Origin of the sequence: Paracoccus niistensis (genome assembly GCF_042432925.1) — a bacterium.
Classification (GTDB): domain Bacteria; phylum Pseudomonadota; class Alphaproteobacteria; order Rhodobacterales; family Rhodobacteraceae; genus Paracoccus; species Paracoccus niistensis.
This window is the reverse complement of sequence record NZ_JBHLWE010000017.1, coordinates 217,305-329,886: the sequence shown is the minus strand read 5'-3', so window position 1 is coordinate 329,886 and position 112,582 is coordinate 217,305. Positions and strand designations below refer to the sequence as shown.

The window sequence follows — 112,582 nt, the reverse complement described above, 5'->3', positions numbered from 1 at the left end:
CTTCATGGACGCGGCCGAGGCCGAGCGCTCGGGCCTCGTCAGCCGCGTCGTGCCCGCCGACAAGCTGCTGGACGAGGCGATGGGCGCGGCGAAGAAGATCGCCTCCAAGTCGGCGATCGCCACGATGGTGGCGAAAGAGGCCGTGAACCGCAGCTACGAGACGACGCTGCGCGAAGGGCTTCTGTACGAACGCCGCGCCTTCCACGCGCTGTTCGCCACCGAGGACCAGAAGGAAGGCATGAGCGCCTTTGCCGAAAAGCGCGAAGCGCAGTTCCGCGACCGCTGATTCGGGTCTTTCATTTCGCGCCCGCAGCGTTTATAGGCGGGCGCTGAAATGCGCGTGGGCCCGCTTAGGCATGAAACAGGACCGCCTCTCTTTGCAGGGGCGGTGGCTTGGGTCTTTTGCGCGATCATAGAACGCAACTGACCAGGAAAGACCCCAGCATGGCCAATACGCCCCAATCCCAGAAGCGCGCCCGCCAGACCGAGCGCCGCACTGCCGTCAACAAGGCCCGCCGCTCGCGCATCCGCACCTTCCTGCGCAAGGTCGAGGAAGCGATCGCCGGTGGCGACGCGCAGGTCGCGGCCCAGGCGCTGCAGGCGGCCCAGCCCGAACTGATGCGCGGCGTCACCAAGGGCGTGGTCCACAAGAACACCGCGTCGCGCAAGATCTCGCGCCTGGCGGCCCGCGTGAAGGCGCTGTCGAAGGCCTGATCCGGCACATTCCGCGTGCCTTTGCAAGGGCGTCCCGGAGCTTCGGGGCGCCCTTTGTCATTCTGCGCCGCAGCGTCAACATTTCTTGTAAGTCATTGATTTTGCTCGCGTCATAAAAGCGGTGCAAGACTGCCACAGATTCGACGGGCAAAGGGGCTGTCAAGCCGATAGTTCGGTTGCGGGCCTCCGGGGCTTGCCGCTAGCTTGATCCAAGCGATTCACGTCGCAACAGGGGATGAACGCCCGGGCCTTCAGCTGCCAGCACAGGTCCGGGCAGGCGCCAGCCGATGCCGCGGCCCGCTGCCACGGGCCGATCCGGCGCGCCACGGGTCCGTTTCCGGCTGCCACCGGGACGGGCCGACCCGGAACAGACAGAAGGGGCCACCGGCCCGACGCGCCAAAGGCTCGCCTGTGGCGTCCCTGTCCTGTTCATCCCTGTGTTGCGGCGTGATCGCGGTGTCCTGCCGGCGTTCCCGGCGGGGGTTCGGGGACGAAAAGGAACGATTCGGATGGATGATCTTTGGACGGGCGCACGATCCGAACTCGAAGCTCGGGTCGGGACCCACAACTACGTCACCTGGCTGGCGCCGCTGAGCCTGCGCGCCATCGACGGCGGATCGGCCGACATCGCCTGCCCGACGCGCTTCCTGTCGGACTGGGTGTCGCGCCATTATGCCCGCCCGATCCTTGACGCGCTGGTCCACCAAGGCGCCGAGGTCGAGCGGCTGAGCTTCACCGTTGCCGCGCCTTCTCCTGCCGTGGACACCCGCCCGGCCGAGCTGCGCCCGGTGGACTCGATCCCGCGCGCGGTGGCCAGCCCGATGCCCGCCACGGCGGCTGCGGCTGCGGCTGCGCCCGCTCCGGTTCGCGCGCCCCTGCGCGACGAGGAGATGACGGCGCCGCTGGACGCGCGCTTCACCTTCGACAACTTCGTGGTCGGCAAGCCCAACGAGCTGGCCCATGCCGCCGCCCGCCGTGTGGCCGAGGGCGGGCATGTCACCTTCAACCCGTTGTTCCTTTACGGGGGCGTGGGCCTGGGCAAGACGCACCTGATGCACGCCATTGCCTATGAACGGCAGACCCGCGACCCGCAGGCGCGCATCCTGTATCTGTCGGCCGAGCAGTTCATGTACCGCTTCGTCCAGGCGCTGCGCGAGCGCACCGTGATGGACTTCAAGGAACTGTTCCGCACCGTGGACCTGCTGATGGTGGACGACGTCCAGTTCATCGCCGGCAAGGATTCCACGCAGGAGGAATTCTTCCACACCTTCAATGCGCTGGTGGACCAGGGCAAGCAGATCGTCATCTCGGCCGACCGCGCGCCGGGCGAGATCAAGGACATGGAGGAGAGGATCAAGTCGCGCCTCTCCTGCGGGCTGATCGTGGACCTGCACCCGACGGATTACGAGCTGCGCCTGTCGATCCTGCAGTCGAAGACCGAACAGTTCCGCCTGACCTATCCGGGCCTGCGGCTGGGGCAGGGGGTGCTCGAATTCCTCGCCCACCGCATCACGTCGAATGTGCGCGTGCTGGAAGGCGCGCTGCAGCGGCTGTTTGCCTTCGCCAGCCTCATGGGGCGCGAGATCGACCTGGACATGACCCAGGAGTGCCTCACCGACATCCTGCGGGCCTCGGATCGCAAGGTCACGGTCGAGGAGATCCAGCGCAAGGTGGCCGAGCATTACAACATCCGCCTGTCGGACCTGGTCGGCCCCAAGCGGGTCCGCACGCTGGCCCGGCCGCGCCAGATCGCCATGTATCTGGCCAAGCAGATGACCAGCCGCAGCCTGCCGGAAATCGGTCGCCGTTTCGGCGGGCGCGACCACACCACGATCATGCACGGAATCCGCAAGATCGAGGAACTGCGCACCGAAGACCGCAGCCTCGCCGAGGACATCGACCTGCTGCGCCGCTCGCTGGAAGCCTGAGTCTTCACGGGCGCTTGACCGCCGACGAACATTGACGAAACTGAGCGCGCCGCCCTTCGGGGCGGCTTTCGCGACCAAAGGGGCAAGGACGCCATGAAATTCTCGATCGAAAAGGCGGTTCTGAACAAGGCCGTGTCGCAGGCCCAGTCGGTCGTGGAACGCCGCAACACCATCCCGATCCTGTCCAACGTGCTGATCGAGGCCACGCCCGAGGGCGTCAGCTTCCGCGCCACCGATCTCGACACCGAGGTCGTGGACCGCGCGCCCGCCACCGTGGAACGTCCCGGCGCCACCACCGTCAGCGCGGCGCTGCTGAACGATATCGCCCGCAAGCTGCCCGATGGGGCGCTGGTCAACATCGCCTTTGACGCGGATTCGGGCCGGGTCAGCGTTCAGGCGGGACGGGCGAACTTCAACCTCGCCACGCTGCCGCGCGAGGATTTCCCGGTCATGGCCTCGACCGAATACACGGCGAACTTCACCGCGCCCGCACCGGTGCTGCGGCGGCTCTTCGACAAGTCGCGCTTCGCGATCTCGACCGAGGAAACGCGCTACTACCTGAACGGCGTCTACATGCATGTCGCGGATGGCGAGGGCGGGCGCACCCTGCGCTGCGTGGCGACCGACGGCCACCGCCTTGCCCGGATCGACGCGCCCCTGCCCGAAGGGGCCGAGGCGATGCCGGGCGTGATCGTGCCCCGCAAGACCGTGGCCGAGCTGAAGAAGCTGCTGGACGACGACGAGGCGGAGATTGCCGTCTCGATCAGCGAAACCAAGGTGCGCTTTGCCAATCCGACCATCACCCTGACCTCGAAGGTGATCGACGGCACCTTCCCGGACTATACCCGCGTGATCCCGCGCGGGAACACCCGCCGGCTGGAGGTGGATGCCGCCGATTTCGCCCGCGCCGTGGACCGCGTGGCGACCGTCAGCAGCGAACGTTCGCGCGCGGTGAAGCTGGCCCTGGACGAGGACCGCCTGATCCTGTCGGTGAACGCCCCCGACGCGGGCGCGGCCGACGAGGAACTGGCCGTGGCCTATGCCGACGAGCCGCTGGAGATCGGCTTCAACGCCAAGTACCTGCAGGAGATCGCGGCCCAGATCGACCGCGAGAACGCCGTCTTCCTGTTCAACGGCTCGGGCGACGCGGCGCTGATCCGCGAAGGCGGGGACGAATCCGCCGTTTATGTCGTCATGCCGATGCGCGTGTGACGCTGAGCCATCTGGCTCTGGCGCAGTTCCGGTCCTGGCCGCGGCTGGCGCTGGAGCTGGACGCGCGGCCGGTCGCCATCTTCGGCCCGAACGGCGCGGGCAAGACCAACATCCTGGAAGCCCTGTCGATGCTGTCGCCGGGTCGCGGGATGCGCAGCGTCGCCCCCCAGGACCAGGCACGGCGCGGGCCTGACGCGGGCTGGCGCATCCGGGCGACCATCGACGACCATGCGGTCGAAACCGGCGCGGCGCCGGGCGAGGGACGCCAGGTCACCATCGACGACAAGCCCGCGCCGCAGGTCGCCTTGGGGGCGCTGCTGCGGCTGATCTGGCTGACGCCCACGATGGACCGGCTGTGGACCGACGCGCCCGAGGTACGGCGGCGTTTCCTCGACCGCCTGACGCTCAGCTTCGCGCCGGGGCACGCGGAGGAGGCGCTCGCCTATGAAAAGGCGATGCGCGACCGCAACCGCCTGCTGCGGGACGATGTGCGCGACGAGCGCTGGTATCGCGTGCTTGAAGCGCGGATGGCCGAGGCGGGCGCCGCGATCACCCGCAACCGGCAGGAGGCGCTGGCCCGGATCATGCAGGCGCAGGCCGGGGCCGAGACCAGCTTCCCCTCGGCGCGGCTCGTGCTGCTGGCGGGCGACGGCGAGGCCGATGATGCGGATGCGGACAGCATCGCCGCCCGACTGGCCGCGATGCGACACCGCGACATGGCGGCGGGCCGGACGCTGACCGGTCCCCACCGCGCCGATCTCGGCGCAAGCTGGGGCCCGCAGGACATGCCCGCCGCGTTGAGTTCGACCGGAGAGCAGAAGGCGCTTCTGCTGTCACTGATCCTCGCCAACGCCCGCGCGCTGGCGCCCGAGCGCCCCGTCGTTCTTCTGGACGAGGTTGCCGCGCATCTGGACGCGGGCCGCCGCGCCGCGCTGTATGACGAGATCACCGCGCTGCCGGCGCAGGCCTTCCTCACCGGCACGGGGCGCGAGCTGTTCGCCGCGCTGGACGGCCGGGCCCGCTTCCTTCACGTTGAGCGCGAAGGCGAGGCCTCGACCCTGACGGACGAGGGCTGAGGCCGCGCCGCACCGCGCCAGCCTCCGGTGCGAGGCGGTGCCTTGGACCAAGGGGAGGTGTGCATGACCCTGCCGCGCAACCGCATCAGCCTGATTACGCTCGGCGTGGCGGACCTTTCCCGCGCCCGCCGCTTTTATTGCGACTGGGGCTGGACCCCGCATCCAGGCGCGCCCGAGGGACTGGCTCTGTTCCAGATGCCCGGCCTTGCGCTGGCACTGTTCGCCCTGGACGACCTGGCCGAGGACCAGCGCCGCGCGAAAGCCGAACTCGGGACCGGCGCCGCGACGCTGGCCCACAACTGCCGCGACGTGGCTGAGGTCGAGGCGGCTTTCCAGTCCGCGCTTGAGGCCGGAGCCACCTGCCTCAAGCGGCCCGAGAAGGCGGCATGGGGCGGCACCTCCGGCTACTTTGCCGACCCTGATGGCCATGTCTGGGAGATCGCGCACAACCCCTTCTGGCCTCTGGCCGAGGATGGCGCCCTCATGCTCCCCTGAGGTTCTTCCTGACCCAGATACCCATTGCTATCGCGATGCGATCACCACGTCGCAGATCTCGAACCGGGTCACGTCCACCAGCCCCAGGTCCGAGATCCGCAATTCGGGGATCACCACCAGCGCCAGCAGCACATGCTGCATGATCGCGTTGTTCAGCGTGCAGCCGCAGTCGCGGATGGCGCGGTTGACGGCCTTGGCGGCCTCGGCGACTTCGGGCGCAGGACGGTCGGACATCAGCCCGGCGATGGGCAGGGCGACATGGGCCAGTTCCGCCCCGTCGCGGAAGACGGTAATGCCGCCGCCAAGCTCGGCCAGCCGGGCCGAGGCCGCGGCCATGTTCTCGCCGCAGGTGCCGACGACGATCATGTGGTGGCTGTCATGGGCGACCGTCGAAGCGACGGCCATGCGGCCCTGAAAGCCGAAGCCCGAAACAAAGGCATTGACCACGCCGCCGGTGCCCTTGTGGCGTTCGACCAGCGCGATGCGCTCGACGCCCTCGGGGATCACCTCGCTGTCGCGGACGGGCAGGGTCGCGGTCAGGGCGCGGGTGGGGGCCTGGTTCTCGATGACGCCGATCACGCGGACCTCGGCCTCGGTGCCTTCGGCGGGCACGCGGAAGTCGGTGGCGGTCAGCGCCCGGCCGAGATGGACCGAGTTCCGCGCCGCCTCGGGCCACTCGATCAGCGGGCAGTCCACCAGCAGGCGGCTTTCTTCCGCCACCAGCCGGCCCTGCGCCACGACCGTCTCGACGGGCAGCGTCCGCAGGTCCGAGGTCAGGATCACGTCTGCCCTGCGTCCGGGCGTGATCGACCCGAGTTCCCGTTCCAGCCCGAAATGCCGGGCGGTGTTGATGGTCGCCATCTGGATCGCGACCAGCGGATCGCAGCCGCACTCAATGGCATGGCGCACCACCCGATCCATGTGCCCGTCATGGACCAGCGTCCCCGCGTGCGAGTCGTCGGTGCAGAGCATGAAGCCCGAGGGGTCGAGGCCGCGTTCCGTGATCGCCGTGATCTGCGCCTGGACGTCGTGCCATGCGGACCCCAGCCGCAGCATCGCGCCCATGCCCTGGCGCACGCGGGCGATGGCCTGCGCCTCGGCCACCGTCTCGTGGTCGTCGGCGGCGCCGCCCGCGACATAGGCCGAGAAGGCGCGGCCGAGGTCGGGGCTCGCGTAATGGCCGCCGACCGTCTTGCCGGCGCCGCGGGTGGCGGCGATCTCGGACAGCATCGCGGGGTCCCCGGCCGAGACGGCGGGGAAGTTCATCATCTCGCCCAGGCCCACGATGCCGTCCCAGCCCATGGCCTGCGCGACCTCTCCCGCCGTGATTGGATGACCCGTGGTTTCCAGCCCAGGCGCCGAGGGGGCGCAGCTTGGCATCTGGGTCAGCATGGTGATCGGCTGGATCAGGCTTTCGTCGCGCATGAGCCGCACGCCTTCCAGCCCCATGACGTTGGCGATCTCGTGCGGGTCGTGCAGGATCGTGGTCGTGCCGTGGGGGATCACCGCTGCCGCAAAGCCCGCAGGCGTCAGCATCCCCGATTCCACGTGCATGTGGGCGTCGATGAAGCCGGGGACCATGTAGCGCCCGTTCGCCTCGATCACCTGCGTCTCGGGGCCGATGTTGGCCGAGGCGTCGGGCAGGACGCAGGCGATGCGGCCGTCCGCAATGGCGATGTCCTGGCCGGGCAGGACCTCGCGCGTGTGGACGTTGACCCATTGGCCGCCTCGGATCACCATGTCGGCGGGCGCACGGCCTGCGGCGACCTCGACCAGCCGCGCCTGAGCCTCGATCCACGGTTTCAGCATCGACGGGTCCCTTTCGTTCGTTCGATAATGCGGCGCAACTTGCGCCAGCGGGCGCGGGAAAGGAAGCCGGATGGAATGGCAGGGCGAGGGAACGGCGATCGCGCGGCGCCGGCATGGCGAGCACGCGGTGATCCTGACCACGCTGACGCGCGAGCTGGGGCTGATCTCGGGCGTCGTGCCGGGCGGCGCGAGCGTGCGGCGCGCGGCCATCCTTCAGCCCGGCAACAGGTTGTCCCTGCGCTGGCGGGCGCGGCTTGACGACCAGCTGGGCAGCTTCACGGTCGAGCCGGGGCGGACGCGCGCGGGGCTGATGGCGGATGCGGACGCCTTGGCGGGCCTGAACGCGGTGACGGCGCTAATCGCCTGGGCCCTGCCCGAGCGCGACCCGCATCCACGGCTGGTCGATGCGACGGAAGGCTTGCTGGACGCGATGGAAGGGGGCAGCGGAGGGGGCGCTGGCGGCACTGCCGGAGCCGGGGGGCTGTCTGCCCCCCTTGCCGCTACCGCGGCCTTCCTCGCTGAAAACGGTCCACCGGACCGTTTCCCGGGCGCTCGGAAGCCCCGAGGATATTTCCACGAAGAAGAAACTCACTTGCCGCCCTGGACAGAGCAGTATCTTCGTTGGGAGCTTCTGCTGCTGGACGAACTGGGCTTCGGTCTGTCGTTGGATCGCTGTGCGGTCAGCGGCGCACGCGAGGGGCTGATGTATGTTTCGCCCAGGACCGGCCATGCAGTGACGGCCGAGGCGGCGGGAGAGTGGGCGGCGCGGCTGCTTCCCTTGCCGGGCATTCTGGGCGGGCCGGAAGCGGAAGGCGGTCTTGCCGCCGGTTTCGCGCTGACCGGGCACTTTCTGACCACGCGGCTGGCCGAGGCACAGGTGGGCCGGCCCTTGCCCGCCGCCCGCGCACGGCTGGTGGCGCGGCTGACCGCTGCACCCAATGACAAGGGCCACCCAGAGGGGCGGCCCTGAGAAGGCTCAGTTCCCCGAGCGTTCCAGCGTCATCCAGCCCAGCGGGCTCTTGATCTTCAGCACGCCACCCGACCATTCGGCCTCGGATGCCTGGGTCACGGCCTCGAGGAAGCGGCCCTCGAAGCCCTTGTGGCCGCAGGGATTGTCGGTCCAGTTCATCACGCTGACGCTGATCTGGGGAAGGGTCGCGGCGTTGGTCGCGGCAAAGGTGTTGCACGGCCCGTTGCCGGTGATCTGGCCGGGCGTCAGGCGGATGCGGGAATCGCGCGTGGGCACGGCCTCTTGGCCGAACCCGACCATGGTGTAGGTGCCGAAGGGAATGCCGCCCTCGAAGCCCGTGCCGTCGGCGGGCAGGGGCTCGGGGCCGCAGGCCGCCAAGGTGGCGAGGCTTGCGGAAACGGCGGCGATGCGCAGGGCGGAGATCATGTAAGGCTTCCCCCGATGAACAGGTGTTTGACTTCACGAGAATATCGCACGGCCCTGCCACCGGGTTGCCATAATGTCCATGCACGGGGGCGCGAGCGGCGCCCGTCGTGCCATTCGGGCAACGCGATCAGCCCAGCAGACGCCGCGCGATCACCTGCGCCTGGATCTCGGCCGCACCCTCGAAGATGTTGAGGATGCGCGCGTCGCAGAGCACCCGGCTGATCGTGTATTCCAGCGCGAAGCCGTTGCCGCCGTGGATCTGCAGGGCATTGTCGGCGGCGGCCCAGGCCACGCGGGCGCCCAGCAGCTTGGCCATGCCCGCCTCCAGGTCGCAGCGCTTGTCGTGGTCCTTCTGCCAGGCCGAGTGATAGGTCAGCTGGCGGGCGATCATGATCTCCACCGCCGTCAGCGCCAGCTTGTCGGCGACGCGGGGAAACTCGATCAGCGACTTGCCGAACTGCTTGCGGTCGATCGCATACTGCATCCCCAGTTCCAGCGCCGACTGCGCGACGCCCACGGCGCGGGCGGCCGTCTGGATGCGGGCGGATTCAAAGGTCTGCATCAGTTGCTTGAAGCCCTGGCCCGGCTGGCCGCCCAGCAGGTTCTCGGCCTTGACCTTGAAGCCGTCGAAGCCGAGCTCGTATTCCTTCATGCCGCGATAGCCGAGCACCTCGATCTCGCCGCCCGTCATGCCGGGGGTGGGGAAGGGGTCCGCGTCGGTGCCGGGGGTCTTCTCGGCCAGGAACATCGACAGCCCGCGCCAGTCGGTCGTGTCGGGCTCGGTCCGCGCTAGCAGTGTCATCACATGGGTGCGGGCGGCATGGGTGATCCAGGTCTTGTTGCCGGTGATCTCCCAACCTTCCTCGGTCCGAACGGCGCGGGTCCGCAGGGAGCCCAGGTCCGAGCCGGTGTTGGGCTCGGTGAAGACGGCGGTGGGCAGGATCTCGCCGCTGGCGAGCTTCGGCAGCCACTGTTCCTTCTGCTCGGGCGTGCCGCCGACAAGGATCAGTTCGGCCGCGATTTCGGAGCGGGTGCCCAGCGAGCCCACGCCGATATAGCCGCGCGACAGTTCTTCCGAGACCACGACCATGGAGGCCTTGGACAGGCCGAGGCCCCCGAACTCTTCGGGGATGGTCAGGCCGAAGACGCCCAGTTCGGCGAGTTCGTTGATGACCTCCATCGGGATCAGCTCGTCCTTCAGGTGCCATTCATGGGCGTTGGGGATCACCCGGTCGTCGGCATAGCGGCGGAACTGGTCGCGGATCATCTCCAGGTCTTCGTCAAGGCCGGTGGCCCCGACCGTCGCCCGGCCGACGTTGTCCTGCATCAGCGCGACCAGCCGCGCGCGCGCCTGCGGGCTGTTGCCCCCCATCGCCGCGCGGGCCGCGTCCGAGGGCTGCCAGTCGATCCCGAGGTCCGAGAGCCGCGCGAACTCGGTCTGGCTCATGGGGATGCCGCCGGCGATCTGCGTCAGGTATTCGCCGAAGCCAATCTGCAGGATCAGCGCCTCGATCTCGCCGAACCCCTCGCCCAGCCGCCCGGCCCAGGCCGACAGCTGCTTGAGCGACTCGACATAGGTCGCCAGCCAGGACAGCGCATGGGCCGCGTGCTGTTCGGTTTCCAGAGCGGCCGAGTCGATCCTGCCGCCGCCCACCCGCGCCCGCAGCGCCTCGGTCGCGCGGGCGAGAAGCGCGTCGAGTTCCGGGACAAGGGTCTGCGCGTCGGCAGGGGAAAGGGTGGCGCGGGCGTCAAGCATGGGGCTGTTCCTGCGAGAAGGGGCTCGACTCTGCCTAGCCCTTTCGCAGGTGCAGCGCAACTATGCTGCGCAGGCGCAGTCTTGTGCGCAGCTTCGTTGCGCGCGCGGGCGATGGCCGCCCTCAGAAAGCCTGTCCCTGCGGCCACCTCTTGCCGCCACGCCTGCGCGGGGGCAGGGTCCGCGCCATGTTCGGCCTCGACCCCCAGACGCTTCTGCTTGTTTCCGCCATCACCTTCGGGGCGGGCACCATCAAGGGCGCGATCGGCTTTGCCATGCCGATCATCCTGATGTCGGCGCTGGGCTCGTTTCTTCCCACGCAGGTGGCCTTGGGGCTGATGATCCTGCCCGTGCTGCTGACGAACGTGCAGCAGGCGACGCGGCAGGGCATGGGCGCGGCCTGGGGGACGGCGCGCGACTATCGCTGGCATATCGCGATGGTGGCGGTCTTCATGTTCGTCTCGGCCCCCTTCGCGCGGGTGATCCCCCAGCCGCTGATGTATCTCGCGCTGGGGGTGCCGATCCTCGGCTTCGCGCTGTGGCAGCTGTCGGGCCGCCCGATGGCCCTGCCGATCCACCACCGTCGCCGGGCCGAGGTCACCAGCGGCATCATCGGCGGGCTTTACGGCGGGGTGTCCGGCATCTGGGGGCCGCCGCTGATCGTCTATCTGCTGTCCATCGGCGCCCCAAAGCTGGAACAGATCCGGGTGCAGGGCGTCGTTTTCCTTCTGGGAGGGGCCGCATTGACGGTGGCGCATCTTGCCTCGGGCGTGCTGAACGCACAGACGCTGCCGCTGTCCCTGCTGATGGTGATCCCCGCCTTCGCCGGGATGCAGCTGGGCTTCTGGCTGCAGGACCGGATGGACCTGGCGCAGTTCCGGCGCTGGACCCTGGTGCTGCTGGCGCTGACCTCGCTGAACCTGATCCGCCGGGGGATAGAGGTGATGTCATGACCGATCCCGCCCTTCTGACCGCCCGCCTGATCCGCTGCGCGTCGGTCACCCCCGAGGCCGGCCCGGCGCTGGACCTGCTGCAGGAGGTGCTGGAGCCTGCCGGATTCGACTGTCGCCGGGTGGACCGGAACGGCGTGCCGAACCTTTACGCGCGCTGGGGAGCCAAGGGTGCGCGCAGCTTCGGCTTCAACGGTCATGTGGACGTGGTGCCCCCCGGCGATCCGGCCAGCTGGACCCATCCGCCCTTTTCCGGCGCGCTGGCGGACGGGATGATCTGGGGCCGGGGCGCCACCGACATGAAGTCGGGCGTGGCCGCCTTTGTCGCGGCGGCGGTGGATTTCGTGACCGAGACGCCCCCCGACGGCGCCGTGATCCTGACGGTCACCGGCGACGAGGAAGGGCCGTCCCGCGACGGCACCCGCGCCATCCTCGACTGGATGGCGCAAGCGGGCGAGCGGATGGACGTCTGCATCGTCGGCGAGCCCTCGAACCCCGAGGTGATGGGCGAGATGATCAAGATCGGCCGCCGGGGCAGCCTGACCGCGCAGATCACCGCCACCGGCCGCCAAGGCCATGCGGCCTATCCCCATCGCGCGCTCAATCCCCTGCACGCGCTGGTCCGGCTGCTGGGGGACCTGACCGCCCGGCCGCTGGACGAGGGGATGGCGCATTTCGACCCTTCGGGGCTGCAGGTCACGACCATCGACTGCGGCAACCCGGCCTCGAACGTCATCCCCGAACGGGCGACCGCGACCGTCAACATCCGCTTCAACGACGCCCATACCGGTGACAGCCTGACCGCCATGCTGCGCGAACGCGCGGCAGCGGTCGAGGCCGAGACCGGCGTCCGCATCGCCCTTGCCGTCACGGTCAGCGGCGAATCCTTCGTGACCGAGCCCGGTCCCTTCGTGGACTTGGTGGCGGGAGTCGTGACCGAGCACACCGGCCGCGTCCCGGTCCTTTCCACCTCGGGCGGCACATCGGACGCCCGCTTCGTCAAGGACCACTGCCCGGTGGTCGAGTTCGGCCTTGTCGGTGCCTACATGCACCAAGTGGACGAGCGCGTCCCCGCCCTTCAGGTCCACCAGTTGAAAGCCATCTACCAGTCCATCCTGCAGCGGTATTTCGCATGAAGATCACCGTCACCGACGATTTCCCCGCCTGTGCCGCGATCCGCCGCCGCGTCTTCATCGAGGAACAGAACGTTCCCGAGGAACTGGAGCTGGACGATCTCGACGCCACCGCCGTGCACCTGCTGGCGACGCAGGACGGCCGCCCCGTCGGCACCGCCCGCCTGCTGATCGAGGGCGAGACCGCCAAGATCGGCCGCGTCGCGATCCTGCCCGAACTGCGGGGCACGGGGGCGGGCGCGGCCCTGATGCGCGCCGCGCTGGACGAACTGCGCGCGCGCGGCGTCACCAGGGCGAAGCTGGGCGCGCAGACCCATGCCATCGGCTTCTACGAGCGGCTGGGCTTCACCGTCCATGGCCCGGAATACGACGACGCGGGCATTCCTCACCGCGACATGAGCCTGGCGCTGTGAGGCGGGCGTGATCCGCCCCGAGCTGGTCGCCCGCTTCAAGCCCTGGCGCGAATTGGGGGCCGCCGCGCTGACCGGCGCCTTCGGCCTCCGGGTCTTTGCGCAGGGCGGGTTGTTCTTCCGGCCGCTGGGCGGGGCGATCCTCGCCTTCGCCGTCCTCTGGGGACTGGGCGCCTGGCGCCGTCGCCGCTTTGCCGCCCCTGTCGGCGCGCCGGGGCTGGTCGAGGTCGAGGAGGGCGCGATCCGCTACTACGGCGCGCGCGCCCTGGGCGGAGAGATCGCGCTGCGCGACCTGTCCCAGATCCGCCTGATCCGGTTGGAAGGCCACGCCCATTGGCGGCTGCGGACGCAAGCGGGCGAGGCGCTGCTGATCCCGGTCGAGGCGGCGGGCGCGGCCGCCTTGGCCGACGCCTTCGCGGCCCTGCCGGGCTTCGACCTGCGCGCGGCCGCGGCGGCGCTGGCGGCGAACGACGCCTTCCGGATCGTCTGGCAGCGGAAGGACTGACGCAAAGGGAAAAGACCGGGAAACCCCCGGTCTTTTCGTCTGATCCAAGTATCCAAGGGTGCGGAGCCAGAACTGCCTCTCCCTCAGCTCCGTGCCAGCAGGTCGGTGATCCGGCGCACCGAGGCGCGGCGGTTGGCGCGGATGTCGCCTTCCTGCGGCACCTTCAGGAACTGCTCGCCATAACCCTGCACCACCATGTTTTCCGGCGGCACGCCGAAGAATTCGGTCAGGGCCAAGGCGACCGACTCGGCCCGGCGGTCCGACAACGCCAGGTTCATGGCATCCGCGCCCACCGTGTCGGTGTGCCCCTCGATCAGATAGATTTCCGAGGGGTTCTGCCGCACGCTGTCCGCAATCACGCGCCCCAGCGAGGCCAGCGCCTGCGCCTGGTCCGGCTTGATCGCGGCCGAACCGGTATCGAAGGTGATCGCCTGGATGTCCACGGGGGCGACCAGGGCGCGCACCTCGGGGATGTTGCGGATCTGGCCCAAGGTGAAGGTCCGGTCCACCTGCGTTTCGCGCCGCAGCGCCTCGCGCAGGGCATCCTCGGACAGCTGCTGGCCGGGGGCGACCACGACCGGTCGCGCGGGCGGGGGCAGGCTTGCCACGTCCACGGGCGCGACCTGCGCCGTTTCGTCGATCAGCGCGGTGGTGGTGCCGTTCGGCTGCACCAGCGTCCGGCGCAGCACGCGCAGGTCGGCGTCGCGGATCGTTACGACCTGGCTGCCGTCCTCGCGCGTGACAATGGTCCGGGTCGAGCCGTCGGCATATTCCTCGGTCTGCACGGTCGAGCCGGGACGCAGCAGCAGGGCGTTGTCGTCCTTGATGATCTCCTGGCTGCCATCGGGCCGGGTCACGACGACGCGGTCCCCGGTGTTGAGTTCCACCTGGCGGTTGTTCGACAGAAGCTGCCCCACGGCAAGCCCGGCAAGCGCCGGCAGCACCGCCTGGCGCAGCACGTTTTCCAGGTTGCTGCGGTCATCGTCACTGTCGCGCGCCTCTGCCTGCGCATCGTCCGTTGTGACGGGCTGTCCGTCCGCGCCGACGACCACCGGGGCGGTCGCGCCCTGCGTGCCCCCCACCACGGGGATGTCGCCCTGGCGCAGCGCCCCGCGCACGTCGGTCAGGAAGTCCTCGGTCGCGCTGCGCGAGGTTTCCTCGGTCACCTGCCGCGTGTCCGAGGTCGTGACCGGCGCGGCCGTCTCGGCCAGCGCGGCGGCGGCCGGGGCGGCTGCCGCCGCGGCGGCCTCGCGGGCGGCGTCGGTCGGGCGTGCCTCGGCCTCGGGAACCTCGCGCGCGCCGGCGAGGGCGGCGGCAAGCTCCTCGTCGGTGGGGGCGGTCGGCGTCGCTGCCGCGCCTTCCGTGACGACCGGGGCTGCGTCTTCTGCCGCTGGGGCAGCCGTCGCGGCGGCTCCGGCCGCCGCTTCAGCCGCAGGGGCCGATCCTTCCGAAACGGTGCCCTCGACGATCGGGGCCGTGGCGGTGCCTCCGGTGGCGGCGCTTTCCGCTGCAGCCTGTCCGGTTGCCTCGGCCGGGCTGGTCGCCTCGGTCGCAGGTGCTGCGCCTGCGTCCCTGTCGGCACTTGCCGCCGAAGCCGCCGCGCCGCTTTCCGCGGCAGGGGCCGCGTCGGTGCTGGCCTCGCCTTCGCTGCGTTCGGCCAGCGCGCGGGCCAGGTCGGCCTCGGACGGCGCATCTGCAGCGGCCGGAGCTTCGGCCGCCGCGGCGGGCTCGCTTGTCTCTGGGGCGGCCTGTGCCTGCGGGGCAGGCGTCGGCGCCTCGGGGGACGCCGCAGCTTCTTCGGCTGCCTGTGCAGGCGTCTCGGCGGCAGGCTCGGCCGCGACGACCGGCGCTTCGGCGGGTTTGGGTGCGGCCTCCGGCTGTGCTTCGGCCCTGTCCTCAGGTTCGGCTTCGGCCGCCTGCGCGGGCGGCTCGGCAGCGGGCTCTGCCTCCACGACCGGTGCCTCGGCAGGTTCGGGTGCCGCTGCAGAGGCTTCCGCCGTGTCCTCGGGGGCGGCAGCTTCGACGGCCGGCTCTTCGGCACCGGCTGCAGGCTCTTCCGCCGCTGCCGGAGCTTCCGCCGGCGCAGCAGCCTCGGGTTCGGGCTCCGGCGCGGCCTCTGCCACGGGTTCGGGGGCGGGCGCTTCGGCGGCCGGCTCTTCGGCCATGACCGGTGCATCCGCTTCGGCCGCGGCGGCGGCAGCCGCTGCATCGGCCGCCGCTGCATCGGCCGCCGCTGCATCGGCGCTTGCGTTATCTTCAGCCGCAGCGTCAGGCAGCGGCACGGCGTCGGTCGCCGTCGCCCCGTCCGCCTGCGCCACCCGCACGGGGGCGGGCAGGTCGGCCTCGGACCTCGGCGCGCCGTAAAGCTTGCCATCCGCCGGCACCAGCCTGCCTTCGCCGTCCACGCGCTTCACCTGCTGCGGCGCGGGCGCAAGGACGAAGCTGCCGTCCTCGACCATCTGCACGGCGATGCCCTTGGGCGTGAACAGGGGCGAGCCCTCGGGGCAGGGCTTCGGCGCGTTCATCAGGCAGTTCAGGTCGTCCGCCTTCAGGCCCGCGCGGATTTCCTCGTCCAGCATCCGGGCCAGTTCCGGCATGTTGCCTGACCGCGCCTGGGCGATCCGGGCGGCGTCGGGGGCAGGCAGGGCCTGTGCCCCGCTTGCATGCGGCAGGGCAAGGCCGAGGCCCAAGGCAAGCGCGGTGGAATTGCGGAAAAAGGTGCGAGGCATTGCGGCTCCATGTCCCGAGGCGCGGCAAGGGCGCCGCGCAGTTCCGGCCCGCAAGAGGCGGGCTGTCCGGGAATGAACCACCAAATCCCCGCCGCGTTCCCCCCACGCCTGCGTGAAGGCGGCCAAAGCCTTGTGAAAACGGCGTGATCGGGCGCGCCGCCCCGGGGCGGCGCGGCCTCTGTCACTCCAGCTCGACCAGCAGGTCCTTGGCGTCGATCTGCTGTCCCGGCGCCACATGGACGGCCTTCACGGTGGCCTCGCGGTCGGCGTGGATGCCGGTCTCCATCTTCATCGCCTCGATGGTCAGCAGCAGGTCGCCCGCGCGCACCTTCGCCCCCGCCTGAGCGGCCACCGTCGCCACCACACCCGGCATCGGCGCGCCGAGATGGCCGGGGTTCGCCCCGTCCGCCTTGGGCCGGGCGGCGGTCAACCCCTTGGCGCCACGGTTCGGCACGCGCACGGTGCGGGGCTGGCCGTTCAGTTCGAAGAACACCCGCACCTCGCCCGCGTCGTCGGTGTCGCCGATGGTCTGCAGGCGGATCTCCAGTGTCTTGCCGGGGTCGATCTCGACGCTGATCTCCTCGCCCGGCTCCATCCCGTAGAAGAAGGCGGGGGTGGGCAGGGTCCGGACAGGGCCATAGACCTTGTGCCGTTCCGCGTAGTCGCTGAAGACCTTGGGATACATCAGCCAGCCGTTGAAGTCCTCGTCGTCGAGGTCCGTGTCCAGCTTCGCCTGCACCTCGGCGCGGGCGGCTTGCAGGTCCACGGGCGCCATCAGGGCGCCGGGCCGCTCGGTGATGGGGGTCTCGCCCTTCAGGACCTTCCTTTGCAGCGCCTCGGGCCAGCCGCCGGGGGGCTGGCCGAGGTTGCCGCGCATCATGTCCACGACCGAATCGGGGAAGGCGACCTCGACGGCGGGGTCCTCGACCTGCGCCCGCGTCAGCCCTTGGGCCACCATCATCAGCGCCATGTCGCCCACGACCTTGGACGAGGGCGTGACCTTGACGATGTCGCCGAACATCCGGTTCACCTCGGCATAGGTCTCGGCCACCTGGTGCCAGCGGTCCTCGAGCCCCAGCGAGCGCGCCTGCGCCTTGAGGTTGGTGAACTGCCCGCCCGGCATTTCGTGCAGGTAGACCTCCGACGCCGGGGCGCGGCCGCCCGCCTCGAAGGCGCAATACTGGTCGCGCACCCGTTCCCAGTAGTTCGAGATTTCGCGGATCGCGCCGATATCCAGACCGGTGTCGCGCTCGGTCCCGTCCAGCGCCTCGACGATGGACCCGAGGCAGGGCTGCGAGGTGCCGCCGGAAAAGGCGTCCATCGCCGCATCCACGATCGCCACGCCCGATTCGGCCGCCGCCAGCACCGTGGCCCCCGCGATGCCGCTGGTGTCATGGGTGTGGAAGTGGATGGGCAGGCCGACGTCCTCGTGCAGCGCCTTGAACAGCACGCGCGCGGCGGCGGGCTTCAAGAGCCCCGCCATGTCCTTGACGCCGAGCACATGGGCGCCGGCGTCCCGCAGCTGCCGCCCCATGTCGACGTAATAGCCAAGGTCATACTTGGACCGCTCGGGGTCCATGAGGTCGCCGGTATAACAGATCGCGGCCTCGCAGAGCTTGCCCGAATCCACCACGGCATCCATCGCCACGCGCATGTTCTCGACCCAGTTGAGCGAGTCGAAGACGCGGAAGACGTCCACGCCGGATTTCGCGGCCTGGGCCACGAAGCTCTGCACCACGTTGTCGGGATAGTTGGTGTAGCCTACGCCGTTACTGGCGCGCAGCAGCATCTGCGTCATGATGTTGGGCATGGCCGCCCGGATGTCGCGCAGCCGCTGCCAGGGGCATTCCTGCAGGAAGCGGTAGGCCACGTCGAAGGTCGCCCCGCCCCAGCATTCGACCGAGAAGAGCCCCGGCAGGTTCGCCGCGTATGTCGGCGCCACCCGGATCATGTCGATGGACCGCATCCGCGTCGCCAGCAGCGACTGGTGCCCGTCGCGCATGGTGGTGTCGCTCAGCAGAAGCCGCTGCTGGCGGGACAGCCAGTCCACCACGCCCTGCGGCCCCTCGCGGTCGAGGAGCTGCCGCGTGCCCTCGGGCGGCTCCTGCCGCGGGGCAGGGGGGACGGGCAGCTTCGCCTCGGCGGGGCGCGGGCGGCCCTTGGTCTCGGGATGCCCGTTCACGCTGATGTCGGCGAGGTAGGTCAGGATCTTCGTCGCCCGGTCCTGCCGGGGCGAGAAGTCGAACAGCTCGGGCGTCGTGTCGATGAACTTGGTCGTCGCCTGGTCCGACAGGAAGACCGGATGCTTCAGAAGGTTGATGACGAAGTCGATGTTGGTCGAAACGCCCCGCACCCGGAACTCGCGCAGAGCCCGGTCCATGCGGCGGATCGCGGCCTCGGGCGTCTGCGCCCAGGCGGTGACCTTCACCAGCAGCGAATCGTAGTAGCGGGTGATGACCGCGCCCGCATAGGCCGTGCCGCCGTCCAGACGGATGCCGTTGCCGGTGGCCGAGCGATAGGCGGTGATGCGGCCATAGTCGGGGATGAAGTTGTTCTGCGGGTCCTCGGTCGTCACGCGGCACTGGATCGCATGGCCCGAGAGCGTCACGTCCGCCTGCGAGGCGTGGCCGGTCGCCTCGGCCAGCGTCGCGCCTTCGGCGATGCGGATCTGGGCCTGCACGATGTCGATGCCCGTGACCTCCTCGGTCACCGTATGCTCGACCTGGACGCGGGGGTTCACCTCGATGAAGTAGAACTGCTGCGAGTCCATATCCATCAGGAACTCGACCGTGCCCGCGTTGCGGTAGCCGACGGCCTGCCCGATCTTCAGCGCCAGCCCGCAGACCTCGGCCCGCTGGTCCTCGGTCAGGTAGGGGGCGGGTGCGCGCTCGACGACCTTCTGGTTGCGGCGCTGCACGGTGCAGTCGCGCTCATACAGGTGGTAAAGCCCGCCGTGGCTGTCGCCGAGCAACTGCACCTCGACGTGGCGGGCGCGCAGGATCATCTTTTCCAGATAGCCCTCGCCGTTGCCGAAGGCGGCCTCGGCCTCGCGCCGGCCCTCGCGGACCTTTTCGGCCAGTTCGGCCGCCGACTGGATCGGCCGCATCCCCCGGCCGCCGCCGCCCCACGACGCCTTCAGCATAAGCGGATAGCCGATTTCTTCCGCCTGCCGCGCCACCTCGGCCATGTCGTCGCCCAAGACCTCGGTCGCGGGGATCACCGGCACGCCCGCCTGAATCGCCACACGACGGGCCGAGGCCTTGTCCCCCAGTGCCCGCATCGTCTCGGCCGTCGGGCCGATGAAGGCGATGCCGGCGGCGGTGCAGGCGTCCACGAAATCGGGGTTTTCCGACAACAGCCCATAGCCCGGATGGATCGCATCCGCGCCCGAGGCCTTGGCCACCCGGATGATTTCCGGGATCGACAGATAGGCCGCGACCGGGCCCAGCCCCTCGCCGATGCGATAGGCCTCGTCCGCCTTGAAGCGGTGGAGGCTCAGCTTGTCCTCCTCGGCATAGACGGCGACCGTCCGTTTGCCGAGTTCGTTAGCCGCCCGCAGCACGCGAATCGCGATTTCGCCACGGTTCGCCACAAGGATCTTGTTGAACATATGTTCCCCCGGAGGATTTGGGGCGAACCTTTCAGCAGGCCGGAGCCGAGCGCAAGCGCGACGATGGGCTCAGCGCCGCGCGGCGAAGAAGCGGCGCAGAAGCTCGGCCGCGGGCTCGGCGGCGATGTCCTCGTAGACTTCGGGTCGGTGATGGCACTGGGGATGGTCAAAGACCCGCGCCCCATGCGCCACGCCCCCCATGCGCGGGTCGGGGGCGCCGTAGTACAGCACGGCGATCCGCGCGGCGGAAATCGCGGCCGCGCACATCGGGCAGGGTTCCAGCGTGACCCACAGCCGGTGGCCCGGCAGGCGCTCGGACCCGGCTGCGGCGCAGGCCGCGCGGATGGCGAGGATCTCGGCATGCGCCGTGGGGTCGGACAGCTCGCGCGTGCGATTGCCGGCGGCGGCAACGACGCGGCCTGAAGGGTCGGTCAGGACGGCACCCACGGGCACCTCGCCCCGGTCGGCGGCGGCGCGGGCTTGCGCCAGGGCGGCATCCATGTGGCTGCGGAACATGGGGCGGGGATGCCGTGACGCGGGGCCGGGCGCAAGAACCGCTTTCGCCCGAGCAGCGTTGGGTCTAGACGCGGCGCCTTGTCGCCACACCACCGCAGCGATGCGCAGGAGATCGCCATGACCGACGCTGACACCCCCCGCAACGAAGACGACGAAACCCTGCCGCCCGTCGAGGTCGCCGAGCAGGAGGACGCCGACGAGATCGAGCTTGCCGCCGAGGACAAGGCGGACGAGCCTCTCGACGACGACGACGACGACGACGACGACGACGACGACGACGACGACGACGACGACGACGACGACGACGACGACGACGACGACGACGACGACGACGACGACGAGCCCGCGAAAGCTGGCGCGGCGAAGAACTCCGCGCCTGCGCAGTCCTCGGGTGGCGAGCGCATCGCCAAGGTCATGGCCCGCGCGGGCGTGGCCAGCCGCCGCGAGGCCGAGCGGATGATCGTGGAAGGCCGCGTCACCGTGAATGGAAAAAAGATCTCCAGCCCGGCGCTGGACGTGCTGCCCGCCGACAAGGTGACGGTGGACGGCAAGCCGATGGAGGCCGCGCAGGAAACCCGGCTGTGGCTCTATTACAAGCCGGTCGGCCTTGTGACCTCGGAATCGGACGAGAAGGGCCGCCAGACGGTTTTCGACGCCCTGCCGCGCGAGTTGCCGCGGGTGATGAGCGTGGGGCGGCTCGATCTCAACTCGGAAGGACTGCTGCTGCTGACCAATGACGGAGAGCTGAAGCGGCGGCTGGAACTGCCCTCGACCGGCTGGTTGCGCCGCTATCGCGTGCGGGTGAACGGGCAGCCCAACGACCTGACCTTCGATCCCCTGCGCCGCGGCGCCACCATCGAGGGCGAGGAGTTCGCGCCGATGGAGATCAAGCTCGACAGCCAGCAGGGCGCGAATGCCTGGCTGACGGTGGGCATCCGCGAGGGCAAGAACCGCGAGATCCGCCGCGCGATGGCCCATGTCGGGCTGATCGTTAACCGGCTGATCCGCATCGGCTACGGCCCCTTCAAGCTGACGGGGATGGAGGAGAACGAGGTCCGCGAGGTCAAGCGCCGCGTGCTGCGCGACCAGCTGGGCGGGCTGCTGACCGGCGAGACGGACGAGGCGCCGCGCGCCGCAGGCCGCGGCCGCCCGGATGCTCCGCGAGGGCCGCGCCGCGAGGGCGATATGGGCGAACGCAAGCCGCGCGCCCCGCGCCGTGACGCCGAGGGCGGTGACCGCAAGCCTTGGTCCTCGCGGCCCGAGGGTGCCGAACGCAAGCCCCGCACGCCACGCCGCGACAGCGAGGGTGGTGAGCGCCGGTCTTGGTCCCCGCGGCCCCAGGGCGACAATGCCGAGCGCAAGCCGAGGGCGCCCCGGCGCGAGGGCGAAGGGGCGGATCGCAAGCCCTGGGCCGCCCGTTCGGGCGAGGCTCGGCCTCCACGGGGCGAGGGCTTCGAGCGCAAGCCGCGCCGCGAGGGGGGCGACTTCGACCGCAAGCCGCGCGAAGGGGGATATGAGCGTGGCCCCAGGACCGGCGGGTTCGACCGCAAGCCTGCGGGGCCCGGCCGTGCCGAGGGCGGACGTTTCGGTGACCGCGAGCGCGGCCCCCGTCCGGCCGAGGGCGGGTTCGAGCGGAAGGGCCCCGGCCGGCGCACCGAGGGGGAAAACCGCCCCCGTGGTCCGCGCGCCGAGGGCGCGGGACAGCGTCCTGATCGTGCGCGCAGCGAGGGCGGCCCGCGCGGCGAGCGCAAGCCCTGGGCCCCGCGCGAGCAGCGCGACAACGACCGCCCGGCGCGGCCGCCGCGTGAAGGGGCCCCGCGCGGTCCCCGGCGCGGCGACGACGAGGGCTTCGCGCGCAAGCCGCGCGGCCCGCGCCCCGACCGTCCGCAGGGTGAAGGTGGGCGCCCCGACCGGGCCGAGCGTGGTTCCCGTCCCGGCGGACCGGCACAAGGCGGCCGCCCCCGGCAGGGCGGTGCGGGACCGGGCAAGCCTCGGGGCGGTGCGCCGACCGGGCGCGGGCCGGGAGGCAAGCCCGATGGCCGGCCCAAGGGCCCGCGCAGCCCCGACCGGGGTTGAGAGGGTCTTCGGACCGTTGGCGCGACCCGTTCAGGACCACGGGTCGCGCCTTTTCGGCAGGGCGATGATTCGCCTTGTCGTTGAATTGCCTTTGCCGGAGTCGCCAAGCCCAGTGATCCGTTTCTATTGGTTCGCACTTGGTTCCCTGCCTTTCCGGAACAATTGGAAAATGCGCGGTTTTCTGCCTGCAAAGGCAATATTGATGCAGATGCGCCACAGCCTTCCGGGGCTGTCCGCGCAGCGAGGAACCAGGGGCGAAAGCGGGTGTTGGCCAAAAAGCAACAGTACCCGCTGACCCGCAGCGAAACCGGCCGTTAGCCGCTTTTCAATATCGGGCCTTTGTGTAACTGTCGCCTCGATGCTGTCGGGAAACCGGCAGACTTCAAAAGAGTACGGAGCATGATCATGACCAAATTCGCTACCTTCGCCGCGGCCCTTGGCCTGTCGGCTTCGTCGGCTCTCGCCGGCGGCTACGTCGCCCCGGTCGTCGACGTCGAGCCCGTCGTCGTCGACACTCGTCCGGCGTCGACCAACGCCGGTCTCGTCGTCCCCGCCCTGCTGCTGCTGGGCGTCATCGCTGCCGTCGCTTCGGACGACGATGACGATGATGACGACGACGCCGGCACCACCAACTGATCTTTCCGGATCGGTACCGATCAGGGGCCAGTCTTCGGACTGGCCCCTTTTCGTTGCAGCACCCCGGAAGGGGCGACCAGACGTCCGAAAGGAAAAAGGCCTGCCGGACGGCAGGCCTTTCCACAGTTCGAGATCCAGCGCCGGTCAGTTTCGCAGCACCTGGATGGTCGCATAGCCTAGGCCCGGCCCGATCCACTGCCGCGACACCCCCGCCGAGGGCAGGTAGCTGTTCTGGAAGGACAGCCCGTGGCCCTCGCAGTTCTCGACCATGACGCCGGCCTTGGGGCCCGGACCCACCTGGCAGGTGAAGTCGATCGGCCGTTCCAGACCGTCGCCGCTGTAATAGCGCATCACCCGCTTCGCGGTCCCCGAGCGGCCCGCCTGGACCAGCGCGGCCGAGGGCGCGGCCTCGGCGACCGACAGGTCGCGGCCAAGCCCGCGCGTCCCCGTCACCATGAAGCCGCGCATGATCACGGCCTGCTCGTTGGGGGTCATGTAGGTCCGCATGCCCCCGTTCTGGCCCGTCATGGCCATCACCTGGGTGGTGCCCGACTGTTCAAGCCCCACCATGATCAGGGGGCCCGGATTGGCTGCCAGGGCCGCGGCGGCCATCTCGTCGGGGCTGCGCGCGGGGGCGGGGGTGCCCTGGCTGCGCCGCTCGGTCACGATCTGGCCCAGCGCCGCACGCGCGATCCCGAAGGGCGAGGCCGAGGGTTCGGCCTCGTCGTTGCCGTTGCGGCCCGAACAGCCCGCCGCCAGGGCCACAAGGGTCAGGGCGGACACCAGCTTCAGCATGGACCTGTTCATCGCCAGAATTTCCCCCAACCGTCATACATCTTGGTCGAATGGCTGTCGCGGATTGTTTCGTACAGCCGGTCATCGACACGCACCCGCCGCCCGCCGTCGCGGTTGAGCGAGCTGATCGTGCCGCCCACCGTCCGCTTGGACGGCATCCCCGTCGCCCAGGCCAGCGGGATCTTGATCTCGATGCCCTTGTCGAACGAGCCCTCGCCATATTCCTCGGCCGACAGGTCGGTCTTGGTGGCATAGGCCCCGACCGACCAGCCGCTGGCGAATTCCCGCGTCAGGGTCACGGTCGCGCCGTCGTCTCCCGCCAGATAGCGGCCCACGTCCAGCTGGCCCACGAAGCCGCCACCGAATTCGTAATAGGCGGACACGTGGCCCGTGGTGACCTCGTAGTCGAGGAACTCGAAGGCGTCCTCGTAGTCGCGCTTGCGGACGCGGTTGATCTCGGCCCCCAGTGCCAGGCGCGAGTTCACGGGCTTCCACAGCACCTCGCCCGAGACGCCGCCATACATGTTTTCGAGAAGGCCGACCGTCACGCGGGTATAAACCGTCTGCGTCGGATGGGCGTTCCAGTTCAGCGTCAGTTCGGGCACCCGCAGCTTGTCGTTGCCCGAATACATCCGCCCGTCCGAGCGGACACGGTAGACGCCGTTGTTGTCCTCGGCGATCTGCTCGTCGGACAGGGCCAGGTATTCCTCTACCGAAAGGTCGCCGGGCGCCTCCTGCTCGGCATTGCCGAACAGGCGCTGGCGGACAGTGCCCTTCAGGGTCAGGCCTGGCACCAGTTCGTAGCTGGCCGAAACGGCGGCGCCGACTTCGTAGCGGAAGGGCTCGTCGGGGTCGAAGAGGCCTGTGGAAAGATAGGGACGCAGACCCCACTGGAAGCGCGGCGTCACCTCGGGGTTGCGGACGAGGCCGGCGGGGCGCGGATCGGCGTCGGTCAGGGCGGCCACGCTGGCGATCTGCCCGGCCTCGGTGTTCTCCAGCCGCTCGACATCCGACCGGCGCATGGTGACCGAGGACACGGGCATCCCGCCTTCGACCGAGGTTACGACAAGCGTTTCCACGGAGGGCGGCAGGGCGCGGGTCATCAGCCGCGCGGTGCGGCCCACAGCCTCGGCCTGCTGGATGTAGCGGTTGTTGCGGATGCGGACCTCGGCGCGCGTGGCGGTCAGCACCATGGACTCGAGCGTCTGGCCTTCCTTGCGCAGCGCGTCGCCCAAGGCCTTCTGGATCGCGGGCTGCGCGGTGGGGTCCTGCGCCCAGGCGCCGGACCAGCCCTCCGGGTCCGCCGCCACGGCTGCGCGCGGGCGCACGGGCGCGGGGCCCTTTTCCAGCCCCGAAGGGAAGGGCGCGCGGCGCGGGTTCAGCGTCATGCTGGCCTGGATGCCGAAATGCTTGCCGCCCAGCACATAGGCGCCGATCTGGTAGTTCGGCCCCATCTGGTAGCTGAGACCGAGGTTGACGTTGTTGGACAGCGGCTCCTCGTCGCTGAGCCAGGCGGTGCGGGCGCAGTTGTCCGCATCGCCCGTTTCGCAGGCGTAGTCGTCGCCGGAATATTCGGCCAGCAGCGTCAGCTTGTCGGTGGCCTTCCACTGGAGGTTGATGAAAGGCGCGGCCTCGCCCCGGAACCACTGGTCGGTGTTCAGCGAGCCGCCTTCCTCCTCGTCCGGTGCCCCCCGGTCGTCGATCAGCGAACCGATGCCGCCGGAACTGGCCAGCCGTCCCCAGCCAAGACCCGCCGAGACGCGCAGGCGCGGCGACAGCGTCTTGGTCGCGACCACGTATTCCGAGGCATAGAAGCCCGTCCCGATCGCATCCTGCAGGCCCACTGCGACCGAGGGCCGCCAGCCGCCCGGGGATTCGTCCAGCAGCGACACGCGGATGTCGAAGGACCGGTCGCGGACATAGCCGCGGTCTTCCTCGGTGCTGTCGAACTTGCCATAGCGCAGCACGGCCGTGACGCGGGGCAGGATCTGGAAGCTGAGGCCGGTGCTGTTGCCCAGTTCGGTATAGCCCAGGACCGCACCCAGCGTCGCGTCGGGCATCATCTCGGCCGTGGGGGTGTCGATCACGCCGGGCAGGCCATAGCGGTTCGTCACCGTGCCGATCATGGGATCGGCGAAGCCCGCGCCGGCCGGAACCAGCGCCGCCGCAACCGGCAGCGCCGTGGCCAGCAGGCGGCGGGTCAGAGGGGTCAGGCGGGCTTTCGTCATGCGAACTGTCCTTTCGCGGGCGGAACCGGGGCGCAAGGGCCGTCGGGTCTTCCTGTGCCGGTGGCGGCGCGGCGCCGGGTCGTCATGGCGCGGGCCGCGTCGCCGCCCGCTGCCGTCGTCATGCCCTGGGTGGTCGGGCCGAGGTCGCGGGCGTGGCCGTAGCTGTGGCCGCGGCCGGGGCGGCGCAGCCCGGCAGGGTCCTGCCGCTGGCGCGGACGGTCGCGGTCAGCGGCTGGCCGCCGCAATCCTGCGCGTTCACCCGCAGCACGAAGGGCTGGCCGCCCAGCACGCCGATATATTCGACGCCGCCCGAATAGGGGATGCGGCGCACGGTGATGTTCGCCGCTTTCCCGCCCGCGGGCTCGAAGCGGGCGGTGGTGCCCTTGACGCTGGCGGCCCAGCCCTCGCCCGCGGCGGTCAGGTCGGTGACGGCAAGCGTTTCGGCGTCGGCGGTGGCGACCTTGGCGGTCTTGCCCTCGATCTCGAGCGGCTGGACGGTCGGCGAGGCGCCGGTCGGTTCGGGGATGGTCGGAACGGCCGGCGTGGCCGGGGCGGCGGCCACCGGCTCGGGCTTGTCCCAGGGCATCCGCAGGTTCTGCATGTTCTGCATGGCCTGGCTGTCGCATCCGGCCAGCGCGAGCGGCAGCGCCAGCAGGGCAAAGCGCAACGTCATGTTAGTTTCCTGTCCCAGGTCGTTCTTTTGCTGTCAGCCTTAGACAGCGCGCCCCTTCGTGACAAGCATTCCCGGTGGCCGAAGTCCCGCCTGCGGCGCGGATTCGCCGTCAGCAGTTGGGAACGTTGACGGCGAGGCCCCCCAGCGAGGTTTCCTTGTATTTCTCGCTCATGTCGCGTCCGGTCTGGCGCATTGTCTCGATAGCGGCGTCCAGCGGCACGAAATGCCTGCCGTCGCCCCTAAGCGACAGGCTGGCGGCGCTGACCGCCTTGATCGCGCCAAGCCCGTTCCGCTCGATGCAGGGCACCTGCACCAGCCCGGCGACAGGATCGCAGGTCATCCCCAGGTGATGTTCCAGCGCGATCTCGGCGGCGTTCTCCACCTGCTCGGGGGTGCCGCCGAGGACCGCTGCCAGCCCCGCCGCCGCCATGGCGCTGGCGGAGCCGACCTCGGCCTGGCACCCCGCCTCGGCCCCGGAGATCGAGGCATTGTGCTTGACCAGCCCGCCAATGGCCGAGGCGGTCAGAAGGAAGGTGCCGATGTCGCGCTCGGAGGCGCCGGGCACATGGTCCAGCCAGTAGCGGATCACGGCGGGCACGACGCCGGCTGCCCCGTTGGTGGGCGCGGTGACGACCTGTCCGCCCGCCGCGTTCTCCTCGTTCACGGCCATGGCATAGGCCGACATCCAGTCGTTGATGACATGGGGCGCGGTCAGATTCTGCCCGCGTTCGGCCAGCAGCGCCTGATGAATGGCGGCGGCACGGCGGCGGACCTTCAGCCCGCCGGGCAGCGTGCCCTCTGCCGCGAGCCCCCGGTCCATGCAGTCGCGCATGACCTGCCAGATGCGGGCGAGCCCGTCGCGGATCTGCGTCTCGCTGCGATAGACGCGCTCGTTCGCGAGCTTCATCTGCGCGATGGACAGGCCCGATTGCGCCGCCATCTCCAGCATCTGCGCGGCGGTCGAGAAGGGGTAGGGCACGGCCGACGCCGCATCACTGCGCCGGTCGGACGCACGGTCCTCCAGCTCTGCTTCCGTCAGCACGAAGCCGCCGCCGATTGAGTAATAGGTTTCACGCAGGATCACATCGCCCTGTGCGTCCGTCGCCATCAGGATCATGCCGTTGGCATGGCCGGGCAGGGGGCGGTCGAAGTCGAAGATCAGGTCGCGTTCCGGGTCGAAGCGCAGGTCCCCCAGGCCCTCGGGGTGCAGCAGGCGCGTCTGGCGGTTCTGCTCCAGCGCGGCATCGGCGGCCTCGCGGTCCATCGTCTCGGGGGTGAAGCCCGCAAGGCCCAGGATCGTCGCCCGGTCGGTGGCATGGCCCTTGCCGGTGAAGGCGAGGCTGCCGTGCAGGCTGGCCCGCAGCCCCTGCGCGCGGAAGAGCGCGGCGCGCAGCAGATCGAGAAAGCGCGCGCCCGCGACCATCGGCCCCATCGTGTGCGACGAGGACGGCCCGACGCCCACCTTGAAGAGATCGAAGACCGACAGGAACATGGCAGCGCCTTCCCCTTGCGAAACCCGGGGCAAGGTAGGGGTCCTGCCGCCCGCGCGCCAGCCCTCGCGCATTTGCAATCTGCCTGAATTTTGTGCATATCGAACGCCTGCGAGGCAGTTTTTCTGCGGCGATGTTCCTTGCCCCGAGGTCATGCCGCCTGCCTCCTTTCCGATCCCCGGCTGCAAGGTCAACTGAGCCCATGACGACGAACCCCATCCGCTTTGGCGATGCGCTGCTGGACCCTCCGGTCTTTCTGGCCCCGATGGCCGGGATCACCGACCTGCCGTTCCGCCGCGCGGTGGCGCGGCACGGGGCGGGGCTGGTGGTCAGCGAAATGGTCGCCTCGACCGAGATGGTGACGCCGCGCCCGTCCACCCGCGCGGCTATCCGCGCCAAGGCGATGGTGGAGGAAAACGGCGTCCCCGTAAGCGTGCAGATCGCCGGGCGAGAGCCGGGGCCGATGGCCGAAACCGCGCGGATCGTGGCCGACATGGGCGCGGGCATCATCGACATCAACATGGGCTGCCCGGCGCGCAAGGTGACCGGCGGGCTGTCGGGCGCGGCGCTGATGCGAGAGCCCGATCGGGCGCTGTCCCTGATCGAGGCGGTCGTGGGCGCCGTCCCCGACCTGCCCGTGACGCTGAAGATGCGTCTCGGCTGGGACGCGGACTGCCTGAACGCGCCGGACCTCGCGCGCCGGGCGCGGGACGCAGGCATACGGATGATCGCCGTCCACGGCCGGACGCGGGCGCAGTTCTATACGGGTTCGGCCGACTGGGCCGCGATCCGCGCGGTGCGCGAGGCGGTGCCCGATGTGCCGCTGGTCGCCAATGGCGACGTGGTGGACGCGGCTTCGGCCACCCGTGCGCGCGAATTGTCGGGGGCGGATGCGGTGATGGTCGGCCGCGGGGCGCAGGGCGCGCCCTGGCGGCTGGCGCAGATCGCCGCCGCCAACCACGGCGCGCCCGCCCCGCAGGTGCCGCAGGGCGCGGCGCTGGCGGATGCGATGGCGGAACATCACGCCGACATCCTGTCGCATTACGGCCGCGATCTGGGGATGCGCGTCGCGCGCAAGCACCTCGGCTGGTATGCCGAGGCCGCGGACCTTCCCGACCTCACCGCCGCCCGCGCCGCCCTGATGGCCGCCGCCACGCCCGAGGCGGCGCTGGCCGCCATCCGCGCCGTCTTTTCCGGCGCGGGCGAAAAGGCGCAGGCCGCATGACTGGTGCCTTCCTGCCCGCCGATCCCGGCGCCGTGCTGGCCGCGCTGCCCGCGCCGGTCGCCACCTTCGACGCCAAGGGACGGTGGAGCGGGCTGAACGAGGCCGCCGAGCTATGGCTGAACCTGTCGGAACGCGGCGTGACCGGACTTTCCGCCGACGACCCCGCCCTGATCGCCCGCCTGCGGGTCGAACCCGAGCTCGGGCCACTGATCGCGCAGGCGGCACAGGCGGGCGAGTCCGTCCTGCACCCCCGCGTCCGCTTCGAGATCAGCGACCGCGCGGGCCGCTGGACCGCCCGTCGCGCGGGGCTGGACCTCGCCCCCTTGCCCGACGGGGGCGTGGTCGCCCTGATCCGCCCCGAGCCCGAGGCCGAGGTGGATGCCTCGCCCCGCCGCGCCGCCCGCAGCGCCATCGGCATGGCCGAGATGCTGGCCCACGAGATCAAGAACCCGCTGGCGGGCATCCGGGGCGCCGCGCAGCTTCTGTCCGAGGGACTCGGCCCCGAGGACCGGGAACTGACCGACCTGATCGTCGCCGAAAGCCGCCGCATCGTGGCCTTGCTGGAGGAGGTCGAGCGGTTCGGGGACACGACCTTGCCGCAACTTCGGCCGGTGAACATCCACGACATCCTGGACCGCGCCCGCCGCAGCATGGCGCTGGGCGGGACCGCGCCCCGGATCGTCGCGGACTATGACCCCTCGTTGCCGCCGGCGCTGGTCGATCCGGGCCGGATCATGCAGGTCGTGCTGAACCTGCTGCGCAACGCCTCGGAAGCCTTGGCGCGCGAGCCGCGCGGCCCGGACGATCCGCGCGGGCCGCCGCTGATCCGGCTGCGCACCGCTTATGACCGTGACGTGCGCGGGCCCGAAGGCACGCCGCTCGCCCTGCAGGTCGAGGTCGAGGACAACGGCCCCGGCATCCCCGAGGCCATCGCCGACCAAATCTTCGAGCCCTTCGTGTCGGGACGCGAGAACGGCACGGGTCTGGGCCTCGCGCTGGTCGGCAAGATCGTGACCGAGCACGGGGGGCTGATCCGCGTGGACAGCCGCCCCGGCCGCACCCTGTTTCGCGTATCCCTGCCGCTTGCAGGAAAAGGAGCTGCCCCATGGACGGAACCGTACTGATCGCGGACGACGACCGCACCATCCGCACCGTGCTGACCCAGGCGCTGACGCGGGCAGGCTGCCGCGTCCACGCGACCGGCAGCCTGGGCCAGCTGATGCGCTGGGTCGAGGACGGGACGGGCGATCTGGTCGTGACGGACGTGATGATGCCCGACGGCAACGGGCTGGACATGATTCCCGGCATCTCGCGCGCCCGGCCCGACCTGCCGGTGATCGTGATCTCGGCGCAGAACTCGATCGTGACGGCGATCCGGGCGACGGAAGCGGCGGTCTTCGACTACCTGCCCAAGCCCTTCGACCTGCCCGACCTGATGGGCCGCGTCCGCGCCGGGCTGGAACGCCGCATCCGGCGCGAGCCCGCGCCCGCCGCCGCCTCTGCGCCGGTGGTCCCTGAGGGCGTGTCCCTGATCGGCCATACGCCCGTCATGCAGGGGCTGTTCCGCAGCGTGGCGCGGATCGTCAATACCGACCTGCCCGTGATCGTGGCCGGAGAGCCGGGGACCGGCCGCAGCACGCTGGCGCAGGCGCTGCACGACCTGGGCGACCGCCGCGATGGGCCGCTGGTGCGGCTGGGCGCCTCGGAAACACCCGAAACGCTCGGGCCGCGGCTGGCGCAGGCCCAAGGCGGCACGCTGATCCTGGAAGACCCGGCGGGGATGGAGCCCGCGGTGCAGGCCCGGCTGGCCAGCCTGATCGAGGCCGCCGAAAGCGGGCCCGACCGTGCCCGCGCGCCGCGCCTGGTGGCGACCACCGGCCCCGACCCCGAAGGGGATTCGGCCAGCGGGCAGCTGAGGCCCGACCTGTATTACCGGTTGGCCGGGATGGTGCTGACCGTGCCGCCGCTGCGGTCGCGGCTGGATGACCTGCCAGCGCTGGTGCGGTTGATGCTGGACCGCGCCGCGGGGCAGGGCGGCATGGCCACCCTGTCGGACGCCGCGCTGGACGCCCTGCGCGCCTATCCTTTCCCCGGCAACCTGCGGGAATTGGACAACCTGCTGCGCCGCCTGGCCCTGACCGCGCCCGGTCCCCGGATCGAGGCCGAGGATGTGGCTGCCGCCCTGCCTGTGCCCAGCGCCCCTCGCGCGGGTGCGCCGCGCATCGACCCCTCGCGTCCCCTCTCCGAGGCGGTCGAGCAGCACCTGCAGCGCTATTTCGACCTGCACGGCGACCAGCTTCCCCCACCCGGCCTTTACGACCGTGTGCTGCGCGAAGTTGAGCGTCCCCTGATCCAGATCGCGCTGGACGCGTGCAACGGAAACCAGCTGCGCTGCGCCGATCTTCTGCAGATCAACCGGAACACGCTTCGCAAGAAAGTGAACGACCTGAATATCGAGGTGACACGCCGCCGCCGCCTGATGTAAAACGGTCACAGCGACACAGGGTCACGTAACGCCTGTGCAACAAGAACGCCGCGACAACAGCGGCGGACCGAGGGCGAGGCAGTCAAGGTGGCACACGCAATCGCGGCGCGACCCTGGGAACGTCTGGCGCGTCTGCGCCGGAAGCGGCGCGTGCGCAACGCGGCCATGCTGTTCATGGCCGTGCTGGGGCCGGTGCTGGGGGTCGCGACCTATGTGGTCATGGGGCCGCTCAGCCAGCAGACGGCCAGCACGGGGCTGCGGCTCGTCTTCCTAGCCGACCTCATCTACATCCTGCTGCTGACAGGGCTGGTCGGCGCGCGCATGGCCGCAATCCTGACCGCCCGCAAGTCCGCCGCCGCCGGATCGCGCCTGCACATGCGGCTGGTCGGCGTCTTCACCGCGCTGGCGCTGTTTCCGACCGTGCTTGTCGCGCTGTTCGCGGGGCTGACGGTCAACATCGGTCTGGAAGGCTGGTTTTCCGGCCGGGTACAGCAGGTGGTCGCGACCTCGCTGTCTGCGGCCGAGGCCTATCAGGACGAACACCGCCGCGACCTGACCGAGGACGCCCGGCTTCTCGCCCGCGTTCTGGACGAGGCCGCCCGTGCCGCGCCCTTCCTGGACGACGGCACCGTCCGCAGCGTGCTGACCGAAGGGCAGGGGCTGATACAGCGCGGCCTGCGCGAGGCTTACGTGATCGACGCGACCGGCGCGATCCGCGCGCGCGGCGACCGCAGCTACCGCTTCTGGTACGAAGAGCCGAACGACGCGCAGTTCCGCGCCGTGGACGCCGACGGCATGCTGCTGGTCGAGGACTGGCAGAACAACGAGTTCCGCGCCCTGGTCCGGCTGGAGCGTTTGCCGGGCCGCTATCTTTACGTCACCCGCGACGTGGACGGCGACCTTCTGGGCCTTCTGGACGACACCCGCGCGACGGTTGGCGAATACCAGCAGCTCGAACGCACCCGCAGCCGCGTGCTGTTCGAGTTCTCGCTGCTGTATCTCGGCTTCGCGCTGCTGCTGGTGGCGGGTGCAATCTGGCTGGGCCTGTGGTTCGCGGAACGGCTGGCGCGCCCCATCGGACGGCTGGCGGCCGCCTCGGAGCAGGTCGGCGAGGGGAACCTGGATGTGCAGGTGCCTGAACCCGACACGGGCGACGAGATCCAGACCTTGGGCCAAAGCTTCAACCGCATGACCCAGGCGCTCAAGCAGCAGCGGCTCGAGCTGGTGGACAGCTATCGCGCCACTGACGAGCAGCGGCGGCTTTTCGACAGCGTGCTGACCTCGGTCACGGCGGGGGTGATCGGGCTGGGGCATGACGGGCGGATCGACTTCGTCAACCGCTCGGCGCTGCGGCTGCTGGGGCTGGACCCCACGGCGACCGACGACATGCCGCTGCTGGACGTGGTGCCCGAATTCGGGCCGCTGTTCGCACGTCTGCAGGGGTCTGTCGCGGACAGCGTTCAGGACGAGGTGCGGCTGCAGCGCGACGGGCGCATCGAAAGCCTGCTGGTGCGCATGGCCGCGCGGCAGGCCGAGGACGGAACCGTCGCGGGCTATGTCATCGCCTTCGACGACGTCACCGAGCTTGTGACCGCCCAGCGCATGGCCGCCTGGGGCGACGTGGCGCGCCGGGTGGCGCATGAGATCAAGAACCCCCTGACCCCGATCCAGCTTTCGGCCGAGCGCATCCGGCGCAAGTTCGGCAAGCTGGCCGCCACCGACGAGGACCGCGAGGCGCTGGCCCAATACACCGACGTCATCATCCGCCAGACGAACGACCTGCGCCGGATCGTGGACGAGTTCAGCCGCTTTGCCCGGATGCCCGAGCCCGACCGCGCGGAGACCGACATCGCCGCCCTGCTGCGCGAGGCGGTGGTGCTGCAGAAGGACGCAATCGCCGGTGGCGTCGCGGCGCAAATCCCCGACGAGCCGGTGATCGTGGACTGCGACCCCGGCATGATGGGTCAGGTCTTCACCAACCTTCTGAAGAACGCGGGCGAGGCCCTGCGCGACCGTCCGGCGGGCGACTGGATGCCCCGTGCCGAGGTCGTGCTGGACGCGCGCCCCGACGCGGTCACCATCCGCATCTGCGACAACGGCGTGGGCCTGCCCGAGGACCGCGCCCGGCTGTTCGAGCCCTATGTCACGCTGAAGCGCGGCGGCACGGGGCTGGGCCTGCCCATCGTCAAGAAGATCGTCGAGGAGCATGGCGGCTCGCTGGTCCTGACCGACGCGCCTCCCGACGCCACCGGCCACCGCGGCGCGATGGCCGAAGTCAGACTGCCCCGCGAACGCCAGCCCGTCCGGCTGGCCCCTTCGCGCAAACATAAACTCGAAGAGGCGACAGGTACATGAGCGACATTCTGATCGTGGACGACGAGCGCGACATCCGGGAACTCATCGCCGACATCCTGGGCGACGAGGGTTTCAAGACCCGCACCGCCGCCAATGCCGACGAGGCGCTGGCCGCCATCAACGCCGAGGAGCCGGCGCTGATGATCCTGGACATCTGGCTCAAGGACAGCCGGATGGACGGAATCGACATCCTCAAGCAGGTCAGGCGCAACAACCCCTCGGTGCCGGTCGTCATCATCTCGGGGCACGGCAACATCGAGATCGCGGTCGCGGCGATCAAGCAGGGTGCCTATGACTTCATCGAGAAGCCCTTCAACATCGACCAGCTGATGGTCGTCATCACGCGGGCGATGGAAACCAGCCGCCTGCGCCGCGAGAACATGCAGCTGCGCCGGCGCGAGGTCGCGGCGGCCAAGATGCTGGGCCATTCCGCCTCGTTCCGGCGGCTGCGCGACAACCTCGACAAGGTCGCCAAGTCGAACGGCCGCGTGATGCTGACCGGCGAGCCTGGCGCGGGCAAGGAGATGGCGGCGCGCTACATCCACGCCCATTCGCCCCGCGCCGAGGCCCCCTTTGTCGCCGTCCCCTGCGCCACGATCGAGCCCGAGCGGATGGAGGAGGTCCTGTTCGGCCGGGAATCCTCCGAACGCGGGGTCGAGCCCGGCCTGCTGGAGCAGGCGCATGGCGGTGTCATCTACTTCGACGAGGTAGCCGATATGCCGCTGGGCACCCAGCCCAAGATCCTGCGGGTGCTGACCGAGCAGCAGTTCACCCGCGCGGGCGGCACCGACAGGGTGCGCGTGGACCTGCGGGTGATTTCCTCGACCAACCGCGACCTGGGCTCCGAGATCGCCGCTGGCCGTTTCCGGCAGGAACTCTACGACCGGCTGAACGTCGTGCCGGTTCAGGTCCCCAGCCTCGGCGAGCGGCGCGAGGACATCGCCGAGCTTGCCCGCCACTTCATCGAGCAGTTCCACGCGAGCCAGGCCCTGCCGCTGCGCGCCCTGCCGGACGAGACCATCGCCGCGCTGCAGGCGATGCGCTGGCCCGGCAACATCCGCCAGCTGCGCAACGTGATCGAGCGCGTCCTGATCCTGGGCGAGGGCAGCGGCCCGATCCAGCCTGCGGAACTGGAGCCCCAGGGCGCGACCCCGGACAACGGCGAGGCGCTGGCGCTGGGCCCGCAGATCACGGCGCTGGCCCTGCGCGAGGCGCGCGAACTGTTTGAGCGGGAATACCTGCTGGCGCAGATCAACCGCTTCGGCGGCAACATCAGTCGCACCGCCCAGTTTGTCGGCATGGAGCGCAGCGCCCTGCACCGCAAGCTCAAGTCGCTGGGGGTCGTGGGCGGGATGCGGGTCGAGGACGAGGTGATGGCCAAATAGGGCCTCTGGCGCCGAGCGGGCTGTACCGCTCCGGCGCCTCCGGCGGGGATATTTGGGGACAGAAGATGGCCAGAGCGCCTTGATCTTCTGTCTGTGAATAGTCTGTCGGACAGGAGGATGGGCGCGAAGCGTCGTTCTTCACGGTCACGGTCACGGTCCAGTGGCAGGGGCGAGCCAGAGGCAGCGCCCCACGCCTTCTCACTCGCGGTCGTCGCGCGCCAAGGGGTCCCAGCCGCCCGGCGAGGGACGGGAGGAGGTGTCGTCCTCGTCGTCCTCCTCGGCGTCCGGCCGGTCGGTGCCGTCCAGTGCCTCGAAGGCGGTGCGCTGGCGGCGCGTCCAGAGGACGTGGAGGCGCACCCCTTCCTCGGTCTGTTCCTCGCGTTCCACCACGCCTGCCTCGTGCAGCCAGGCGCGGCGGCGGCCCTCGGCGTGGGTCAGCGACACCAAGCCCGACTCGCGCGGCTCGTCCAGCACCTCGGCGAGGCGCGCGTCTATGGCGGCGATCAGGTCAGGCAGGCCCTCGCCTGTCAGGGCGCTGACGGCTTGGACATTGGCGCGGCGGGCGTCAGTGCGGCGTAGCGCGGCGCGGGTCTCGTCCGACAGGGCGTCGATCTTGTTCCAGACCTCGATCAGCGCCACGTCCTCGTCCACGCCCAGGCTGTCGAGGATGTCGCCGACGTCGCCCGCCTGTTCCTCGGTTTCCGGGTGGCTGATGTCGCGGACATGCAGGATCAGGTCAGCTTCCAGCACCTCCTCCAGCGTGGCGCGGAAGGCGGCGACGAGTTCCGTGGGCAGGTCCGAGATGAAGCCTACCGTGTCGGACAGGATGATCCGGCGGCCCCGCGCCTCGCCATCGGCGGACGGCAGGTGGATCGCCCGCATCGTGGGGTCGAGCGTCGCGAACAGCATGTCCTTGGCCAGCACCTCGGCCCCGGTCAGGCGGTTGAACAGCGTGGACTTGCCCGCGTTGGTATAGCCCACCAGCGCGACGATCGGATAAGGTACCTTGGCGCGGGCCGCGCGATGCAGCGTGCGGGTGCGGACCACCCGTTCCAGTTGGCGGCGCAGGCGGACCATCTGGTCGTCGATGGCGCGGCGGTCGGCCTCGATCTGCGTCTCGCCGGGGCCGCCGACGAAGCCGAAGCCCCCGCGCTGGCGTTCAAGGTGGGTCCAGGCGCGCACAAGGCGCGTGCGCTGGTAGGACAGCGCCGCCAGTTCCACCTGCAGCACGCCTTCGCGCGTCCGGGCGCGGTCGGCGAAGATCTCAAGGATCAGCCCGGTGCGGTCCAGGATCTTCACGTCCCAGTGCTTTTCCAGGTTCCGCTGCTGGACCGGGGTCACGGGCCCGTCGATCAGGACCAGTTCGGCTTCCGCCTCGCGGATCGCCTCGGCCAGTTCCTCGAGCTTGCCCGAGGAAAACAGCATCCCCGGCGAAGGGTTGCGCAGCTTGGCCACCGTGCTGCCCACGACCTCGATCGCGGGCAGGGCGCGGGCCAGGGCCACAGCTTCCTCCAGCGCCAGATCGGGCGAACGGCGCTGGTCGCGGCGGGACCCGAGGTCGGGATGGACGACAAAGGCGGGCGTGCGCCGCGTTTCGGTCGAATGGGCCTCGGCCACTCAGTCCTCGCCTTCGTACAGGCTGATGGGCTGGCCCGGCATGATCGTCGAGATCGCGTGCTTGTAGACCAGCTGCGATTGTCCGTCCCGCCGCAGCAGGACGCAGAAGTTGTCGAACCAGGTGATGACGCCCTGAAGCTTGACGCCGTTGATCAGAAAGATCGTGACCGGGACCTTGGCCTTGCGGACATGGTTCAGAAACGCGTCCTGAAGGTTCTGCTTGTCGCCGGCCATGCGGGACACCTTTTCTTGTTCTTGCAGCGTTGTGTTCACATTAAGGTCACCCGCCGCAACGTGACAAGGCGTGGGCAAAAATGCGCCACAGGTGTTTCCCTTTCGCCACGCCCGGCTATTCTCCGCCGACCTGCGACAAGGAGCCGCGATGCAGTCCGTTTTCCATCTGGCCTATCACGTCACCGACCTGGACGAGGCGCGCGCCTTCTATGGCGGCACGCTCGGCTGCGCCGAGGGGCGTTCCACCGACACCTGGGTCGATTTCGACTTCTTCGGCCACCAGATCAGTCTGCACCTGGGCCAGCCCTTCGCCACGACGAACACCGGCAAGGTCGGCAACCACATGGTGCCGATGCCGCATCTGGGCGTGGTGCTGGGGATGGAGGACTGGACCGCGCTGGCCGAGCGCCTGCGTGCCGCCGGCACCCGCTTCGAGCTTGAGCCGCAGATCCGGTTCAAGGGAGAGCCCGGCGAGCAGGGAACGATGTTCTTCCGCGACCCTTCCGGCAACCCGATCGAGGTCAAGGGTTTCGCCGACACGGCGGGCCTCTTCGCCCGCTAGCGCCTCCAGGCGCCGGGCGTCAGCAGGGCAAGGATCGCCAGCATCTCCAGCCGCCCGGCCACCATCGCGGCGGCCAGCACCGCCTTGGTGAAGGGCGCGAGCCCCGCCCAGCCCTGCCAAGGCGCGCCTGCGATACCCGCGCTGCCCTCGAAGACAGGGGTCAGGGGAATCGCCTCGGCCAGTTGCCCGGTGTTGGTCAGTGCGGCCACGCTGAGGATCGTCGCGGTCTCGAAGGACACGGGGCGCAGCGACACCAGCGCGATGGTCGCCACGATCGAGAGGGCAAAAACCATGAAGAAGATGAACGACAGGTAGGCTCCCGGCCCCCTGAGCCGGCGGATGACCGAGCCGCCGCCCGCGACCGAGGCGGGGTGAACGATCTTGTCGAGTTCGCGCTTGGCATGCAGGGCAAGGGCAAAGACGCGCAGCAGCTTGACGCCGCCTGCCGTGGTGGCGACGCCGCCGCCCATGATGGCCAGCCCCGCCAGCATCAGCCCCGGCGCGGACAGCCCGGCCCAGGCCCGCGCGCCATCCCAGTGCATCGAGGTCCAGCCGGTCGTCGTCAGGAAGGACAGGGCGGTGAACAGGCCGCCCCAGGCGGCGCCGGCTGCGCGGGCCAGCCCGCCGGCCAGGCCGGGGGCGGCGGGCTCGGGCTGGGCGAGCGGCTGCACGTCGGCATCGAAGGCGCCGATGAAGGGCCGCAGCACCAGCATCAGCGTGACCAGCGCCAGAAGCCCGGCAGCGACGCGCAACTCCGGGTCGTTGCGCAGGCGGCGGGTGGTCTGCAACTCGCCCCCGCCCGGCCAGGCGCGGCGCGTCAGGGCGGCCAGCATGAAGACCGCCACCAGCGCCTCGGCCGCCACTCCGCCGCTTGTGCCGACCGGCCGGGCGTCAAGGCCGACGCCGCTGCTGGACAGCGTTCCCATTGCGCGGATCAGCGCGTTCAGCGCGTGATCCCCGGTCATCATCAGCCCCAGCCACAGCGCACCGGTCGCGGCGGCGTAAAGGGGCGCGATGGCTAGGCCCCAGCGGATCAGCCGCAGCGCGGGGTCCGCCAGGTGCGCGGCATGGTCGCGGCCGCGGCCGACGTCACTTCCGCCGCCCAGCCGCTCGAAGCGTTCGTCCGTGCCGGTCGAACGGTCCATGATCTCGAAGCCGCCGACCCGCACCGGGGCCATCAGCGCGATCGCGGCGACCAGGATGAACAGCCCGCCCAGCCAGCCCACGGTGCCGCGCCACAGGTGCAGCGAGGGCGGCAGGCGCTCGGCCGCGTAAAGCGTGGCCCCCGTGGTCGTCAGGCAGGACAGCATCTCCCACCAGGCGTTGAAAAGACCGGTGTCACGCATCACCATGGCAAAGGGCACCGCGCAGATCAGCGGAAGCCCGGCATAGACGCTGAGAAGCGTGCCCAGCACCCCGCGCGAGGGGGCCGCCGCCGGTGTGGCGGCGGTCGCGAGCCCCATCATCGTCCCCAGGACCAGCGCGCCCAAGGCCGAGGCGGCAAAGGTCGCGGCGATGCGGTGGTCGCCGATGGCCTCGGCATGGGCGGCGGGAACCAGCATCGCAAGCGCAATCGCCAGCCCTGCGATCACCAGCACGGGCAGGCGGGCGATCCGGTCCATCAGAACCAGTCGGCCGAGACCTGCAGCAGGCGCTCGACCTCGTGGATGTCGCCTGCCAGGGCAAAGATCAGCACAAGGTCGCCGGGCTCCAGCCGCGTGTCGGGGCGGGGCTTGAGGATGGCGCCTGCCTTTTCCACCGCCGCGATCAGCGCGCCGCGCGGCAGCTTGAGATCGCGCACCGCCTGGCCCGCAAGGGCCGAGCCGGGCAGGACCTGCGCCTCGATCAGCTCGGCCTCTGCATCGCCCAGGGAATAGACGTCTCGGACCCGGCCCCGGCGGATGTGGCGCAGGATGGAGGAAACGGTCACGGCGCGCGGGCTGATCTGGGCGTCGATCCCCAGGCTCGAAGCTAGGGGCAGCAGCGAGGGGTCGTTGATCAGCGCCACCACCATGCCCGCGCCCGCCTGCCGCGCCCGGATCGCGGCAAGGATGTTCACGTGGTCGTCGGCTGTCAGGGTCAGCACCGCGTCGGCCTGCGGAACACCCGCCTCGGCCATGAGGTCGGGGGACATGCCGTCGCCATGCAGGACCACGCTGCGGCGCAGCCGCTCGGCGGCGGCTTCGGCGCGACCGAGATCGCCCTCGATGATCCGCAGCGTCACCTCGGGCGCGCGGTCCAGGCTGCGCGAGACGGCGCCGCCGATGTTGCCGCAGCCGATCACGACCACGCGGCAGATCGGACGCCCCGGCAGGCCGAAGATGTCCAGCGTGCGGGCCACGTCCTCCTCGGGCGTCACCACATAGGCGCGGTCGCCTGCGTGCAGCTGGTCGTTCGGCTCGGGGGCGAAGAAGCGCCCGCCGCGGCGCAGGCCCACCACCACGGCGCGCAGGCCGAAGAAGGTCTGGTCGAGATGGCGCAGCGGCGTGTTCAGGATCGGGCAGCTGTCCGTCAGCGCCATGGCGAGCATGCGGACGCGCCCGTCCATGAAGGTCTCGGTGTCGAAGGTGGTGGGCGCATCCAGGCGCGACAGGGCGGCGGCCGCGACCTCCTGTTCCGGGCTGATGACGACGTCGATGGACAGGTTCTGCGCCTGGTAGAGATCGGCGTATTCGGGGCGGATATAGGCCTGCGCGCGCAGCCGCGCGATGCGGCGGGGAACCGAGAACAGGGCGGCGGCGATCTCGCAGGCGACGATGTTGACCTCGTCGCTGGCGGTGGCGGCGATCAGCAGGTCGCAATCCGCCGCGCCGGCGCGGTCCAGCACTTCGGGGTGGCTGGCGTGCCCGACGATGCCCTGCACGTCCAGCGCGTCGTTGGCCTGCTGGATCAGCCGCTCGTCGCGGTCGATCAGGGCGACGTCGTGACCTTCGCCCGAAAGCTGCCGGGCGATCTGCCAGCCGACCTGTCCCGCACCGCAGATGATGATCCGCATGGTCCTGTCCCGCGGTGAACGTCAGTTCGCAGCCTTAGGCCGAGGGGGAACGCTCGGCAATGGGGTGGCTTGGGGTCAAGGGATGCGCCCGAGGCTGCCCCGAAGCGGCAAGGGTATCCTGTGACTGACGGGAAAGGACCGGGGCGCTGCCCCATCGTCGTATACGACGATCCCGGGATATTTTTCCGAAAGAGAAAGAACCTGCGCTTTGCGCGGGGTCCGTGGCTTGGGCCTATCCTGACTGCCAAGGGCAGGGGGGCCGGAGGCAGGCGCCTCGGCGGGCCGCACCGCGGGCGCGGCCTGCTACTGTTCGCGGAAGGCGCGCACGAAATAGTCGGTCAGCGGCTTCATCAGATAGGCGAGCGGGCTGCGTTCGCCGGTCTGGACATAAACCTCGACCGGCATGCCGGGGATCAGCGACAGGTTGCCCAGCTTTTCGCGCTCGTCCGGAGAGATCGTGACCTCGGCGCGATAGTACTGCATCTGCGTCGCCTCGTCCGTGACGGCATCCGCCGAGACACGCGCCAGCGTGCCGTGGATCTCGGGCGTGGTGCGGCTGGAGAAGGCCGAGAAGCGCAGCGTGACGTCCTGCCCCACCGACACCTCGTCGATGTTCAGGGGCGAAACCCGCGCCGCGATCACCAGCGGGCGGTCCTGGGGGACCAGGAACAGCACCGGGTCGGCGGGCCGGATCACCGCGCGGGGCGTCGTCACCTGCAACTGGTGAACGATGCCCGAAACCGGCGCCCGGATGTCGAGCCGCGAGATCTGCTCGATCAGCGAGCGGCGGCGCTCGGCCAGTTCCAGCTCGCGGTAGCCGAGGTCGCGCAGTTCCGTTTCAGCGGTCTCGCGCCGCTCGGCGGCTTCCTTCAGCTTGGTGATGTCGATCTCGGTCAGGCGCGTCTCGCCCTGTGCGCGCATGGCCTGGGTCTCGCCCAGTTGGCCGTCCAGCCGCGCGGCCTCGCGTTCCAGCCCAAGCACGCGCGAGGCCTGCGCCAGACCGCGGTCCAGCAGGGTCTGCTGGTCGGTCAGTTCCTCCTGGATCAGCTCGCGCTGGGTGCGCAGCGCGGTCATCTGCGCGTCGATGCCCTCGATCTGGTTGCGCACCTGCTCGGCCTGCTGGTCCAGCTGGTCGGTCGATTGCCGCAGCGTGTCGAGCCGGCTTTCGAAAAGCCGCGTCTGCCCCTCGATCAGGTCGGCCACGTCCGGGCGGGTGGGCGCGAGTTCCACCAGTTCCTCGGGAAAGGTGATGGCGGGACGGTCGGCGCGCTCGGCTTCGAGCCTTCCGCGACGGGCGAGGATCTCGAAATACTGGCCCTCGACGATGGCAAGCTCGGTGCGCAGAAGGGTGCCGTCCAAGCGGATCAGCAGGTCGCCGGCCTGGATCGGCTGGCCTTCGCGGACGGCGATCTCCTCGACCACGCCGCCCTCGGGGTGCTGGACGATCTGGCGGTGCTGCTCGACCTCGACCTGGCCGGGGGCCACGACCGCGCCCGCGATGCGCGAGGTCACGGACCACAGGCCGAAGCCGCCGACCAGCAGCAGCATCCCGACGAGGCCCAGCACCAGTGCACTGCGGGCCGACCAGCGGCTGCCCGCGGCCGGAGGCGGCGCAGGGGGCTGCTCGGGCCGACGCACGGCGCGGCGCGTCGGGGCGACGATGTCGTCCACCTTGGCGACCGGCGCGGTGGCGAGGCCCATCTGCGCGGGGTCGCGCATCTGCGGAGTGGGGTTGTTCATGTCACACCTCCGGCACCGCGCGCACGGGTGATCGTTTCGGCATTGCGGACGGTCGAACGCAGCACCTCGTCGCGCGGCCCGAAGGCGCGGCGCATGCCGCCTTCCATCACCAGCAGCAGCTCGCATTCCGCGATGGCGGCGGGACGGTGAGCCATGATGATGACCGCGCCGCCGCGCGCCTTGATCGCGCGGATCGCGAGGTTCAGCGCCTCGGAGCCCTCGTTGTCGAGGTTCGAGTTCGGCTCGTCCAGGACAAACAGCACCGGGTCGTCGTAAAGCGCCCGCGCCAGACCGACACGCTGGATCTGCCCGCCCGAAAGCCGCGCGCCCGCCTGCGCCAGCGGCGTGTCATAGCCCTGCGGCAGGTCCAGGATCATCCGGTGCGCCGCCGCAGCCGTCGCCGCGCGGACCACCGCGTCCGGGTCGGGACGCGGCGAAAGACGGGCGATGTTTTCGGCGATGGTGCCGTCGAACAGCGTCACCTGCTGGGGCAGGTAGCCGATCAGCCGGCCGAGTACGTCAGGGTCGTATTGTTCCAGCGTGGCGCCATCCAGCCGGATCGAGCCGCTGGCCGGGGCCCAGGCCCCGATCAGCGCGCGGGCCAGCGTGGACTTGCCCGCGCCTGAAGGTCCGATCACGCCCAGCGCCTGCCCGGGGCCGAGATTGAAGATGACGCCGCGCAGGGTAGGCACGGTCTGCCCCGGCGGCACGACGGTCAGGTTGGTCACGTCCAGCCGCGCCGCCGGGCGGGGCAGGGGCGTCCGCTGCGCCTGCGGGGGGCGGCGCGTCAGCAGCCCTCCCAGCCGGTTCCAGCCGTCCAGGGCGCGCTGGACCGCCGACCAGCCGCCGACGATCTGTTCCACCGGCGCCAGCACCCGCCCCATCAGGATCGAGCTTGCGATCATCGCGCCCGGCGTCACCGCCTGCTGCAGCACGAGCCAAGCCCCCGCCGCCAGCAGCGCCGATTGCAGGAAAAGCCGGAAGGTCTTCGAGAAGACCGAAAAGCCCGAGCCCCGGTCCGATGCCGACATCGTGGCATTGGCCATCCGGTCGCGGGTCTGCTTCCAGCGGGCAAAGGCCGCCTGCCGCATGCCCAGCGCGCCGATCAGCTCGCCCTCGTCGCGGTAAAGGTCGGCGGCGCGGTCGGCGGTCTGGCCGGACACCATCGCCTCCTGCAGGGGGCGGCGGGTCAGCCACTGGTTGGCCCAGGTCGTGAGGACCAGCACGATCGCGCCCAGTGTCGCCACGACCCCCAGCACCGGGTGGAAGATGTAGAGCCCGGCCAGGAAGACCGGCGCCCAGGGAAGGTCGAACAGCGCCATCAGCACCGGCGAGCCGATCAGCTGGCGCACGGCCTCAAGGTCGCGCAGCCCGCCCTGCGCGGCGCTGGCCTGCCCGGTCACGGCGCCCTCGGCCAGGGCGGCCTGGAAGACGCGGGATTCCAGCCGGTCCTGGAACCGCATCGCCACGCGCGACATCACGCGGACGCGGGCGAGGTCGATCAGGCCCATCATGGCGAAAAGGAAGGCTACCAGCCCGAACAGCGCCGCCAGCGTCGGCACCGACCCGCTGCCCAGCACGCGGTCGTAGACCTGCATCATGAACAGCGGTCCCGTGAGGTTCAGCAGGTTCACCGCGACCGAGAACACGGCTACCGCGGCGACCAGCCCCAGGCTGCCCCCGCGCGCGGCCCGAAGCTCGGCGAATCCGTCCTGACGTCCTGTTGCCATCGGCTCTTTGTTTCCGTTCATGCGCGGCAATCGGCCGCCCCGTCTGCCGCAGTGCCGACCACAGGTTGTCGCGGCACCGCGCGCCCTCTATCCCAAGCCGAACCATTCGGACAGGCAGGTGGCAAGCTTCGTTCGGTCTTGGGCCAATACTCGCCTATGGATGTTAAGGAGAGATTGATGCGTCTTGTTCCGGTTGTGCTGGCCTTGGGTCTTGCCGGCTGCGCCGCTGCGCCCCCGGGCGAGATCGCCGACCCCTACGAGCCCATGAACCGCCGCGTCCATGCCTTCAACAAGGCGCTGGACGCGAACCTCGTGCGCCCCGCTGCACGGTTGGTCAAGAGCGACGGGGCGTCACGCCCTCCGGTTGAAGGCCAGCCGCCGGGCGTGCTGCAGATGGTGGGGAACTTCGGCTCGAACCTGTCGCTGCCGGGAAAGGTCGTCAACAGCCTGTTGCAGGGCCGCCCCGAGCCTGCCGTGAAGAACGGCTTCCGTTTTGCGGTCAACACGACGCTGGGCCTGGGCGGGCTGTTCGACCCGGCGGGCTCGGATTTTGCGTTGCCCGAGATCGACACCGACTTCGGCGAGACGCTGCATGTCTGGGGCGTGCCCTCGGGCGCCTATCTCGAACTGCCGCTGCTGGGACCGTCCACGGAACGCGACCTCGCGGGCAAGATCGTGGACTTCGCGCTGATCGACCCGTTGGACAATGTGCTGACGGACGACCAGAAGCTTGCGGGCACGGCGGCGCGCGTCGTCTCAAAAGCGGGTGAGCGGGCGCAATTCGGCTCGACGGTGGACTCGGTCCTGCATGAAAGTGCCGACAGTTACGCCCAGACGCGGCTGCTTTATACCCAGCATCGCCGTTACGAGCTGAAGCAGGAAGAGGACGCCATTGACCCATATGCCGAATAGCACCCGACGCGGGTTCCTGGGGATGATCGCCGCCAGCGGCGTGATGGCCGTGACGCCGGCCCATGCGATGACGGCCGGCGAGGCCTCGGCCGCGATCCGGCGGGCCGTGGACGAGGTGCTGGGCATCATCAACTCGGGCCGCCCGCCCGCGCAGCTTTACGCGGCCTTCGCAGGCGTGTTCCGGCGCCATGCCGACGTGGATGCGATCTCGCGCTCGGCGCTGGGGCCCACGGCGCGGCAGATGGACCCGGCGAGCTTCGGCCAGTTCCGCGAGGCGATGACGGGCTATGTCGCGCGCAAGTACGGACGGCGTTTCCAGGAATTCCTGGGCTCGCGGATCGAGGTCGGGGCGGCGCGTCCGCTCAAGTCCTTCTGGGCGGTGGATTCCACGGCCTACCTGAACGGCCGCAGCCCGATGCGCGTCGAATGGCACATTTCGGACAAGACCGGGCAGCCGCGCTTCTTCAACCTCATCATCGAGGGCGTGAACATGCTGGCCTCCGAGCGCGAGGAGATCAACGCCATGCTGGCCCGCCGCAAGGGCGATGTGGGCGCGCTGATCGCGGACCTGCAGCAGGCAGGCTGAGACCGCCGCCTCCGCGCCATGAAAAAGCCCCGCCTTCGAGCGGGGCTTTCTGTTGCGTCAGTTCAGGGCCGGGATGCCTTGCAGTGCCTGGGACAGCGCGTCGTTCAGGGCATCGTCGGCCGGAAGGTCGGCCGGGGCCACGGCCTCGGCCACCGCGGCCTCGACGGGGCTGGGGGCAGGGGGGGCGTCCTCGCCCGCGCTGCTGACGGTCGAGCCCTCGGTGCGCGGCGCCGGAGGAGGAGCGGGGGCCGCGCCGATGGGGCCCGATCGCACGGGCACGGGCGCTGGAACGGGCGCGGGCGGCGGGCCCGAAGGTGCCGGTTCCACAAGGCGCGCAGGCTCGGGCGCGGGGGCGCTTTCGCCCATCGCCTCGGCCAGGGCGGCGGCCAGCGGATCCGCCGCGCCGTCGGGCGAGGCCGCCACGATGGCAGGCGCATCGATCGGCATCCCCGTGGCGTCGCCCGGCTGGACCACGTCCGTCACGCGGCCGTCCACGGGCTGCGCGGCGGCCACGGCCTCGGCCAGGGCGGCGGCCAGGGGGTCGTCCGAATCGGCCGACACGATGTCGCTGGCGACGATCATGTTGCCCGCCGCGTCGGGCGCGATCACCCCCAGCGGCTGGGGCGGCAGGCCTTCGTGGATCTCGGCCATGACCGCCTGCCAGATCTCGGCGGGCAGACCCCCGCCCGTGACCCCCTGCAGCGGCGTGTTGTCGTCATAGCCCATCCAGACGCCGGTGACATATTGCTCGGTGAAGCCGATGAACCAGGCGTCGCGATAGGAGGAGGTCGTCCCCGTCTTGCCCGCGACCTCGCGCCCCGGCAGCTTGGCGCGCCCGCCGGTGCCGTTTTCCACGACCTGCTGCATCATCCAGATCAGCTCGGACGCGGCCTTGGGCGAGATCACCCGTTGCCCCATGCCGCCGACCTGCCCGATCAGCGGCTTGTCGTCGCCCTTGATGCGCAGTTCCACCAAACCGTAGGGGCGCACGGCCGTCCCGCCGTTGCGGATGCCCGCATAGGCGCCCGTCATTTCCAGCAGCGTGGTTTCCGCCACGCCGAGGCCCATGGAGGGGCTGGCGGTGATGTCATGGGCAAAGCCGAAGTCCTGCGCCACGCGGCGCACGTTGTCGCGGCCCACGGCCTCCTGCAGGCGGATGGTCGAGGTGTTGATCGACTGCGACAGCGCCTTGGTCAGCGTGATCTCGCCCATGTGGCGGCGGGTGTAGTTCTTGGGCGTCCAGGGCTTCGAGCCCTTGATGTGGATCGTGATGGGGGCGTCCAGGATCGTGTCGTTGGGCGAATAGCCCTGGTCCAGCGCCGCCGCGAAGACGAAGGGCTTGAAGGCCGACCCCGTCTGCCGCTTGGCCTGCGTCGCGCGGTTGAAGGTGCCCGCGCCCGCCGTGTCGCGCCCGCCGATCATGGCGCGCACCGCGCCGTCGGCCGACATCACGACCACCGCCGCCTGCGCCTTGGACCCGTCCCTGACCTTCTCGTCAAAGATCCGCTTGAGCGCGCGTTCCGCCTGCCGCTGCACCGTCTGGTCGAAGGTCGTGGTGATCGTCACGTCCTCGGTTGTTTCCGAGGTCAGGAAGCCCGGCCCGGATTCCATCACCCAGTCGGCGAAATAGCCGCCCGCCCGCGCCGCCGCCGCCTTGGACAGCACGGCCGGGTTGGCCCTGGCCTCGGCAAACTGCGCGTCGTCCAGGTAGCCCTGGTCATGCATCAGCCCCAGGATCACCGCCGCCCGGTCCTGCGACCGCTGGAGGTTTGAGGTGGGCGAGAAATAGCTCGGCGCCTTCAGCAGCCCGGCCAGCATCGCGGCCTCGGCGGCGTTCACCTCGGCCGCCGACTTGCCGAAATAGCGCTGGGCCGCCGCCTCGAACCCGCGGGCGCCCGCGCCCAGGTAGCTGCGGTTCATGTAGATGTTGAGGATGTCGGCCTTGGAATACTTGGCCTCCATCGCCAAGCTGTAAGGCACTTCCTTGATCTTGCGCCACAGCGAGGACTTGCGGCAGTCGGCCTCGTATTCGGCCTCGGACTTCCACTTGATGGGGTCGAACTCCTCACCCAGGCACAGAAGCTTGGACACCTGCTGGGTGATGGTGGACCCGCCGTTGCCTTCCAAGGGTCCGCGGCCTTCGGCCATGTTGATCTTGATGGCGCTGGCGATGCCGCGCGGGTCGATGCCGATATGGCTGAAGAAGCGCTTGTCCTCGGTCGCCACGACCGCATTGCGCAGGACAGGGGCGATCCCGTCGGCGCTGACGGTGTTGTAGGTCTCGCCCCGCCAGGCGAAGACCCGGCCCTCGCGGTCCAGCATCGTGACCGAGCCGCGCGCGCGCCCGTCGAACAGCGCCTGCGGGTCGGGCAGGGTGGAATAATAATAGGCGACGGTCAGGCCAAGGATCAGCGCCAGCGTCGCGCCGGTCCGCCAGAACGACCCCCAGATGAGACGCCAGGTCAGCGACACCGCGCCTGTCACGCCGCGCGTGACGAAGTTGCCGCGCCGCGGCTTGCGCGGGGGGGCGGCACTCGCCCGCCGCTGCGCCTGCTGGGGCGGCAGCCCTCCGCCCGAAGGCGGGGCCGCGGCAGAGGGGGCGGCATAGCGCCTGTCGGCGGCAAGGCGCCGGGGCTTCTCGGGTTTCTTCATGCCTGCATCCAATGAGCCGTTTCCCGGCCTTTTTCGTCCGCCCACATATAGCAGCCCGGCCCGCTTGAGAACACGCGCCGTCGGCCTGCGCACCCAGACGTGACCTGCCGGAATATCGCGCATTTTCCGCAAACTCTGCCGCGCGGGTGGGCAATTTCCGCCAGAGACCGGCCGAAATCCGCCTGCCGCTGGACGCGCGGCGGGCAGTTGCCGCGTGATCCGGCTGAAGGGCGGGCCGGCGCAAGGGCCCGCGGCAAGCGACGAGGACATGCCGATGAGCCAGATCTTGATCCATGCAGGCGACGGGCCCGCGGGCCGTCAGACGATGGCAGCCGCCAGGATGGCCCTGCCCCTTGCCGCAGGGACGCTTCTGGCCCTGACGGCAGGGGCGGCGCTGGCGCAGGCGCCCGAGGCGGTGGCGGCCCCGGCGCCCGTGATGGACAAGGGCGACGCCGCCTGGGTGATGATCTCGGCGGTGCTGGTGATGATGATGACGCTGCCGGGCCTCGCCCTGTTCTACGGGGGGCTGGTGCGGTCGCGGAACGTCCTGTCGGTGCTGATGCAGGTGCTGGCGACCTTTTCCGTCATGGCGATCCTGTGGGTCGTGGTGGGCTACTCGCTGGCCTTCACCGGCCCCGCCACCGCCGAGGAGGCCGGGCCCCTGACCCCCTTCATCGGCGGCCTGTCCAAGATGTTCCTGGGCGGTGTCACCACCAGCTCGATGGCCGAAACCTTCTCGACCGGCGTCTTCATCCCCGAACTGGCCTTTGTCGTCTTCCAGATGGCCTTCGCCTGCATCGCGCCCGCGCTGATCGTGGGCGCTACGGCCGAGCGGATGAAGTTCGCCGCGGTCCTGGCCTTTGTGGTGATCTGGTTCTTCCTGTCCTACCTGCCGATGGCCCACATGGTCTGGTGGTGGGGCGGCCCCTCGGCCTATGACGCTCCCTCGGGCTACCTGTTCGGCCACGGCGCGCTGGACTTCGCGGGTGGCACCGTGATCCACATCAACGCGGGCGTGGCCGGCCTTGTCGCCGCCATGGTCGCGGGACCCCGCCTGGGCTACGGGCGGGAGCCGATGGCCCCCCACAACCTGACCATGACCATGCTGGGCGGCTGCCTGCTGTGGATCGGCTGGTTCGGCTTCAACGCCGGGTCGAACCTGGAGGCGAACGGCCTGACGGCGCTGGCCATCATCAACACGGCGGTCGCCACGGCTGCGGCGGCGCTGGCCTGGGCCTTCGGCGAATGGGCGATGCGCGGCCATCCCTCGCTGCTGGGCGGCGTCTCGGGCGCCATTGCAGGGCTTGTGGGCGTGACCCCCGCGGCGGGCTTTGTGGGACCGATGGGTGCCATCGCCATCGGCCTTGCGGCGGGGCTGATCTGCTTCTGGGTCGTGGTGTCGCTCAAATCGCGGATCGGCATCGACGACAGCCTGGACGTCTTCGGCATCCACGGCGTGGGCGGCATCGTCGGCGCCATCCTGACGGGCGTCTTCGCCGCGCCTTCGCTGGGCGGCGCCGGTATCTACGACTATGCGGCGGGCGGCCCCGGCGCCTTCGACATGGGCCACCAGGTCTATGTGCAGGTCCTTGGCGTGGTGATCTGCGTGATCTGGTCGGGCGTCGTCTCGTTCCTGGCGATCCACCTGGTCCGCATGACGATCGGCCTGCGGGTCGGCGCGACGGACGAACGCCAGGGCCTCGACCTCACCACCCACGGCGAGAACGCGTATAACTGACGTTTCTCCGAAAACGCCAAGGCCCGGCCGATGCGCCGGGCCTTTCTCATGCGCGAGTTCTTCTTCGCTTGAATATCCTGGGGAGGCCCGCAGGCCGGTGGGCGAAGCCCTCCTCTTCACGCCACCCGTGCGACCACGAAATCCGCAAGCTCCGTCAGCAGCGCCCGGATCTCGCCTTCGGGCAGGGCCTCCAGCGCCGACCGCCCGCGCGCGGCCCAGGCCAGGGCGTCCGCGCGCGCCGCGTCGATGGCGCCGTGGCGGCCGAGGATCGCCATCGCACGCTCGAGGTCGCCCTCCTGCTGGTCGCCCTTCTCGATGGTGCGCTGCCAGAAGGCGCGTTCGTCGGCGTCAGCCTTCGCCACCGCCTTGATGACCGGCAGGGTCAGCTTGCGCTCGCGGAAGTCGTCGCCGGTGTTCTTGCCGATGACCTCGGTGGTGCCGCCATAGTCGAGGATGTCGTCCACGATCTGGAAGGCGATCCCCAGAGCGTCGCCATAGTCGTAAAGCGCCTGCACCTGCGCATCCGTGCCGCCCCCGATCACGCCGCCGACCTCGGTCGCGGCGGAAAACAGCGCGGCGGTCTTGCCGCGGACCACCTGCAGATAGATCTCCTCGGTCGTGCCCAGGTCCTGCGCGGCGGTGAGTTGCAGCACCTCGCCTTCGGCGATCACGGCCGAGGCGTTCGACAGGATCGACATGATCCGCATGTTGCCGGTCTCGGTCATCAGCTGGAAGCTGCGGGCGAAAAGGTAGTCGCCCACCAGCACGCTGGACTTGTTGTCCCACAGCAGGTTCGCGGTCGGCCGTCCCCGGCGCTGGCGGCTTTCGTCCACCACGTCGTCATGCAGCAGGGTGGCGGTGTGGATGAACTCGACCGTTGCGGCCAGCAGCTGGTGGTGCGTGCCCTCATAGCCCAGCAGCCGGGCGGCGGCGATGGTCAGCAGGGGCCGCAGCCGCTTGCCGCCCGCGCCGACCAGATGGGCCGTGACCTCGGGGATGCGGGGGGCGTGGCGGCTTTCCATGCGGGTGCGGATCAGGGCGTCCACGGCGCCCATGTCATGGGCCAGCAGCGCGGCCAGTCGGTCCAGCGGTTTCGCCACGGTTTCGTTCACACCCATGAGAGCACCCCTTTTCGCCGTGGCCCTTGCCATGTCGTGGACAGTTTCGCAACCGCGCCCTAGCGTGGCGCGCCATGAAGGAAGTCCTGCGCACCACCGATCCCCTGACCATGACCCGTGCCGAAGGCGTGCTGAGAGGCGAGGGCATCATGGCCTTCCAGTTCGACCAGCACATGAGCGTGCTGGAAGGCTCGATCGGCATCCTGCCGCGCCGCCTGATGGTGGCGGACCGCGATCATTTCATGGCGACCGCGATCCTGCGCGACCACGGGATCGGATGACCCGCGACGACGCCTTCATCGGCGGGCGGCTGATCCTGCGCCAGCCCGCGCGCGGCTATCGCGCAGGCGCTGATGCCGTGATGCTGGCCGCCGCCTGCCCTGCACGCGCAGGCGAGCGCGTGCTGGAGCTTGGCTGCGGGGCAGGGGTCGCGCTCTTCTGCCTCGGGGTGCGGGTGCCGGGGCTTGACCTGACGGGGCTGGAGCGCCAGCCCGGCATGGCCGACCTCGCGCGGCAGAATGCCGCGACGACCGGCATCGCGGCGCGGATCGTCGCGGGCGACCTTTCCGCGATGCCCGTGGAACTGCGGGCCGAAGTCTTCGACCATGTCATCGCCAACCCGCCCTTCTTCGGCCCCGGCACCCGCGCGCCCGACAACAGCCGCGCCGAAGCCCGGCACGAGGAGACGCCGCTGGAAACCTGGATCGACGCCGGGTTGCGGCGTCTTCGTCCGGGCGGATGGCTGGTGCTGATCCACCGGGCCGAGGCGCTGGACCGCATCCTGTCGGCGCTGCCGGGCCGGGCCGGGGCCACGGCGATCCTGCCCCTCGCCGCGCGGTGCGGTCGTGAGGCGGGCCGGGTGATCGTCGCCGCCCGCAAGGGCGCGCGCGGCCCCCTGCGCCTTCTCTCGCCCTTCGTGCTGCACGAAGGTGCGGCGCATGAAGGCGACGGCGAGGACCTGACGCCCGCTGCGCAGGCAGTCCTGCGACATGGGGCCGCCCTTAACATCATACATCCGTGACCGGCGTGACAGTGCGGGCGAATCATGCTGGACTGCCCTTCTCGACACCAGAGAAGGAGTATTCGGAATGTCGGTTCAGTCGCACGTCGCGGAACTGCGCAGGAAGCACCAGGATCTCTCGGAACAAGTCGAACGCGCACAGCGCGCTCCGGGTACGGACGACCTCAGCATCGCGGCGATGAAGAAGGAAAAGCTGCGGCTGAAAGAGGAGATCGAGCGCCTTAGCCATTGAGGAACCGCGCCCGCCACGGGCGGTGGCGGCGGACCGCAACAGCCAGGGGATCGGCCAGTCCGGTCCCCTTTCCGTTCGGCGTGCCGGGGCAGGGGCTTTTCACGGGCAGTCACCTGCCCGCATCATTTCTGTCATGAAGATGACATGAAGCCGATCTAACCGGGCGCAGGCCTTCAGGGCCCACACCGCAGGAGCTGCCAAATGAACACCATGAAATTCTCCGCCTCGGTCCTCGCCATGCTGGCCGTCTCGGCCACGGCGGCGGCCGCGCGCGACCAGATCCAGGTCGCGGGGTCGTCCACTGTCCTGCCCTATGCCACCATCGTCGCCGAAGCCTTTGCCGAGAACATGGACTTCACCGCTCCGGTGGTCGAGGGCGGCGGCACCGGCGCGGGCCTCAAGCAGTTCTGCGCGGGCCTGGGCGAGAACACCATCGACGTGGCCAACGCTTCGCGCCCCATCAAGGAGGCCGAGCTGGCCGAATGCCGCGCCAATGGCGTGAACAACATCATGGAAGTGCAGTTCGGCTATGACGGCATCGTCTTCGCCTCGTCGATCAACGGCCCGGACTTCCCCCTGACCCCGCAGGACGTCTACAAGGCCTTGGCGGCCGAGGTCGTCGTGGACGGCAAGCTGGTCGCGAACCCCGCCGCCACCTGGGCCGACGTGAACCCCGCGCTGCCCGCGCAGGAGATCACTGTCTATGTCCCCGGCACCAAGCACGGCACCCGCGAGGTCTTCGAGGAGAAGGTCATGGCCGCCGGCTGCGAAACCTCGGGCGCTCTCGAGGCGATGACCGCGCTGTCGGACGCCGACAAGGCCGAGGAGGCCTGCGTCACGCTGCGCACCGACGGGCGTTCGGTGGACATAGACGGCGACTATACCGAGACGCTGGCCCGCATCGACAGCAACCCCAATGGGCTGGGCGTCTTCGGCCTGTCCTTCTATGAAAACAACACCGACAAGCTGAAGGTCGCCACCATTGACGGCGTGGCGCCCTCGGTCGAGACGGTCGCCTCGGGCGAATATCCCGTGTCGCGCCCGCTGTTCTTCTACGTCAAGAAGGACCACTTCGGCGCGATCCCCGGCCTGAAGGAGTTTGCCGAGTTCTTCGTGGCCGATGCCATCGCCGGCCCCGGCGGCCCGCTGTCCGAATACGGCCTGGTGCCCGACCCGGAACTGGCCAGGGTCCAGCAGGCGGTTGCGGCCGAAACGGTTGTCGCGGCCAACTGAGCCCGTTACCTGACGCCGGCAGGCGGGCCGCTGGTGGCCCGCTTGCTTGCGGTGCGGCCGGTGTCGTGATGACTTCCGCCGCGCCCCCCTTGTGCGAGGTCTGATGTCGCCCTTCTGGATCACGATCGCCATCCTGGCCCTGGCCGCGCTGGGCTATCTGCTGGGCCGCAGCCGCTCGATCCGGCTTGCGGGCGGCGACACCCGGGCGCTGCATTCGCGCCCGACCTATCACGGCTGGCATGTCGCGCTGTTCACCGCGCTTCCGGCGCTGGTGCTGCTGGCGCTGACGCGATTGCTCCAGGCGCCGGACTGGCTGGCCCCGGCCGCGCTGGCGCTGGGCGTGGCCGGGCTGGCCTTCGCGCTGTCGCGCACCGCGCCGCAGTTCCGCGCCCGCAACGTGGTCGAGCAGGTCGTGCGCGGCATCCTGATCGTCTGCTCGCTGATCGCCATCGCGACAACCGTGGCCATCGTGCTGTCGCTGGTCTTCGAATCGCTGCGCTTCTTCCAGATGTACCCCTGGCAGGACTTCTTCTTCGGGACCGAATGGACGCCCAGCTTCGGCGGCGGCTCGGAACTGGGGATGCTGCCGCTGTTGTGGGGTACGCTGTACATCTCGCTGATCGCGCTGCTGGTGGCGGTGCCGGTGGGGCTTTATGCTGCGATCTACATGTCCGAATACGCGACGCCACGCGTCCGCTCGGTCGTGAAGCCCGCCATCGAGGTGCTGGCCGGCATTCCCACCATCGTCTACGGCCTGTTCGCCCTTGTCACGGTCGGCCCCCTGCTGCGCGACTGGATCGCCCAGCCGCTGGGTCTGGGGTCCAGCGGCTCGTCGGTGATGACGGCGGGGCTGGTCATGGGGATGATGCTGATCCCCTTCGTCAGTTCGCTGTCGGACGACATCATCAACGCCGTGCCGCAGTCGCTGCGCGACGGCAGCCTCGCCATGGGCTCGACCCATTCCGAAACGATCCGCCAGGTGGTGCTGCCCGCGGCCCTTCCGGGCATCGTCGGCGCGGTCCTGCTGGCCGCCTCGCGCGCCATCGGCGAGACGATGATCGTGGTCCTGGGCGCGGGCGCCATGGCCCGGATCAGTCCCAATCCCTTCGAGGCGATGACCACCATCACCGTCAAGATCGTGGGCCAGCTGACCGGCGACAACGACTTCGCCAGCCCCGAGACGCTGGTGGCCTTTGCCCTGGGCCTCACGCTTTTCGTCATGACGCTGGGGCTGAACGTCCTGGCCCTCTACATCGTGCGCAAGTACCGGGAACAGTACGAATGACCGACGTCACCTCGCAGCCGCCCCGGCCCGTCGATCCCCCTGCCGCGCCCGCGCGGAGGTCGCTCTTGATCGAGGACCCGCGCACCAGGCGCCGCAACGCGGCCGAGCGGCGCTTCCGCGCCTATGGCGTGGTCGCCATCGCGCTGGCCATGGGCGCGCTGGTCTTCCTGCTGTTCACGATCTTCCGCGACGGCACCAGCGCCTTCTTCCAGACCTATGCCCGCATCCCCGTCGCCATCGAGGCGCAGGTGGTGGACCCGGCCGGGAACCGCGATCCGGCCGAGATGCAGAAGGTCCTGACGATGGGCTACGGCAAGCTGCTGGACAATTCGCTGGCCGCCTATGTCGAGGCGAACGGCATCGAGATCGAGGGGCTGGACGACCGCGACCTGTCCTCCTTCTTCTCGGCCCAGGCGCGCGCCGACCTGCGCAACGCCGTGCTGGCGAACCCCGAACTGGTCGGCACCGTGATCGAGACGCCGGTGATGACCTCGTCCCGCATCGACGGGATGTTCAAGGGCCGCGTCAGCCGCGAATCCGCCGCCATCGACGCCAAGACCTCGGTCGCGCAATACGACCTCGCCATGGCAATGGAGGATCGGGGCGACCTGCAGACGCGGTTCAACTGGGACTTCGTGACCTCGACCGACAGCTCGGACAACCGACCCGAGGCGGCGGGCCTGGGCGTGGCGATCCTGGGGTCCTTCTACATGATGCTGATCGTGCTGGTGCTGTCGCTGCCGATCGGCGTCGCGGCCTCGATCTACCTGGAAGAATTCGCGCCCAAGAACAGGCTGACCGACCTGATCGAGGTGAACATCTCGAACCTCGCGGCCGTGCCCTCGATCGTCTTCGGCATCCTGGGGCTGGCGGTCTTCATCAACTTCGCGGGCCTGCCGCGGTCCGCGCCCATCGTGGGCGGGCTGGTGCTGACGCTGATGACGCTGCCCACGATCATCATCTCGACGCGCGCCGCGCTGAAGGCGGTGCCGCCCTCGATCCGCGACGCGGCGCTGGGGGTGGGGGCCTCGCGGATGCAGACGATGTTCCACCATGTCCTGCCGCTGGCCATGCCCGGCATCCTGACGGGCACGATCATCGGACTGGCGCAGGCGCTGGGGGAAACCGCGCCCTTGCTGCTGATCGGCATGGTGGCCTTCGTCACGACCTATCCGTCCGCCCCGCCCGAGGGCTTTCTCGACCCCGCCTCGGCCCTGCCGGTGCAGGTCTTCAACTGGACCCAGCGCGCGGACCCCGCGTTCTTCGAACGCGCCTCGGGCGCCATCATCGTGCTGCTGGTCTTCCTTCTGGCGATGAACCTTCTGGCCATCACCCTGCGCCGCAAGTTCGAGCGGCGGTGGTAAATCCGGGGAAAGGGACCACATCATGGACGACGTGAGAATGGTGGAGCGAGTGGTGGACACAGACGCCCGGGATATCAAGTTCCAGTGCAAGGACGTGCAGGTCTTCTATGGCGAGAAACACGCCATCAAGGACGTGAGCGTCGACCTGCTGGACAAGACGGTGACGGCCTTCATCGGCCCCTCGGGCTGTGGCAAGTCCACCTTCCTGCGCTGCCTCAACCGCATGAACGACACCATCGGCATCGCCCGCGTCCAGGGCCGGATGCTGCTCGACGGCGAGGACATCTATGACCGCCGCGTGGACCCGGTGCAGTTGCGCGCCCGCGTCGGCATGGTGTTCCAGAAGCCGAACCCCTTTCCCAAGTCGATCTACGACAACGTGGCCTACGGCCCCCGCATCCACGGCCTGGCCCGCAACCGGGCCGAACTGGACGAGATCGTCGAAAAGGCCCTGCGCGGCGCGGCCTTGTGGAACGAGGTCAAGGACCGCCTGGGAGAGACCGGCACAGGCCTGTCGGGTGGCCAGCAGCAGCGCCTGTGCATTGCCCGCGCCGTCGCCACCGCGCCCGAGGTCCTGCTGATGGACGAGCCCTGCTCGGCCCTTGACCCCATCGCCACCGCGCAGGTCGAGGAACTGATCGACGAGCTGCGCGCGACCTTCTCGGTCGTGATCGTGACGCACTCGATGCAGCAGGCGGCGCGGGTCAGCCAGAAGACGGCCTTCTTCCACCTGGGCAACCTCGTCGAATACGGCGACACCGACGACATCTTCACCCGGCCGCGCGACCCGCGGACGGAAAGCTACATCAGCGGCCGGATCGGCTGAGGGGGTTTTCGATGATGAACCGCGACAAGCATATCCTGTCGGCCTTCGACCGCGACCTGGAAAGCATCCAGGCCGAGGTCATCCGCATGGGCGGCATGGTCGAGGCCGCGATCGAGGAAGCCGCGCGTGCGCTGGAAACACGCGACGAGGAACTGGCCGAGGAGGTCCGCCGCCGCGACCGCGCCATCGACCAGCTCGAGGTGCAGGTGAACGAATCCGCCGCCCGCCTGATCGCCCTGCGCGCGCCCACCGCGACCGACCTGCGGCTGGTGCTGTCGGTCATCAAGATCGCGGCCGCCCTGGAACGCGTGGGCGACTATGCCAAGAACATCGCCAAGCGCACCAACCAGTTGTCGCAGATGCCGGTGATCCCCGGCACCGGGCTTGCGCTGCGCCGCATGGCCAGCACGGTTGAGGGAATGCTGCGCGACGCGCTCGACAGCTATGTCCAGCGGGACGCCGCGCTGGCCGCCGACGTGCGGGCGCGCGACCTCGAGGTGGACCAGATGTACAACGCGCTGTTCCGCGAGTTCCTGACCCACATGATGGAAGACCCGCGCAACATCACCGCCTGCATGCACCTGCATTTCATCGCCAAGAACGTCGAGCGGATGGGCGACCACGCGACCTCGATCGCCGAGCAGGTGCTGTATGTCGTCACGGGCGAGCTGCCCGACGATCCCCGACCCAAGGGCAACAGCGTCCTGTTCGTCGATCCCGCCCCCGGCGGCTGACGCGCGTCCCGCGAAAGGAGCAAGCCATGTCCGTCCAGCAACCCTGCGTCCTCCTGGTCGAGGACGAGGGCGCCCAGCGCGAGGTGCTGACCTACAATCTGGAATCCGAAGGCTTCCGCGTGGTTGAGGCCGAGACCGGCGACGAGGCCATGCTGCTGGTGGCCGAGGAAGCGCCCGACCTGATGGTGCTGGACTGGATGCTGCCCAATGTCTCGGGGATCGAGATCTGCCGCCGCGTCAAGGCCGACCCCGGCACGCGCCACATCCCGATCATCATGCTGTCGGCCCGTTCGGACGAGGGCGACCGCGTGCGGGGCCTGGAAACCGGCGCCGACGACTATGTGGTCAAGCCCTATTCGGTGGTCGAACTGATGGCCCGCGTCCGCACCCAGTTGCGCCGCACCCGCCCGACCACGATGGGCGAGCGGCTCAGCTTCGAGGACATCCTGCTCGACGCGGGCGAGCACCGGGTCTTCCGCGCGGGCCAGCCCCTGCACCTCGGCCCGACCGAGTTCCGCCTGCTGTCAACGCTGATGGAACGCCCCGGCCGCGTCTGGACCCGCGAGCAGCTTCTCGACCGCGTCTGGGGCCGCGACATCTACGTCGACAGCCGCACCATCGACGTCCACGTGGGCCGGCTGCGGAAGGCGCTGATGGCGAACGGCGGGACGAACCCCGTGCGGACGGTGCGCGGGACGGGGTATGCGCTGGGGTGAGGCGCTGAGGGGCGTCCTGGAACCGTTGGTTTATGTCTGCTTTGCGGGACGAAGCCGCTGGTTGCACATACAGCGGAGAGACATGCTGTATCGCAGCAAAACTGCCCGGCAAGAGCGATAAGTGATCTGACTACGTGTGGCGCTGCAAGTGCAGCATGCAAGAAGTGGGATGCTGTCGCCCGCTGAATCGAAAGGCAGCAGATGATGATACGCGAAGGCGTTTAAGAAAGCCGGGGCTATTCATTTTTCCGCCCTGATGCGGTATGCATGCTGCAAGTGGCTGCATGGAAAGTGCTAAATATGAATACATTTAGCTCGGGCGACTTCGATAACCCACCGCTTCCACCCCGCTTTCTCTATAAGTATCTGTCCGCTGAACGTGTTGGCAACGTGCTTGAAGAGGGCACGGTGCGGTTTACCCCTTTGTTGAACACAAATGACACCTTTGAAATTCGTTCAACCTTTGACACGCTAGCCGGGCCGAAGATGCTGGCGATGCTATCAGAGCAGATGGATAAGACTTTGTCCGAAGAAATGGTGCGCAAGCTTATTGCGGGCATACTGAAAGAAAAGGGGTTAGGCTTTCTGTCCCCTGAGTTGGTGCTGCAGATAGCCGAACAACGCTACGGCGGTTGCTTCATGGGGATATTGCGGGCGGAGATGCAGCAAGCCGTAGACAGAATGCTTATTCCATATCTCAACGATCCCGTAAATGTCAAGAATCTATTGGAAGAAATGGGACGTGACCTGCTTTGTTTTTCTTTGTCTGAGCGCATGGATAGCCCACCCATGTGGGCACACTACGCGGATAACAATGCTGGTTTCGTAGTCGCGTTTAATACTGAGAATATTTGGTTCCGCCAGCGGAAGAATGGTGAAAAGACCCGATTGCAGAAGGTAGTTTATTTCGATGGAAAGATAGACGAACCTCTGGACAACCCGCAGGCAGCATTCATTTCTAAGACAACTGATTGGAGCTACGAACGGGAATGGCGTCTGTATATCAAGGAAGGGCAGGCCGATTTGACCGTTGGGACCGTCGAGAATCCTATTCATCTGCTCAAGTTTCCGCCCGAAGCTATAGATCGGGTGATATTGGGGCCTAGGACCCTACCGGAAGTCGCAAAGCATGTTTGTGACTCTGTGGCGGCTCACTACCCGCACGCGAAAGTTACGCGCGCTATACTAATCGCCAGTCGCATACCTACGAAGAAGCCGCCGAGTAAGAAGAACATAACTGAACTGGTGCTAATTAGCACTTTCGGTAGCAATGCGGGCTGCGCGGCCACGGCGTAAGCACTTCGGAAAACCTCCTGCACGTTGGCATGGTCACTCGACGTGACTACATAAATCTGCCGCTTTCTGCCCAACCTAGGCGTTTTGCATGAAAGTCTGCCTCGGCCTTCCCCTCAGAAATGGATTACCTTCCCATAGGCGTCCAGTACCGATTCATGCATCATCTCGCTCAGCGTCGGATGCGGGAAGACGGTGTGCATGAAGTCTTCCTCGGTCAGTTCCGCCGTCTTGCCGACGGTGTAGCCCTGGATCAGCTCGGTCACCTCGGCGCCGACCATGTGGGCGCCCAGAAGCTCGCCGGTCTTGGCGTCGAAGACGGTCTTGACCATGCCGTCGGGCTCGCCCAGCGCGATGGCCTTGCCGTTGCCGACAAAGGGGAAGCGTCCGACGCGGACCTCGTGGCCCAGTTCCTTCGCCTTGGCTTCCGTCAGCCCGACCGAGGCGACCTGCGGCTGGCAGTAGGTGCAGCCGGGGATGTTCGAAGGCTTGACCGGATGGGCGTGCTTGCCGGCGATCAGTTCGGCGACCATCACCCCCTCGTGGCTCGCCTTGTGGGCCAGCCAGGGCGCGCCCGCGACGTCGCCGATGGCGTAAAGCCCCTCGACGCCGGTGCGGCAGTATTCATCGGTCAGGACATGGGTGCGGTCGATCTTCACTCCCAGGGCTTCCAGCCCCAGCCCCTCGACATTGCCGACGATGCCCACGGCCGAGATCACCGTGTCGAAATCCTGCGTCTCGGTCTTGCCACCCGCCTCGATATGGGCGGTCACGGTCTGGCCCTTGCGGTCGAGCTTTCTGACCGTGGATTTCTCCATGATCTTCATGCCCTGCTTGACGAACTGCTTCTTGGCGAAGGCCGAGATCTCGGCATCCTCGACGGGCAACACGCGGTCCATGACCTCGACCACGGTCGTATCCGCGCCCAGCGTGTTGAAGAAGCTGGCGAACTCGATCCCGATGGCGCCCGAGCCGATCACCAGCAGCTTCTTCGGCATCCGCTTGGGCACCAGCGCGTGCTTGTAGGTCCAGACGAGTTCGCCGTCAGCCTCAAGCCCCGGCAACTCGCGCGCTCGCGCGCCGGTGGCCAGCACGATCGATTTCGCTGTCAGTTCCTCGGTGCCCTTGTCCGTCCTGACCGTCAGCTTGCCGGGGGCGGTCAGCTTGGCCTCGCCCATCAGCACCGTGACCTTGTTCTTCTTCAGCAGGTGTCCAACGCCGCCCGCAAGCTGCTTGGCAACGCCACGGGACCGCTGCACCACCGCGTCAAGGTCATAGCCGAAGCCGTCCGCCTTGAGGCCAAAGTCCTTGGCCCGCTCGAACAGGTGGAAAACCTCGGCCGAGCGCAGCATGGCCTTGGTCGGGATGCAGCCCCAGTTGAGGCAGATGCCGCCCAGGTGCTCGCGTTCCACGCAGGCAACCTTCAGCCCCAGCTGGGCCGCGCGGATCGCGCAGACATAACCGCCGGGGCCGGCCCCGATCACCACCACGTCGAAACTTTGTGCCATCGGAACCTCTTGCAGTCGGACGTCCCGTCACATTTGCAGGCTCAGGGCAGATCGGCAAGCGACAGCTTGCCCGAGACGAGGGCGCCATAGCCGCCGGCCTCCATCACGAGACGCTCGGCGTCAGTCGGGATGCGGCCCAAGGCCTCGTTCCGCCAGGGAAAGCGGCCGAACTTCGCGATCGTGTCGCGGTGAACTTGCGCGTGAAGAAGGTTCTCGCCCGGCATCCGCTCGGCGAACAGTTCGACCGCGCGCTCCTGGTCGGCCAGTTCCTCGCTGTGCTCGAAGGGCAGGTAGAAGAACTGCCGCGCGGGTTCGGGGGTGGCAAGGTCGTGGCCTGCCTTGATCGCGGCGCCGGCGATCCGCAGGGCCAGCGGGTCGGTCGAGAAAGCGCGCGCGTCGTTCCGGAACATGTTGCGCGGGAACTGGTCGGTCAGGATCAGCGCGGCCAGCGCGCCTGCGACCGTGCCTGTCCATTCGGCGGCCAGCCGCGGCGCGTCGATCCAGGCCGCCATGAAGCGGTCCCGCACCGTCCGGTCCAGCTCGTCGTCTTGCACGTACCAGCCCTTGGGGCCGACCTCGTCCACCCAGAAGCGGATGACCTCGGCAGGGGTTATGGCGTCCATGATCATGCGGCCTTGTCCTGTGGAGGAGAACTGGAGTTGTCGCCTGCCTCGGCCAGCGCCGTCTCAACGGCGAGGGGCGTGGCCGAGGGCGACAGGATGGCGAAGCTCTGGTCGACATCGGGCGTGGCGCGCTGGGTCATGCGCCAGCCGCCATAGGCTGCAAGTCCCGCCAGCAGCACGGCCATGTAGACCCAGAACCCTTCAGGACCCATCGCCGCCATCAGCCAGCCGGTCAGGATCGGCCCGAAGACCGAGCCTGCACCGTTGATCAGCAGAAGCCCCGCCGAAGCCGCCGCCATGTCGGCCGTGTCGAGGAAGTCGTTGGTATAGGCGATCAGCAGCGCATAGATCGGGTTCGCGACCCCGCCCACCAGCGCCGCTGCCAGCAGATAGCCCCAGACACCCGAATCGCGCATGGCGAAGGTGGCGGTGACCAGCGTGCCGAAGGCGGCAAGCCCGGTGATCAGCAGGCGCCGGTCCACCCGGTCGGAAAGCCAGCCGATCGGATACTGGGCCAGCAGCCCGCCGATCCAGATGGCGGCGACGAAGGCCGAGATCTCGCGCACGTTCAACCCGATGGTCGCCGCCCAGACCGCACCCATGCCGAGGACGGCGGAAAACACCCCGCCGATCAGGAAGATGCCGACGCAGCCCAGCGGCGAGGCGCGGTAAAGCTGCCCCATGCTCATGGGCTTGATGGTCTCGAACCGTGGCGCGGGGACCCGGGCCAGCAGGATCGGGGTGAAGGCCACCGACACCAGGACCGAGGGGATGACGAACAGCATCCAGCCGCCGGGGTCGCTGACGTTCATCAGGACCTGGCCGGTGACGAGCCCCAGCATCTGCACGATGAAATAGGCCGACATGGCCTGACCCCGGGTCTCGTTCGCCGCGCTGGCGTTCACCCAGCTTTCGGCGGTGATGTAGACGCCGCAGAAGCAGAAGCCGATCAGCAGTCGCATCAGCGCCCAGGCAAGCCAGTGCGGGATCGCCGCATAGACGATCAGCACCGCCGAGATCAGCGAGGCGAGCGCGGCGAAGACACGCACGTGGCCCACGCGCTGGATCATGCCCGGCACGATCAGGCTGCCCAGCACGAAGCCGCCGAAATAGCCGGACATGACCACGGACATCTGCGTGGTCGGGATGCCCTCGATTTCGCCGCGGATGCCCAGAAGCGTGCCCTGCATCCCGTTGCCGACCATCAGCAGCAGGACGCCGAGCAGCAGCGGCCAGGTTGTGCGCAGAACGCTCAGCATGATTTCCCCGCCTCAGTCGCCCGGTATCAGCAGCGACGCGTCGCCATAGCTGAAGAACCTGTAGTTTTCGTGAACCGCGTGGGCATAAATCGCGCGGATGCGTTCCGTTCCCATCACCGCTGAAACCAGCATCATCAGCGTCGATTTCGGCAGGTGGAAGTTTGTCATCAGCCCGTCGGTGACGCGGAAGCGGTAGCCGGGACGGATGAAGATGTCGGTCTGCGCGTCGACGGGCCGGACGCGGCCGTTGTCATCCGCCGCCGATTCGATCAGGCGCAGGGCAGTGGTGCCGACGGGGATCACCCGGCGGCCCTCGGCCTTGGCCGCGTTGATCGCGGCGGCAGCTTCCTCTGTCACGATGCCGCGTTCCGCGTGCATCTTGTGCTGGCTCACGTCGTCGGTCTTGACCGGCAGGAAGGTGCCCGCGCCGACATGCAGGGTGACATGGACGCGCTGCACCCCCATTGCCTCCAGAGCGTCCAGCAGGGATTCATCGAAATGCAGGCTCGCCGTCGGGGCGGCGACGGCGCCGGGTCGTTCCGCCCAGACGGTCTGGTAGTCGGTGCGGTCCTGTTCGTCCGGCGCCCGCAGCGCGGCGATATAGGGGGGCAGGGGCATCGCGCCGACCTGCGCCAGCGCCGCGTCGAAGGCCTCACCCTCGGCGTCAAAGGAGAGCGTGAGCCCGGCCTCCCCGATCGCCTCGACGCGGGCGGACAGGGCCTCGCCGAAGCGGATGATCTCGCCCTGCCGCAGCTTGCGCAGCGGCTTGGCCAGCGCCTGCCACTGGCCGCCGGGGGCGGGCTCCAGCAGGGTGACCTCGATCCGGGCGGTAGCGGGGCCTTGAGCGCTGTCGCGGGTGCGGGTGCCGGTCAGTCGGGCTGGGATCACGCGGGTGTCGTTCAGCACCAGAAGGTCGCCGGGACGCAGGAAGGACGGCAGGTCACTGACCCGCGCATCGGTGATGGAATTCCCCTTCGCCACCAGCAGCCGCGCGGAACTGCGCGGGCGGGCGGGACGGGTGGCGATCAGCCCCTCGGGCAGGTCGAAGTCGAAGTCGGACAGGCGCATAGGGCCTTGTCGGCGCGGGCGCGGGCGGGGTCAACAGGGCCCGCGCGCTCCTCAGCCACCTGTGACGCCCCTTCCCATCGCGCCGCCGCTTGCCTAAGACGCCCGCAACCGCAGCCGGGAGTCCCTTTATGACCCAGACGCCGTCCCTTCAGGTCACGCCCCAACCCGGCATCATGGAGATCGCGCTGTATGAGGCGGGCACCGCCACCCTGTCGGGCCGCAGCGACGTGCTGAAACTCAGCTCCAACGAAAACCCCTTCGGCCCGTCCGAGAAGGCACGCGAGGCGGTGGCCCATGCGGCGCAGGCAATGCACCGCTATCCCTCGACCGACCACGCACGCCTGCGGGCGGCGATCGGCGAGGTCCACGGGCTCGACCCCGACCGGATCATCTGCGGCGTGGGCTCGGACGAGATCATCCATTTCCTCTGCCAGTCCTATGCCGGGCCGGGGACCGAGGTGCTGTTCACCGAGCACGGCTTTTCCATGTACCGCATCAGCGCGCTGGCCGCCGGAGCCACCCCGGTCGAGGCGCCCGAGCGTGAGCGGACCACCGACATCGACGCCCTGATCGCGGCGGCTACGCCCGCCACGCGGCTGGTCTTCGTCGCCAACCCCAACAACCCGACCGGCACGATGATCGAGACGGCGGAACTGGAGCGGCTGGCCCTGGCCGTACCGCAGGCGATTCTTGTCATCGACGCGGCCTATGCGGAATACGTGGACGCGGACTTCGACGGGGGGGCGGAACTGGCAACGCGGCTGCCCAACGTCATCATGACGCGCACGTTTTCCAAGATCTACGGCCTCGGCGGGCTGCGGGTGGGCTGGGGCTATGGCCGCCGCCAGATCATCGACGTCCTGAACCGCATCCGGGGGCCCTTCAACCTGTCCAATGTCGCGCTGGAAGGGGCCGAGGCCGCCGTGCGCGACCGCGGCCACGTCGATCACGCGCGCGCCGAGAACGCCCGGATGCGCGACTGGCTGGCCGGGGCGCTTGCCCGGCACGGGGTCCCCTCGGACCCGTCGCACGCGAACTTCATCCTTGCCCGCTTTGCCGACGAGGCGACCGCCGCCGCCTGCGACGCCGCCCTGCGCGAGGACGGGATCATCGTCCGCCGCGTCGGCGGCTACGGCCTGCCGCAGTGCCTGCGCATCACGGTCGGGGACGAGGCCGCCTGCCGCCGCGTGGCGCAGGTCGTCGGCCGGTTCATGGCCGCCCGATGAGCAGCGAGCCCATCTTCCAGCGCGTCGCCCTGATCGGCCTCGGCCTGATCGCGGGATCGATGTCGCTGGCCATGCGCGAGGGCGGGCTTGCCGCCCATGTCATGGGCTATGCCCGCTCACCCGAGACGCGCGACACGGCGCGCGAAATCGGGCTGGTGGACGAGGTGGCCGAGACTGCCGCCGAGGCCGTCAAGGGCGCGGACCTGATCGTGCTGGCCGTTCCGGTCGGCGCCATGGGCGATGTCGCGGCCGAGATCGCGCCGCATCTCTCGCCCGGCGCCATCCTGACGGACGTGGGCTCGGTCAAGCAGTCGGTCATCGACGTGGTCGCCCCCCATGTGCCCGAGTGCGTCCATTTCATTCCCGGCCATCCCCTGGCAGGGACGGAACATTCCGGGCCCCGCTCGGGCTTTGCCACGCTGTTCCGCAACCGCTGGTGGCTGCTGACGCCGCTGCCCGACAGCGACCCGGATGCGGTGGAACGGCTGTCCGCGCTGGTGCGCGCGATGGGGGCCAATGTCGATACCATGGAGGCCCCGCACCACGACCGGGTGCTGGCCGTCACCAGCCATGTGCCGCACCTGATCGCCTATACGATGGTGGGCGTGGCCGACCACCTCAGCCGCGTCACGGAATCCGAGGTGATCCGCTATTCCGCCGCGGGTTTCCGCGACTTCACCCGGATCGCGGCCTCGGACCCGACGATGTGGCGCGACGTGTTCCTGCACAACAAGGAAGCGACGCTCGACATTCTCGGCCGCTTCGCCGAGGAGCTGTTCGTCCTGCAGCGCGCCATCCGCATGGGCGACGGCGAGCATCTGCACAGGTATTTCACCGGCACCCGCGCCATCCGCCGCGGCATCATCGAGGCGGGGCAGGACACCGCCGCCCCCGACTTCGGCCGGGCGGCGGTCAAGGACGGCGCCTAGGCCGGAAACAGCGGCGCCTCGCCCAGGGCCAAGGGGCCGAGGAAGGTCTTGCCGTCACGGAAGATCAGCGGCACGCGCAACTCGCCCTTTGCGGGCTCGGCCGGGGCGGGAACGCCCGTGGGCAGATCGACGGGCATTTCGGCCGCCTGCTGCAGCGCGGTGTCGGCCAGCGCCACGGTAACGGCCGGGATGGCGCCCAGATCGGCTGCCAGTTGCAGCCAGGCGCGGGCATCGGTGGTGTAGACGAAGGCCGCGCCCTCGGCGCGTCCGTCCTCGCCTGCCCGGACCGTGCCCGCAAGGCGCAGCGACTGGTCACCCAGGGTCAGCGTCACGCCGTCCGACGACAGGCCCACCAGATCAGGCGGCGGCGCATCCGCTGCCTGCCGGAGAGGCGCGGTCAGGAAGACCCGCGCGGCGCCTTCGACGGAAATGGCGCGGTCGGCCAGCGCGGGGGGGCGGGGCAGCAGCCCCATGCCCGTCAGGTCGCGCAACCTGCCGCCCAAGTCATAGGCCGCGCGGGCGGCACGGGGCGCGGCGGCCCCCATCGCCACCAGCTGCGCCTGCGCGTCCAGGCCCTCCAGCAAGGGATGGCCCTCGATCGCCACGGGGCCGCTGGCAGCGGCCATCCGGCTGATCGCCATGTCGCTGCCCGGCGAGACGCGCAGGGACAGCACCGCGTCCGCCGCCGTCACTGCCAGCGGGCGGCCCAGGACGGGCAGGGTCATGGTGGAAGGCAGGGCCGCGTGGAACTGGGTGGGCGAGGTCGGCGCGGCCCAGAGCTCGACGGCCGGCAGAACGGCCTCGCCCGCCGGGGTGGCGATCTCGACGGCGGTCAGGCCGAGGCCGATCCGGTCGATCTCGCGCAGGGGCGCGACCGAGGCGGCCTCGATCCGGGGGTCCTCGGCGATCATGGTCCGGGCCTTTCGCGCAAGCCAGGTTTCGCCCCCCAGCCATGCGCCCGCCACGGCGCCCCCGACCAGCAGCAACAGGATCACCAGCGTCTTCACGGCGCCTCTCTTGAAATCATGCAGGACCGGCCTAACCTGCGCCGGATGGAAAGGGCAAGCGATGGATGACGGCTTCTGGGTCTTCGGCTACGGCTCGTTGATGTGGGCGCCCGACTTCCCCGTGGCCGAGGCCGTCATCGCCCAGGCCGATGGCTGGCGGCGCAGCTTCTGCCTGCGATCCGTCACCTACCGGGGCACCGAGACCTGCCCCGGCCTCGTCCTGGGGCTGGAACCGCACCCCGGCCGCGACTGCACGGGACTGGCCCTGCGGGTCGAGGACCCCCTGTGGCCCCAGGTCATCGCCGGCCTGCGCGCGCGCGAGATGGTGACGGACGCCTATCGCGAACTGATGCTGCCGCTCGCGCTGGCCGACGGGCGCCGCGTCAGGGGGCTCACCTATGTCATGCGCCCCGAGCACCGGCAGTATGCGGGCGGGCTCAGCCCCGACGAGCAGGCGGCGATCATCGCCACGGCCTGTGGGGGCAGGGGACCGAACGCCGACTATCTCTACAACACCGTCGCGCATCTGGCCGAGCTGGGGATTCCCGACGACGACCTGGACGATCTCGCCGCACGGGTCCGGGCGCTGCGGGGGGCGGCGGCCTAGCGCGGGTCGAGCAGCGTGTATTCGTCGGGAAAGCGGTTCAGGTAATCCAGCATCGGCCCCGCCGCCCGCCATTGCCGCAGAAGCGCGCGGCCCAGACGGCGGCGGTCGGGCCAGTGGCGGCACGCCAGCCCCTCCTCGGCGCCCGGCAGGGCGGCATAGGGCGCGCGCCAGCGCAGGGGCACGATGCCCTCGGAGCGCTTCAGCCAGGGCTTCTCCGGCCCGATGAAATGGATCAGGCAGGGGTCGGCCATAGCGGAAAGATGCGCCGAGGCCCAGGTGAACTGCCAGTTCCACAGGGAGCTCATCTCGGCCCAGTCGCCCCGCAGCACGCCGTTCAGCAGCGCCTGGTCGCGGCCGAGCCCCGCCAGATGCGTCCGGGCGAAAGCGGCGCAGCGGGCGGGCAGGTCCTGTTCGGCCCAGGCGTCCGTGTCCACCATCACCACGCCTGCATTGAAATAGGGCGCCGCAGGCCAGCCGAGCTTCCTGAAATCCGGCACCCGCTTGCCCGGCTGCCGCCATTGCCGGTTGTCGCGCACCGCCGCCACGGCGCGGCCCCGCATGTCCGCCGCCATCAGCCGCCCCGGATCGCCGCGCTCGAACAGGATGTCGGCGTCCAGCACGAGAATGCGCCGCCAGCGCCCCTTGAGGGCACCCGCGAGAAACACGTCCATGTAGGTCGCCACGGACCGCCGCCCGTCCAGCGGCAGCGCCGCCTCCAGCGTCGCGTCGCGGGCGGCGACGTGACCCACACCCGCCTGGGCCAGCGCCGGCGGAAGCTCCAGCGGCTCGGGCGAGCCGATCAGCACGTCCCAGTCGCGCACCTCGACCGCAAGCTGGCCCGCCACGACCGAGGCATAGGGCAGGTAGCCCGCGTCGCAGGCCACGATCACGGCGCGGTCGGAAAGCTGCCGGAAGCCCGGCGAGATCACGGCACTCATGCGGCCCGATTTCCACCCGATGAAACCGAAAGGCAAGCGCGCGCTTTCCCCTCTAACCCTGCCGCAAGCGGCGTGATAGCGTGAACACCATGGTCCAGATCCCTTCCCGCCAGCAGATCCTCGACTGGATCGCAGACAATCCCGACGCCACCGCCAAGCGCGACATCGCCAAGGCCTTTGGCATCAAGGGCAGCGACCGCATCGAGCTGAAGCGCATCCTGCGCGAGCTCGAGGACGAGGGCCTGCTGGAACGCCGCCGCCGCCATTATCGCGACCACGAGAAGCTGCCCCCCGTCAGCGTGGTCGAGATCCTGCCGCCCGACGCGGATGGCGACATCTTTGCGAAGCCCTTGGAATGGCAGGGCACAGCGCCCATGCCGCGCATCCTCTTCGCCCCCCGCAAGGCCGACCCGGCCGTGGGCGCGGGCGAGCGGGTGCTGGTCCGCCTGACCGAGGTCGAGGGCGAGGACTACCAGTATCAGGCGCGGCTCATGCGCCGCATCGGCACCGCGCCCCACCGCGTCGTCGGCATCTTCCGCAAGGCGACCGAGGGCGGGCGCATCGTCCCCATCGACAAGGGGGTGGATCGTGAATGGCGCGTCCTCGCCGACGCGACGCAGGACGCGCAGGACGGCGAACTGGTCGAGGCCGAGCAGATCGGCTCGCGCAACCGCATCGGCCTGCCGCAGGCGCGCATCATCGAGCGGCTGGGCGACCCCTCGGCCCCGCGCGCCGTCAGCCTGATCGCCATCCACCAGCACGGCATCCCCGACGACTTCCCCGACGCCGTGATGGCCGAGGCCGACGCGCAGAAACCGGCCACCATGAAGGGCCGCGAGGACCTGCGCGACCTGCCGCTCGTCACCATCGATCCGGTGGACGCCCGCGACCATGACGACGCCGTGGCGGCCATGCCCGACGAAGATCCCCGGAACGAAGGCGGCATGATCCTGTGGGTCGCCATCGCCGACGTCGCGCATTACGTCCGCCCGCAGTCCGCGCTGGACAAGGAGGCGCGGCACCGGGGCAACTCGACCTATTTCCCCGACCGTGTGGTGCCGATGCTGCCGGACGTGCTGTCGGGCGACCTCTGCTCGCTGCATGAGGGCGTGGACCGGCCGGTGATCGCTGTCAGGATGCGGATCGACGCGCAGGGCAACAAGATCGGCCACGACTTCCATCGCGGCATGATGAACAGCATGGCCTCGCTGTCCTACGAGCAGGCGCAGGCGGCCGCCGACGGCAAGCCCGACGAGCAGGCCGCGCCGCTGATGGACAACGTGATCTGCCCCCTTTTCGCGGCCTACGAGCTGCTCAAGGCCTCGCGCGCGCGCCGCCAGCCGCTGGACCTCGACCTGCCGGAACGCCGGATCGAGCTGACGCCGGATGGACGCGTGAAATCCGTGGCCTTCCGCGACCGCTTCGACGCCCACCGGCTGATCGAAGAGTTCATGGTGCTGGCCAATGTCGCCGCCGCCGAGGAATTGACCCGCCTGCGCCGCCCGCTGCTGTTCCGTGTCCACGAGGAGCCCAGCCCCGAAAAGCTGAACGCGCTGCGCGATGTGGCCGAGGCCTCGGGCTTCGCGCTGGCCAAGGGGCAGGTCCTGCAGACGAGCCACCTGAACCGGCTGCTCGCCCAGGCGCAGGGCACCGACTTCGACGAATTGATCAACGTCAGCACGCTGCGCTCCATGACGCAGGCCTATTACAACGCGGAAAACCTCGGCCACTTCGGGCTGGCGCTGAAGAACTACGCCCATTTCACCTCGCCCATCCGCCGCTATTCCGACCTGATCGTGCATCGCGCGCTGATCTCGGGACACCAGTGGGGCAAGGACGGGCTGTCGGCGCAGGACATCGAGACGCTGGAGGACACGGCCCAGCACATCTCGGACACGGAACGCCGCAGCATGGCGGCCGAGCGCGACACGACTGACCGCTACCTCGCCGCCTATCTCGCCGACCGCGTGGGGTCCGAGTTCACGGGGCGGATCAGCGGGGTCCAGCGCTTCGGCGCGTTCGTCAAGCTGGACGAGACAGGGGCCGACGGCCTTCTGCCCATCCGCGAGATCGGCAGCGAGTATTTCCACTTTGACCGCGACGCCCAGACGCTGGTCGGGTCCGACAGCGGCACCGTGATCGGCATCGGCCAGCGCGTCACCGTGCGCCTTGCCGAGGCGATCCCCACCACCGGCGGGCTGACGCTGGAACTGGTGGAACTCGACGGCCGCAGCATCGCCCGCGGCCCTCAGGGCCGCCGCGGCAAGTCTCCCCGCCGCCGGGACGCGCAGAACGCCAAGGCCGGCGAAGCCCGCGCCCGCAAGCTGCGGCGTATCCGCAAGCGGTGACTTCCTGCAGATGGCTACGCCGCGAAGTGCCCTTGGCGTAGCAGCGCAGGTGAGGGCTCGACCCGCACGCCCTTGCAAGTCAGCCCCACTCTCAAAAGTGGGGTGCGGCCTTTGCCCCGCTCTTTCTTCTTTGCCCAAATATCCCGGGGTCCGGGGCAGCGCCCCGGTCCAGCGGTGACGCAAAGGAAAAGGGCGGCTCCTCGCGGAACCGCCCCTCCACCATCCTCAGAACCAGATCAGATCGCCGCGTCGCGGACGTCCTGATCGACCTTGTCCTGGTATTTCTTGAAGTTCTCGCGGAACATGCCCTTCAGCTTTTCGGCCTGCGCGTCATAGGCGGCGGCGTCGGCCCAGGTCTGGCGCGGGTCCAGCAGCCTGTCCTCGACGCCCGGCACCGAGACGGGCACCTCGAAGCCGAAGTTCGGGTCCTTGCGGAACTCGACGTTGTTCAGCGAGCCGTCCAGCGCCGCGCTCAGCAGGGCGCGGGTGGCCTTGATCGGCATGCGCTTGCCGGTGCCGAAGGGGCCGCCGGTCCAGCCGGTGTTGACCAGCCAGCAGGTCGCGCCCGACTTCTCGATCCGCTTCTCCAGCAGCTTGCCGTATTCCTCGGGGCGGCGGGGCATGAAGGGCGCGCCGAAGCAGGTCGAGAAGGTCGGCTGCGGCTCGACCACGCCGTCCTCGGTCCCCGGGGTCTTCGAGGTGAAGCCCGACAGGAAGTGGTACATCGCCTGCTGGGGCGTCAGCCGCGCGATCGGCGGCATCACGCCGTAGGCGTCCGAGGTCAGCATGATGATGTTCTTCGGCGCACCGGCCATGCCGGTTTCGGACGCGTTCGAGATCGCGTCCAGCGGATAGGCGCAGCGGGTGTTTTCGGTGATCGAGCCGTCGGCGAAGTCCAGTTCAAGCGTGTCGGGGTCATAGACCATGTTCTCGACCACGGTGCCGAAGCGGTGGGTCGTGGCGTAGATCTCGGGCTCGGCCTCGGGCGACAGGTTGATCGTCTTGGCGTAGCAGCCGCCCTCGAAGTTGAAGACGCCCTTGTCCGACCAGCCGTGCTCGTCGTCGCCGATCAGCACGCGCGAGGGGTCCGCCGACAGCGTGGTCTTGCCGGTGCCCGACAGGCCGAAGAAGACCGCGACGTCGCTGGGATCGCCCGGCGCATGGTTGGCCGAGCAGTGCATCGGCATCACGCCCCGTTCCGGCAGGATGTAGTTCAGCAGCGTGAACACGCCCTTCTTGTTCTCGCCCGCATAGCCGGTGTTGCCGATCAGGATCATCCTGCGCTCGAAGTTCAGCGCGATGACCGTTTCGCTGCGGCAACCGTGACGCGCGGGGTCCGCCTTGAAGGAGGGGCAGTTGATGATCGTCCAGTCGGGGGTGAAGCTCGCCAGTTCCGGTGCCTCGGGGCGGCGCAGCAGGTGGCGGATGAACAGGTTGTGCCAGGCCAGTTCGCTGACGACGCGCACGTCAAGGCGCTGTTCGGGGTCGGCGCCGCCGAACAGGTCCTGCACAAAATATTCCTTGCCCTTCATGTGGGCCAGCATGTCCTCGTACAGGCGATCGAAGGCCGCGGGCTCCATCGGCGCGTTGTTGTCCCACCAGATCGAGTCCTCGACGCCCGCCGTGCGCACCACGAACTTGTCCTTGGGCGAGCGCCCGGTCTTGGCGCCGGTGGACACCAGGAAGGCGCCGCCCAGGCCCAGCTTGCCCTCGTCCCGGCGGATCGCGGCCTCGATCAGCGCGGGTTCCAGCAGGTTGTAGTGGACGCGGCCCAGACCCTCGATCCCCTGGTCCTCGAGCTTGCAGTTCGGGTTGACGCGGGACTGTGCCATGCCGGTGGTTCCTTGGGTCGAGTTCGCTGCAACCTGCGTGCCCGCGGCATGGTCGCCCAGACCCTGGCGACCCTGGTCTTCGAGCTTGCGATTCAGGTTGACGACGGTCTGTGCCATGCGGGGAACTCCTTGGATCGGGCGCGCTGTGCTTCGGGCCCCTATAACATGGCGGAATGATGATGATAGACCAACAGGAGTGGCAGTTAGCGCAACCAGAGATGGTTAGCGTTATCATTGCCGCAATGGTCAACTGCGGCGACATGGTCCCGTGACCACGATCCACGCCAGTGCCGTGGAAATCGGGGGACGGGGGCTGCTGATCTTGGGCCCCTCGGGGGCGGGCAAGTCGGCGCTGGCGCTGGCGCTGATGGCATTGGGGGCGCGGCTGGTGGCCGACGACCGGGTGATCCTGCGGGTCGAGGGCCGCCATCTTCTGGCCGACTGCCCGCCCGCGATCCGGGGCCGCATCGAGGCGCGCGGCATCGGCATCCTGCGCGCCGACCCGGCCGGCCCGGTTCCGCTGGCGCAGGTCGTGGACTTGGGGCGGGCGGAAACAGAGCGACTGCCGCCTTTCCGCACCACCTTCCTGCTGGGGTTGGAGCTGCCCCTTGTGCTGGGCCCGATGGAGCCGCATCTTCCACCCGCACTGATGCAGCTGATGCGCGGCGGGCGCTGCGACTGAGGGCCGGGGCGGTTCCGGCGGAAGGGATGGGCCTTGAACAGCGACCAGGTAGCGTCGGACGAGCATGCCCCCGGACCGCAGGCCCAGCGGCTTGTGCTGGTGACGGGCCCCTCGGGCGCCGGCCGCTCGACGGCGATCCACGCGCTCGAGGACATGGGCTTCGAGGCGATCGACAACCTGCCCCTGTCGCTGATCCCGCGCCTGCTGGACGGCCAGCCCCGTCCCGTGCCGCTGGCCCTGGGGCTGGACGTCCGTAACCGCGATTTCTCGGCCTCGAACCTGATCGAACTGATCGACGCGCTGACCCGCAATCCCGGTTTCGCGCCCGAGGTGCTGTATCTCGACTGCGCCACCGAAACGCTGCTGCGGCGCTATTCGGAAACGCGCCGCCGCCATCCGCTGGGCGAGGGCAGCACGCCCGCCGATGCGATCACGGCCGAGCGCGACATGCTGTCCCCGGTCCGGGCGCGCGCCGACGTGCTGATCGACACGACCGAGCTGTCGCCCCATGACCTGCGGGCCGAACTCGCGCGGACCTTCGACCTGCGGGGCGGGCGGGGGCTGTCGGTTTCGCTGCAGTCCTTCAGCTACAAGCGGGGGGTGCCGCGCGGCCTCGACATGATGTTCGACTGCCGCTTCCTCGCAAATCCCCATTGGGAACCGGGCTTGCGGCCCTTCGACGGGCGGGACTGGCCGGTTCAGGATTACGTGACGGCAGATCCCCGGTTCCGGGCCTTCTTCGGGCAGGTCCGTGACCTTATCTTGTTTTTGCTGCCCGCGCAGGTAGATGAGGGCAAGGCGCATCTGGCGATCGGCTTCGGCTGCACCGGAGGGCAACATCGTTCCGTCACTTTGGTGGAGCTGATGGCCGACACGCTTGCGAAAGAGGGCTGGCAGGTGTCAAAACGACACCGGGAATTGGAACGTCGCGCCTCGGCGCTGCGACCGGCCGACCCGACCCGCTCAGAACAGCCGGGGGCGTCCGGCGGATCGGCGGGCGGCGGGCCGTTGCGAATGGTGGAAGGCAGTTGATCGGAATCGTCATCGTCGCACATGGAGGGCTGGCGCGCGAATATGTCGCCGCCGTCCAGCATGTGGTCGGACCCCAGACCGGCCTCCGGGCCGTCACCATCGAGGATAACCACGACCGTGCCGCCAAGCAGGACGAGATCTGCCAGGCCGCGAACGACGTGGACACGGGCGACGGCGTCGTGATCGTCACCGACCTGTTCGGCGGCTCGCCGTCGAACCTGTCGATGCCGGCCTGCCTTCCCGCGCGCCGCCGCATCCTTTACGGCGCCAACCTGCCCATGCTGGTCAAGCTGGCCAAGTCCCGCCACCTCGCGGTCGAGGAGGCCGCCGTCCTCGCCGCCGAGGCGGGACGCAAGTACATCGACTGCTACACCCCCGAGCCTTCGCCGGTCCGGGCCGCGCTGTGACCGAGATCAGCCGCGAACTGCGGATCGTCAACGAAAAGGGACTGCACGCCCGCGCCTCGGCCCGCTTTGCCGAGACGGTGGAGCGCTTCGACGCCCGCGCCATGGTGGAAAAGGACGGCGAGATGGTGTCGGGCGATTCGATCATGGGCCTGCTGATGCTGGTCGCCCCGCGCGGCAGCACCATCCGCGTCACCACCAGCGGTCCCGAGGCCGAGCCGCTGATGCAGGCGCTGGCCGAACTGGTGGACAGCTACTTCGGCGAAGGCCGCTGAGGGCCGCCCCTTGGCCCGCGACAGCTATCACCACGGCAACCTGCGCCAGGCGCTCGTCGAGGCCACCGTGTCGCTGATCGAGGACAAGGGGCCGATGGCCTTCACCCTGGCCGAGGCCGCGCGCCAGGCCGGCGTCAGCGCCGCCGCCCCTTACCGCCATTTCTCCGGCCGCGAGCAGTTGCTGGAGGAGGTCGCGCGGCAGGGATTCCTCGACTTCGCAGCGCGGCTGGAAGCCGCCTTCGACGAAGGCCGTCCATCTGCGCTGTCGGCCTTCCTGCGCATGGGGCAGGCCTACCTGGGCTTTGCCGCCGAGAAGCCCGGCTTCTACATGGCGATGTTCGAGGCGGGCCTGTCGATCGCCGGCAATGCCGATCTGGCCGCGGCGGCCGAGCGGGCCGAGGCCGCCCTGGTCCGGGGTGCCGAGGCACTGTTCGCGCGCCTGCCCGCAGACCGCCGCCCGCCGCCTTCGATGGTCGCGAACCACGTGTGGGCGCTGTCCCATGGTGTGGTCGAACTGTTCGGACGTGGCCGCCCGGGTGCGCGCAGTCCGATCTCGGCCGACCAGATGCTGGAAAGCGGCGTGCTGATCTACCTTCGCGGCCTCGGCGTCATCGAGTAGCGGATTCTTTCGTGACGGGCATTGACGCAGGCCCCTGCGCCTCCAACATTGTTAATGTGATTAACATTCACATCCCTGAACGGAGCACCCCCATGATCCCAGCCTACGAACCTCGCAGCTATCCGCCCGCCCAGGGCGTCGTTCAGTCCGCAAGGCAGCTTCTGCTGCAGGCCCGCGACTGGCTGGACGCGCGGGGCAGGGTGGCCTGGCTTGCCGCCATGGTCCTCGGCCTCGTCTTCGCCTGGCCGGTGGGCCTCGCCATCCTCGGCTACATGATCTGGAGCAAACGCATGTTCGGAACCTGCACCCGCCGCAGCCGCCACGTTCCCGCCTACCGCGCCGAAAGCACCGGCAATGCCGCCTTCGACGCCTACCGCGACGAGACGCTGAAGCGGCTGGAAGACGAGCACCGCGCCTTCCTGGACTTCCTGCAGAAGCTGCGCGAGGCCCGCGACAAGGCCGAGTTCGACCAGTTCATGGACGAACGCCGCCAGAACTAAGGCAAAGGGGCCGGTCCAGCCGGCCCCTGTTCAGTAAGCGCAGTCGGCGTAGATGCGCGACAGGTCGCCCTGCCATGCGCCGTGATACTTCGCCAGTAGTTCGTCCGCCGTCGTCGCGCCGCGTTCCACCTTGTCCCGCAGCACGGCGAGGAACTGCGCCTCGTCCGCGCCCCGGTCGTCCAGATGCCCGCGTGCGGTCAGCCCGGCCTCGGCCAGCGCCAGCGCCTCGGCGGCGAGATCGCGCAGCCTGATGCCCCCGAACTCGCCCGCCAGCCCGTCGCGGGCGGCAGCGCGGCGCAGGCCCTCGCGCTGTTCGTGCGTCCAGCCGCGCGTCAGTTCCGTCGCGGCGTCCAGCGCCCCTTGGTCATAGGTCAGCCCGACCCACAGCGCGGGCAGGGCGTTCAGGTGGCTCAGCGGGCCGCAGTCGGCGCCGCGCATCTCGATGTATTTCTTGACCCGCGCCTCGGGGAAGACGGTGGTCATGTGGTCGGCCCAGTCCGACAGCGTCGGCACCTCGCCCGGCAGCGCAGGCAGGCGGCCCTGGAGAAAATCGCGGAAGCTCTGCCCCAGCGCGTCGATGTACCTGCCGTCGCGGTAGACGAAATACATCGGCACATCGAGGACATAATCCACCCAGGCCTCGTAGCCGAAGCCCTGCTCGAAGACGAAGGGCAGCATCCCCGTCCTCGCCGCGTCGAGGTTCTGCCAGATATGCGCGCGCCAGGACCTCATCCCGTTGGGCTTGCCGTCGAGGAAGGGCGAGCTTGCGAACAGCGCCGTTGCCACCGGCTGCAGCGCAAGTGCCACCCGCAGCTTCTGCACCATGTCGGCCTCGGACGCATAGTCGAGGTTCACCTGCACGGTGCAGGTCCGGTACATCATCTGCGTGCCGAGCGTGCCGACCTTCTGCATGTAGGGCGTCATCAGCGCATAGCGGCCCTTGGGCATCATGGGCATCTGCGCCTGCCCCCAGACCGGCGCGGCGCCGAGGCCCATGAAGCCGATGCCCAGCCCCTCGGACACCGCCGCGACCTCGGCCAGATGCTGGCGCGTCTCGGCATCGGTGTCGTGGACCGTCTCGACCGGCGCGCCCGACAGTTCAAGCTGCCCGCCGGGTTCCAGGCTGACATTCGCGCCGTTCCGCGACAGGCCGATCAGGTGGCCGTTCTCGCGCTGCTCGGACCAGCCGAAGCGGTCGCGCAGCCCTTCAAGGATAGCCAGGATCGAGCGCGGCCCCTCGTAGGGCAGGGGCTCGAGCGTGTCCCACAGGAAGCCAAACTTCTCGTGCTCGGTGCCGATGCGCCAGCTGTCGCGCGGCTTCTCGCCCGAGGCGATATAGTCGGCGAGCTGCTCTCGGCGCTCGATCGGGCCGCCGCCCTGCTGGGGAATGGACATGGGGGCCCTCACGAGGTCGTAATCGTTCGGACAGGTGGCGCGACGGTGGGGGAGTGTCAAGCCAACCCTTCGGCGGGCCTCGCCCAAGCCTTGCCGCCCCCGCGTGCGCGTGTCACAGGCTTGGCATTCCCCAAGCCCTCGAGATCCCGATGACCGACCTGCCCGACATGACCGATGCCCGCGCCCTGCCGGTGGTGCGCCTGCGGCCCAAGGCGAACGCGCGGGCGATCCGGCACGGCTTCCCTTGGGTTTATGCCGACGAACTGGTGGTGGACCGCCGCACCAGGGGGCTTGCGCCGGGCGCCATGGCGGTGCTGCAGGACGCCGAGCGGGGTGAGCTGGGCGTGGTCACGGTCAACGTGAACTCGAAGATCGTGGCGCGGGTCATGGACCAGGATGCGGGCGCGGACATTGACCGCGGCTGGCTTGTGGCGCGGCTGCGCCGAGCGCTGGCGATGCGCGAACGCCTGTTCGACGCGCCCTTCTACCGCCTGGTCCATGCCGAGGCGGACGGGCTGCCGGGCACCATCATCGACCGCTTCGGCGATGCGGCGGTGATCCAGCCCAACGCCGCCTGGGCCGACCGGATGCTGCCCGATCTGGCCGAGGCGCTGGCCGAGGTCACGGGCGTGTCCACCATCGTCATGAACGGCTCGGGCCGGGTGCGCGGGCTCGAAGGCCTGGACGAGCGGACCGAGGTGCTGACCGGCGCCGTTCCCGCGCCCATCGAGGTGCCGATGAACGGCGCGACCTATCTGGCCGACCTGACCGGCGGGCAGAAGACGGGGCTGTTCTACGACCAGCGGCCGAACCACGCATTCGCCCAGCGGCTGGCGCGCGGCGCTCGGGTACTGGACGTGTTTTCCCATGTCGGCGGCTTCGGCCTTGCCGCGCTGGCGGGCGGCGCGGACAGCGCGACCTGCGTGGATGGCTCGGCCGCGGCGCTGTCGCTGGCCCAGGGCGGGGCGCGCGCGATGGGGCTCGAGGCGCGTCTGACCACCCGGCAGGGCGATGCCTTCACGGTGATGGAGGCCATGGCCTCCGAAGGCCAGCGCTTCGACGTGGTGATCTGCGACCCGCCCGCCTTCGCACCGGCGAAACAGGCGCTGGAGGCCGGCCTGCGCGCGTATGAGCGGATCGCGCGCCTGGCCGCCCCGCTGGTGGCGCCGGGGGGCTATCTCTGCCTCTGCTCCTGCAGCCATGCCGCCGACCTGACGGCCTTCCGCAACGCAAGCGCGCGGGGGATCGGGCGCGGGGGACGGCGGATGCAGCTGATCCACACGGGCTTTGCCGGGCCGGACCACCCGATGCTGCCGCAACTGGCCGAAAGCGGATACCTCAAGTCGCTGTTCTTCCGGCTGGACGGATGAAGGCGGTCCTCGACGCCTGCGTCCTTTACCCGACCGTTCTGCGGGAAATCCTGATCGGCGCGGCGGATGCGGGGCTTTACCAGCCCCTCTGGTCCGCCCGCATCCTTGACGAATGGCGCCACGCCGCCGCCCGCCTCGGTCCCGACGGGGCCGCCGTGGCCGGGGCCGAGATCGCCCTTCTGCGCGCCGCCCACCCTGCGGGCGAAGCCCCCGACAACGGCACTCTGGCCGCGGGCTTCGATTGGCCCGATCCTGCCGACCGGCACGTGGCCGAGGCCGCGCTGGCCTCGGGCGCAGACATGATCGTCACCGCCAACTTGCGCGACTTTCCCGCGCGGGCGCTCGGCACGCTGGGCTTGCGCGCGGTCCATCCCGACGCCTTCCTGCTGGACCTGTGGCGGCGCGACCCCGACCCGGTCGCCGCCAGCGTCCACGCCGCCCATGCCAGGGCGCAGGCCTTGGGCGGGCCGCTGCCGCTCCGCGACCTGATGGCGCGGGCGCGGCTGCCGCGGCTCGCCAAGGCGCTGGCGCGGCAGGGCTGACTTGCCGCCGGGCCGCGCAGCCTCTACCACCGTCCGGGCAAGCGATGGGGGAAGCGGATGGCCTCGCGTCTGATCCGGGTCGATGACTTCGACCTCGTCATCTTCGGCGCGACCGGGGATCTGGCGCGGCGCAAGATCCTGCCGGGCCTGTTCCGCCGCCATGCCGGGGGCCAGTTCCCCGAGGGCGCCCGCATCATCGCCGCCGCCCGCGCCGAGATGGACGACGAATCCTTCCGCGCCGACATCCGGGCCGCCATCGCCGAGTTCGACCCGGACCGCGCCGATGCGCCCGAGCTGCCCGGCTTTCTCGACCGCCTGTCCTATGTGCGCCTTGACGCCTGCGGCGAGGAGGGCTGGCCCGAACTGGCCGAAAAGATGCGGACCGGCGTGGTGCAGGCCTTCTATTTCTCGGTCGCGCCGAGCCTGTTCGGCGACCTTGCCGAGCGGCTGGCCCGCCACGGCATCGCGGGACCGGACGCCCGCATCGTCGTCGAAAAGCCCTTCGGCCGCGACCTCGCCTCGGCCCGAGAACTGAACCAGGTGCTCGCCCGCCATTTCGACGAACGCCAGATCTACCGGATCGACCATTACCTCGGGAAGGAAACGGTCCAGAACCTGATGGCCGTGCGCTTTGCAAACATCCTGTTCGAGCCGCTGTGGAACGCCCATTACATCGACCACGTCCAGATCACCGTGGCCGAAACCGTGGGGGTCGCGGGCCGCGCGGCCTATTACGACCATTCCGGCGCCATGCGCGACATGGTGCAGAACCACCTGATGCAGCTTGTCTGCCTGATCGCGATGGAGCCGCCCTGGCACTTCGACCCAGACGCGGCCCGGGACGAGAAGCTCAAGGTCATCCGCGCGCTGGAGCCGGTCGCGCCCGCCGACATCGTGCGCGGGCAATATGCGGGCGACGGGGACGAGCCCGACTACCTGAGGGACGTGGACAACCCCGACAGCCGGACGGAAAGCTTTGTCGCGCTGAAGCTCAGGATCGCCAACTGGCGCTGGCAGGGGGTGCCCTTCTACCTGCGCACCGGCAAATGCCTGCGCGCACGCACAAGCGAGATCGCCGTCGTCTTCCGCGAGCCGCCGCATTCCATCTTCGACACGGCGGGCCAGCAGAAACCCAACCAGCTGGTGATCAGGCTTCAGCCGAACGAGGGGATCAACCTCAAGGTGATGATCAAGGAGCCCGGCCCCGGCGGGATGCGCCTCGTGCAGGTCCCCTTGGACATGAGCTTCGCCGAGGCCCTGGGTCCCGAGGGCGCCGAGATGCCCGACGCCTATGAACGCCTGATCATCGACGTGATCCGGGGCAACCAGACGCTGTTCATGCGCGGCGACGAGGTCGAGGCCGCCTGGGCCTGGGCCGATCCCATCATCTCGGCCTGGGAGGAAGGCTCGGGCAGGCCCGAACCCTATCAGCCGGGCACCAGCGGGCCGGATGAGGCGTTGGGGCTGATCCACCGCGACGGCCGCCGCTGGCGCGACATCAAGACCTGAACCTTGAGGCGTAGACCCGATGACCCTGACCGAGCATCCTGATCGCGAGGCCCTGACCCTGGCCGTGGCCCAGGCCATCACCGAGGCGCTGGGCATGGCGCTGAAGGTGCGCGAGCGCGCCGTCCTGTGCCTGCCCGGCGGCTCGACCCCGGTTCCCGTCTTCAAGGCGCTGGCGGCCGCACGGCTGGAATGGGAGCGGGTGATCGTCATCCCCAGCGACGAGCGCTGGGTGCCGGCGGACCATCCCCGATCGAACGCGCGGCTGATCCGGCGCAACCTCCTCGAGGAAGGCGCGGGCGCCGAGTTGATCGAGCTTTACACCGAGGGGCTGGACCCGCAGGCGGGCGCGGCGCTGGCCTCCGAGCGCATCGCGCCCCTGCTGCCGCTGTCGGTCCTGCTGCTGGGCATGGGCGAGGACATGCATACCGCAAGTCTCATTCCCGGTGCCGATGGGCTGGAGGCCGCGCTGGATTCCGCCGCACCCCCCGTCCTGCCGGTGCAGACCGCCGCCGAGGCACGGGTGACACTGACAGTGCCGGCGCTGTGTTCGGCGACGGAAGCCTTCCTGATGATAACCGGCCCCGAGAAGCGCGAGGCGCTGGAGCGCGCGGCCGCGCTGCCCGTCGAGGAGGCACCGGTCCGCGCCGTCCTCAAGGGGCTGATGGTGCATTACGCGGAATGATTTGAATGAAGGATTTTTCGATGACCGACATCTGGCGGCAGTTGGCCGACCATCGCGCCGCGACCGGCGACCGCCCCATCGCCGCCCTGTTCGACGCCTACCCCGACCGCGCCCGCCACTGCACGGTGGCGGCCGAGGGGCTGTGGTTCGACTGGTCCAAGACCGCCATCGACGACACCGCGCTTGATCTGCTGCTGGCGCTGGCCGAAAGCGTCCCTCCCCGGCGCGAGGCGATGTTCACGGGCGAGAAGATCAACGAAACCGAGGGCCGCGCCGTCCTGCACACGGCCCTGCGCGCGACCGACGGCCCGATCCTTGTCGATGGCCGGGACGTCCTGCCCGAGGTCCACGCGACCCTGGACCGGATGCGCCGCTTTGCGGGTCAGGTGCGCTCGGGCGAAATCGCGGGGCAGGGCGGGCGTTACACGGATGTCGTCAACATCGGCATCGGCGGCTCGGACCTCGGCCCCGTCATGGCCGCGCTGGCGCTGGCGCCCTGGGCTGACGGGCCGCGGCTGCATTTCATTTCCAACGTGGACGGGGCGGACGCGGCCGACACCCTGAAGGGGCTGGACCCGGAAAGGACGCTGGTGATCGTTTCGTCCAAGACCTTCACCACGATCGAGACGATGACCAACGCCGAGACCGTCCGCCGCTGGATGGCAGGCCGGGTCGCGGATCCCGCAAGCCAGTTCGCCGCGGTGTCGAGCGCGCTGGACAGGACCGCCGCCTTCGGGATCGACCCCGACCGGGTCTTCGGCTTCGCCGACTGGGTGGGCGGGCGCTATTCGGTCTGGGGCCCGATTGGGCTGTCGCTGATGCTGGGCATCGGGCCCGAGCAGTTCGACCGGTTTCTCTCCGGCGGACGGGCGATGGATGCCCATTTCCGCTCTGCTCCGCTGAAAGGGAACCTGCCGGTGATGCTGGCGCTGGTGGGCGTCTGGCACCATCAGGTCTGCGGCTATCCGACCCGCGCCGTCCTTCCCTATGCCAACCGCCTTCTGCGGCTGCCTGCCTATCTGCAGCAGCTCGAGATGGAATCGAACGGCAAGCGCGTCACGATGGACGGGCGCGACCTCGACCGTCCGTCCGGCCCCATCGTCTGGGGAGAGCCTGGCACCAACGGCCAGCACGCCTTCTACCAGCTGATCCACCAGGGCACGCAGGTCGTCCCCTGCGAGTTCATCGTCGCCGCCCGGGGCCACGAGCCCGACCTCGACCACCAGCAGAAGCTGCTGATCGCCAATTGCCTCGCGCAAAGCGGCGCCCTGCTGCGCGGCCGCTCGCTGGAGGAGGCGCGGGCACTGATGGCTGGCAAGGGGCTGGACGCCGCCGAGGCCGAGCGGCAGGCCCGCCACCGCGTCTTCCCGGGCAACCGCCCCTCGACCACGCTGGTGATCGAGGGGCTGACGCCCTTCGCCCTGGGCCAGATCGTGGCGCTGTATGAACACCGGGTTTTCGTCGAGGGCGTGATCCTGGGGATCAACAGCTTCGACCAGTGGGGGGTGGAACTGGGCAAGGAGCTTGCGCTGAAGCTCGGGCCCCTGCTGGATGGCGGTGACGCGGACGGGCAAGACGCCTCGACCCTCGCGCTGGTCGCGCATATCCGGGAGGTGCGCGGCGAGGGGTGAGGGGGTACAGCGCCGCTCGGCTGCGTGCGCCCTGTCGGCCCTTTGCTTGTGGCGCGCGGGTGCCCAAGTGGCGAGCTTTGCAGCGGGCAGCACGGACGCATGGGTGCCTGGATCAGGATAAATTCGGAGGCAGCGTCCGGGCTGAACCGGAGGGGCCTTGGGCGTCTTTCTGACCAGATGCCCCTTCAACGGTAGCAAGCGAGGGGCGTGGGCGTCGGAGAATGGGCGCCTTGCGGGACCTGCTTCTGATGACCCGGACAATACCGGGCCGCCGCAGGGAGGACGGCCCCCGGCCTCAGCCCCGCAGCAGCCCCAAGACTGCCGACATGAACCGCTCGGCCACGGGGGCGGCTTCGAACATCAACTCGTGCCGCGCACCTGGCAGGTCGAGCAGTTGCGCCCCCGCCCAGGCGGCGGCCCGCTCCTGCACGGCCCGGCGCGACACGACCGCCTCGGCGCCGCCAAGGCCGATCAGCGCGGGCAGTTCGGGCGAGGACAGGGTGGCGAGGCGGCGGCATTCCGCGCGGGCAGCGGCGATCCAGGCATAGGTCGCGCCACCCAGCGTCAGGTCGGGCCAGCTTCCCGCCTGCGCGACCAGACGCGCCCATTGCAGCGGGTCGCCCGTCAGCGCGTTACCCCGGAAAGGCGCGTCCAGAAGGTAGGTGCCTCCCCCGCCGGTGCCGATGGCGGTCAGGTCCGCCCGGCCGAGCCGCTGCGCGGTCCCCGTCAGCCCGGTGATGACCGCATCCGGAACGCGCGGGTGGTACAGTCCCCACATCGGCGCGGAAAAGGCTGCCGTCCGCACCGGCAGCCCGTTCAGCAGCGCGGCCAGGCCGATGCAGCCGCCCATGGAATGCGCGAGCAGGTGCCAGGGGCGAGGCAGTGCCAGGGTATCCGCGGCCACCACCATCTCGACGACGTCGGTCTGGTAATCCGCGAAGTCCCGGATATGGCCCGCCCGGGGATCGGGCAGCAGGCGGTCGGACATCCCCTGTCCGCGCCAGTCGATCGCCAGAACGGCCAAGCCCTCGGCCACAAGCCACGCGGCGATGGGGGTATATTTCTCGAGATATTCGGTGCGGCCCTGGAACAGCAGCACCGTTCCGGTGGCCTGTCCCTCGGGTTCCCACAAGCCCAGCCGCAGGCGCAGGCCGTCCTCGGTCCGAAGGAAGAAGGCCTGTCCCGGCGAGGGCGCCTCGCCGGGCAGGTGGTTCAGAGGCGCGGGCTGAAAGCCCGCCTGCCGGATCGCCGGGGCCTCTGTGTCCATGGGGGCGTCAGGACAGGGCCGCGCCCAGCTTCATCGCGGCCGGAAGCGAGCCGTCGATCTTCAGCTTGCCCGTCATGTAGGCCATGGTCGGGTTGGTGTCGCCGTTCAGGATGCCTTCGAACGTGTCGCGGTTGGCGGTCAGCGTGACTTCGGCAGGCTCGTCGCCCGCGCGCACGCCCTGTTCGTCGATCATGATGGCGCCTTCGCCTTCCACCACGAACTTGGCCGAACCGTCAAAGGACGAAATCCGGGCCCCCAGCGCCTTGACGGCCCCTTCAATGACTGCACTCATCAATCTCTCCCCAAATCTGGCGCCGCGGCGCGGGAATGCTTACATCGTTCATATGCGCGCGCCGTTGACCCAGTTCCACTCTGCCGCCACGGCATTTGGCGCGGCACTGCTGTCGATCCTGTTAACGGCAGCGCCATTGGCTGCACAAAGCCCGGAAGAAATGGATTCACTTTTCAGCGAATTGTCCTCGCAGCAGGGGGACGGATGGATGCGGGCGCAGTCCGACATCGAGCGGATCTGGTCGCGCTCGGGCTCTGCCGCCCTCGACCTGCTGCTGATGCGGGGCGAAGCGGCGCTGGACGCGGGCGACGTGCCGGCCGCCATCGGCCACCTGACCGCGCTGACCGAGAACGCGCCCGACTTCGCCGTCGGCTGGGCTGCGCGGGCCGTGGCCTTCTACCTTGCCGGGGAAACCGGCCCGGCCATGGCCGACCTTGCGCAGGCGCTGCGGCTGGAGCCGCGGCACTGGCCCTCGGTCACGCTGCTGGCCACGATCCTCGAGGACATGGGACAGACCGACCGCGCGCTGGACGCCTATCGCGAAAGCCTCGCGATCAACCCGCACCAGGACGAGGCCGAGGATGGCGTCGCCCGCCTGATGGCTGCCGATCAGGGGCAGGACGTCTGAGGTGGCGGGTCGCGTCACGGCCGTGCTGGGGCCAACGAACACCGGCAAGACCCATTATGCCATCGAGCGGATGCTGGCCCACCGGACCGGCGTCATCGGCCTGCCTCTGCGGCTCTTGGCGCGCGAGGTTTATGACCGCATCGTCAAGGCGCGCGGCCCCTCGGTCGTGGCGCTGATCACCGGCGAGGAGCGGATCGTCCCCGAGCGCGCGGCCTACTGGGTCGCCACCACCGAGGCCATGCCCGAGGTGCTGGCCGATTTCGTCGCCATTGACGAGATCCAGCTTTGCGCCGACCCCGAACGCGGCCATGTCTTCACCGACCGCCTGCTGAACATGCGCGGCCTGCACGAGACCCTGTTCCTTGGCAGCGCCACCATGCGGCCCGCCATTGCGGCGCTGGTCCCCGAGGCGCAGTTCATGCGGCGCGAGCGGTTCTCGACGCTGTCCTGGGCGGGGTCGAAGAAACTGTCGCGGATGCCCCCGCGCTCGGCCATCGTCGGCTTCAGCGTGGACGACGTCTATGCCACGGCGGAACTGATCCGCCGTCAGAAAGGCGGCTGCGCGGTGGTCATGGGGGCGCTGTCGCCCCGGACGCGGAACGCGCAGGTGGCGATGTACCAGGCGGGCGAGGTCGATTACCTTGTCGCCACCGACGCCATCGGCATGGGGCTGAACCTCGACATCCGGCACGTGGCCTTCGAGGCGACCCACAAGTTCGACGGCCGCCGCCTGCGGCCCCTGTTCCCGCATGAGCTGGGCCAGATCGCGGGCCGCGCGGGCCGCCACACCGAGCCCGGCACCTTCGGCGTCACCGGCGAGGCGCAGCCCTTGGACGAGGGGCTGATCGACGCCATCGAGAATCACCGCTTCCAGCCCATCAGCCGCCTGATCTGGCGCAACTCGGCGCTGGAGTTCGGCACGGTGGACCGGTTGGTCCAGTCGCTGGAACAGCCCTCGGGCAACGAATGGCTGGGGCGCGGGCGCGAGGCTGACGACCTGTCGGCGCTCAAGACCCTGTCGGCTCTGCCCGAGGTGCGGGACCGCGTGACGCATCCCAAGGACGTGCGGCTTCTGTGGGACGTCTGCCGCATCCCGGACTTCCGGGGCATCTCGCCCGCCGAGCACACGACCCTGCTGACGCGCATCTTCGGCTTCCTGCAGGAGGGCGGCATCCCCGGCGACTGGCTGGCGCGGGCCGTGGCGCGGATTGACAAGACCGGCGGCGACATCGACGCGATCAGCAAGCGGCTCGCCTATATCCGCACCTGGACCTATGTGGCGCAGCGCAATGGCTGGGTCAGGGACGAAGCCCATTGGCGCGAGGAAACCCGCGCGGTAGAAGATCGTCTGTCGGACGCGCTGCATGCCGCGCTGACACAAAGATTCGTGGACCGGCGCACCTCTGTCCTGATGCGCCGGCTCAAGCAGAAGGAGAGCCTGGTGGCCGAGGTGAACGACAAGGGCGAAGTGACGGTCGAGGGCGAATTCGCCGGCCGCCTGGAAGGGTTCCGGTTCCGCACCGATCCCAGCGCCCAGGGCGACGAGGCGCGGATGCTGACCCGCGCCGCCTACGAGGCCCTGCGCCCCGAGTTCCACCTGCGCGCGGACCGCTTCTACAACGCGCCGGATACGGAACTGGACTTCACGGTTCAGGGCGGCCTGATGTGGGGCGGCTCGGCCGTGGGCAAGCTGGTCAAGGGCGCCGATCCCCTGAAGCCCGGCATCGAGGTCTTCGTGGACGAGGAAGCGGGCTCGGACGTGGCCGAAAAGGTCCGCCGCCGCTTGCAGCATTTCATCGACCGCAAGATCGCCGCGGGCTTCGAGCCGCTGATGGCGATGCAGGCCGACGAGACGCTGACGGGCCTGGCCCGGGGCATCGCCTTCCGCCTGGTCGAGGCGATGGGCGTGCTGCCGCGCGAAGGCATCGCGTCCGAGATCAAGGAACTGGACCAGGATGCGCGCGGCAGCCTGCGCAAGCACGGCGTCCGTTTCGGCCAGTTCACCATCTTCCTGCCCGCGCTGCTGAAGCCCGCGCCGACTCGGCTGCGGCTGCTGCTGTCGGCTCTGTGGGCCGGGGCGGACGAGTTTCCCGAATCGCCCCCTCCGGGGCTGGTGACGATCCCGAACCTGCCCGACGTGCCGCGCGACTATTACACGCTGTCGGGCTATCACCCGGCAGGCGAGCGGGCGATCCGCATCGACATGCTGGAACGGCTGGCCGACATGCTGCGTGGCCAGGACAGCCGTGCGGGCTTCGAGGCGACCCCCGACATGCTGTCGATCACGGGCATGACGCTGGACCAGTTCGCCGACCTGATGGCGGGCTTGGGCTATCGCGCCGAAAAGGGTGAGCGGGCCAAGGTCCGGGCGGCTGCCCCCGTTGCAGTTCCCGAGCCTGCGCCGGTGCCGGAGGGCGAGCCCGTCGCCCCCATGACCGAGGAGGAAAGCGTCCTCGCCGCCGAGACCCGCGCCCGCTGGGAGGCCGAGCAGGCCGAACGCCAGCGCGCCGAGGCGGAGGCCGCAGCGGCGTCGGGCGAGGCGCCCGTCGAGGCCGAGAGTGCCGAGGCCGGGCAGGCGGACGCCGCCCCGGCCGAGATGGAAAGCTTCTACACCTTCACCTGGGCGCCCCGGCCGCGCGGGCCGCGCCGTCAGGCGGGCGAAGGAGAGGCGCGCGGCAACAACCGCCGCCCGCGCCGCTTCGACGGCCCGCAGGGGCAGGGCCAGGGGCAGCGGCGCGAGGGTCAGCCCCGCGAAGGCCAGCCGCAGGACGCCGCCGCCCCCGAAGGTGCGCGCCGCGACGACCGCCCGCGGGGCGAGCGCCGCTTCGACGGCAACCGTGCACGTGACGACCAGGGCGAGGGCTCGGGCCGTCATGGCAAGGGCAAGCCGCAGGGCAAGGGCGATCGGGGCAAGTCCGAGGGCCGGCAGGGTGGCAAGGATCGGCCACCCAGGGGCGAGGGCGGGCGCAGCTTTGAGGCGCGTCCTCCGCGCAACGACAAGCCGATCGACCCCGACAGCCCCTTCGCCATCCTGGCGGCGCTGAAGAACAAGTCGTGACGCGGGCCGACGGGCAGCGGCACTGATGGCGCGCAAGGGCAGGGACCGGACGCCCGAGGTCGAGGACGCCCCGGCGGACTCGATCCGGCTGGATCGCTGGCTTTGCCATGCGCGCGTCTTCAGGACCCGCACGGTGGCGGCCGAGAGAATCGCGGCGGGGGGCGTGCGCATCAATGGCGCGCCCTGCCGCAAGCCGGGGCACGAGGTGAAGGTGGGCGACGTGGTCACGGCCGCCGCCCCCGGCGGTGTCCGCAGCCTGCGCGTCCTGTCGCCCGGCGAACGCCGCGGCCCGGCCAGCGAGGCGCGCGCGCTTTACGAGGATCTCGACGCGCCGGAGCTTCCGGATGCGCCCGGCGCATGACAACCGTGCAGCGCGGGCCGGGTTGAACCCGCCCGGCGAAAGGCATAGGTGAGGCCCCGCACCTGCCCGCGAGGAACCCGATGACCTATGTCGTGACCGATAACTGCATCATGTGCAAATACACGGACTGCGTCGAGGTCTGCCCCGTGGACTGCTTCTACGAGGGCGAGAACACGCTGGTCATCCACCCGGACGAGTGCATCGACTGCGGCGTCTGCGAACCCGAGTGCCCTGCCGACGCGATCCGCCCGGACACCGAGCCGGACATGGAGGCCTGGGTCGAGTTCAACCGGAAGTACTCCGAGCAATGGCCGGTGATCACCCGCAAGAAGGACCCGCTGCCCACCGCCACGGAAATGGACGGGGTTGCGGGCAAGCTCGAGAAATACTTCTCTCCGAACCCGGGCGAGGGCGACTGAGTCCCTCTGTGTTGACGATCGCGTGAAGCTTCGACATCATCGGCGCACAGGTCCGATTGGGCGCGCGAGCGCTTGAATCCCCCTTCAAGAAGGGGGTGATTCGTGCTATATACTTGTCACATTGGCCGCGTTCTCGGGCGATGGCCAGCTGTTCTGCGGCCGGAAACCTGCCAGCCCAGCCAGCCAAGACAGATCACACGCACCCCAGGAGGACAAGCCCCTTGGGGGTATTTTGCGCCCCGCGAGGCGCGCGCCTTGGAAGGAAGCATGATGTCGAAGACCAAGAAGAACGAGTTTCATCCCGACGATTTCGTGGTCTATCCGGCCCACGGCGTCGGTCGCATCGTGTCCATCGAAGAGCAGGAGGTCGCCGGCCTCCGCCTGGAGATGTTCGTGATCTCGTTCGACAAGGACAAGATGACCCTGCGCGTTCCGACTGCCCGCGCGACCGAGATCGGAATGCGCAGCCTCGCCTCGCCTGATCTGGTGGATCGCGCCTTCGAGACGCTGAAGGGCAAGGCCCGCGTCAAGCGCGCGATGTGGTCGCGCCGGGCGCAGGAATACGAACAGAAGATCAACTCGGGCGACCTGCTGTCCATCGCCGAGGTCGTGCGCGACCTGCACCGCAGCGATGACCAGCGCGAACAGTCCTATTCCGAACGCCAGCTGTACGAGGCCGCGCTGGACCGCCTGACCCGCGAGGTCGCCGCCGTCAGCGGCATGGACGAGGGCGGCGCCCAGAAGAAGGTCGAGGCGGTGCTGACGGCGCGTGCGGCCTGAGGATTTCTTCAAGGCGCATGGATAGGGGGGGCGGGTCCACGGACCCGCCCCTTTCAGTTTCGGCGCGGCTTTATCAGTGCGATGATCAGCGACATGGTCGCGAACCACAGCGCCGCAATCGCCAGCAGCACTGGCGATGCGCTGGCAAGATCGTAGATCCGGCCGCTGATGTCCCGACCGAGAAGCCGGCACCCTTCGGCTGCGCCGCTTGTGAAACTGCAACCCGGCAGGACCAGCGTGGCGGCTGCGGCCGTCAGCCACGCTGCCAGTGCCATGAAGGCGGGCAGGACACGCAGCAGGCGCAAAAGCCGCCTCAAGCCAGCGCCGCCAGGATACGCGCCCAACTGCGCGCGCCCTTCGAGAAGCTTTCCACGTCATACTTCTCGTTCGGCGAGTGAATCCGGTCGTCGTCGCGGCCGAAGCCGATCAGCATCGTGTCCATCCCGAGCATCCGCTTGAAATCGCCTGCAACGGGGATCGAGCCGCCCGCGCCGATGAAGGCGGCCTCGCGGCCCCATTCGGCGGTCAGCGCCTGCTTGGCAGCCGCGAAGGCGGGGTCCGAGGTGTCCATGACGCTGGCCTGCGAATTGCCATGGGCGTGGAACTCGACCGTGCAGTCGGCAGGGACATGGGCGCGGACATGGGCACGCAGGGCCTCGCGGATCGCGTCCGGGTCCTGGGTGCCCACAAGGCGGCAGCTGACCTTGGCACGGGCTTCTGCCGGCAGGACGGTCTTGAAGCCTTCGCCCGCATAGCCCCCGGCGATGCCGTTGATCTCGAAGGTTGGGCGGTTCCAGACCATCTCGAGCCCCGTGCGGCCCTTTTCACCGATGGGCTCGCGCAGGCCCACGCGGGACAGGAACTCGGCTGTGTCGAAGCCCAGCGCCTGCCAGTCGGCGCGCAGTTCGTCCGTCAGCTCGGGGGCGCCGTCGTAGAAGCCGGGCAGGGTCACGCGACCGTCCGCATCCTTGACCGAGGCGAGCGCGTTCACCAGCACCTGGATCGGGTTCGCGGCCAGCCCGCCGAAGCTGCCCGAATGCAGGTCGCGGTCGGCGGCGCGGATGACGATCTCCTCGCCCATCAGCCCGCGCAACTGGGTCGTGATGGCGGGCCGTCCGTCGGCATACATGGTCGTGTCGCAGATCAGCGCGAGGTCGGCCCGCAGCATCCCCGCATTCTCGCGCAGGAAGGGCTGGAGGTTGGTCGAGCCCGACTCCTCCTCGCCCTCGAACAGCAGGATCAGGCCGGAGGGCAGGGCGCCGTGGACGGATCTCCAGGCGCGACAGGCCTCGACGAAGGTCATCAGCTGGCCCTTGTCATCGGCCGCACCCCGGCCGCGGATGACGGGACCCTCGGGCGTGTCCTCGACGGCCGGATCGAAGGGCGGGCGGTTCCACAACTCCAGCGGATCGACGGGCTGGACGTCGTAATGGCCGTAGAACAGCAGGCTGCGCCCCTCGCCGGGGGCGGTGCGCGCCACTACCATCGGATGGCCGGGCGTGTCCATCACCGCTGCGTCAAAGCCGAGACCGGCCAGTTCCTCGCGCAGCCAGTGCGCCGCCGTCCGCACGTCCGCCGCGAAGGCCGGATCGGTCGAGATCGAGGGAATGCGCAGGAACGCCTTCAGCCGCTCGATCGCCTCGGGCAGCCCGGCATCCAGCCGCTCCAGCACCTCGTCCAGCCGGGAATCCGTGGCCATGATCGGTCCTTTCCTTAGCGTATTCATCAAGTTCCCCTACGACTTTTCGTCTCAGGAGAGGGATAAAGGGTGTTAATCGCCGCCATTGATCCTTATCAATGCAAGGACCGCAGGATCGGACGATGGTCCGCTCAGGCGTGTGCCGCAAGCCCAGCCAGTTTCGCAAGGGATCAGGACGATGAACTACGATGCCGCACTCGATCAGGCCCTGAAGCGTCTGCACGATGAAGGCCGCTATCGGACGTTCATCGACATCGAGCGGCGCAAGGGCCATTTCCCGCAGGCGATCTGGAAGCGTCCCGACGGGGGCGAGCAGGAGATCACGGTCTGGTGCGGCAACGACTACCTGGGCATGGGCCAGCACCCGGTCGTGCTGAAGGCGATGCACGAGGCGCTGGACGCGACCGGCGCGGGCTCGGGCGGCACGCGCAACATCTCGGGCACCACGGTCTATCACAAGCGGCTGGAAGCGGAACTGGCGGACCTGCACGGCAAGGAAGCCGCGCTGGTCTTTTCCTCGGCCTATATCGCCAATGACGCGACTCTTTCGACGCTGCGCAAGCTGTTCCCCGGCCTGATCATCTATTCGGACGAACTGAACCACGCGTCCATGATCGAGGGCATCAAGCGCTTCGACGGCGCCAAGCGCATCTTCCGTCACAATGACGTGGCCCACCTGCGCGAGCTTCTGGCCAAGGACGACCCGGCCGCGCCCAAGCTGATTGCCTTCGAATCGATCTATTCGATGGACGGCGACTTCGGCCCCATCGCCGAGATCTGCGACCTGGCGGACGAGTTCAACGCGCTGACCTATCTGGACGAGGTTCATGCCGTCGGCATGTATGGCCCCCGCGGCGGCGGCGTGGCGGAACGCGACGGACTGATGGGCCGCATCGACATCTTCAACGGCACGCTCGGCAAGGCCTTCGGCGTCTTCGGCGGCTATATCGCGGCGACCGCCAAGATGGTGGACGCAATCCGGTCCTATGCGCCGGGCTTCATCTTCACCACCTCGATCCCGCCCGCGGTCGCGGCGGGGGCTGCGGCCTCGATCGCCCATCTCAAGACCACCGAGGGGCAAAAGCTGCGCGACGCCCAGCAGCTGCACGCCCGCATCCTGAAGATGCGGCTCAAGGGGCTGGGGATGCCCATCGACGACCGCGGCAGCCATATCGTGCCCGTGCATGTCGGCAACCCGGTCCATTGCAAGATGCTGTCGGACATGCTGCTGGCCGAGTTCGGCATCTACGTCCAGCCGATCAACTTCCCGACCGTGCCGCGCGGGACGGAACGGCTGCGCTTCACGCCCTCGCCGGTCCATGACCCGAAGCAGATCGACCATCTGGTGCGCGCGATGGATGCGCTCTGGTCACGCTGCGCGCTTAATCGCTCGCACGCGGTCGCCTGAGGGCCAACAAGCAGTGTCGCCCCTCTCGCCCCCGTGATAGCCTGTCCCTAAACAAAGAGGGTCAGATTCGCGTTAGGCGTGAAGCGGACCTTCCAGAATGAGGCAGGCAGACATGAGCGGGACGCGGGCGTCGTCAACGACGGGCGATTCCTTGACGGGTGGGGTGGCTGCGCCGGGTTTCGATGATTTCGAAATGCGGCTTGGCGACATGATGCGTGGAGAGCGCGCGACGATCGGCAAGTCGCTGCTGGATGTCCAGCGCGAGCTGCGGATCCGCGCCTCCTATATCGCCGCCATCGAGAATTGCGACATCTCGGCCTTCGACGCGCCCAGCTTCGTCGCGGGCTACGTGCGGTCCTATGCCCGGTACCTCGGCATGGACCAGGACTGGGTCTTCCGCCGCTTCTGCGAGGAATCGGGCTTCCAGCCCGCGCATGGCATCGCGCCCGCCGCACCCGGCCCCAAGGCGCCCCGCCAGCCCGGCGACCCCACCGAGGCGCTGGCCAATCCCCGCGCGCTGTATCTGCCGCAGCCCGAAAGCTTCTGGTCCTCGCTGGAGCCTCGGGCCGTGGGTTCGCTGCTGGTGATGGCGACGGTCGTCCTCGGCCTCGGCTATGGCGGCTGGTCGGTGCTGAAAGAGGTGCAGAAGGTCAACCTGACGCCCTCGGACCAGGCGCCCGCCGTGGTGGCGACGCTGGACCCGGTGCAGGACGCCGCGCCCGCAGGGGTGCAGGACGTGGCCTCGGTCGACCTGCCACAGCCCGAGGCTCTGGACCGCATCTATCGCCCCCGTGCGCTGGAAGTGCCGGTGCTGACGCCGCGCGACACGCCCATCGCGGCGATCGACCCCGGCCTGCCCGAACAGCAGCCCGCCACGCAGGCCCAGGTCGCAGAGGCAGGGCAGCAGCCGATCCCGGCCGCCGTCCCGCAGGCGGGCGCCCCCGAGGCGCAGATGGCCGCGCAGACGGTGCGGACGCTCGGCCCCGATGCGCCGCAGCTCGAGATCCTGGCGGCCCGGCCCGCCTGGGTGCGCATCAGCTCGGCCGACGGGACGGTGATCTTGGAAAAGACGCTTGATGCGGGCGAGCGCTTTGCGCTGCCGCCGACCGAACAGCCGCCGAAGCTGCGGACGGGGAACTCGGGCGCGGTCTATTTCGCGGTGAACGGCCAGACCTACGGTCCGGCGGCGCCCGGGGCCAAGGTCATCAAGGATGTGGTGCTGTCGCCCGACGCGCTGGCGCAGAACTACGAGGTCGCGGACGTGACGGCCGACCCCGAGCTTGCCAGCATGTTCGCCGTCGCCTCGGCCGCCCCTCTGCCGAGCGAAGGGGGGCCGGCGACCCCCTGACGGGTTCGTGCGGTTGCCCGCGCGGCTTCAAGGGCCTATGTCTGCGGGCGTCAGCCGAAAGGTCCCGCGATGACGCACAACCCCATCCGTCCCTGGCGCAACATCGAACGCCGCCGGTCGCGCCAGATCATGGTCGGCCGCGTGCCGGTGGGGGGCGACGCCCCGATCAGCGTGCAAACCATGACGAACACCGATTCGTCGGACGTGCGCGCCACGCTGGCGCAGGTGATCGCGGCGGCCGAGGCGGGCGCGGACATCGTGCGCGTCTCGACCCCCGACGAGGCCGCGACCCGGGCGCTGCGCGAGATCACGCGCGAAAGCCCGGTGCCGATCGTGGCCGACATCCATTTCCATTACCGCCGCGCGATCGAGGCGGCGCAGGCGGGCGCCGCCTGCCTGCGGATCAACCCTGGCAACATCGGCGACGCCGCGCGGGTGCGCGAGGTCGTGCAGGCCGCCAAGGACCACGGCTGTTCGATCCGCATCGGCGTCAACGCCGGCTCGCTGGAACGCCACCTGCTGGAGAAATACGGCGAGCCGTGTCCGGCGGCGATGGTCGAATCCGGCCTCGACCACATCAAGCTGCTGCAGGACAACGACTTCCACGAGTTCAAGATCAGCGTGAAGGCCTCGGACGTCTTCCTGGCCGCCGCTGCCTATCAGGAACTGGCCGAGGCGACGGACGCGCCGATCCACCTAGGCATCACCGAGGCGGGGGGCCTGCGCGGCGGCACCGTCAAGTCCGCCATCGGCATGGGCAACCTCCTGTGGATGGGGATCGGCGACACGATCCGCGTGTCGCTGTCGGCCGATCCGGTTGAAGAGGTCAAGGTCGGCTACGAGATCCTCAAGTCGCTGGGCCTGCGGACGCGGGGCGTGCAGATCATTTCCTGCCCTTCCTGCGCGCGGCAGGGATTCGACGTGATCAAGACGGTCGAGGCCCTGGAAAAGCGGCTCGAGCACATCAAGACGCCCATGAGCCTGTCGATCATCGGCTGCGTGGTGAACGGCCCGGGCGAGGCGCTGATGACGGACCTCGGCTTCACCGGCGGCGGGGCGGGCAGCGGCATGGTCTATGTGGCCGGGCGGCAGAGCCACAAGATGACCAACGACCAGATGATCGACCATATCGTCGAACTGGTGGAACGCCGGGCCGAGGAACTGGCCCGCGCGCCTCAGGCGGCAGAGTAAGGGTTTCCCGAGGGGCAGGGGGTCTTTCGACCCCCGGCGCCTCGTCGAGCCGCCTTACCCCTGAAGAAACATCGCACTCTTTACAAAATACGCCCCCGCCTGCATGGACGGGGGCTTGCTTTCGCCGGTGGGGCCTTCGGCATTTCCGCCTGTGCCGCGGCAACCCTTCTAGGGCGCGATAGTTAACATTACGTTAACGGCGGCAGTCTTTTTAGACATTCCCCAGGGGCGCGATGTGAGCGCGCTCCCCGGTCCCTCCGGTCAGCCCTGCGTGGCCCTGATCTGCTCGACCGCGGAAGCCAGCCCCGTCGAGGGGATGCCGCGCAGAAGCTCGGGTCCGATGACGAAGGTGGGGGTGCCCATGATCTGCATTTTCTCGGCCAGTTGCCGGTTCTTGCGGATCTCGGCGGACACGTCCTCGGTGTTCATCCGCTGCACGATCGCTTCGGCATCAAGCCCGAGATCCTGCGAGATCGCGTTCAGCGACTCGATCGTGACCGAGCCCCGCATCTCGTAAAGCTTGTCATGGACCGCCTTGTAGGCATCCCCGCCCGCAAGCTGCTTGACCGCGATGGCATAACGCGAGGCGAGGTCGCTTTCCTGTCCGAGGATCGGGAACTCCTTCAGGATCAGCTTGATGTTGCCGTCCTTGGCCACGACCTCGTCCACCTCGGGGGCGACGCGGCGGCAATAGCCGCAGCGGTAGTCGATGAATTCCACGATGGTCAGGTCGCCGTCGGGGTTGCCGCCGACCCACGAATGGCCGTCCTCGAAGATCTCGGCGCTGTTGGCGGCGACCAGCTGCTTGTCGTTCTGGGCCTCGTTGGCGAGGCGCTCGGCTTCCATCGCATTGAGCGACTCGATCAGCACCTCGGGGTTCTGCATGATATAGTCGCGCACCGCCTCGCCGAAGGCCGCGCGCTCGGCCTCGGTCATGTTGGCGGGATCGAAGGCCGCCGCGGGGGTGGCAAGGGCCGCTGCCATCAGCGCGGCCGTCGTCAGGGCTTTCATCATCTGTCCTTTCCCCCAGGTTCGCGCGGACATTGCGCCAGTCCCGGGCGCGCTGTCCACCCCCGCAGGGATCACTGCCGCTTGACCAGCGGGGCAGGAGGGGGCGAAAAGGGCGCCCAAACGAAAAGGGGCAGGCGGATGCGGCAGTCGCGGCGGGGTCAGGTCGATCCCTTCATCGTCATGGATGTCATGGAATCCGCGCGCCGGGCCGAGGCCGCAGGCCGTCACATCATCCACATGGAGGTGGGCCAGCCCTCCACGCCCGCGCCCGCGGCTGCCCTGAAGGCGCTGGGGCAGGAGCTGGCGGAACCCTTGGGCTATACCGTCGCACTGGGCCTGCCCGCGCTGCGCGAGGGGATCGCGGGGCTTTACCGCCGCTGGTACGGGGTGGACCTGGACCCCACGCGGGTGGTGGTGACGCCGGGTTCCTCGGGCGCGTTCCTTCTGGCCTTCGCGGCGCTGTTCGACGCGGGCGACCGCGTGGCGGTGGGCGAGCCGGGCTATCCCAGCTATCGCCAGATCCTGCGCGCCATGTCGGTCGAGCCCGTGGGCATGCAGACCCGTGCCGAGAACCGCTATCAGCCCGTCCCCGAGGACATCCCCGAAGGCGTGCAGGGCGTCATGATCGCCTCGCCCGGCAACCCTTCGGGGACGATGCTGGACCGGCAGGCGCTGGCCGCGCTGGTCGGGCGCACGCAGGAAATCGGGGCGTCGCTGATCTCGGACGAGATCTACCACGGCCTCGACTACGGCCAGCGGGCGGTCAGCGCCCTGGAACTGACGGACGATGTCGTCGTCATCAACAGCTTCTCGAAGTACTTCAGCATGACCGGCTGGCGCGTGGGCTGGCTGGTGGTGCCGCCCGACATGGTGCGCACGATGGACCGGCTGGCGGCCAACATGTTCATCTGCGCGCCCCACGCCAGCCAGGTCGCCGCGCTGGCCGCCCTGACCCCGGAGGCCGAGGCCGAGGCGCAGGCGAACCTTGCCGTCTATGCCGAGAACCGGCGGATGATGCTGGAACGCCTGCCCGCAATGGGCTTCGACCGCATCGCGCCGCCGGACGGTGCCTTCTACGTCTATGCGGATGTCTCGGCCCTGACCCATGACAGCGCGGCGCTGGCCGCCGATATCCTCGACAAGGCAGGCGTGGCGGTCACGCCGGGCGTGGACTTCGACCCGGTGCGCGGGGCGGAAACGCTGCGCTTCTCCTATGCGCGCTCGACCGCGGACATCGCCGAGGGACTGGACCGGCTCGCCCGCTACATGGCCGGGCGATAGGGATGGTGCGCGCGCTGCGGGCCTTGGCTCTGGCGCTGCTGCTGGCTGTGCCGGTCCAGGTAGGGGCCGAGGCGCTCGCCGCGCTCGATCCCGCCCGCACGACGCTGGGCTTCCTAGGCCGCGACCGGGGCAAGCCGCGCCCGCTGGTGCTGACGATCGGGCTGGATCGTGCCGTGCCCCACAGCATCGCCATCATCGACGGCCCGCCCCGGCTGGTCGTGGACCTGCGCGACACCCGGCCGCCCGAGGGTGCGCCTGACGGTCCGCCCTCCCTGCGCTGGGGACCCGCGCCCCAGGGCGGCGCGCGGGCGATCCTGACGCTGCCCGGCCCGATGGAGCTGAAGACCGCGCGCATGGCCACTGCGCCGGACCCCGCGCTGACCCTGCACCTGGTGCCTGTCGCGCCCGAGACCTTCCGCCCCCGCAGCGACACCCTGACCGTCCTGCGCGGCCTGCCGCAGCCGGCGCAGACCGGGCCGGGTGCGCAGGAACTCGCCGACGACCGGCTGCGCGTGGTGCTGGACCCCGGCCATGGCGGCTTCGATCCGGGCGCGCAGGCGGGCGGCATCACCGAGGCCGCCGTCATGCTGGGATTCGCCCGCGAATTCGCCGCCATCCTGCGCGCCCAAGGGATCGAGGTCGTGCTGACGCGCGAGGACGACCGCTTCATCCCGCTGGAACGCCGCACCACGGTCGCGCGGGCAAAGGGCGCGGACCTCTTCATCTCGCTGCACGCCGACGCCCTGCCGGAAGGCGAGGCAGCGGGGGCCACGATCTACACCTGGGACGGGCGCTCGAACGACCGCGCCGCGCGGCAGCTCGCGCAGCGGCACGACCGCAGCGACCTGCTGGCGGGGATGGACCTGTCGGACACCGACGAGGACGTGAGCCGCGCGCTGATGGACCTGGCCCGCATCGGCACCCAGCCCCGCAGCCAGGATGCGGCGCGCCATCTGGTCGCCAAGCTGAACGAGGCAGGCGTCGTCATGCACCGCACGCCCGTGCGCGGCGCGGCATTCTCGGTCCTGAAATCGCCCGACATTCCGTCCCTGCTGATCGAACTGGGCTTCCTGACCCATCCCGACGACCGCGCCAACCTGTTCGATCCTGACTGGCGCGAACGGGTGGCGCAGGCGCTGACCCGGGGCATCCTCGCCTGGTCGGCGGACCGGGACGGGCAGGGGGGCGCCCAGGGCGCCACCCGCTGACGCAAGCTTTCTTTGACCCGAAGGGGGTGTGGCGCTATAGGAACACCTCGCTCAATGTCGCGGTAGGCTCCATCAGTGATCCGTTTCGTCCTGAACTTCCTCGGCGGGGTCTTTTCCTGGTTCGTGACCGCCGGGGTGTTCCTGGCGCTCGTGGTGGGGGGGATCTTCTGGATCTATTCGCGCGACCTGCCGAGCCACGAGGCCCTGGCGAGCTACGCCCCCAAGACCATCAGCCGCATCTATTCCGGCGAAGGCCGCCTGATCGACGAGTTCGCGGAAGAACGCCGCATCTTCGTGCCGATCGAGGAGATCCCGGACCTGGTGAAGCACGCCTTCATCTCGGCCGAGGACAAGAACTTCTACCAGCACCGGGGCTATGACCCGCGCGGCATGGCAGGGGCGGCGGTGCAGGCGATCCAGACGCGGGGCGAAAGCGTGCGCGGCGCCTCGACCATCACCCAGCAGGTGATGAAGAACTTCCTGCTCGATTCCTCGCGCAGCGTCGAACGCAAGGTCAAGGAACTGATCCTCGCCACCCGGCTGGAAAACACCCTGTCCAAGGACCAGATCCTCGAGCTTTACCTCAACGAGATCTTCCTGGGCCAGAACAGCGCCGGGGTCGCGGCAGCGGCGCAAACCTATTTCAACAAGTCGCTGAGCGAGCTTGCCCCCCACGAGGCCGCGACGCTCGCCGCCATGCCGCAGGCCCCCTCGCGATCGGTCGTGCGCGACAAGGAGCGCATCACCGAGCGGCGCAACTATGTCCTGCGCGAGATGTGGCAGAACGGCTACCTGACCGAGGCCGTCTATCGCGCCGAATCCGCCTTGGCCCTGAAGTCCGTGCAGAACGGCGACTATCCCGCCTTCCGCAACAGCCTGCCGCCGCGCGACTATTTCACCGACGAGATCCGGCGCCAGCTGTCGCAGCAGTTCGGCGAGGACGAGTTCTTCACCGGCGGGTTGCAGATCCGCGCGACCATGGACCCGGCGATGCAGGAGGTCGCCGCCAAGTCGCTGCAGGACGCGCTGGAACGCTATGATCGCGGTATCGGCGTCTGGCGCGGCACGGGCCAGGTGATCCCGCCCGAGGACCTGGGCTCCGAGGACCGCTGGCGCGCGGCGCTGGCCAAGGCCAAGGTGCCGCGCGACATCGAGGGCTGGCACCCGGCCGTCGTGCTGGACCTGACCGAACGCGACGCCATCATCGGCATCGAGGGCGTCGCGCAGGAGGACGAGCCCCACATCATCCCTGCCAAGGATGTGCAATGGGCGCGCAAGCTGATGCCGGGGCGCGAGCGCGCGCCGCAGGCGAAGGTGGCGTCCGACCTGCTGTCGATAGGCGACGTGGTGATGGTCCGGCAGATGACGGACGACGACACCGGCGCCTTCATCCGCTGGACGCTGCGGCAGGTCCCGACGATCCAGGGCGGCTTCATGGCGATGGACGTGAACACCGGCCGGGTTGTCGCCATGCAGGGCGGCTTCAGCTATCAGTCCTCGGTCTTCAACCGGGCGACGCAGGCGATGCGGCAGCCGGGCTCGGCCTTCAAGCCCTTCGTCTATGCGGCGGCGCTGGACCGGGGCTTCACCCCTGCGACGATTGTCGCCGACGAGCCGATCACCGTGAACACGCCGCAGGGCTTGTGGACGCCCAAGAACGCGGGCGGCGGCTTCTATGGGCCGACGCCGCTGCGGACGGGGATCGAGCAGTCCCGGAACCTCATGACCATCCGCATCGCCCAGGACATCGGCATGGACACGGTGGCGAAATACGCCGAGCGCTTCGGCGTCTATGACCACCTGTCGCCCTTCCTCGCCAACAGCCTCGGCGCGCAGGAAACCACGCTGTTCAAGATGGTCGCGGCCTATGCCATGTTCGCCAACGGCGGCGAGCGGGTGGAACCCACGCTGGTGGACCGCGTGCAGGACCGCCGCGGCCGCACCGTTTATCGCCACGACAAGCGCGCCTGCGTCAATTGCCAGCAGGGCGCGCTGCCTCCGAACCAGCCGCCGGTGATCGAATCCGACCGCGAGCGGGTGATGGATGCCATCACCGCCTATCAGCTGACCTCGATGCTGGAAGGCGTGGTCAAGCGCGGCTCGGGCAAGGGCGTCAAGCTGCCGGTGCCGGTCGCGGGCAAGACCGGGACCACGAACGACGCCAAGGACGTGTGGTTCATCGGCTTCACCTCGAACATCGTGGCGGGCTGCTACCTGGGGTTCGACGAGCCGCGCAGCCTGGGGTCGAACGCCTATGGCGGGACGCTCTGCGTGCCGGTGTTCAACTCGTTCATGCGCCAGGCGGTGAAGAAATACGGCGGCACCGCCTTCAAGGTCCCGCCGGGCGGCTATTTCGCCGACGTGTCCTATGGCAAGTTCACCGTCTCGGAATACTTCCGCGAGGGGTCTGTCGTGGTCAGCCGGGTCGTGGACGGCGGCTTTGACCGCGGGTCGAAGAAAAGCAGCGACGTCACCGAGACGACGGAAAAGGCCGTGACCACCTCGACCGGCAAGCGCAAGGTCATCCCCAAGAAGGCCGATTTCAACAGCATGAGCGCGGGCGGGCTTTACTGACCGCCGCTTGTGCCGAACGCCCACGCGCGGTATCAGCCTCCTCCTATCCGTTCCGCCGTCCGTTTCTTTGCAGGGATCGCCCATGCGCGCCGAAACCCAAGCCTCCGTCGAAGCCATCCGCAAGTCGCTGAACCTGCTTGCGCAGCGGATGGACTGGGAGACCGCCCCGCATCGCCTGGAAGAGATGAACGCGATGATCGAGGACGGCGACCTGTGGTCCGACCCCGCCCGCGCGCAGAAGCTGATGCGCGACCGGCAGGTGCTGTCCGACAAGGTGGAAACCTACCGGCGCATCGACCAGGACCTGAAGGACAGCGTCGAGCTGATCGAGCTGGGCGAGGCCGAGGGCGACGCCGAGATCGTGGCCGACGCCGAGACCACGCTGAAGTCGCTGGCCGAACTGGCCGCGCAGAAGGAGCTTGAGGCGCTTCTGGACGGCGAAGCCGACAGCAACGACACCTTCCTGGAAATCAACGCGGGTGCGGGCGGCACGGAAAGCTGCGACTGGGCCTCGATGCTGGCGCGGATGTACACGCGCTGGGCCGAGAAGAAGGGCTACAAGGTCGAGCTTCAGTCGGAAACGCCCGGTGAAGAAGCCGGAATCCGGTCCGCCGCCTACAAGATCAGCGGCCCGAACGCCTATGGCTGGCTGAAATCGGAATCGGGCGTGCACCGGCTTGTCCGCATCAGCCCCTACGACTCGGCAGCTAGACGGCACACGTCCTTTTCCTCGGTCTGGGTCTATCCGGTGGTGGACGACAACATCGAGATCGTGATTCCCGACAACGAGATCCGCATCGACACCTATCGTTCCTCGGGCGCGGGCGGGCAGCACGTGAACACCACCGACTCGGCGGTGCGGATCACCCACCTGCCGACGAACATCGTCGTCACCAGCTCGATGAAGTCGCAGCACCAGAACCGCGAGGCGGCGATGAACGCGCTGCGCGCGCGGCTGTACCAGCTGGAACTGGACAAGCGGAACGCCGCGATCAACGCCGCGCACGAGAACAAGGGCGACGCGGGCTGGGGCAACCAGATCCGCTCCTACGTCCTGCAGCCTTACCAGATGGTGAAGGACCTGCGGACGGGTTTCGAGACCTCGGACACGCAGGGCGTGCTGGACGGCGACCTCGACGGGCTGATGGCCGCAACGCTGGCGATGGACGTGGCCGGGAAAAGCCGCGCCGAAGCCAACGCCGAGGACTGAGCGCGCGCCGCACGTGTTTTCACATCGCCGTTGACGTCCCGATCCTTCCTTCTTCACGCTGCGTTGCAGCAGAAAGCGGGAAAGGGACAGCATGGCGAAACCTATCAACCTTGCCCTTCAGGGCGGCGGCGCGCACGGCGCCTTTGCCTGGGGCGTCCTCGACCGGCTGCTGGAAGGTGATGAACTGGACATCGCCGGGATCAGCGGCACCTCGGCAGGCGCCCTGAACGGGGCGGCGCTCGCGGCGGGGCTGGCTTCCGCTGACGGCGCGGCGGGGCGGCAGGCCGCGCGGGAGAACCTCGACCATGTCTGGGCCGAGGTCAGCCGGGTGAACGACCACCGGCTGCTGCGCTGGATGACCTGCCTCGATCATGTGCCGTCGTCCCTGCAGCGCTGGGCCGATCTCTTCTCGCCGGTGGCCTGGATGGAGAACTGGTCGCGGATCTTCAGCCCCTATGATTCGGGGCCGTTCTATTCCAACCCGCTGGGCCGGATCATCGCGAGGATGCCGCATCCGCTGCAATCCTGCCATATCCAGAACCCCGCACTGTTCGTCAGCGCCACCAATGTCCGCACCGGCCGCGTGCGCGTCTTTTCCGGCGACGAGGTGACGCCCGAGGCGGTGATGGCCTCGGCCTGCCTGCCCACGCTGTTCCGCGCGGTCGAGATCGACGATCCCAGGACCGGCCGGCGCGAGGCTTATTGGGACGGCGGCTATTCCGGCAACCCGGCGCTGTTCCCGCTGTTCGGCACGGACCTTCCCCGCGACATCGTTATCGTCACCATCAACCCGATGGAGCGCGACGGCATCCCCCAGACGCCCGTCGAGATCCAGGACCGGATCAACGAGGTCAGCTTCAATTCGTCCTTGCAGCGCGAGTTGCGGGCGATCCAGTTCGTCAAGCGCCTGGGTGCCGAGGGCCGCCTGACCGGCCGCGACATGAAGGAGCCGCTGATCCACCTGCTGTCGGACGACGCGCTGATGACCTCGCTGGGGACGCGCACCAAGCTGTTACCGGGGCCGGGGCTGATCGGGCGCATGAAGACAGCCGGGCGGCTGGCCGCCGACACGTTCCTGAGCGGAGACGCCCGGAACATCGGCGAGCGTGACTCGGTGGACCTGCCGCGGCTTTACGGCTGAGGCGCGGCCAACGGCGTCACGGCCGGACCGGAAGTTTTCCACCCCCGATCGGGTCTGCCGACCCCTGCCTCGCTGAAAACGGTCCACTGGACCCATCCGGCGGGAAAACAGCCATGATGGCTGTTTTCTGATCCGCCTCCTATCCGGGCGCTCGTCAGCCCCGGAGATATTCAGACGAAGAAGAACGGGGTCAGGCGCCCGCGGCTGCGATCTTTGCGGCAAGGCGTGCGTTCGATAGGACCAATGAGATGTTGGCGGCCAGCGAGCGGCCCTCGGTCAGTTCGAAGATGCGGTCCAGCAGGAAGGGGGTCACGGCCTTGGCGGCGATCCCTTGTGCGGTTGCGTCGGCGAGCGCCTGCTCGACCACGGGCATGATCTCGGCGCGGGAAATCTCGGCGTCTTGCGGGATCGGGTTCACCACCAGTTGGCCGCCGGGCAGGCCAAGGGCGCGGCGCATCCGCGCGGCCTCGGCGATCTGCGCCGGGTCGTCCAGACGCAGGGGCGCGGGCAGGCCCGAATCGCGGCTCCAGAAGGCGGGGATGACGTCCTGACCGACAGCGATCACCGGCACGCCCAAGGTTTCGAGGTATTCGAAGGTCCGCGGCAGGTCGAGGATCGCCTTGGCCCCCGCCGAGACTACCGTGACCGGCGTCGCCGCCAGTTCGTAAAGGTCGGCCGAGATGTCCATCGTGTCCTCGACGCCCCGATGGACGCCGCCGATGCCGCCGGTGGCGAAGACGCGGATGCCCGCAAGCGCCGCGCAGATCATCGTGGCCGCGACCGTGGTCGCCCCGGTGCGGCCTGTCACCAGGCAGACGGCGACGTCCGCGCGGCTGACCTTCATCACGTCCTGCGCCTGCGCGAGCGATTCGAGCGTCGCGTCGTCCAGTCCGATGTGGATGCGGCCGTCCATCAGCGCGATGGTGGCGGGCACGGCGCCCGCCTCGCGGATGACCGTTTCCACGTCGCGTGCCATTTCGAGGTTCTTTGGATAGGGCATTCCGTGGGTAATGATCGTCGATTCCAGCGCAACGACGGGGCGGCCCGCGTCCAGCGCGTCGCGGACCTCGGGGGTGAAGCTCAGCGGCAGGTCGTTCATCGGCGGCTCCTAGCGGTCGAAGGGAAGGCGGGGCTCTGCCCCGGACCCCGGGATATTTTAGCGAAGAAGATACTCATGGTCCTTCGCCCGAGACATGGGCGGCGGCGGCAAAGATGGCTGCGTCGAGTGCGGCGGCGCGGCTCGCGCCCGCGCGTTCGGCCACCATGTGGGCGGCCATGAAGCAGTCGCCCGCGCCGGTCACGCGGGCGATGGTGACGGGCGGAGGGGCCTGCGTCAGAACCTCGGCCCCGCGCTGGGCGCAGGCGGCGGAGCGGGGGCCGTCCGTGACCAGCACGCGGGCCGCGCCCCGGGCGACCACGGCCTGCGCGGCCTCGGCGGCGTTGGCGCAGGGGTGGTCCGCGAGCGTCTCGGCCTCGGCGCGGTTCAGATACAGCGTGACATGGTCCAGCCCCAGTAGGGGAGCAAGGCGCTCGGCTTTGCCGGGACTGGCCGGCACCACGCGCAGGTCGGCTTCCCGCAGCGCCGGGTCGGCAGCGATGGCTTCGAGCTGCGGCACGGTCAGGTTGCCGTCGATCACCACCGTTCCGCGCCAGGGCGCCTCGACCGAGCCGAAGGTGCCGTCCCGCAGGGGCGCCAGCACGCGGTCGCCCGCGGCCTCCAGCGAATGGGCGTCGGCGATGGCGGCGATCAGGCCATCGGTGTCCTCGATCGCCATGTAGATGTCGGTCGGCCATTCCGGCAGGCGCTGCATCCAGTCGGTCGCCACGCCAAGGGAGCGCACGGCGGACAACAGCGCCTCGCCCTCGGGGTCCGCGCCGACCGCGCCCAGCACGGCCACGGACTGCCCCCGCGCGGCCAGGGCCACGGCCACGTTCAGCGCGACCCCGCCCGGCACGTGGCGGATGCGGCCCGGAACGTCCGCGCCCGGCGCCATGGGCGCGGGGCTGCGGCCGATCACGTCCCACAGCACCGCGCCGACGCAGAGGATGTCCGGGCGCGCGGATGTCATCCGACGATCCGCAGCATCCGGTGCTTCTTCTTGCCGAGGCTGACCTTCATGCCCTCGCCGATCTCCTCGGCGGTCAGCATCCGCTGCGGGTCGGCGACAGCGTCGTTGTTCAGCCGCAGGCCCCCTTCGGCAATCAGGCGCTTGGCCTCTTTCCCCGAGGCGGTCAGCCCCGACTGCGCGAGCATCTGGACGACCGACAGGCCCCCTTCGAAGGCCGAGGCGGGCATGGCGACCAGTTCCAGGTCCGCGCCGGTGCCGCCCTGCTCGAAGACCTGCCGCGCGGTCGCCTCGGCGCTGGCGGCGGCCTCGGCCCCGTGCAGCAGCGTCGTGACCTCGTTCGCCAGCACGATCTTGGCGTCGTTGATCGCCTGGCCCTCGAGCTTGCCCAACCGCTCGCATTCCGCGACCGGAAGCTCGGTATAGAGCTTGAGAAAGCGGCCCACGTCGGCGTCGGTGGTATTGCGCCAGAACTGCCAGAACTCATAGGGCGACAGCATCGCGCCGTTCAGCCAGACCGCCCCGCCCGCCGACTTGCCCATCTTGCGCCCGTCCGAGGTCGTCAGCAGCGGCGAGGTCAGGCCCCAGATTTCCGCGTCCAGCACCCGGCGGGTCAGGTCGATCCCGTTGACGATGTTGCCCCACTGGTCCGACCCGCCCATCTGCAGCCGGCAGCCATAGCGGCGGTAGAGTTCCAGAAAGTCGTAGGCCTGCAGGATCATGTAGTTGAATTCGAGGAAGGACAGGCTCTGTTCCCGGTCCAGCCGCGACTTCACCGACTCGAAGGACAGCATCCGGTTGACCGAGAAATGCCGCCCGATGTCGCGCAGGAAGTCGAGGTAGTTCAGCCCGTCCAGCCACTCGGCGTTGTTCAGCATCATCGCCGCACCGTCGCCATAGCGCAGGTAGCGGGCAAAGACCTGCGCCATCCCGTCGATGTTCGACTGGATCTGCTCGGGGCCGAGCAGCGGACGCTCCTCGCTGCGGAAGCTGGGGTCGCCCACCTTGGTCGTGCCGCCGCCCATCAGGGTGATCGGACGGTTGCCGGTCTTCTGGAACCAGCGCAGCATCATGATGTTCAGCAGGTGGCCGACATGCAGGCTGGCCGCCGTCGCGTCATAGCCGATATAGGCCGTGACCGGACCCTCGATGAGGGCGTCATCCAGCGCCTGCAGGTCGGTGCAGTCGGCCAGATAGCCGCGTTCGACCATCACGGTCAGGAACTCGGACTTCGGGCGGTAGGTCATCGGCTTCTTCCTTCTACTCGGCCCGCCTATACAGCGCGTGGGGCACGAGGGAAAGAAAAGCGGATGCTGGTTCTGGGGATGATGTCGGGCACCTCGCTGGACGGGGTGGACGCGGCGCTGCTGGACACCGACGGCGAGGCGATCTTCGGCTTCGGGCGGACGGGCTATCGTCCCTATGCGGCCGAGGAGGCCGAGGTCCTGCACGCCGCGCTGGGCCGCTGGCCGGGCGCGCCGGGCGTGGCCGAGGCGGCGGCGCTGTCGGTCCGGGCGCACGCGGAACTGGCAGCGGATTTCCCCGAGGCCGAGGTGATCGGCTACCACGGCCAGACGCTGGCGCATGATCCCGGCGCGGGGCGCACCCACCAAGCGGGGCAGGGGTGGCAATTGGCCCGCGCCACAGGGCGCCGCGTGGTCTGGGACTTCCGCACCGAGGACGTGCGGCAGGGCGGAGAGGGCGCGCCGCTTGCCCCCTTCTTCCACCATGCGCTGGCGCGCTGGGCCGTGGGGCAGGGGCGGCTGGAGGCCGCGCCGGTGGTGTTCCTGAACCTCGGCGGTGTCGGCAACCTGACCTGGTGCGACCCGCGCGATCCGGACCCGCTGACCGCCTGCGTGGCCTTCGACACCGGCCCCGCGAACGCGCCCTTGAACGACCTGATGCGGGCGCGACGGGGCGCCGCGCGGGATGAGGGTGGCGCGCTTGCCGCGCAGGGCACCCCCCGCGAATCGGTGATCGCGGATTTTCTGCGCCATCCGTATTTCACCCGCCGCGCGCCGAAGTCACTGGACCGCGACGCCTTCGCGGCGCTCGGCCCGGCCGTCGCGCAGATGGACGACGCCGATGCCGCCGCGACCCTGACCCATGCGGCGGCGGCGGCGGTGGCGGCGGGGCTCAGGCTGCTGCCTTCACGCCCGGCTGTCGTGCTGGCCTGCGGGGGCGGCCGTCGCAACGGCGCGATGATGGAGGCATTGGCTGCCCGTTGCGGCCTGCCCGTGCGCCCGGTCGAAGAGGCGGGGCTCGACGGTGACATGATCGAGGCGCAGGCTTTCGCCTGGCTTGCCGCACGGGTTCTGCGGGGGCTGCCGACCTCGGGGCCGGGAACGACGGGGGGTCCTGCCGCTGTCTGCGGCGGGCGGATCAGCCCGGCCTTCCGCTGACAACTGCTTGATCGAAGGGGAACGCGAGCCGCGCAAGGGGCGTTGGGGGCCCAGATCGGGGACGGAAAATCGCCTCCGGCTGATCTGGACAAAAGAAGGACGTCAACGATGAAAGCTCTGCTTCTCGCCGCCACTTCGTCTCTGGCCCTGACGGGCTTTGCCATGGCGCAGACCGCCGTGGAGACCGACACCTCGGGCGCTGCCGCCACCCCGCCCGCCGCGGGCAGCACCGCCACCGACAGCTCGGCTGCGGCGACCGGCGGCATGGGCGGCAGCGGCGCGGACGCCACGGGCGGCGTTGCGGCCGGCGGCGCCGACGCGAGCGGTGCGGACGCCAGCGGCGCGACTTCGGGCGACGCGGCTACGGGCGGCACCTCGGGCGGCATGACCACCGGGGGCGACGCGGCCACCGGCACGACCGGCGCGGCGTCGGGTACGACCACCGGCACGACGACCGATGCGGCTGCGGACGCGACCACCGGCACCACGGGGATGTCTTCGGACGCCGCCACGGGCTCGATGGGCACGGCCGCGGGTGCCACGGGCACCACCGACAGCGGCTCGGCCATGGACACCGACACCACGGGCACCGACTCGGCGACCACGACCACCACGACCGTGACCGCCACCTCGGGTGACGCGGGCACGGCGGCGATGACGGCCGACCACCCCGGGATGCTGGGCTCGTGGATCATGAACCGCCGCATCTGGACGACCAACCAGCCCTCCTCGACCGAATGGGCCAGCACCACCCTGACCGAGCGTCCGGCCGAATGGACCGATATCGCCAAGGTGGACGACATCGTCGTGGACGCGGAAGGCAACATCACCGGCTATGTGGCCGACATCGGCGGCTTCCTGGGCCTGGGCGCCAAGCAGGTGCTTCTGAACAAGGAAGCCCTGCATTTCGTGCAGATCGGTGACGACGCCTTCTTCGCCACGAACTTCACCCGCGAAGAGCTCGAAGCGCTGCCCGACTTTGACACCACCACGGTCATGCGCTGAGCCGCAGAGCCACGGCCATGACGGCAAGGGGCGCCCCTCGGGGTGCCCCTTTTTTGTTCAGGCGGGAACCGGGGCGCGGTCGTGGGGTTGTGACCGCGATGCCTGAGACACCGGCGGGCACTTCAAAAAGAACAAGGAAAGGAACCTCCATGCTGATCAAGCAGCTTCTTGGAACGGCCGCTGTGCTGTCCTTCGTCGCGGCGGGTGCGATGGCCCAGACCGCGCCCGAAACGACCCCGGCCGACCCCGCAGCCCAGGCCGCCGATTCGGCCGCGGATGCTGCCGGCGCCGCCGCCGTGGCGGCCGATGTCGCTGCCACCGAAGCCGGTGCCGATGCAGATGCCGCCGCAACGACTGACGCCGCGACGACTGACACCGCAACAACGGATGCCGCGACGACCGACGCCGCGACCGGGGCTGCGGCCACCGGAGCTGTCGCCGTGCCGGGCGGGCAGGTCGTGGTCGAGCAGGCCGAGCCGGTCGTGAATGTCGAGGTTCCGAACCCCGAGGTGCAGGTGATCCAAGCCGCGCCCCAGGTGCAGGTCGAACAGCCCGAGCCCACCGTGACCGTCACCCAGGCGCCGCCGCAGGTGAACGTGGAACAGTGCGCCCCGCGCATCACCGTCACGCAGGCCGAGCCGACCGTGACCGTGAACATCCCGCAGCCGATCGTGTCGGTCGCGCTGGCCGATCCCGAGGTCCGCATAGGCGAGACCCAGCCGATCGTGACCGTGGAAACCCCCGAGCCGGTGGTCTCCTTCGTTCAGCCCGAGCCGCGCGTCGTCGTCGAGGGCGCCGAGGCGCAGGTCAACGTGACCGAGGCCGAGGCCCAGGTCGAGGTGACCCGCGCCGAGGCCGCGCAGGTCGAGATCCGCCAGAACGAGGCCGCCGTGAACGTCGAGCAGACGGGCGAGGCCCAGGTGAACGTGGCCGAGGCGCCCGAGCCGCAGGTCGAGGTGCAGCAGGCCGGCCAGGCCAATGTCGAGGTCCAGCAGGGCGAGCCGACCGTCAACGTGACCGGGGCCGATGCCACCGCTGCGGGCGCGACCGCCGTGGCCCCGGTGATGGCCACCGACATCGCCGTGCGCGAGGGCTATACGCTGGTCGATCCCGTCGAGGTGACGAACCAGGGCATCGACGGGCTGCAGGTCTTTGCGGCCAGCGGCAACGGCGACTACGAGGAGATCGGCGAGATCGACGCTTATGACGCGGCCACCAACACCGCCGTTGTCGCGGTGGGCGGTTTCCTCGGCATCGGCGAACGCCAAGTCGCCTATCCGCTGGACCAGATTTCCTTCCAGCGCACCGCGGCGGGCGATCTTGAAGCCTATGTCGGCACTCCGGCCGACCAGATCCAGAACCTGCCGCCCTACACCGGCGCGGGCGCTGCCGCCGGCACCGAAGCGGGCGCCGCGACCGACGCGGGCGCGGGCACCGGCAGCAACTGAGCCGGACCTCCACGACGGCCGGGCAGGGCGGCCCACCACCCCGCCCCCGGCCTGGAAGAACCCCGCCTTGCGCGGGGTTCTTTCTTTTTCGCCCCTCTGCTGCCTCGGGTCGCTTATTCGCGCTTGACCTCCACTGCGGGGCTGCGTAAACCCCCCGCACCCTAGGGTGATCCGGGGGTGGTTGGGCGGTTGTAGCTCAGTTGGTTAGAGTACCGGCCTGTCACGCCGGGGGTCGCGGGTTCGAGCCCCGTCAACCGCGCCACCACCACCAGGAATCGCCGCCGGGTTTATGCGCGGTTGTAGCTCAGTTGGTTAGAGTACCGGCCTGTCACGCCGGGGGTCGCGGGTTCGAGCCCCGTCAACCGCGCCACTTTCCCTTTTCCCCGAAGTCCTGCACACTGAAAAATGCGGCCTCATGCGGCTGCGCCTTGGTCTTTTCAATCCGCGTCACATCCCTATGCTTGGCATGGCCCGAGGCAGGAGACGACGATGGCACGCGAAATCGATTACGGCGGGATGATGCACCGCGCGATGCAGGGCCTGATCGCCGACGTCCTGCATGGCGTGGCCCAGGACGGCCTGCCCGGAGAGCATCATTTCTTCATCACCTTCGATACCCGCGACGAG

The 112,582-nt window shown here is 69.4% G+C and carries 98 protein-coding genes and 2 tRNA genes (2 of these 100 only partly in view); 66 read left to right on the top strand and 34 right to left on the bottom strand.

The window, feature by feature from the left end:
* The 6 genes from ACFFII_RS05870 to ACFFII_RS05845 form a co-directional block, all read left to right on the top strand.
* Positions 1-286, top strand: partial view of an enoyl-CoA hydratase gene (locus tag ACFFII_RS05870; protein WP_377697948.1) — the final stretch only. The gene continues 491 nt to the left of window position 1, outside the view; the window shows 286 of its 777 coding nt (coding positions 492-777); its start codon lies beyond the left edge, outside the window; the stop codon is at positions 284-286.
* 158 nt (positions 287-444) lie between these two features.
* Positions 445-714 (top strand): 30S ribosomal protein S20, encoded by a 270-nt coding sequence (rpsT, locus tag ACFFII_RS05865; RefSeq protein ID WP_090752703.1) that lies wholly within the window; start codon positions 445-447, stop codon positions 712-714.
* Positions 715-1,223: 509 nt separating this feature from the next.
* Positions 1,224-2,642 carry a chromosomal replication initiator protein DnaA gene (dnaA, locus tag ACFFII_RS05860; protein ID WP_377697947.1) on the top strand — a complete coding sequence of 473 codons (1,419 nt, stop codon included), beginning with the start codon at positions 1,224-1,226 and terminating at the stop codon, positions 2,640-2,642.
* Between the two features lie 93 nt (positions 2,643-2,735).
* Positions 2,736-3,854: a DNA polymerase III subunit beta gene (dnaN, locus tag ACFFII_RS05855; RefSeq protein WP_377697946.1), complete on the top strand. Its 1,119-nt coding sequence runs from the start codon at positions 2,736-2,738 to the stop codon at positions 3,852-3,854.
* The gene (gene recF / locus ACFFII_RS05850; protein WP_377697945.1) at positions 3,851-4,930 is read left to right on the top strand and encodes a DNA replication/repair protein RecF; all 1,080 of its coding nucleotides are present in this window, start codon (positions 3,851-3,853) and stop codon (positions 4,928-4,930) included. Before dnaN ends, recF begins: the two co-directional genes overlap by 4 nt.
* 69 nt (positions 4,931-4,999) lie before the next feature.
* Complete coding sequence (locus ACFFII_RS05845; RefSeq protein WP_377698182.1) at positions 5,000-5,425, top strand: VOC family protein; 426 nt, start codon at positions 5,000-5,002, stop codon at positions 5,423-5,425.
* A 27-nt stretch (positions 5,426-5,452) separates the two neighbouring features.
* Here the strand turns inward: ACFFII_RS05845 and ade are convergent, their stop codons facing one another.
* A complete protein-coding gene (gene ade, locus ACFFII_RS05840; protein ID WP_377697944.1) occupies positions 5,453-7,234 on the bottom strand; it encodes an adenine deaminase in 1,782 nt (593 codons plus the stop codon).
* 70 nt (positions 7,235-7,304) lie between these two features.
* Here ade and recO point away from each other — a divergent pair, with 70 nt between their 5' ends.
* Positions 7,305-8,204 carry a DNA repair protein RecO gene (gene recO, locus ACFFII_RS05835; protein ID WP_377697943.1) on the top strand — a complete coding sequence of 300 codons (900 nt, stop codon included), beginning with the start codon at positions 7,305-7,307 and terminating at the stop codon, positions 8,202-8,204.
* 6 nt (positions 8,205-8,210) lie between these two features.
* Here recO and ACFFII_RS05830 read toward each other — a convergent pair whose 3' ends face one another.
* Together ACFFII_RS05830 and ACFFII_RS05825 are read right to left on the bottom strand one after the other, a co-directional pair.
* Complete coding sequence (locus ACFFII_RS05830; protein ID WP_377697942.1) at positions 8,211-8,630, bottom strand: META domain-containing protein; 420 nt, start codon at positions 8,628-8,630, stop codon at positions 8,211-8,213.
* A 127-nt stretch (positions 8,631-8,757) separates the two neighbouring features.
* Positions 8,758-10,386 (bottom strand): acyl-CoA dehydrogenase family protein, encoded by a 1,629-nt coding sequence (locus ACFFII_RS05825; protein WP_377697941.1) that lies wholly within the window; start codon positions 10,384-10,386, stop codon positions 8,758-8,760.
* A gap of 185 nt (positions 10,387-10,571) precedes the next feature.
* Here ACFFII_RS05825 and ACFFII_RS05820 point away from each other — a divergent pair, with 185 nt between their 5' ends.
* From ACFFII_RS05820 to ACFFII_RS05805, 4 genes are read left to right on the top strand one after another with little or no spacing between them, the layout of a single operon-like run.
* Positions 10,572-11,336, top strand: coding sequence for a sulfite exporter TauE/SafE family protein (locus ACFFII_RS05820; RefSeq protein ID WP_377697940.1), 765 nt, complete (start codon positions 10,572-10,574; stop codon positions 11,334-11,336).
* On the top strand, positions 11,333-12,469 hold the full coding sequence (gene dapE / locus ACFFII_RS05815) for a succinyl-diaminopimelate desuccinylase (protein ID WP_377697939.1): 1,137 nt from the start codon (positions 11,333-11,335) through the stop codon (positions 12,467-12,469). Before ACFFII_RS05820 ends, dapE begins: the two co-directional genes overlap by 4 nt.
* On the top strand, positions 12,466-12,879 hold the full coding sequence (locus ACFFII_RS05810; protein ID WP_377697938.1) for a GNAT family N-acetyltransferase: 414 nt from the start codon (positions 12,466-12,468) through the stop codon (positions 12,877-12,879). Before dapE ends, ACFFII_RS05810 begins: the two co-directional genes overlap by 4 nt.
* Before the next feature lie 7 nt (positions 12,880-12,886).
* Positions 12,887-13,381, top strand: coding sequence for a hypothetical protein (locus ACFFII_RS05805; protein ID WP_377697937.1), 495 nt, complete (start codon positions 12,887-12,889; stop codon positions 13,379-13,381).
* Positions 13,382-13,464: 83 nt separating this feature from the next.
* Here ACFFII_RS05805 and ACFFII_RS05800 read toward each other — a convergent pair whose 3' ends face one another.
* The 3 genes from ACFFII_RS05800 to ACFFII_RS05790 all read right to left on the bottom strand — a co-directional run bounded on the left by ACFFII_RS05800 (position 13,465) and on the right by ACFFII_RS05790 (position 20,236).
* On the bottom strand, positions 13,465-16,110 hold the full coding sequence (locus tag ACFFII_RS05800) for an OmpA family protein (protein ID WP_377697936.1): 2,646 nt from the start codon (positions 16,108-16,110) through the stop codon (positions 13,465-13,467).
* Positions 16,111-16,291: 181 nt separating this feature from the next.
* The gene (pyc, locus tag ACFFII_RS05795; RefSeq protein ID WP_377697935.1) at positions 16,292-19,720 is read right to left on the bottom strand and encodes a pyruvate carboxylase; all 3,429 of its coding nucleotides are present in this window, start codon (positions 19,718-19,720) and stop codon (positions 16,292-16,294) included.
* A gap of 69 nt (positions 19,721-19,789) precedes the next feature.
* Positions 19,790-20,236: a nucleoside deaminase gene (locus ACFFII_RS05790; RefSeq protein WP_377697934.1), complete on the bottom strand. Its 447-nt coding sequence runs from the start codon at positions 20,234-20,236 to the stop codon at positions 19,790-19,792.
* A 117-nt stretch (positions 20,237-20,353) separates the two neighbouring features.
* On the opposite strand from ACFFII_RS05790, the gene ACFFII_RS05785 reads away from it, so the two are divergent.
* The gene (locus ACFFII_RS05785) at positions 20,354-22,312 is read left to right on the top strand and encodes a pseudouridine synthase (RefSeq protein ID WP_377697933.1); all 1,959 of its coding nucleotides are present in this window, start codon (positions 20,354-20,356) and stop codon (positions 22,310-22,312) included.
* Positions 22,313-22,711: 399 nt separating this feature from the next.
* Positions 22,712-22,948 (top strand): hypothetical protein, encoded by a 237-nt coding sequence (locus ACFFII_RS05780; RefSeq protein ID WP_377697932.1) that lies wholly within the window; start codon positions 22,712-22,714, stop codon positions 22,946-22,948.
* Positions 22,949-23,092: 144 nt separating this feature from the next.
* On the opposite strand, the gene ACFFII_RS05775 is transcribed toward ACFFII_RS05780, so the two are convergent.
* The 4 genes from ACFFII_RS05775 to ACFFII_RS05760 form a co-directional block, all read right to left on the bottom strand.
* Positions 23,093-23,755 (bottom strand): YjbF family lipoprotein, encoded by a 663-nt coding sequence (locus ACFFII_RS05775; RefSeq protein WP_377697931.1) that lies wholly within the window; start codon positions 23,753-23,755, stop codon positions 23,093-23,095.
* Entirely contained in the window at positions 23,752-25,971 is a 2,220-nt protein-coding gene (locus ACFFII_RS05770) for a YjbH domain-containing protein (protein ID WP_377697930.1), read from the bottom strand. The genes ACFFII_RS05775 and ACFFII_RS05770 overlap by 4 nt, the downstream gene beginning before the upstream one ends.
* Before the next feature lie 118 nt (positions 25,972-26,089).
* A complete protein-coding gene (locus ACFFII_RS05765; protein WP_377697929.1) occupies positions 26,090-26,644 on the bottom strand; it encodes a hypothetical protein in 555 nt (184 codons plus the stop codon).
* Between the two features lie 109 nt (positions 26,645-26,753).
* On the bottom strand, positions 26,754-28,136 hold the full coding sequence (locus tag ACFFII_RS05760) for an L-serine ammonia-lyase (protein ID WP_377697928.1): 1,383 nt from the start codon (positions 28,134-28,136) through the stop codon (positions 26,754-26,756).
* 200 nt (positions 28,137-28,336) lie between these two features.
* Here ACFFII_RS05760 and dusB point away from each other — a divergent pair, with 200 nt between their 5' ends.
* The 5 genes from dusB (at position 28,337) to ntrX (ending at position 35,584) form a co-directional block, all read left to right on the top strand.
* Positions 28,337-29,359: a tRNA dihydrouridine synthase DusB gene (dusB, locus tag ACFFII_RS05755; RefSeq protein WP_377697927.1), complete on the top strand. Its 1,023-nt coding sequence runs from the start codon at positions 28,337-28,339 to the stop codon at positions 29,357-29,359.
* Positions 29,356-30,483 carry a two-component system sensor histidine kinase NtrB gene (locus ACFFII_RS05750; RefSeq protein WP_377697926.1) on the top strand — a complete coding sequence of 376 codons (1,128 nt, stop codon included), beginning with the start codon at positions 29,356-29,358 and terminating at the stop codon, positions 30,481-30,483. Before dusB ends, ACFFII_RS05750 begins: the two co-directional genes overlap by 4 nt.
* Positions 30,465-31,844: a response regulator gene (locus ACFFII_RS05745; protein ID WP_377697925.1), complete on the top strand. Its 1,380-nt coding sequence runs from the start codon at positions 30,465-30,467 to the stop codon at positions 31,842-31,844. Before ACFFII_RS05750 ends, ACFFII_RS05745 begins: the two co-directional genes overlap by 19 nt.
* A gap of 87 nt (positions 31,845-31,931) precedes the next feature.
* A complete protein-coding gene (locus ACFFII_RS05740; RefSeq protein ID WP_377697923.1) occupies positions 31,932-34,199 on the top strand; it encodes a sensor histidine kinase NtrY-like in 2,268 nt (755 codons plus the stop codon).
* Positions 34,196-35,584 carry a nitrogen assimilation response regulator NtrX gene (ntrX, locus tag ACFFII_RS05735; RefSeq protein WP_377697922.1) on the top strand — a complete coding sequence of 463 codons (1,389 nt, stop codon included), beginning with the start codon at positions 34,196-34,198 and terminating at the stop codon, positions 35,582-35,584. The genes ACFFII_RS05740 and ntrX overlap by 4 nt, the downstream gene beginning before the upstream one ends.
* 198 nt (positions 35,585-35,782) lie before the next feature.
* Here ntrX and hflX read toward each other — a convergent pair whose 3' ends face one another.
* Complete coding sequence (gene hflX, locus ACFFII_RS05730) at positions 35,783-37,201, bottom strand: GTPase HflX (RefSeq protein ID WP_377697921.1); 1,419 nt, start codon at positions 37,199-37,201, stop codon at positions 35,783-35,785.
* Positions 37,202-37,435: an RNA chaperone Hfq gene (gene hfq / locus ACFFII_RS05725; RefSeq protein WP_020949330.1), complete on the bottom strand. Its 234-nt coding sequence runs from the start codon at positions 37,433-37,435 to the stop codon at positions 37,202-37,204.
* 148 nt (positions 37,436-37,583) lie between these two features.
* Here hfq and ACFFII_RS05720 point away from each other — a divergent pair, with 148 nt between their 5' ends.
* Complete coding sequence (locus ACFFII_RS05720) at positions 37,584-37,997, top strand: VOC family protein (RefSeq protein WP_377697920.1); 414 nt, start codon at positions 37,584-37,586, stop codon at positions 37,995-37,997.
* On the opposite strand, the gene ACFFII_RS05715 is transcribed toward ACFFII_RS05720, so the two are convergent.
* The 4 genes from ACFFII_RS05715 to ACFFII_RS05700 all read right to left on the bottom strand — a co-directional run bounded on the left by ACFFII_RS05715 (position 37,994) and on the right by ACFFII_RS05700 (position 44,462).
* Positions 37,994-39,619 carry a potassium transporter TrkG gene (locus ACFFII_RS05715; protein ID WP_377697919.1) on the bottom strand — a complete coding sequence of 542 codons (1,626 nt, stop codon included), beginning with the start codon at positions 39,617-39,619 and terminating at the stop codon, positions 37,994-37,996. The genes ACFFII_RS05720 and ACFFII_RS05715 overlap by 4 nt on opposite strands.
* Positions 39,619-40,992, bottom strand: a complete 1,374-nt coding sequence (gene trkA, locus ACFFII_RS05710) for a Trk system potassium transporter TrkA (RefSeq protein WP_377697918.1) — start codon at positions 40,990-40,992, stop codon at positions 39,619-39,621. Before trkA ends, ACFFII_RS05715 begins: the two co-directional genes overlap by 1 nt.
* A gap of 303 nt (positions 40,993-41,295) precedes the next feature.
* Positions 41,296-42,732: an HlyD family type I secretion periplasmic adaptor subunit gene (locus ACFFII_RS05705; protein ID WP_377697917.1), complete on the bottom strand. Its 1,437-nt coding sequence runs from the start codon at positions 42,730-42,732 to the stop codon at positions 41,296-41,298.
* Complete coding sequence (locus ACFFII_RS05700) at positions 42,729-44,462, bottom strand: type I secretion system permease/ATPase (protein WP_377697916.1); 1,734 nt, start codon at positions 44,460-44,462, stop codon at positions 42,729-42,731. Before ACFFII_RS05700 ends, ACFFII_RS05705 begins: the two co-directional genes overlap by 4 nt.
* Positions 44,463-44,639: 177 nt before the next feature.
* Here ACFFII_RS05700 and ACFFII_RS05695 point away from each other — a divergent pair, with 177 nt between their 5' ends.
* Together ACFFII_RS05695 and ACFFII_RS05690 are read left to right on the top strand one after the other, a co-directional pair.
* Entirely contained in the window at positions 44,640-45,374 is a 735-nt protein-coding gene (locus tag ACFFII_RS05695) for an MlaA family lipoprotein (protein WP_377697915.1), read from the top strand.
* The gene (locus ACFFII_RS05690; RefSeq protein ID WP_377697914.1) at positions 45,364-45,960 is read left to right on the top strand and encodes an MlaC/ttg2D family ABC transporter substrate-binding protein; all 597 of its coding nucleotides are present in this window, start codon (positions 45,364-45,366) and stop codon (positions 45,958-45,960) included. The genes ACFFII_RS05695 and ACFFII_RS05690 overlap by 11 nt, the downstream gene beginning before the upstream one ends.
* A 57-nt stretch (positions 45,961-46,017) precedes the next feature.
* On the opposite strand, the gene ACFFII_RS05685 is transcribed toward ACFFII_RS05690, so the two are convergent.
* On the bottom strand, positions 46,018-48,612 hold the full coding sequence (locus ACFFII_RS05685; protein ID WP_377697913.1) for a transglycosylase domain-containing protein: 2,595 nt from the start codon (positions 48,610-48,612) through the stop codon (positions 46,018-46,020).
* Between the two features lie 340 nt (positions 48,613-48,952).
* Between ACFFII_RS05685 and ACFFII_RS05680 the strand changes: the two genes are divergently transcribed.
* On the top strand, positions 48,953-50,350 hold the full coding sequence (locus ACFFII_RS05680; protein WP_446686937.1) for an ammonium transporter: 1,398 nt from the start codon (positions 48,953-48,955) through the stop codon (positions 50,348-50,350).
* Positions 50,351-50,466: 116 nt separating this feature from the next.
* Here ACFFII_RS05680 and ACFFII_RS05675 read toward each other — a convergent pair whose 3' ends face one another.
* A complete protein-coding gene (locus tag ACFFII_RS05675) occupies positions 50,467-51,468 on the bottom strand; it encodes a polyprenyl synthetase family protein (RefSeq protein WP_377697911.1) in 1,002 nt (333 codons plus the stop codon).
* A 74-nt stretch (positions 51,469-51,542) separates the two neighbouring features.
* Here ACFFII_RS05675 and ACFFII_RS05670 point away from each other — a divergent pair, with 74 nt between their 5' ends.
* The 10 genes from ACFFII_RS05670 to ACFFII_RS05625 all read left to right on the top strand — a co-directional run bounded on the left by ACFFII_RS05670 (position 51,543) and on the right by ACFFII_RS05625 (position 60,175).
* Complete coding sequence (locus tag ACFFII_RS05670; RefSeq protein WP_377697910.1) at positions 51,543-51,749, top strand: putative signal transducing protein; 207 nt, start codon at positions 51,543-51,545, stop codon at positions 51,747-51,749.
* Positions 51,746-52,489 carry a tRNA1(Val) (adenine(37)-N6)-methyltransferase gene (locus ACFFII_RS05665; protein ID WP_377697909.1) on the top strand — a complete coding sequence of 248 codons (744 nt, stop codon included), beginning with the start codon at positions 51,746-51,748 and terminating at the stop codon, positions 52,487-52,489. The genes ACFFII_RS05670 and ACFFII_RS05665 overlap by 4 nt, the downstream gene beginning before the upstream one ends.
* Positions 52,490-52,556: 67 nt before the next feature.
* Positions 52,557-52,721, top strand: coding sequence for a YdcH family protein (locus tag ACFFII_RS05660; protein WP_090752830.1), 165 nt, complete (start codon positions 52,557-52,559; stop codon positions 52,719-52,721).
* A 201-nt stretch (positions 52,722-52,922) separates the two neighbouring features.
* Entirely contained in the window at positions 52,923-53,954 is a 1,032-nt protein-coding gene (locus ACFFII_RS05655; protein ID WP_377697908.1) for a substrate-binding domain-containing protein, read from the top strand.
* 103 nt (positions 53,955-54,057) lie between these two features.
* Positions 54,058-55,239 (top strand): phosphate ABC transporter permease subunit PstC, encoded by a 1,182-nt coding sequence (pstC, locus tag ACFFII_RS05650; RefSeq protein ID WP_377697907.1) that lies wholly within the window; start codon positions 54,058-54,060, stop codon positions 55,237-55,239.
* A complete protein-coding gene (gene pstA / locus ACFFII_RS05645; protein ID WP_377697906.1) occupies positions 55,236-56,603 on the top strand; it encodes a phosphate ABC transporter permease PstA in 1,368 nt (455 codons plus the stop codon). The genes pstC and pstA overlap by 4 nt, the downstream gene beginning before the upstream one ends.
* A gap of 22 nt (positions 56,604-56,625) precedes the next feature.
* The gene (gene pstB / locus ACFFII_RS05640; RefSeq protein WP_090752846.1) at positions 56,626-57,429 is read left to right on the top strand and encodes a phosphate ABC transporter ATP-binding protein PstB; all 804 of its coding nucleotides are present in this window, start codon (positions 56,626-56,628) and stop codon (positions 57,427-57,429) included.
* A 14-nt stretch (positions 57,430-57,443) separates the two neighbouring features.
* Positions 57,444-58,163 carry a phosphate signaling complex protein PhoU gene (gene phoU / locus ACFFII_RS05635; RefSeq protein WP_377698181.1) on the top strand — a complete coding sequence of 240 codons (720 nt, stop codon included), beginning with the start codon at positions 57,444-57,446 and terminating at the stop codon, positions 58,161-58,163.
* Positions 58,164-58,189: 26 nt separating this feature from the next.
* The gene (phoB, locus tag ACFFII_RS05630) at positions 58,190-58,879 is read left to right on the top strand and encodes a phosphate regulon transcriptional regulator PhoB (RefSeq protein WP_377697905.1); all 690 of its coding nucleotides are present in this window, start codon (positions 58,190-58,192) and stop codon (positions 58,877-58,879) included.
* A gap of 267 nt (positions 58,880-59,146) precedes the next feature.
* On the top strand, positions 59,147-60,175 hold the full coding sequence (locus tag ACFFII_RS05625; RefSeq protein WP_377697904.1) for a DUF2971 domain-containing protein: 1,029 nt from the start codon (positions 59,147-59,149) through the stop codon (positions 60,173-60,175).
* A 113-nt stretch (positions 60,176-60,288) separates the two neighbouring features.
* Here ACFFII_RS05625 and lpdA read toward each other — a convergent pair whose 3' ends face one another.
* Genes lpdA through queA form a run of 4 tightly spaced genes read right to left on the bottom strand, consistent with a single transcriptional unit; the run spans position 60,289 to position 64,630 of the window.
* Positions 60,289-61,680 carry a dihydrolipoyl dehydrogenase gene (gene lpdA, locus ACFFII_RS05620; protein ID WP_377697903.1) on the bottom strand — a complete coding sequence of 464 codons (1,392 nt, stop codon included), beginning with the start codon at positions 61,678-61,680 and terminating at the stop codon, positions 60,289-60,291.
* 41 nt (positions 61,681-61,721) lie between these two features.
* The gene (locus ACFFII_RS05615; protein ID WP_377697902.1) at positions 61,722-62,303 is read right to left on the bottom strand and encodes a DUF924 family protein; all 582 of its coding nucleotides are present in this window, start codon (positions 62,301-62,303) and stop codon (positions 61,722-61,724) included.
* 2 nt (positions 62,304-62,305) lie between these two features.
* The gene (locus ACFFII_RS05610; RefSeq protein ID WP_377697901.1) at positions 62,306-63,562 is read right to left on the bottom strand and encodes an MFS transporter; all 1,257 of its coding nucleotides are present in this window, start codon (positions 63,560-63,562) and stop codon (positions 62,306-62,308) included.
* A gap of 12 nt (positions 63,563-63,574) precedes the next feature.
* Complete coding sequence (gene queA, locus ACFFII_RS05605) at positions 63,575-64,630, bottom strand: tRNA preQ1(34) S-adenosylmethionine ribosyltransferase-isomerase QueA (protein ID WP_377697900.1); 1,056 nt, start codon at positions 64,628-64,630, stop codon at positions 63,575-63,577.
* A 128-nt stretch (positions 64,631-64,758) separates the two neighbouring features.
* Here queA and hisC point away from each other — a divergent pair, with 128 nt between their 5' ends.
* Together hisC and ACFFII_RS05595 are read left to right on the top strand one after the other, a co-directional pair.
* Positions 64,759-65,856, top strand: coding sequence for a histidinol-phosphate transaminase (hisC, locus tag ACFFII_RS05600; protein WP_377697899.1), 1,098 nt, complete (start codon positions 64,759-64,761; stop codon positions 65,854-65,856).
* Positions 65,853-66,785: a prephenate/arogenate dehydrogenase family protein gene (locus ACFFII_RS05595; protein ID WP_377697898.1), complete on the top strand. Its 933-nt coding sequence runs from the start codon at positions 65,853-65,855 to the stop codon at positions 66,783-66,785. The genes hisC and ACFFII_RS05595 overlap by 4 nt, the downstream gene beginning before the upstream one ends.
* Here ACFFII_RS05595 and ACFFII_RS05590 read toward each other — a convergent pair.
* Positions 66,782-67,792, bottom strand: a complete 1,011-nt coding sequence (locus tag ACFFII_RS05590; protein ID WP_377697897.1) for a DUF2125 domain-containing protein — start codon at positions 67,790-67,792, stop codon at positions 66,782-66,784. The genes ACFFII_RS05595 and ACFFII_RS05590 overlap by 4 nt on opposite strands.
* A 61-nt stretch (positions 67,793-67,853) precedes the next feature.
* Between ACFFII_RS05590 and ACFFII_RS05585 the strand changes: the two genes are divergently transcribed.
* On the top strand, positions 67,854-68,399 hold the full coding sequence (locus tag ACFFII_RS05585) for a gamma-glutamylcyclotransferase (RefSeq protein WP_377697896.1): 546 nt from the start codon (positions 67,854-67,856) through the stop codon (positions 68,397-68,399).
* Here the strand turns inward: ACFFII_RS05585 and ACFFII_RS05580 are convergent.
* Positions 68,396-69,337, bottom strand: a complete 942-nt coding sequence (locus tag ACFFII_RS05580) for a glycosyltransferase family 8 protein (protein WP_377697895.1) — start codon at positions 69,335-69,337, stop codon at positions 68,396-68,398. The genes ACFFII_RS05585 and ACFFII_RS05580 overlap by 4 nt on opposite strands.
* 89 nt (positions 69,338-69,426) lie before the next feature.
* On the opposite strand from ACFFII_RS05580, the gene rnr reads away from it, so the two are divergent.
* Positions 69,427-71,685, top strand: a complete 2,259-nt coding sequence (gene rnr / locus ACFFII_RS05575) for a ribonuclease R (RefSeq protein ID WP_377698180.1) — start codon at positions 69,427-69,429, stop codon at positions 71,683-71,685.
* A 236-nt stretch (positions 71,686-71,921) separates the two neighbouring features.
* Here rnr and ACFFII_RS05570 read toward each other — a convergent pair whose 3' ends face one another.
* Positions 71,922-73,517, bottom strand: coding sequence for a phosphoenolpyruvate carboxykinase (locus tag ACFFII_RS05570; protein WP_377698179.1), 1,596 nt, complete (start codon positions 73,515-73,517; stop codon positions 71,922-71,924).
* Positions 73,518-73,785: 268 nt separating this feature from the next.
* Between ACFFII_RS05570 and ACFFII_RS05565 the strand changes: the two genes are divergently transcribed.
* From ACFFII_RS05565 to ACFFII_RS05540, 6 genes are all read left to right on the top strand, one after another.
* The gene (locus tag ACFFII_RS05565) at positions 73,786-74,199 is read left to right on the top strand and encodes an HPr kinase/phosphorylase (protein ID WP_377697894.1); all 414 of its coding nucleotides are present in this window, start codon (positions 73,786-73,788) and stop codon (positions 74,197-74,199) included.
* Positions 74,200-74,232: 33 nt separating this feature from the next.
* Positions 74,233-75,231, top strand: a complete 999-nt coding sequence (rapZ, locus tag ACFFII_RS05560) for an RNase adapter RapZ (RefSeq protein WP_377697893.1) — start codon at positions 74,233-74,235, stop codon at positions 75,229-75,231.
* Positions 75,228-75,638, top strand: a complete 411-nt coding sequence (locus tag ACFFII_RS05555; RefSeq protein ID WP_377697892.1) for a PTS sugar transporter subunit IIA — start codon at positions 75,228-75,230, stop codon at positions 75,636-75,638. The genes rapZ and ACFFII_RS05555 overlap by 4 nt, the downstream gene beginning before the upstream one ends.
* Entirely contained in the window at positions 75,635-75,910 is a 276-nt protein-coding gene (locus ACFFII_RS05550) for an HPr family phosphocarrier protein (RefSeq protein ID WP_377697891.1), read from the top strand. Before ACFFII_RS05555 ends, ACFFII_RS05550 begins: the two co-directional genes overlap by 4 nt.
* Positions 75,911-75,920: 10 nt before the next feature.
* Positions 75,921-76,529, top strand: a complete 609-nt coding sequence (locus tag ACFFII_RS05545; RefSeq protein WP_377697890.1) for a TetR/AcrR family transcriptional regulator — start codon at positions 75,921-75,923, stop codon at positions 76,527-76,529.
* Positions 76,530-76,621: 92 nt separating this feature from the next.
* On the top strand, positions 76,622-77,029 hold the full coding sequence (locus ACFFII_RS05540; protein WP_377697889.1) for a DUF2852 domain-containing protein: 408 nt from the start codon (positions 76,622-76,624) through the stop codon (positions 77,027-77,029).
* Between the two features lie 30 nt (positions 77,030-77,059).
* Here the strand turns inward: ACFFII_RS05540 and ACFFII_RS05535 are convergent, their stop codons facing one another.
* Positions 77,060-78,424 (bottom strand): glutamate--cysteine ligase, encoded by a 1,365-nt coding sequence (locus ACFFII_RS05535; protein WP_377697888.1) that lies wholly within the window; start codon positions 78,422-78,424, stop codon positions 77,060-77,062.
* Positions 78,425-78,573: 149 nt separating this feature from the next.
* On the opposite strand from ACFFII_RS05535, the gene ACFFII_RS05530 reads away from it, so the two are divergent.
* From ACFFII_RS05530 to pgi, 5 genes are read left to right on the top strand one after another with little or no spacing between them, the layout of a single operon-like run.
* Positions 78,574-79,794, top strand: coding sequence for an RSP_2647 family RNA methyltransferase (locus tag ACFFII_RS05530; protein ID WP_377697887.1), 1,221 nt, complete (start codon positions 78,574-78,576; stop codon positions 79,792-79,794).
* Complete coding sequence (locus ACFFII_RS05525; protein ID WP_377697886.1) at positions 79,791-80,336, top strand: RSP_2648 family PIN domain-containing protein; 546 nt, start codon at positions 79,791-79,793, stop codon at positions 80,334-80,336. Before ACFFII_RS05530 ends, ACFFII_RS05525 begins: the two co-directional genes overlap by 4 nt.
* A gap of 57 nt (positions 80,337-80,393) precedes the next feature.
* Complete coding sequence (gene zwf / locus ACFFII_RS05520; RefSeq protein WP_377697885.1) at positions 80,394-81,845, top strand: glucose-6-phosphate dehydrogenase; 1,452 nt, start codon at positions 80,394-80,396, stop codon at positions 81,843-81,845.
* Positions 81,846-81,864: 19 nt separating this feature from the next.
* On the top strand, positions 81,865-82,527 hold the full coding sequence (gene pgl, locus ACFFII_RS05515; protein WP_377697884.1) for a 6-phosphogluconolactonase: 663 nt from the start codon (positions 81,865-81,867) through the stop codon (positions 82,525-82,527).
* A 20-nt stretch (positions 82,528-82,547) separates the two neighbouring features.
* The gene (gene pgi, locus ACFFII_RS05510; protein WP_377697883.1) at positions 82,548-84,158 is read left to right on the top strand and encodes a glucose-6-phosphate isomerase; all 1,611 of its coding nucleotides are present in this window, start codon (positions 82,548-82,550) and stop codon (positions 84,156-84,158) included.
* Between the two features lie 295 nt (positions 84,159-84,453).
* On the opposite strand, the gene ACFFII_RS05505 is transcribed toward pgi, so the two are convergent.
* Complete coding sequence (locus ACFFII_RS05505) at positions 84,454-85,425, bottom strand: alpha/beta hydrolase (protein WP_377697882.1); 972 nt, start codon at positions 85,423-85,425, stop codon at positions 84,454-84,456.
* Positions 85,426-85,432: 7 nt separating this feature from the next.
* A complete protein-coding gene (locus ACFFII_RS05500) occupies positions 85,433-85,717 on the bottom strand; it encodes an SCP2 sterol-binding domain-containing protein (protein WP_090752915.1) in 285 nt (94 codons plus the stop codon).
* Positions 85,718-85,877: 160 nt separating this feature from the next.
* Between ACFFII_RS05500 and ACFFII_RS05495 the strand changes: the two genes are divergently transcribed.
* The 5 genes from ACFFII_RS05495 to ACFFII_RS05475 all read left to right on the top strand — a co-directional run bounded on the left by ACFFII_RS05495 (position 85,878) and on the right by ACFFII_RS05475 (position 90,963).
* Entirely contained in the window at positions 85,878-86,345 is a 468-nt protein-coding gene (locus tag ACFFII_RS05495) for a tetratricopeptide repeat protein (protein WP_377697881.1), read from the top strand.
* Between the two features lie 70 nt (positions 86,346-86,415).
* A complete protein-coding gene (locus ACFFII_RS05490; protein ID WP_512700626.1) occupies positions 86,416-89,403 on the top strand; it encodes a helicase-related protein in 2,988 nt (995 codons plus the stop codon).
* Between the two features lie 25 nt (positions 89,404-89,428).
* On the top strand, positions 89,429-89,764 hold the full coding sequence (locus ACFFII_RS05485) for an RNA-binding S4 domain-containing protein (RefSeq protein ID WP_377697879.1): 336 nt from the start codon (positions 89,429-89,431) through the stop codon (positions 89,762-89,764).
* Positions 89,765-89,844: 80 nt separating this feature from the next.
* Entirely contained in the window at positions 89,845-90,183 is a 339-nt protein-coding gene (gene fdxA, locus ACFFII_RS05480) for a ferredoxin FdxA (RefSeq protein WP_377697878.1), read from the top strand.
* Positions 90,184-90,453: 270 nt separating this feature from the next.
* Positions 90,454-90,963 (top strand): CarD family transcriptional regulator, encoded by a 510-nt coding sequence (locus ACFFII_RS05475; protein ID WP_090753082.1) that lies wholly within the window; start codon positions 90,454-90,456, stop codon positions 90,961-90,963.
* A 53-nt stretch (positions 90,964-91,016) separates the two neighbouring features.
* On the opposite strand, the gene ACFFII_RS05470 is transcribed toward ACFFII_RS05475, so the two are convergent.
* Both ACFFII_RS05470 and ACFFII_RS05465 read right to left on the bottom strand, forming a co-directional pair.
* A complete protein-coding gene (locus ACFFII_RS05470; RefSeq protein ID WP_377697877.1) occupies positions 91,017-91,238 on the bottom strand; it encodes a hypothetical protein in 222 nt (73 codons plus the stop codon).
* 38 nt (positions 91,239-91,276) lie between these two features.
* Entirely contained in the window at positions 91,277-92,662 is a 1,386-nt protein-coding gene (locus ACFFII_RS05465; protein ID WP_377697876.1) for a dipeptidase, read from the bottom strand.
* 178 nt (positions 92,663-92,840) lie between these two features.
* On the opposite strand from ACFFII_RS05465, the gene hemA reads away from it, so the two are divergent.
* The 3 genes from hemA (at position 92,841) to ispG (ending at position 96,609) form a co-directional block, all read left to right on the top strand.
* On the top strand, positions 92,841-94,070 hold the full coding sequence (gene hemA, locus ACFFII_RS05460) for a 5-aminolevulinate synthase (RefSeq protein WP_377697875.1): 1,230 nt from the start codon (positions 92,841-92,843) through the stop codon (positions 94,068-94,070).
* 193 nt (positions 94,071-94,263) lie between these two features.
* Positions 94,264-95,418, top strand: coding sequence for a helix-turn-helix domain-containing protein (locus tag ACFFII_RS05455; RefSeq protein ID WP_377697874.1), 1,155 nt, complete (start codon positions 94,264-94,266; stop codon positions 95,416-95,418).
* A 69-nt stretch (positions 95,419-95,487) separates the two neighbouring features.
* Positions 95,488-96,609 carry a flavodoxin-dependent (E)-4-hydroxy-3-methylbut-2-enyl-diphosphate synthase gene (gene ispG / locus ACFFII_RS05450; RefSeq protein WP_377697873.1) on the top strand — a complete coding sequence of 374 codons (1,122 nt, stop codon included), beginning with the start codon at positions 95,488-95,490 and terminating at the stop codon, positions 96,607-96,609.
* 261 nt (positions 96,610-96,870) lie between these two features.
* Here ispG and ACFFII_RS05445 read toward each other — a convergent pair whose 3' ends face one another.
* A complete protein-coding gene (locus tag ACFFII_RS05445; protein WP_377697872.1) occupies positions 96,871-97,620 on the bottom strand; it encodes a DsbA family protein in 750 nt (249 codons plus the stop codon).
* 138 nt (positions 97,621-97,758) lie between these two features.
* Here ACFFII_RS05445 and ACFFII_RS05440 point away from each other — a divergent pair, with 138 nt between their 5' ends.
* The 5 genes from ACFFII_RS05440 to ACFFII_RS05420 all read left to right on the top strand — a co-directional run bounded on the left by ACFFII_RS05440 (position 97,759) and on the right by ACFFII_RS05420 (position 105,034).
* Positions 97,759-98,901, top strand: coding sequence for a pyridoxal phosphate-dependent aminotransferase (locus ACFFII_RS05440; protein ID WP_377697871.1), 1,143 nt, complete (start codon positions 97,759-97,761; stop codon positions 98,899-98,901).
* 2 nt (positions 98,902-98,903) lie between these two features.
* Complete coding sequence (locus tag ACFFII_RS05435) at positions 98,904-100,109, top strand: N-acetylmuramoyl-L-alanine amidase family protein (protein WP_377697870.1); 1,206 nt, start codon at positions 98,904-98,906, stop codon at positions 100,107-100,109.
* 75 nt (positions 100,110-100,184) lie between these two features.
* Positions 100,185-102,683, top strand: a complete 2,499-nt coding sequence (locus ACFFII_RS05430; protein WP_377697869.1) for a penicillin-binding protein 1A — start codon at positions 100,185-100,187, stop codon at positions 102,681-102,683.
* 82 nt (positions 102,684-102,765) lie between these two features.
* Positions 102,766-103,893, top strand: a complete 1,128-nt coding sequence (gene prfB, locus ACFFII_RS05425) for a peptide chain release factor 2 (protein WP_377697868.1) — start codon at positions 102,766-102,768, stop codon at positions 103,891-103,893.
* A 91-nt stretch (positions 103,894-103,984) separates the two neighbouring features.
* Positions 103,985-105,034, top strand: coding sequence for a patatin-like phospholipase family protein (locus ACFFII_RS05420; RefSeq protein ID WP_377697867.1), 1,050 nt, complete (start codon positions 103,985-103,987; stop codon positions 105,032-105,034).
* Between the two features lie 190 nt (positions 105,035-105,224).
* On the opposite strand, the gene ACFFII_RS05415 is transcribed toward ACFFII_RS05420, so the two are convergent.
* From ACFFII_RS05415 to tyrS, 3 genes are all read right to left on the bottom strand, one after another.
* Positions 105,225-106,133 carry a pseudouridine-5'-phosphate glycosidase gene (locus tag ACFFII_RS05415; RefSeq protein WP_377697866.1) on the bottom strand — a complete coding sequence of 303 codons (909 nt, stop codon included), beginning with the start codon at positions 106,131-106,133 and terminating at the stop codon, positions 105,225-105,227.
* A gap of 73 nt (positions 106,134-106,206) precedes the next feature.
* Positions 106,207-107,103: a PfkB family carbohydrate kinase gene (locus tag ACFFII_RS05410; RefSeq protein ID WP_377697865.1), complete on the bottom strand. Its 897-nt coding sequence runs from the start codon at positions 107,101-107,103 to the stop codon at positions 106,207-106,209.
* Positions 107,100-108,347, bottom strand: coding sequence for a tyrosine--tRNA ligase (gene tyrS, locus ACFFII_RS05405; RefSeq protein ID WP_377697864.1), 1,248 nt, complete (start codon positions 108,345-108,347; stop codon positions 107,100-107,102). The genes ACFFII_RS05410 and tyrS overlap by 4 nt, the downstream gene beginning before the upstream one ends.
* Before the next feature lie 63 nt (positions 108,348-108,410).
* Here tyrS and ACFFII_RS05400 point away from each other — a divergent pair, with 63 nt between their 5' ends.
* The 6 genes from ACFFII_RS05400 to ACFFII_RS05375 form a co-directional block, all read left to right on the top strand.
* The gene (locus ACFFII_RS05400; protein WP_377697863.1) at positions 108,411-109,502 is read left to right on the top strand and encodes an anhydro-N-acetylmuramic acid kinase; all 1,092 of its coding nucleotides are present in this window, start codon (positions 108,411-108,413) and stop codon (positions 109,500-109,502) included.
* A 108-nt stretch (positions 109,503-109,610) separates the two neighbouring features.
* Entirely contained in the window at positions 109,611-110,507 is an 897-nt protein-coding gene (locus ACFFII_RS05395; RefSeq protein ID WP_377697862.1) for a PRC-barrel domain-containing protein, read from the top strand.
* A 149-nt stretch (positions 110,508-110,656) separates the two neighbouring features.
* Positions 110,657-111,955, top strand: coding sequence for a hypothetical protein (locus ACFFII_RS05390; protein WP_377697861.1), 1,299 nt, complete (start codon positions 110,657-110,659; stop codon positions 111,953-111,955).
* A gap of 185 nt (positions 111,956-112,140) precedes the next feature.
* Positions 112,141-112,217 (top strand) — tRNA-Asp (locus ACFFII_RS05385).
* A 31-nt stretch (positions 112,218-112,248) separates the two neighbouring features.
* Positions 112,249-112,325: transfer RNA gene (locus ACFFII_RS05380), tRNA-Asp, on the top strand.
* A 119-nt stretch (positions 112,326-112,444) separates the two neighbouring features.
* Positions 112,445-112,582: the start of an SspB family protein gene (locus tag ACFFII_RS05375; RefSeq protein ID WP_377697860.1), read on the top strand. Its footprint extends 324 nt past the window's final position; 138 of the gene's 462 nt are visible here — the first part of the coding sequence; it begins with the start codon at positions 112,445-112,447; its stop codon lies off the right edge, out of view.

Excerpts from the sequence above, each read along its gene's own strand:
- ACFFII_RS05705 (WP_377697917.1), bottom strand. The coding sequence starts at position 42,732 with ATGAACAACCCCACTCCGCAGATGCGCGACCCCGCGCAGATGGGCCTC.
- ACFFII_RS05400 (WP_377697863.1), top strand. The coding sequence starts at position 108,411 with ATGCTGGTTCTGGGGATGATGTCGGGCACCTCGCTGGACGGGGTGGAC.
- ACFFII_RS05470 (WP_377697877.1), bottom strand. The coding sequence starts at position 91,238 with ATGGCACTGGCAGCGTGGCTGACGGCCGCAGCCGCCACGCTGGTCCTG.
- ACFFII_RS05695 (WP_377697915.1), top strand. The coding sequence starts at position 44,640 with ATGCGTCTTGTTCCGGTTGTGCTGGCCTTGGGTCTTGCCGGCTGCGCC.
- ACFFII_RS05765 (WP_377697929.1), bottom strand. The coding sequence starts at position 26,644 with ATGACGTTGCGCTTTGCCCTGCTGGCGCTGCCGCTCGCGCTGGCCGGA.
- ACFFII_RS05415 (WP_377697866.1), bottom strand. The coding sequence starts at position 106,133 with ATGAACGACCTGCCGCTGAGCTTCACCCCCGAGGTCCGCGACGCGCTG.
- phoU (WP_377698181.1), top strand. The coding sequence starts at position 57,444 with ATGAACCGCGACAAGCATATCCTGTCGGCCTTCGACCGCGACCTGGAA.
- ACFFII_RS05420 (WP_377697867.1), top strand. The coding sequence starts at position 103,985 with ATGGCGAAACCTATCAACCTTGCCCTTCAGGGCGGCGGCGCGCACGGC.
- ACFFII_RS05615 (WP_377697902.1), bottom strand. The coding sequence starts at position 62,303 with ATGGACGCCATAACCCCTGCCGAGGTCATCCGCTTCTGGGTGGACGAG.
- pgi (WP_377697883.1), top strand. The coding sequence starts at position 82,548 with ATGACCGACATCTGGCGGCAGTTGGCCGACCATCGCGCCGCGACCGGC.
- ACFFII_RS05390 (WP_377697861.1), top strand. The coding sequence starts at position 110,657 with ATGCTGATCAAGCAGCTTCTTGGAACGGCCGCTGTGCTGTCCTTCGTC.
- ACFFII_RS05535 (WP_377697888.1), bottom strand. The coding sequence starts at position 78,424 with ATGTCCATTCCCCAGCAGGGCGGCGGCCCGATCGAGCGCCGAGAGCAG.
- ACFFII_RS05830 (WP_377697942.1), bottom strand. The coding sequence starts at position 8,630 with ATGATCTCCGCCCTGCGCATCGCCGCCGTTTCCGCAAGCCTCGCCACC.
- prfB (WP_377697868.1), top strand. The coding sequence starts at position 102,766 with ATGCGCGCCGAAACCCAAGCCTCCGTCGAAGCCATCCGCAAGTCGCTG.
- ACFFII_RS05500 (WP_090752915.1), bottom strand. The coding sequence starts at position 85,717 with ATGAGTGCAGTCATTGAAGGGGCCGTCAAGGCGCTGGGGGCCCGGATT.
- pstC (WP_377697907.1), top strand. The coding sequence starts at position 54,058 with ATGTCGCCCTTCTGGATCACGATCGCCATCCTGGCCCTGGCCGCGCTG.
- ACFFII_RS05685 (WP_377697913.1), bottom strand. The coding sequence starts at position 48,612 with ATGAAGAAACCCGAGAAGCCCCGGCGCCTTGCCGCCGACAGGCGCTAT.
- ACFFII_RS05465 (WP_377697876.1), bottom strand. The coding sequence starts at position 92,662 with ATGGCCACGGATTCCCGGCTGGACGAGGTGCTGGAGCGGCTGGATGCC.
- ACFFII_RS05490 (WP_512700626.1), top strand. The coding sequence starts at position 86,416 with ATGCTGGCCCACCGGACCGGCGTCATCGGCCTGCCTCTGCGGCTCTTG.
- ACFFII_RS05595 (WP_377697898.1), top strand. The coding sequence starts at position 65,853 with ATGAGCAGCGAGCCCATCTTCCAGCGCGTCGCCCTGATCGGCCTCGGC.
- ACFFII_RS05775 (WP_377697931.1), bottom strand. The coding sequence starts at position 23,755 with ATGAACAGGTCCATGCTGAAGCTGGTGTCCGCCCTGACCCTTGTGGCC.
- rnr (WP_377698180.1), top strand. The coding sequence starts at position 69,427 with ATGGTCCAGATCCCTTCCCGCCAGCAGATCCTCGACTGGATCGCAGAC.
- ACFFII_RS05610 (WP_377697901.1), bottom strand. The coding sequence starts at position 63,562 with ATGCTGAGCGTTCTGCGCACAACCTGGCCGCTGCTGCTCGGCGTCCTG.
- ACFFII_RS05540 (WP_377697889.1), top strand. The coding sequence starts at position 76,622 with ATGATCCCAGCCTACGAACCTCGCAGCTATCCGCCCGCCCAGGGCGTC.
- tyrS (WP_377697864.1), bottom strand. The coding sequence starts at position 108,347 with ATGACCTACCGCCCGAAGTCCGAGTTCCTGACCGTGATGGTCGAACGC.
- ACFFII_RS05800 (WP_377697936.1), bottom strand. The coding sequence starts at position 16,110 with ATGCCTCGCACCTTTTTCCGCAATTCCACCGCGCTTGCCTTGGGCCTC.
- ACFFII_RS05530 (WP_377697887.1), top strand. The coding sequence starts at position 78,574 with ATGACCGACCTGCCCGACATGACCGATGCCCGCGCCCTGCCGGTGGTG.
- ACFFII_RS05445 (WP_377697872.1), bottom strand. The coding sequence starts at position 97,620 with ATGAAAGCCCTGACGACGGCCGCGCTGATGGCAGCGGCCCTTGCCACC.
- ACFFII_RS05690 (WP_377697914.1), top strand. The coding sequence starts at position 45,364 with ATGCCGAATAGCACCCGACGCGGGTTCCTGGGGATGATCGCCGCCAGC.
- ACFFII_RS05435 (WP_377697870.1), top strand. The coding sequence starts at position 98,904 with ATGGTGCGCGCGCTGCGGGCCTTGGCTCTGGCGCTGCTGCTGGCTGTG.
- hfq (WP_020949330.1), bottom strand. The coding sequence starts at position 37,435 with ATGGCCGGCGACAAGCAGAACCTTCAGGACGCGTTTCTGAACCATGTC.
- dapE (WP_377697939.1), top strand. The coding sequence starts at position 11,333 with ATGACCGATCCCGCCCTTCTGACCGCCCGCCTGATCCGCTGCGCGTCG.
- pgl (WP_377697884.1), top strand. The coding sequence starts at position 81,865 with ATGACCCTGACCGAGCATCCTGATCGCGAGGCCCTGACCCTGGCCGTG.
- ACFFII_RS05495 (WP_377697881.1), top strand. The coding sequence starts at position 85,878 with ATGGATTCACTTTTCAGCGAATTGTCCTCGCAGCAGGGGGACGGATGG.
- ACFFII_RS05655 (WP_377697908.1), top strand. The coding sequence starts at position 52,923 with ATGAACACCATGAAATTCTCCGCCTCGGTCCTCGCCATGCTGGCCGTC.
- ispG (WP_377697873.1), top strand. The coding sequence starts at position 95,488 with ATGACGCACAACCCCATCCGTCCCTGGCGCAACATCGAACGCCGCCGG.
- ACFFII_RS05675 (WP_377697911.1), bottom strand. The coding sequence starts at position 51,468 with ATGGGTGTGAACGAAACCGTGGCGAAACCGCTGGACCGACTGGCCGCG.
- ACFFII_RS05720 (WP_377697920.1), top strand. The coding sequence starts at position 37,584 with ATGCAGTCCGTTTTCCATCTGGCCTATCACGTCACCGACCTGGACGAG.
- ACFFII_RS05475 (WP_090753082.1), top strand. The coding sequence starts at position 90,454 with ATGTCGAAGACCAAGAAGAACGAGTTTCATCCCGACGATTTCGTGGTC.
- ACFFII_RS05785 (WP_377697933.1), top strand. The coding sequence starts at position 20,354 with ATGACCGACGCTGACACCCCCCGCAACGAAGACGACGAAACCCTGCCG.
- ACFFII_RS05780 (WP_377697932.1), top strand. The coding sequence starts at position 22,712 with ATGATCATGACCAAATTCGCTACCTTCGCCGCGGCCCTTGGCCTGTCG.
- pstA (WP_377697906.1), top strand. The coding sequence starts at position 55,236 with ATGACCGACGTCACCTCGCAGCCGCCCCGGCCCGTCGATCCCCCTGCC.
- trkA (WP_377697918.1), bottom strand. The coding sequence starts at position 40,992 with ATGCGGATCATCATCTGCGGTGCGGGACAGGTCGGCTGGCAGATCGCC.
- dnaA (WP_377697947.1), top strand. The coding sequence starts at position 1,224 with ATGGATGATCTTTGGACGGGCGCACGATCCGAACTCGAAGCTCGGGTC.
- ACFFII_RS05570 (WP_377698179.1), bottom strand. The coding sequence starts at position 73,517 with ATGGCACAGTCCCGCGTCAACCCGAACTGCAAGCTCGAGGACCAGGGG.
- queA (WP_377697900.1), bottom strand. The coding sequence starts at position 64,630 with ATGCGCCTGTCCGACTTCGACTTCGACCTGCCCGAGGGGCTGATCGCC.
- ACFFII_RS05670 (WP_377697910.1), top strand. The coding sequence starts at position 51,543 with ATGAAGGAAGTCCTGCGCACCACCGATCCCCTGACCATGACCCGTGCC.
- fdxA (WP_377697878.1), top strand. The coding sequence starts at position 89,845 with ATGACCTATGTCGTGACCGATAACTGCATCATGTGCAAATACACGGAC.
- lpdA (WP_377697903.1), bottom strand. The coding sequence starts at position 61,680 with ATGGCACAAAGTTTCGACGTGGTGGTGATCGGGGCCGGCCCCGGCGGT.
- dnaN (WP_377697946.1), top strand. The coding sequence starts at position 2,736 with ATGAAATTCTCGATCGAAAAGGCGGTTCTGAACAAGGCCGTGTCGCAG.
- ACFFII_RS05585 (WP_377697896.1), top strand. The coding sequence starts at position 67,854 with ATGGATGACGGCTTCTGGGTCTTCGGCTACGGCTCGTTGATGTGGGCG.
- recO (WP_377697943.1), top strand. The coding sequence starts at position 7,305 with ATGGAATGGCAGGGCGAGGGAACGGCGATCGCGCGGCGCCGGCATGGC.
- pstB (WP_090752846.1), top strand. The coding sequence starts at position 56,626 with ATGGACGACGTGAGAATGGTGGAGCGAGTGGTGGACACAGACGCCCGG.
- ACFFII_RS05680 (WP_446686937.1), top strand. The coding sequence starts at position 48,953 with ATGGCCCTGCCCCTTGCCGCAGGGACGCTTCTGGCCCTGACGGCAGGG.
- ACFFII_RS05485 (WP_377697879.1), top strand. The coding sequence starts at position 89,429 with ATGGCGCGCAAGGGCAGGGACCGGACGCCCGAGGTCGAGGACGCCCCG.
- zwf (WP_377697885.1), top strand. The coding sequence starts at position 80,394 with ATGGCCTCGCGTCTGATCCGGGTCGATGACTTCGACCTCGTCATCTTC.
- dusB (WP_377697927.1), top strand. The coding sequence starts at position 28,337 with ATGACGACGAACCCCATCCGCTTTGGCGATGCGCTGCTGGACCCTCCG.
- ade (WP_377697944.1), bottom strand. The coding sequence starts at position 7,234 with ATGCTGAAACCGTGGATCGAGGCTCAGGCGCGGCTGGTCGAGGTCGCC.
- ACFFII_RS05625 (WP_377697904.1), top strand. The coding sequence starts at position 59,147 with ATGCTGCAAGTGGCTGCATGGAAAGTGCTAAATATGAATACATTTAGC.
- ACFFII_RS05505 (WP_377697882.1), bottom strand. The coding sequence starts at position 85,425 with ATGGACACAGAGGCCCCGGCGATCCGGCAGGCGGGCTTTCAGCCCGCG.
- ACFFII_RS05455 (WP_377697874.1), top strand. The coding sequence starts at position 94,264 with ATGCGGCTTGGCGACATGATGCGTGGAGAGCGCGCGACGATCGGCAAG.
- hisC (WP_377697899.1), top strand. The coding sequence starts at position 64,759 with ATGACCCAGACGCCGTCCCTTCAGGTCACGCCCCAACCCGGCATCATG.
- ACFFII_RS05745 (WP_377697925.1), top strand. The coding sequence starts at position 30,465 with ATGGACGGAACCGTACTGATCGCGGACGACGACCGCACCATCCGCACC.
- ntrX (WP_377697922.1), top strand. The coding sequence starts at position 34,196 with ATGAGCGACATTCTGATCGTGGACGACGAGCGCGACATCCGGGAACTC.
- ACFFII_RS05750 (WP_377697926.1), top strand. The coding sequence starts at position 29,356 with ATGACTGGTGCCTTCCTGCCCGCCGATCCCGGCGCCGTGCTGGCCGCG.
- ACFFII_RS05410 (WP_377697865.1), bottom strand. The coding sequence starts at position 107,103 with ATGACATCCGCGCGCCCGGACATCCTCTGCGTCGGCGCGGTGCTGTGG.
- phoB (WP_377697905.1), top strand. The coding sequence starts at position 58,190 with ATGTCCGTCCAGCAACCCTGCGTCCTCCTGGTCGAGGACGAGGGCGCC.
- ACFFII_RS05715 (WP_377697919.1), bottom strand. The coding sequence starts at position 39,619 with ATGGACCGGATCGCCCGCCTGCCCGTGCTGGTGATCGCAGGGCTGGCG.
- ACFFII_RS05395 (WP_377697862.1), top strand. The coding sequence starts at position 109,611 with ATGAAAGCTCTGCTTCTCGCCGCCACTTCGTCTCTGGCCCTGACGGGC.
- ACFFII_RS05660 (WP_090752830.1), top strand. The coding sequence starts at position 52,557 with ATGTCGGTTCAGTCGCACGTCGCGGAACTGCGCAGGAAGCACCAGGAT.
- ACFFII_RS05760 (WP_377697928.1), bottom strand. The coding sequence starts at position 28,136 with ATGTTCCTGTCGGTCTTCGATCTCTTCAAGGTGGGCGTCGGGCCGTCC.
- pyc (WP_377697935.1), bottom strand. The coding sequence starts at position 19,720 with ATGTTCAACAAGATCCTTGTGGCGAACCGTGGCGAAATCGCGATTCGC.
- ACFFII_RS05440 (WP_377697871.1), top strand. The coding sequence starts at position 97,759 with ATGCGGCAGTCGCGGCGGGGTCAGGTCGATCCCTTCATCGTCATGGAT.
- ACFFII_RS05810 (WP_377697938.1), top strand. The coding sequence starts at position 12,466 with ATGAAGATCACCGTCACCGACGATTTCCCCGCCTGTGCCGCGATCCGC.
- ACFFII_RS05580 (WP_377697895.1), bottom strand. The coding sequence starts at position 69,337 with ATGAGTGCCGTGATCTCGCCGGGCTTCCGGCAGCTTTCCGACCGCGCC.
- ACFFII_RS05770 (WP_377697930.1), bottom strand. The coding sequence starts at position 25,971 with ATGACGAAAGCCCGCCTGACCCCTCTGACCCGCCGCCTGCTGGCCACG.
- ACFFII_RS05700 (WP_377697916.1), bottom strand. The coding sequence starts at position 44,462 with ATGGCAACAGGACGTCAGGACGGATTCGCCGAGCTTCGGGCCGCGCGC.
- ACFFII_RS05820 (WP_377697940.1), top strand. The coding sequence starts at position 10,572 with ATGTTCGGCCTCGACCCCCAGACGCTTCTGCTTGTTTCCGCCATCACC.
- hemA (WP_377697875.1), top strand. The coding sequence starts at position 92,841 with ATGAACTACGATGCCGCACTCGATCAGGCCCTGAAGCGTCTGCACGAT.
- ACFFII_RS05525 (WP_377697886.1), top strand. The coding sequence starts at position 79,791 with ATGAAGGCGGTCCTCGACGCCTGCGTCCTTTACCCGACCGTTCTGCGG.
- rpsT (WP_090752703.1), top strand. The coding sequence starts at position 445 with ATGGCCAATACGCCCCAATCCCAGAAGCGCGCCCGCCAGACCGAGCGC.
- ACFFII_RS05665 (WP_377697909.1), top strand. The coding sequence starts at position 51,746 with ATGACCCGCGACGACGCCTTCATCGGCGGGCGGCTGATCCTGCGCCAG.
- ACFFII_RS05790 (WP_377697934.1), bottom strand. The coding sequence starts at position 20,236 with ATGTTCCGCAGCCACATGGATGCCGCCCTGGCGCAAGCCCGCGCCGCC.
- ACFFII_RS05825 (WP_377697941.1), bottom strand. The coding sequence starts at position 10,386 with ATGCTTGACGCCCGCGCCACCCTTTCCCCTGCCGACGCGCAGACCCTT.